This is a genomic window from Kitasatospora sp. NPDC041988, from assembly GCF_055588525.1.
The window spans coordinates 1-113,043 of record NZ_JBVJCO010000028.1; the positions used below are offsets into that span (position 1 = coordinate 1).

The 113,043-nt window shown below is 73.2% G+C and carries 101 protein-coding genes and 3 pseudogenes (1 of these 104 only partly in view); 45 read left to right on the plus strand and 59 right to left on the minus strand.

The window, feature by feature from the left end; translation table 11 throughout:
- From ACZ6NC_RS25840 to ACZ6NC_RS25855, 4 genes are all read right to left on the minus strand, one after another.
- The coding region (locus ACZ6NC_RS25840) for a radical SAM protein (RefSeq protein WP_465736148.1) at positions 1-458 on the minus strand (458 nt) is incomplete at its 3' end.
- A 125-nt stretch (positions 459-583) separates the two neighbouring features.
- Positions 584-2,566, minus strand: coding sequence for a serine/threonine-protein kinase (locus ACZ6NC_RS25845; protein ID WP_465736149.1), 1,983 nt, complete (start codon positions 2,564-2,566; stop codon positions 584-586).
- Positions 2,567-2,809: 243 nt separating this feature from the next.
- Positions 2,810-4,561, minus strand: a complete 1,752-nt coding sequence (locus ACZ6NC_RS25850; RefSeq protein WP_465736150.1) for a serine/threonine-protein kinase — start codon at positions 4,559-4,561, stop codon at positions 2,810-2,812.
- Positions 4,562-4,673: 112 nt separating this feature from the next.
- Positions 4,674-5,573: a menaquinone biosynthetic enzyme MqnA/MqnD family protein gene (locus ACZ6NC_RS25855; protein ID WP_465736151.1), complete on the minus strand. Its 900-nt coding sequence runs from the start codon at positions 5,571-5,573 to the stop codon at positions 4,674-4,676.
- A gap of 319 nt (positions 5,574-5,892) precedes the next feature.
- On the opposite strand from ACZ6NC_RS25855, the gene ACZ6NC_RS25860 reads away from it, so the two are divergent.
- The 4 genes from ACZ6NC_RS25860 (at position 5,893) to ACZ6NC_RS25875 (ending at position 7,843) form a co-directional block, all read left to right on the plus strand.
- On the plus strand, positions 5,893-6,096 hold the full coding sequence (locus ACZ6NC_RS25860) for a cold-shock protein (protein ID WP_057227626.1): 204 nt from the start codon (positions 5,893-5,895) through the stop codon (positions 6,094-6,096).
- Positions 6,097-6,312: 216 nt separating this feature from the next.
- Complete coding sequence (locus tag ACZ6NC_RS25865; protein WP_465736152.1) at positions 6,313-6,444, plus strand: hypothetical protein; 132 nt, start codon at positions 6,313-6,315, stop codon at positions 6,442-6,444.
- Between the two features lie 435 nt (positions 6,445-6,879).
- Complete coding sequence (locus ACZ6NC_RS25870; RefSeq protein ID WP_465736153.1) at positions 6,880-7,299, plus strand: peptidoglycan-binding domain-containing protein; 420 nt, start codon at positions 6,880-6,882, stop codon at positions 7,297-7,299.
- A 118-nt stretch (positions 7,300-7,417) separates the two neighbouring features.
- A complete protein-coding gene (locus ACZ6NC_RS25875) occupies positions 7,418-7,843 on the plus strand; it encodes a peptidoglycan-binding domain-containing protein (protein ID WP_465736154.1) in 426 nt (141 codons plus the stop codon).
- A 573-nt stretch (positions 7,844-8,416) separates the two neighbouring features.
- Here the strand turns inward: ACZ6NC_RS25875 and ACZ6NC_RS25880 are convergent.
- The 3 genes and pseudogenes from ACZ6NC_RS25880 to ACZ6NC_RS25890 all read right to left on the minus strand — a co-directional run.
- Positions 8,417-8,800 (minus strand): annotated as a pseudogene (locus tag ACZ6NC_RS25880) (transposase); the annotation flags it as partial.
- A 152-nt stretch (positions 8,801-8,952) separates the two neighbouring features.
- Positions 8,953-9,159, minus strand: a complete 207-nt coding sequence (locus tag ACZ6NC_RS25885) for a DUF397 domain-containing protein (RefSeq protein ID WP_465736155.1) — start codon at positions 9,157-9,159, stop codon at positions 8,953-8,955.
- Entirely contained in the window at positions 9,152-10,015 is an 864-nt protein-coding gene (locus ACZ6NC_RS25890; RefSeq protein WP_465736156.1) for a helix-turn-helix domain-containing protein, read from the minus strand. The genes ACZ6NC_RS25885 and ACZ6NC_RS25890 overlap by 8 nt, the downstream gene beginning before the upstream one ends.
- A 307-nt stretch (positions 10,016-10,322) precedes the next feature.
- On the opposite strand from ACZ6NC_RS25890, the gene ACZ6NC_RS25895 reads away from it, so the two are divergent.
- From ACZ6NC_RS25895 to ACZ6NC_RS25915, 5 genes and pseudogenes are all read left to right on the plus strand, one after another.
- Positions 10,323-10,694, plus strand: coding sequence for an ATP-binding protein (locus ACZ6NC_RS25895; RefSeq protein WP_465736157.1), 372 nt, complete (start codon positions 10,323-10,325; stop codon positions 10,692-10,694).
- 76 nt (positions 10,695-10,770) lie between these two features.
- Complete coding sequence (locus ACZ6NC_RS25900) at positions 10,771-11,010, plus strand: hypothetical protein (RefSeq protein ID WP_465736158.1); 240 nt, start codon at positions 10,771-10,773, stop codon at positions 11,008-11,010.
- On the plus strand, positions 11,007-11,156 hold the full coding sequence (locus tag ACZ6NC_RS25905; RefSeq protein WP_465736159.1) for a hypothetical protein: 150 nt from the start codon (positions 11,007-11,009) through the stop codon (positions 11,154-11,156). The genes ACZ6NC_RS25900 and ACZ6NC_RS25905 overlap by 4 nt, the downstream gene beginning before the upstream one ends.
- 58 nt (positions 11,157-11,214) lie before the next feature.
- Positions 11,215-11,559, plus strand: coding sequence for a hypothetical protein (locus ACZ6NC_RS25910; RefSeq protein ID WP_465736160.1), 345 nt, complete (start codon positions 11,215-11,217; stop codon positions 11,557-11,559).
- 64 nt (positions 11,560-11,623) lie between these two features.
- Positions 11,624-11,818: pseudogene (locus ACZ6NC_RS25915) on the plus strand (DUF6333 family protein); the annotation flags it as partial.
- 30 nt (positions 11,819-11,848) lie between these two features.
- On the opposite strand, the gene ACZ6NC_RS25920 reads toward ACZ6NC_RS25915, so the two are convergent.
- Both ACZ6NC_RS25920 and ACZ6NC_RS25925 read right to left on the minus strand, forming a co-directional pair.
- Positions 11,849-12,481 (minus strand): LysE/ArgO family amino acid transporter, encoded by a 633-nt coding sequence (locus ACZ6NC_RS25920; protein ID WP_465736161.1) that lies wholly within the window; start codon positions 12,479-12,481, stop codon positions 11,849-11,851.
- Between the two features lie 266 nt (positions 12,482-12,747).
- Positions 12,748-14,091 carry a dicarboxylate/amino acid:cation symporter gene (locus tag ACZ6NC_RS25925; RefSeq protein WP_465736162.1) on the minus strand — a complete coding sequence of 448 codons (1,344 nt, stop codon included), beginning with the start codon at positions 14,089-14,091 and terminating at the stop codon, positions 12,748-12,750.
- A gap of 435 nt (positions 14,092-14,526) precedes the next feature.
- Here ACZ6NC_RS25925 and ACZ6NC_RS25930 point away from each other — a divergent pair, with 435 nt between their 5' ends.
- Entirely contained in the window at positions 14,527-15,741 is a 1,215-nt protein-coding gene (locus ACZ6NC_RS25930) for an MFS transporter (RefSeq protein ID WP_465736163.1), read from the plus strand.
- A gap of 333 nt (positions 15,742-16,074) precedes the next feature.
- Here the strand turns inward: ACZ6NC_RS25930 and ACZ6NC_RS25935 are convergent, their stop codons facing one another.
- The 4 genes from ACZ6NC_RS25935 to ACZ6NC_RS25950 all read right to left on the minus strand — a co-directional run bounded on the left by ACZ6NC_RS25935 (position 16,075) and on the right by ACZ6NC_RS25950 (position 19,678).
- A complete protein-coding gene (locus ACZ6NC_RS25935) occupies positions 16,075-17,166 on the minus strand; it encodes a LacI family DNA-binding transcriptional regulator (protein ID WP_465736164.1) in 1,092 nt (363 codons plus the stop codon).
- Positions 17,167-17,282: 116 nt separating this feature from the next.
- On the minus strand, positions 17,283-17,624 hold the full coding sequence (locus ACZ6NC_RS25940; RefSeq protein WP_465736165.1) for a DUF4229 domain-containing protein: 342 nt from the start codon (positions 17,622-17,624) through the stop codon (positions 17,283-17,285).
- Positions 17,625-17,742: 118 nt separating this feature from the next.
- The gene (locus ACZ6NC_RS25945; RefSeq protein WP_465736166.1) at positions 17,743-18,270 is read right to left on the minus strand and encodes a GNAT family N-acetyltransferase; all 528 of its coding nucleotides are present in this window, start codon (positions 18,268-18,270) and stop codon (positions 17,743-17,745) included.
- A gap of 22 nt (positions 18,271-18,292) precedes the next feature.
- Positions 18,293-19,678 carry an MFS transporter gene (locus ACZ6NC_RS25950; RefSeq protein WP_465736167.1) on the minus strand — a complete coding sequence of 462 codons (1,386 nt, stop codon included), beginning with the start codon at positions 19,676-19,678 and terminating at the stop codon, positions 18,293-18,295.
- Between the two features lie 154 nt (positions 19,679-19,832).
- On the opposite strand from ACZ6NC_RS25950, the gene ACZ6NC_RS25955 reads away from it, so the two are divergent.
- Positions 19,833-20,810: a GlxA family transcriptional regulator gene (locus ACZ6NC_RS25955; RefSeq protein WP_465736168.1), complete on the plus strand. Its 978-nt coding sequence runs from the start codon at positions 19,833-19,835 to the stop codon at positions 20,808-20,810.
- Between the two features lie 418 nt (positions 20,811-21,228).
- Here the strand turns inward: ACZ6NC_RS25955 and ACZ6NC_RS25960 are convergent, their stop codons facing one another.
- Positions 21,229-21,774: an ATP-binding protein gene (locus tag ACZ6NC_RS25960; RefSeq protein ID WP_465736169.1), complete on the minus strand. Its 546-nt coding sequence runs from the start codon at positions 21,772-21,774 to the stop codon at positions 21,229-21,231.
- Positions 21,775-22,321: 547 nt separating this feature from the next.
- Between ACZ6NC_RS25960 and ACZ6NC_RS25965 the strand changes: the two genes are divergently transcribed.
- Together ACZ6NC_RS25965 and ACZ6NC_RS25970 are read left to right on the plus strand one after the other, a co-directional pair.
- Positions 22,322-23,128 (plus strand): sigma-70 family RNA polymerase sigma factor, encoded by an 807-nt coding sequence (locus tag ACZ6NC_RS25965; RefSeq protein WP_465736256.1) that lies wholly within the window; start codon positions 22,322-22,324, stop codon positions 23,126-23,128.
- Positions 23,125-24,306 carry a zf-HC2 domain-containing protein gene (locus ACZ6NC_RS25970; RefSeq protein WP_465736170.1) on the plus strand — a complete coding sequence of 394 codons (1,182 nt, stop codon included), beginning with the start codon at positions 23,125-23,127 and terminating at the stop codon, positions 24,304-24,306. The genes ACZ6NC_RS25965 and ACZ6NC_RS25970 overlap by 4 nt, the downstream gene beginning before the upstream one ends.
- 41 nt (positions 24,307-24,347) lie before the next feature.
- On the opposite strand, the gene purU is transcribed toward ACZ6NC_RS25970, so the two are convergent.
- Both purU and ACZ6NC_RS25980 read right to left on the minus strand, forming a co-directional pair.
- Positions 24,348-25,214 carry a formyltetrahydrofolate deformylase gene (purU, locus tag ACZ6NC_RS25975; protein WP_396324439.1) on the minus strand — a complete coding sequence of 289 codons (867 nt, stop codon included), beginning with the start codon at positions 25,212-25,214 and terminating at the stop codon, positions 24,348-24,350.
- A gap of 200 nt (positions 25,215-25,414) precedes the next feature.
- Positions 25,415-25,858: an SCO4402 family protein gene (locus ACZ6NC_RS25980; RefSeq protein ID WP_465736171.1), complete on the minus strand. Its 444-nt coding sequence runs from the start codon at positions 25,856-25,858 to the stop codon at positions 25,415-25,417.
- A gap of 245 nt (positions 25,859-26,103) precedes the next feature.
- Between ACZ6NC_RS25980 and ACZ6NC_RS25985 the strand changes: the two genes are divergently transcribed.
- A complete protein-coding gene (locus ACZ6NC_RS25985; RefSeq protein WP_465736172.1) occupies positions 26,104-27,405 on the plus strand; it encodes an ABC transporter substrate-binding protein in 1,302 nt (433 codons plus the stop codon).
- 110 nt (positions 27,406-27,515) lie between these two features.
- On the opposite strand, the gene ACZ6NC_RS25990 is transcribed toward ACZ6NC_RS25985, so the two are convergent.
- Positions 27,516-28,676, minus strand: a complete 1,161-nt coding sequence (locus ACZ6NC_RS25990; RefSeq protein ID WP_465736173.1) for a hypothetical protein — start codon at positions 28,674-28,676, stop codon at positions 27,516-27,518.
- Between the two features lie 185 nt (positions 28,677-28,861).
- Complete coding sequence (locus ACZ6NC_RS25995) at positions 28,862-30,238, minus strand: tetratricopeptide repeat protein (RefSeq protein WP_148643299.1); 1,377 nt, start codon at positions 30,236-30,238, stop codon at positions 28,862-28,864.
- 324 nt (positions 30,239-30,562) lie between these two features.
- Here ACZ6NC_RS25995 and ACZ6NC_RS26000 point away from each other — a divergent pair, with 324 nt between their 5' ends.
- The gene (locus ACZ6NC_RS26000) at positions 30,563-31,261 is read left to right on the plus strand and encodes a bifunctional DNA primase/polymerase (protein WP_465736257.1); all 699 of its coding nucleotides are present in this window, start codon (positions 30,563-30,565) and stop codon (positions 31,259-31,261) included.
- A 523-nt stretch (positions 31,262-31,784) separates the two neighbouring features.
- On the opposite strand, the gene ACZ6NC_RS26005 is transcribed toward ACZ6NC_RS26000, so the two are convergent.
- Complete coding sequence (locus ACZ6NC_RS26005) at positions 31,785-32,477, minus strand: metal-dependent transcriptional regulator (protein ID WP_396324435.1); 693 nt, start codon at positions 32,475-32,477, stop codon at positions 31,785-31,787.
- 221 nt (positions 32,478-32,698) lie between these two features.
- Between ACZ6NC_RS26005 and ACZ6NC_RS26010 the strand changes: the two genes are divergently transcribed.
- The 3 genes from ACZ6NC_RS26010 (at position 32,699) to ACZ6NC_RS26020 (ending at position 35,526) form a co-directional block, all read left to right on the plus strand.
- Positions 32,699-33,463: an SIS domain-containing protein gene (locus ACZ6NC_RS26010; protein ID WP_465736174.1), complete on the plus strand. Its 765-nt coding sequence runs from the start codon at positions 32,699-32,701 to the stop codon at positions 33,461-33,463.
- Between the two features lie 165 nt (positions 33,464-33,628).
- Positions 33,629-34,540, plus strand: a complete 912-nt coding sequence (locus tag ACZ6NC_RS26015; protein WP_465736175.1) for a DUF4231 domain-containing protein — start codon at positions 33,629-33,631, stop codon at positions 34,538-34,540.
- A 98-nt stretch (positions 34,541-34,638) separates the two neighbouring features.
- Positions 34,639-35,526 carry an alpha/beta fold hydrolase gene (locus tag ACZ6NC_RS26020; RefSeq protein ID WP_465736258.1) on the plus strand — a complete coding sequence of 296 codons (888 nt, stop codon included), beginning with the start codon at positions 34,639-34,641 and terminating at the stop codon, positions 35,524-35,526.
- Here ACZ6NC_RS26020 and ACZ6NC_RS26025 read toward each other — a convergent pair.
- From ACZ6NC_RS26025 to pdxH, 11 genes are all read right to left on the minus strand, one after another.
- Positions 35,516-36,481, minus strand: a complete 966-nt coding sequence (locus ACZ6NC_RS26025; protein ID WP_465736176.1) for a 2-hydroxyacid dehydrogenase — start codon at positions 36,479-36,481, stop codon at positions 35,516-35,518. The two genes, ACZ6NC_RS26020 and ACZ6NC_RS26025, sit on opposite strands and share 11 nt — an antisense overlap.
- A gap of 43 nt (positions 36,482-36,524) precedes the next feature.
- Positions 36,525-40,517, minus strand: coding sequence for an FxSxx-COOH system tetratricopeptide repeat protein (gene fxsT / locus ACZ6NC_RS26030; protein ID WP_465736177.1), 3,993 nt, complete (start codon positions 40,515-40,517; stop codon positions 36,525-36,527).
- 73 nt (positions 40,518-40,590) lie between these two features.
- On the minus strand, positions 40,591-41,955 hold the full coding sequence (locus tag ACZ6NC_RS26035; RefSeq protein WP_465736178.1) for a TIR-like protein FxsC: 1,365 nt from the start codon (positions 41,953-41,955) through the stop codon (positions 40,591-40,593).
- A gap of 147 nt (positions 41,956-42,102) precedes the next feature.
- Positions 42,103-42,942 carry an AAC(3) family N-acetyltransferase gene (locus tag ACZ6NC_RS26040; protein ID WP_465736179.1) on the minus strand — a complete coding sequence of 280 codons (840 nt, stop codon included), beginning with the start codon at positions 42,940-42,942 and terminating at the stop codon, positions 42,103-42,105.
- A 212-nt stretch (positions 42,943-43,154) separates the two neighbouring features.
- Positions 43,155-43,961 carry an AAC(3) family N-acetyltransferase gene (locus ACZ6NC_RS26045; protein ID WP_465736180.1) on the minus strand — a complete coding sequence of 269 codons (807 nt, stop codon included), beginning with the start codon at positions 43,959-43,961 and terminating at the stop codon, positions 43,155-43,157.
- Between the two features lie 287 nt (positions 43,962-44,248).
- On the minus strand, positions 44,249-46,696 hold the full coding sequence (locus tag ACZ6NC_RS26050; protein WP_465736181.1) for an FxsB family cyclophane-forming radical SAM/SPASM peptide maturase: 2,448 nt from the start codon (positions 46,694-46,696) through the stop codon (positions 44,249-44,251).
- A 41-nt stretch (positions 46,697-46,737) separates the two neighbouring features.
- Positions 46,738-46,923, minus strand: coding sequence for a hypothetical protein (locus ACZ6NC_RS26055; RefSeq protein ID WP_465736182.1), 186 nt, complete (start codon positions 46,921-46,923; stop codon positions 46,738-46,740).
- 217 nt (positions 46,924-47,140) lie between these two features.
- Positions 47,141-51,190, minus strand: a complete 4,050-nt coding sequence (gene fxsT / locus ACZ6NC_RS26060; protein ID WP_465736183.1) for an FxSxx-COOH system tetratricopeptide repeat protein — start codon at positions 51,188-51,190, stop codon at positions 47,141-47,143.
- On the minus strand, positions 51,187-52,554 hold the full coding sequence (locus ACZ6NC_RS26065; protein ID WP_465736184.1) for a TIR-like protein FxsC: 1,368 nt from the start codon (positions 52,552-52,554) through the stop codon (positions 51,187-51,189). Before ACZ6NC_RS26065 ends, fxsT (ACZ6NC_RS26060) begins: the two co-directional genes overlap by 4 nt.
- 169 nt (positions 52,555-52,723) lie before the next feature.
- Complete coding sequence (locus ACZ6NC_RS26070) at positions 52,724-52,903, minus strand: hypothetical protein (RefSeq protein WP_465736185.1); 180 nt, start codon at positions 52,901-52,903, stop codon at positions 52,724-52,726.
- A gap of 204 nt (positions 52,904-53,107) precedes the next feature.
- Positions 53,108-53,740: a pyridoxamine 5'-phosphate oxidase gene (gene pdxH, locus ACZ6NC_RS26075; RefSeq protein WP_465736259.1), complete on the minus strand. Its 633-nt coding sequence runs from the start codon at positions 53,738-53,740 to the stop codon at positions 53,108-53,110.
- A gap of 417 nt (positions 53,741-54,157) precedes the next feature.
- On the opposite strand from pdxH, the gene ACZ6NC_RS26080 reads away from it, so the two are divergent.
- Positions 54,158-55,258, plus strand: coding sequence for a citrate synthase 2 (locus ACZ6NC_RS26080; protein ID WP_465736186.1), 1,101 nt, complete (start codon positions 54,158-54,160; stop codon positions 55,256-55,258).
- Between the two features lie 133 nt (positions 55,259-55,391).
- Positions 55,392-56,510, plus strand: a complete 1,119-nt coding sequence (serC, locus tag ACZ6NC_RS26085; protein ID WP_465736187.1) for a phosphoserine transaminase — start codon at positions 55,392-55,394, stop codon at positions 56,508-56,510.
- A gap of 184 nt (positions 56,511-56,694) precedes the next feature.
- On the opposite strand, the gene ACZ6NC_RS26090 is transcribed toward serC, so the two are convergent.
- The gene (locus ACZ6NC_RS26090) at positions 56,695-57,462 is read right to left on the minus strand and encodes an SDR family oxidoreductase (protein WP_465736188.1); all 768 of its coding nucleotides are present in this window, start codon (positions 57,460-57,462) and stop codon (positions 56,695-56,697) included.
- Between the two features lie 84 nt (positions 57,463-57,546).
- Here ACZ6NC_RS26090 and ACZ6NC_RS26095 point away from each other — a divergent pair, with 84 nt between their 5' ends.
- Both ACZ6NC_RS26095 and ACZ6NC_RS26100 read left to right on the plus strand, forming a co-directional pair.
- Positions 57,547-58,167 (plus strand): TetR/AcrR family transcriptional regulator, encoded by a 621-nt coding sequence (locus ACZ6NC_RS26095; protein ID WP_465736189.1) that lies wholly within the window; start codon positions 57,547-57,549, stop codon positions 58,165-58,167.
- Between the two features lie 108 nt (positions 58,168-58,275).
- Positions 58,276-59,535 (plus strand): hypothetical protein, encoded by a 1,260-nt coding sequence (locus ACZ6NC_RS26100; RefSeq protein WP_465736190.1) that lies wholly within the window; start codon positions 58,276-58,278, stop codon positions 59,533-59,535.
- A gap of 90 nt (positions 59,536-59,625) precedes the next feature.
- Here ACZ6NC_RS26100 and thpR read toward each other — a convergent pair whose 3' ends face one another.
- A complete protein-coding gene (gene thpR / locus ACZ6NC_RS26105) occupies positions 59,626-60,213 on the minus strand; it encodes an RNA 2',3'-cyclic phosphodiesterase (protein WP_465736191.1) in 588 nt (195 codons plus the stop codon).
- Positions 60,214-60,258: 45 nt separating this feature from the next.
- Here thpR and ACZ6NC_RS26110 point away from each other — a divergent pair, with 45 nt between their 5' ends.
- Positions 60,259-60,777: a GNAT family N-acetyltransferase gene (locus ACZ6NC_RS26110; protein WP_465736192.1), complete on the plus strand. Its 519-nt coding sequence runs from the start codon at positions 60,259-60,261 to the stop codon at positions 60,775-60,777.
- A 48-nt stretch (positions 60,778-60,825) separates the two neighbouring features.
- Here ACZ6NC_RS26110 and ACZ6NC_RS26115 read toward each other — a convergent pair whose 3' ends face one another.
- The 7 genes from ACZ6NC_RS26115 to ACZ6NC_RS26145 all read right to left on the minus strand — a co-directional run bounded on the left by ACZ6NC_RS26115 (position 60,826) and on the right by ACZ6NC_RS26145 (position 68,089).
- Complete coding sequence (locus ACZ6NC_RS26115) at positions 60,826-62,349, minus strand: MFS transporter (RefSeq protein ID WP_465736193.1); 1,524 nt, start codon at positions 62,347-62,349, stop codon at positions 60,826-60,828.
- Between the two features lie 124 nt (positions 62,350-62,473).
- On the minus strand, positions 62,474-62,908 hold the full coding sequence (locus ACZ6NC_RS26120) for a MarR family winged helix-turn-helix transcriptional regulator (protein ID WP_396324415.1): 435 nt from the start codon (positions 62,906-62,908) through the stop codon (positions 62,474-62,476).
- Between the two features lie 88 nt (positions 62,909-62,996).
- Entirely contained in the window at positions 62,997-64,808 is a 1,812-nt protein-coding gene (locus ACZ6NC_RS26125; protein WP_465736194.1) for a hypothetical protein, read from the minus strand.
- A 100-nt stretch (positions 64,809-64,908) separates the two neighbouring features.
- The gene (locus ACZ6NC_RS26130; protein WP_465736195.1) at positions 64,909-65,757 is read right to left on the minus strand and encodes a nucleic acid/nucleotide deaminase domain-containing protein; all 849 of its coding nucleotides are present in this window, start codon (positions 65,755-65,757) and stop codon (positions 64,909-64,911) included.
- 14 nt (positions 65,758-65,771) lie between these two features.
- Positions 65,772-66,302 carry an SUKH-4 family immunity protein gene (locus ACZ6NC_RS26135; protein ID WP_465550301.1) on the minus strand — a complete coding sequence of 177 codons (531 nt, stop codon included), beginning with the start codon at positions 66,300-66,302 and terminating at the stop codon, positions 65,772-65,774.
- A 51-nt stretch (positions 66,303-66,353) separates the two neighbouring features.
- Positions 66,354-67,352, minus strand: coding sequence for a nucleic acid/nucleotide deaminase domain-containing protein (locus tag ACZ6NC_RS26140; RefSeq protein ID WP_465736196.1), 999 nt, complete (start codon positions 67,350-67,352; stop codon positions 66,354-66,356).
- Positions 67,349-68,089, minus strand: coding sequence for a WXG100 family type VII secretion target (locus ACZ6NC_RS26145; protein ID WP_465736197.1), 741 nt, complete (start codon positions 68,087-68,089; stop codon positions 67,349-67,351). Before ACZ6NC_RS26145 ends, ACZ6NC_RS26140 begins: the two co-directional genes overlap by 4 nt.
- 293 nt (positions 68,090-68,382) lie before the next feature.
- Here ACZ6NC_RS26145 and ACZ6NC_RS26150 point away from each other — a divergent pair, with 293 nt between their 5' ends.
- Entirely contained in the window at positions 68,383-68,787 is a 405-nt protein-coding gene (locus ACZ6NC_RS26150; RefSeq protein ID WP_465736198.1) for a VOC family protein, read from the plus strand.
- Between the two features lie 385 nt (positions 68,788-69,172).
- On the plus strand, positions 69,173-69,955 hold the full coding sequence (locus ACZ6NC_RS26155) for an MHYT domain-containing protein (protein WP_465736199.1): 783 nt from the start codon (positions 69,173-69,175) through the stop codon (positions 69,953-69,955).
- 89 nt (positions 69,956-70,044) lie between these two features.
- Here the strand turns inward: ACZ6NC_RS26155 and ACZ6NC_RS26160 are convergent, their stop codons facing one another.
- The 4 genes from ACZ6NC_RS26160 to ACZ6NC_RS26175 form a co-directional block, all read right to left on the minus strand.
- Entirely contained in the window at positions 70,045-71,757 is a 1,713-nt protein-coding gene (locus ACZ6NC_RS26160; RefSeq protein ID WP_465736200.1) for a hydrogenase maturation protein, read from the minus strand.
- Between the two features lie 262 nt (positions 71,758-72,019).
- On the minus strand, positions 72,020-76,534 hold the full coding sequence (locus ACZ6NC_RS26165; protein ID WP_465736201.1) for a caspase, EACC1-associated type: 4,515 nt from the start codon (positions 76,532-76,534) through the stop codon (positions 72,020-72,022).
- Between the two features lie 44 nt (positions 76,535-76,578).
- Positions 76,579-77,061, minus strand: a complete 483-nt coding sequence (locus tag ACZ6NC_RS26170; RefSeq protein ID WP_465736202.1) for an effector-associated constant component EACC1 — start codon at positions 77,059-77,061, stop codon at positions 76,579-76,581.
- Between the two features lie 103 nt (positions 77,062-77,164).
- Positions 77,165-78,067 (minus strand): DUF4231 domain-containing protein, encoded by a 903-nt coding sequence (locus tag ACZ6NC_RS26175; RefSeq protein ID WP_465736203.1) that lies wholly within the window; start codon positions 78,065-78,067, stop codon positions 77,165-77,167.
- Between the two features lie 152 nt (positions 78,068-78,219).
- Here ACZ6NC_RS26175 and ACZ6NC_RS26180 point away from each other — a divergent pair, with 152 nt between their 5' ends.
- Both ACZ6NC_RS26180 and ACZ6NC_RS26185 read left to right on the plus strand, forming a co-directional pair.
- Positions 78,220-78,669, plus strand: coding sequence for a VOC family protein (locus tag ACZ6NC_RS26180; RefSeq protein ID WP_465736204.1), 450 nt, complete (start codon positions 78,220-78,222; stop codon positions 78,667-78,669).
- Positions 78,670-78,865: 196 nt separating this feature from the next.
- Positions 78,866-79,882: a hypothetical protein gene (locus ACZ6NC_RS26185; protein ID WP_465736205.1), complete on the plus strand. Its 1,017-nt coding sequence runs from the start codon at positions 78,866-78,868 to the stop codon at positions 79,880-79,882.
- A 248-nt stretch (positions 79,883-80,130) separates the two neighbouring features.
- Here the strand turns inward: ACZ6NC_RS26185 and ACZ6NC_RS26190 are convergent, their stop codons facing one another.
- From ACZ6NC_RS26190 to ACZ6NC_RS26225, 8 genes and pseudogenes are all read right to left on the minus strand, one after another.
- Positions 80,131-80,538 carry a peptidoglycan-binding domain-containing protein gene (locus ACZ6NC_RS26190; protein ID WP_465736206.1) on the minus strand — a complete coding sequence of 136 codons (408 nt, stop codon included), beginning with the start codon at positions 80,536-80,538 and terminating at the stop codon, positions 80,131-80,133.
- A gap of 403 nt (positions 80,539-80,941) precedes the next feature.
- Positions 80,942-81,361 carry a PIN domain-containing protein gene (locus ACZ6NC_RS26195; protein WP_465736207.1) on the minus strand — a complete coding sequence of 140 codons (420 nt, stop codon included), beginning with the start codon at positions 81,359-81,361 and terminating at the stop codon, positions 80,942-80,944.
- Positions 81,358-81,558, minus strand: a complete 201-nt coding sequence (locus tag ACZ6NC_RS26200) for a type II toxin-antitoxin system VapB family antitoxin (protein ID WP_465736208.1) — start codon at positions 81,556-81,558, stop codon at positions 81,358-81,360. The genes ACZ6NC_RS26195 and ACZ6NC_RS26200 overlap by 4 nt, the downstream gene beginning before the upstream one ends.
- A gap of 133 nt (positions 81,559-81,691) precedes the next feature.
- Positions 81,692-81,835, minus strand: a pseudogene (locus ACZ6NC_RS26205) (NCS2 family permease); the annotation flags it as partial.
- A 513-nt stretch (positions 81,836-82,348) separates the two neighbouring features.
- Positions 82,349-83,185, minus strand: a complete 837-nt coding sequence (locus ACZ6NC_RS26210; protein WP_465736209.1) for a hypothetical protein — start codon at positions 83,183-83,185, stop codon at positions 82,349-82,351.
- 1,763 nt (positions 83,186-84,948) lie between these two features.
- Positions 84,949-85,242, minus strand: a complete 294-nt coding sequence (locus tag ACZ6NC_RS26215) for a hypothetical protein (RefSeq protein WP_465736210.1) — start codon at positions 85,240-85,242, stop codon at positions 84,949-84,951.
- 206 nt (positions 85,243-85,448) lie between these two features.
- A complete protein-coding gene (locus ACZ6NC_RS26220; protein ID WP_465736211.1) occupies positions 85,449-85,805 on the minus strand; it encodes a hypothetical protein in 357 nt (118 codons plus the stop codon).
- A gap of 154 nt (positions 85,806-85,959) precedes the next feature.
- The gene (locus ACZ6NC_RS26225) at positions 85,960-86,397 is read right to left on the minus strand and encodes an ATP-binding protein (RefSeq protein ID WP_465736212.1); all 438 of its coding nucleotides are present in this window, start codon (positions 86,395-86,397) and stop codon (positions 85,960-85,962) included.
- 170 nt (positions 86,398-86,567) lie between these two features.
- Here ACZ6NC_RS26225 and ACZ6NC_RS26230 point away from each other — a divergent pair, with 170 nt between their 5' ends.
- Together ACZ6NC_RS26230 and ACZ6NC_RS26235 are read left to right on the plus strand one after the other, a co-directional pair.
- Positions 86,568-87,878: a tetratricopeptide repeat protein gene (locus ACZ6NC_RS26230; RefSeq protein ID WP_465736213.1), complete on the plus strand. Its 1,311-nt coding sequence runs from the start codon at positions 86,568-86,570 to the stop codon at positions 87,876-87,878.
- A gap of 17 nt (positions 87,879-87,895) precedes the next feature.
- Complete coding sequence (locus ACZ6NC_RS26235; RefSeq protein ID WP_465736214.1) at positions 87,896-88,609, plus strand: creatininase family protein; 714 nt, start codon at positions 87,896-87,898, stop codon at positions 88,607-88,609.
- A gap of 106 nt (positions 88,610-88,715) precedes the next feature.
- On the opposite strand, the gene ACZ6NC_RS26240 is transcribed toward ACZ6NC_RS26235, so the two are convergent.
- Positions 88,716-90,176 (minus strand): NCS2 family permease, encoded by a 1,461-nt coding sequence (locus ACZ6NC_RS26240; protein WP_465736215.1) that lies wholly within the window; start codon positions 90,174-90,176, stop codon positions 88,716-88,718.
- A 256-nt stretch (positions 90,177-90,432) separates the two neighbouring features.
- Here ACZ6NC_RS26240 and ACZ6NC_RS26245 point away from each other — a divergent pair, with 256 nt between their 5' ends.
- Genes ACZ6NC_RS26245 through ACZ6NC_RS26255 form a run of 3 tightly spaced genes read left to right on the plus strand, consistent with a single transcriptional unit; the run spans position 90,433 to position 93,591 of the window.
- Positions 90,433-90,774 (plus strand): DUF2530 domain-containing protein, encoded by a 342-nt coding sequence (locus tag ACZ6NC_RS26245; RefSeq protein ID WP_465736216.1) that lies wholly within the window; start codon positions 90,433-90,435, stop codon positions 90,772-90,774.
- Between the two features lie 52 nt (positions 90,775-90,826).
- On the plus strand, positions 90,827-93,340 hold the full coding sequence (locus tag ACZ6NC_RS26250; protein ID WP_465736217.1) for an HAD-IC family P-type ATPase: 2,514 nt from the start codon (positions 90,827-90,829) through the stop codon (positions 93,338-93,340).
- Positions 93,337-93,591, plus strand: coding sequence for a hypothetical protein (locus ACZ6NC_RS26255; protein WP_465736218.1), 255 nt, complete (start codon positions 93,337-93,339; stop codon positions 93,589-93,591). The genes ACZ6NC_RS26250 and ACZ6NC_RS26255 overlap by 4 nt, the downstream gene beginning before the upstream one ends.
- A gap of 64 nt (positions 93,592-93,655) precedes the next feature.
- Here ACZ6NC_RS26255 and ACZ6NC_RS26260 read toward each other — a convergent pair whose 3' ends face one another.
- Positions 93,656-96,961, minus strand: a complete 3,306-nt coding sequence (locus ACZ6NC_RS26260) for a sacsin N-terminal ATP-binding-like domain-containing protein (protein ID WP_465736219.1) — start codon at positions 96,959-96,961, stop codon at positions 93,656-93,658.
- A gap of 132 nt (positions 96,962-97,093) precedes the next feature.
- On the opposite strand from ACZ6NC_RS26260, the gene ACZ6NC_RS26265 reads away from it, so the two are divergent.
- The gene (locus ACZ6NC_RS26265; protein WP_465736220.1) at positions 97,094-97,510 is read left to right on the plus strand and encodes a hypothetical protein; all 417 of its coding nucleotides are present in this window, start codon (positions 97,094-97,096) and stop codon (positions 97,508-97,510) included.
- Positions 97,511-97,622: 112 nt separating this feature from the next.
- Here the strand turns inward: ACZ6NC_RS26265 and ACZ6NC_RS26270 are convergent, their stop codons facing one another.
- A complete protein-coding gene (locus tag ACZ6NC_RS26270) occupies positions 97,623-98,504 on the minus strand; it encodes a DUF3027 domain-containing protein (RefSeq protein WP_465736260.1) in 882 nt (293 codons plus the stop codon).
- Positions 98,505-99,110: 606 nt separating this feature from the next.
- On the opposite strand from ACZ6NC_RS26270, the gene ACZ6NC_RS26275 reads away from it, so the two are divergent.
- The 4 genes from ACZ6NC_RS26275 (at position 99,111) to ACZ6NC_RS26290 (ending at position 102,650) form a co-directional block, all read left to right on the plus strand.
- The gene (locus ACZ6NC_RS26275; protein WP_465736261.1) at positions 99,111-100,412 is read left to right on the plus strand and encodes an MFS transporter; all 1,302 of its coding nucleotides are present in this window, start codon (positions 99,111-99,113) and stop codon (positions 100,410-100,412) included.
- Between the two features lie 106 nt (positions 100,413-100,518).
- A complete protein-coding gene (locus tag ACZ6NC_RS26280) occupies positions 100,519-101,052 on the plus strand; it encodes a hypothetical protein (RefSeq protein ID WP_465736221.1) in 534 nt (177 codons plus the stop codon).
- 10 nt (positions 101,053-101,062) lie between these two features.
- Positions 101,063-101,812, plus strand: a complete 750-nt coding sequence (locus tag ACZ6NC_RS26285; RefSeq protein WP_465736222.1) for a futalosine hydrolase — start codon at positions 101,063-101,065, stop codon at positions 101,810-101,812.
- Positions 101,805-102,650 carry a 1,4-dihydroxy-6-naphthoate synthase gene (locus ACZ6NC_RS26290; RefSeq protein WP_465736223.1) on the plus strand — a complete coding sequence of 282 codons (846 nt, stop codon included), beginning with the start codon at positions 101,805-101,807 and terminating at the stop codon, positions 102,648-102,650. Before ACZ6NC_RS26285 ends, ACZ6NC_RS26290 begins: the two co-directional genes overlap by 8 nt.
- A 52-nt stretch (positions 102,651-102,702) precedes the next feature.
- Here the strand turns inward: ACZ6NC_RS26290 and ACZ6NC_RS26295 are convergent, their stop codons facing one another.
- On the minus strand, positions 102,703-103,086 hold the full coding sequence (locus ACZ6NC_RS26295) for a cold-shock protein (RefSeq protein ID WP_396324388.1): 384 nt from the start codon (positions 103,084-103,086) through the stop codon (positions 102,703-102,705).
- A 463-nt stretch (positions 103,087-103,549) separates the two neighbouring features.
- Here ACZ6NC_RS26295 and ACZ6NC_RS26300 point away from each other — a divergent pair, with 463 nt between their 5' ends.
- A complete protein-coding gene (locus ACZ6NC_RS26300; protein WP_465736224.1) occupies positions 103,550-103,783 on the plus strand; it encodes a hypothetical protein in 234 nt (77 codons plus the stop codon).
- A 60-nt stretch (positions 103,784-103,843) separates the two neighbouring features.
- On the opposite strand, the gene ACZ6NC_RS26305 is transcribed toward ACZ6NC_RS26300, so the two are convergent.
- Positions 103,844-104,479, minus strand: a complete 636-nt coding sequence (locus tag ACZ6NC_RS26305) for an HAD family hydrolase (RefSeq protein ID WP_465736225.1) — start codon at positions 104,477-104,479, stop codon at positions 103,844-103,846.
- Positions 104,480-104,579: 100 nt separating this feature from the next.
- Here ACZ6NC_RS26305 and ACZ6NC_RS26310 point away from each other — a divergent pair, with 100 nt between their 5' ends.
- The 4 genes from ACZ6NC_RS26310 (at position 104,580) to ACZ6NC_RS26325 (ending at position 108,528) form a co-directional block, all read left to right on the plus strand.
- The gene (locus ACZ6NC_RS26310) at positions 104,580-105,632 is read left to right on the plus strand and encodes a FecCD family ABC transporter permease (protein WP_465736226.1); all 1,053 of its coding nucleotides are present in this window, start codon (positions 104,580-104,582) and stop codon (positions 105,630-105,632) included.
- Positions 105,629-106,675 carry a FecCD family ABC transporter permease gene (locus ACZ6NC_RS26315; protein WP_465736227.1) on the plus strand — a complete coding sequence of 349 codons (1,047 nt, stop codon included), beginning with the start codon at positions 105,629-105,631 and terminating at the stop codon, positions 106,673-106,675. Before ACZ6NC_RS26310 ends, ACZ6NC_RS26315 begins: the two co-directional genes overlap by 4 nt.
- A complete protein-coding gene (locus tag ACZ6NC_RS26320; RefSeq protein WP_465736228.1) occupies positions 106,675-107,496 on the plus strand; it encodes an ABC transporter ATP-binding protein in 822 nt (273 codons plus the stop codon). Before ACZ6NC_RS26315 ends, ACZ6NC_RS26320 begins: the two co-directional genes overlap by 1 nt.
- Positions 107,497-107,559: 63 nt before the next feature.
- Positions 107,560-108,528, plus strand: a complete 969-nt coding sequence (locus ACZ6NC_RS26325) for an ABC transporter substrate-binding protein (protein WP_465736229.1) — start codon at positions 107,560-107,562, stop codon at positions 108,526-108,528.
- A gap of 47 nt (positions 108,529-108,575) precedes the next feature.
- On the opposite strand, the gene ACZ6NC_RS26330 is transcribed toward ACZ6NC_RS26325, so the two are convergent.
- Positions 108,576-109,574, minus strand: a complete 999-nt coding sequence (locus ACZ6NC_RS26330) for a zinc-dependent alcohol dehydrogenase family protein (protein ID WP_465736230.1) — start codon at positions 109,572-109,574, stop codon at positions 108,576-108,578.
- 166 nt (positions 109,575-109,740) lie between these two features.
- On the opposite strand from ACZ6NC_RS26330, the gene ACZ6NC_RS26335 reads away from it, so the two are divergent.
- Complete coding sequence (locus ACZ6NC_RS26335; protein WP_465736231.1) at positions 109,741-110,103, plus strand: ArsR/SmtB family transcription factor; 363 nt, start codon at positions 109,741-109,743, stop codon at positions 110,101-110,103.
- On the opposite strand, the gene ACZ6NC_RS26340 is transcribed toward ACZ6NC_RS26335, so the two are convergent.
- The gene (locus tag ACZ6NC_RS26340) at positions 110,088-110,885 is read right to left on the minus strand and encodes a DUF6597 domain-containing transcriptional factor (RefSeq protein WP_465736232.1); all 798 of its coding nucleotides are present in this window, start codon (positions 110,883-110,885) and stop codon (positions 110,088-110,090) included. The genes ACZ6NC_RS26335 and ACZ6NC_RS26340 overlap by 16 nt on opposite strands.
- Before the next feature lie 64 nt (positions 110,886-110,949).
- Between ACZ6NC_RS26340 and ACZ6NC_RS26345 the strand changes: the two genes are divergently transcribed.
- Positions 110,950-111,543, plus strand: coding sequence for a TIGR03086 family metal-binding protein (locus ACZ6NC_RS26345; protein WP_465736233.1), 594 nt, complete (start codon positions 110,950-110,952; stop codon positions 111,541-111,543).
- 43 nt (positions 111,544-111,586) lie between these two features.
- Here the strand turns inward: ACZ6NC_RS26345 and ACZ6NC_RS26350 are convergent, their stop codons facing one another.
- A complete protein-coding gene (locus ACZ6NC_RS26350; protein ID WP_465736234.1) occupies positions 111,587-112,498 on the minus strand; it encodes a hypothetical protein in 912 nt (303 codons plus the stop codon).
- 126 nt (positions 112,499-112,624) lie between these two features.
- Between ACZ6NC_RS26350 and ACZ6NC_RS26355 the strand changes: the two genes are divergently transcribed.
- Positions 112,625-113,043 carry the start of a helicase-associated domain-containing protein gene (locus ACZ6NC_RS26355; protein WP_465736235.1) on the plus strand. The gene runs 2,134 nt beyond the window's last position, so 419 of the gene's 2,553 nt are visible here — the first part of the coding sequence; the start codon lies at positions 112,625-112,627; the stop codon falls past the right edge of the window.

Consider the following 113,043-nt stretch of genomic DNA (forward strand, 5'->3'; position numbering starts at 1 on the left):
GAGTGGATCACCAGCTGCGGGAAGTCCGCCTTGATCGCCGAGAACGCCCGCTCGTAGTACTCCACGCCGTAGTCCGGGTGGTGCCCGCCCTGGAACATGACCTGGGTGCCGCCCAGCTCCACCGTCTCCGCGCAACGGCGCAGGATCTCGTCGAGGTCGCGGGACCAGCCCTTGTCACTCTTCGGCGCCACGTAGAACGCGCAGAACTTGCACGCCGTCACACAGACGTTCGTGTAGTTGATGTTCCGCTCGATGATGTACGTCGCGATGTGCTCGGTACCGGCGTAGCGACGCCGACGCACCGCATCGGCCGCCGAACCCAACGCGTGCAGCGGCGCCGAACGGTACAGCTCCAGCGCCTCCTCCGGGGTGATCCGCCCCCCGCCGGCGGCCCGGTCGAGCACGGCCTGCAGGTCGGTGCTGGGCTCATCGAGGGTGGTCGCTGCGAGCTCGGACACCTGGCGGCCTTCTCTCTCTCGGGTACTGCTGCGTGTTCCAGCGCTTCCGGAGGCTTCCGGATACGGCCGAACCAGCCTACGCCAGGGCACTACGGCCGCCGCGTCAGCCCGCTGCACCGCTCGGGTCAGCCCTTTTTCCGCAACACGGTGAACTGCTCCGGCTTGGTGGCGTCGCCGTAGTGGAGCGTGCCGTCCGTCTGCATCGTGACCAGGCGGTAGATGGACCCGTCGGTGCACCGCTCGCCGGGCGTGGAGCCGGTGATCCGGGACGCGTAGCTGACGTGGCTCTCGGTGGCGTCGCTGAGCGTCAGCGCGCCCTCGCACCAGACTCCGGTCTTCGCCGTGACACCGCGGACCTTGCTCTTCTCCTCGCTCTGCGCCGACTGGACGAGGGTGAGGGTGACGGTGACGACGTCCCCGTTGGCGGTCTGGCGCTCACCGACCCAGGTCCCGAGGAACTTCGCGGGGATGACGCCGGGCCCCGGATCCGTGGGGGACGCGCCGGGCGCGGTGCTCTCGCCGGCCGGATCGGAACCGTCGTCGGTCGGCTCGGGACTGTCCGAAGCCGGGGCAGTGGGCGCCGCCTTGCCCCCGGCCGGAGCGCTCTTCGCCGAGCTCGGCCCGGCAGCGGAACCGCCGGTCCCGCGGTCGTCCTTCCCCAGCTTCTGGACCAGCAGGTACCCGCCGCCCGCCAGCAGCACGACGGCCAGCACGGCCGCCAGCGCGCCGAACCCCCGTCGGCGACGCCGCGGCTGCGGGTACGGCCCGTAGCCCGGCGTCGTGATCGCCATCGACGGCTGCGGGGCCGGGCCCGGGGCAGGGGTCGGGGTCGGCACGTAGGGTCCAGGGGCCGGCGGGCCGAATCCCGGTGGCACCGGCGGCCCGAACCCGGGTTGCCCGAGGTGGCCGGGCGCGCCGCCGCCGGCCGGTACGGCCTCCGCAGCTCTCGCCGCCCTGGCCGCCTCGGCGGTCCTCGCGGCCCTGGCCGCCTCGACGACCGTCCGCCCCTCGGCGGGGGCCGCCGCCACGGGCGCTGGCGGCGACGTCGCGGGGGCGGCCGGCGGCGCAGCGGGCGCAGCGGGAGGCACGGTCGCGGACACGGTGGGAGGAACCGTCGGGGGCATCGGCACCGTCGCGGACGCGCTTGCGGCCGCCGCCGCGGCGGCCCCGTTCCCCGCGGCGTCCTCCTCCCCCTCCTCGCGCAGCCCCTCCAGGTCCAGCACCTGCACGGCACTGCGCCCGACCGCCGCCGACAGGGCCGGTGGCAGCCAGTCCCTGTGCCCCAGCCGGGTGATGGTCCCGCCGTCGTCGTCCAGCCGCGCCCTCACCTGTTCGGGCGTCGGACGGGCGGCCGGGTCCTTGGCCAGGCAGTCACGGACGATGGAGTTCAGCGCCCCGAACAGCCCCGAGAGGTCCGGCTCCTCGTGCAGCACCCGGTAGAGGAGGACGGCGACGCTCACCCCGGAGCCGAACGGCATGGTGCCCGTCGCCGCGTACGCGAGCACCGCGCCGAGCGAGAAGACGTCGCTCGCCGGTCCGGCGGGCAGGCCGTTCGCCTGCTCGGGCGACATGAAGCCGGGTGAGCCGACCACGTGCCCGGACTGGGTGAGCGCGCTGGTCGCGTCCAGCGCGCGGGCGATGCCGAAGTCGATCAGCCGCGGCCCGTCCAGCGTGAGCAGCACGTTCGACGGCTTGACGTCCCGGTGCACCAGGCCGAGCCCGTGCACATGGGCGAGCGCCTCGGCGAGACCGACCCCCAGGGTTCGCACGGCCGGCTCGGGCAACGGCCCGAACTCCCGTACGGCGGAGGTGAGCGCGGGCCCGGCCACGTAGCCGGTGGCCACCCAGGGGTGTTCGCCCTCGGTGTCCGCGTCCAGCACGGGCGCCGTCCAGGAGCCGCCGACCCGCCGGGCCGCCGCGACCTCCTGACGGAAGCGCGCGCGGAACTCGGCGTCTCCGGCCAGGTCTCGGCGGACCACCTTGACGGCCACGGTCCGCCCGCCTGTGGTCCGGCCCAGGTAGACCCGGCCCATCCCGCCCGCGCCGAGCTGCCGCAGCAACCGGTACGCGCCCACCTGCCGCGGATCGTCCGCTGCCAGCGGCTGCATGCCCCACGCTCCCCTCGCCAAGCCCGGCGCGCCGTCCGCGCCTCGCGCCCGAAGCAGACGCTATCGGCCCGGACCCGCCTGCGGGACGGGATCAGGTCACGGAAAAGTCGTCAGATCACCACAGGACCGCCGCGAGCGGAGCCGAGGCTGTTCCTGTCTCCGCGTCAGCCCACTGTGGCCGGCCGCTCTGCCCAGCCGCCGTACTCAGTCGTTTTGCTCAGTCGTTTTGCTCAGTCGCTCCGCTCAACCCGCCCTCCGCATCGTCCCGGACGGGTTCCCGGCCAGCGGATCGGCGGAGGTGAAGCGGATCGTGCCGTCCTTCTGCAGGGTGAGCGTCTCCGAGTTGGAGCCGCCGCTGCACGCGCCGGGGAACGAGGAGCGGACCAGCCGGGAGGTGAACACCAGCTTCTCCGGCGACGCCGAGTCGAGCCTCCAGGCCCCGTCGCAGGTGATGGAGAGCGGGCCGGTGGTGCCGTTGCGGCTGGTGGTGTTCTCCTGCCCGACCGCGGCCTGGCCGATCACCAGTGTGGTGGTGCCGGCGGGCAGCCCCTTCTCGGTGGTCATCTCCCCGCTCCAGGTACCGAGGAAGCGCGCCGGCACGACGCCGGGACCGGCGGACGGGGCGGTGGTGGACGCGGCGGCAGAGGTCGGGATGGTGGCGGGCGCCGAGCCTGAGGGCGCGTCCGTCCTGGTCTCGGGCGGCGGCTGAGTGACGCCGCCCGTGCTGGTGGACGTCGAAGGGGAAGGGGACGTGCTCGTCGAGTCCGGGCTCTCCGTCCACCGGAGGAACCCGAACGTGAAGGCCGCGAACGCCAGCACGGCCGCCGTCACCCCCGCGACCGCGACCGGCCAGCGCATCCGCCGGTCCTGTTCCCGAGCCAGCACCCGCCCGGGCGAGGACCCCGGCTCCCAGGTCGGCCTCACCCCGTGCCCGCTCGGCACGCCGGTGCCGGCCGTCGGTGTCCACACCGGCGGGGCGTCCACCGGCACGCCGGCACCGACCGCGGGGCTCCGCAACGGCGAGGCATCCGCCGGAGCACCCGCCGGCCCCGACACGGCCCCGGGATCCGGCCCGGCCGCGGGATCCCCCTCCCCCTCCAGGTCCAGCAGCCGGACGGCGCTGCGCCCGACCTCCGCCGCCAGCGCGGGCGGCAGCCACCCGCCCCGGCCGAGCCGGACGGTGGCGGCGCCGTCGGCGTCCAGCCGCTCCCGCAGTTGCTCGGGCGTCGGACGGGCGGTCGGGTCCTTGGCCAGGCAGTCGAGCACAACCGCCCGCAGCGGCCCGTCCAGCCCGGAGAGGTCCGGCTCCTCGTGCAGCACCCGGTAGAGCAGGACCGCGACGCTCACGCCCTCCCCGAACGGCTGCGTTCCGGTGGCCGCGAAGGCGAGCACGGCGCCGAGTGAGAAGACGTCGCTCGGCGGCCCGGCGGGCAGGCCGTTCGCCTGCTCGGGCGACATGAAGCCGGGCGAGCCGACCACGTACCCGGACTGGGTGAACCCGCTGGTCGCGTCCAGCGCACGGGCGATGCCGAAATCGATCAGCCGCGGCCCGTCCAGGGTCAGCAACACATTGGACGGCTTGACGTCCCGGTGCACCAGGCCGAGCCCGTGCACATGGGCGAGCGCCTCGGCCAGGCCGACGCCCAAGGTCCGCACGGCCGGCTCGGGCAGCGGCCCGAACTCCCGTACGGCGGCGCCGAGCGCGGGCCCGGCCACGTAGCCGGTGGCCACCCAGGGGTGTTCGCCCTCGGTGTCCGCGTCCAGCACGGGCGCCGTCCAGGAGCCGCCGACCCGCCGGGCCGCGGCGACCTCCTGACGGAAGCGCGCGCGGAACTCGGCGTCCTCGGCCAGCTCGCCGCGGACCAGCTTGACGGCCACCGTGCGTCCGCCGGCCGTCCGGCCCAGGTAGACCCGGCCCATCCCGCCCGCGCCGAGCCGACGCAACAACCGGTACCCGCCCACCTGGCGCGGGTCGTCCGCCCCCAGTGCCTGCATCCCGCACGCTCCCCTCGCCCGCCCGGCCTCGGTGGTTCCACCGGCCACGTCGCGTGCAGACGCTACCGGGCGGCAAGGCCCTGAAGTGCCAGATCCCGTGGCACCTCCGCGGTCAGACCACCGCGGGCACCGACTCCAGCAGGCGGACCTCGACGTCCGGCGCGAAGCCGCTGTCGCGGGCGACCCGGCGGGCGAACTCGGCCACGCCGGCCAGCTGCCGCTCGCCGAGCGAGAAGTCGAGCGCCTCGCTGAAGTAACGCTCCAGCACCCCGGCGTCGAACGCCTCCCAGCGGGCGGCGTGCTCGGCCACCTCGCGGGCCTCCACCAGCGAGAGGTCGCGGGACTCCAGGAAGGCCCGGTGGACCGCCGCCGTCAGCTCGGGGCTGTGCTCGGCGAAGTCGCGGCGGGCGGCCCAGACGGCGAAGACGAAGGGCAGCCCGGTCCACTCCTTCCACATCTCGCCGAGGTCGTGCACCGCGAGCCCCTGCGCGGCCGCCTGGCCCAGGTAGGCGCGAAGCGCCGGGTCGCCGATGAGGACGGCGGCGTCGGCCTCGGCGAGCATCGCGTCCAGGTCGGGCGGGCAGCTGTAGTACTCCGGCTGCACCCCCTCGCGCTCCTCCAGCAGCAGCCGGGCCAGCCGCACCGAGGTCCGGCTGGTGGAGCCGAGGGCGACCTTGCGGCCGTCCAGCTCGGCCAGCGGCAGCTTGCTGACGATCACGCAGGACATCACGGGGCCGTCGCTGCCGACCGCGATGTCGGGCAGGACGAGCAGTTCGTCCGCGTGCCGCAGGTACTCCACGCAGGTGATCGGACCGATGTCGAGGGAGCCGTCGACCAGCTGGTCGCTCAGTTTCTCCGGGGTGTCCTTGGTGAGATCGAGATCGAGAAGGTTGCCGGTCCTGGCCAGGCCCCAGTACAGGGGGACGCAGTTCAGGAACTGAATATGCCCGACCCGCGGCCTGACCGGCGTGTTCTCCGAGGGCTCCCGCGTTTCCGCATCCGGTACCGCCACTGCCCGCTCCCTTGCTGTTCGTGCCTCCCCGCAGCGTATGCCTGCTCATCCGGAGGGCTCGCACCGGCCTTACGACACGCCCTGTCCGGCCCGCAAGTGACCCCTGGTCGTCACAGCGACCGCATGCTAGCGTTGCCCTCAGTTGCAGTTTGATTCCCCTTGCAGTACTTGAAGCCTGCGGAGCATGTAACCGCAGGCTTTTCGTAGTTTTTCAGCAATATCGAAAAACTCCGGACCCGTCCGGAGGCAGGGCGATCAGCGCAGCGGACCGGGTGCCACACGGTGTGGCCCCCAATACGTCCCTCGCAAGGAGAACGGCATGGCTCAGGGAACCGTCAAGTGGTTCAACGCTGAGAAGGGCTTCGGCTTCATCGCCCAGGAGGGCGGCGGCCCCGACGTCTTCGTCCACTACTCCGCCATCAACGCGAACGGTTTCCGCTCGCTGGAGGAGAACCAGGCGGTCAGCTTCGACGTCACCCAGGGTCCGAAGGGCCCGCAGGCGGAGAACGTCACCGCTATCTGATCATCCTCTGATGACCTGATCGCTCGGGACCCCTTCGGGTCCGTAGACGGCCCGGGCCGTCACCATGAGCACAAGAGCAGTACCCAAGGGGGCCCACCCGAGTCGGCGGGCCCCCTGCCTTTTGCTCCCACGCGCTCGTCCCCCGCGCTCGTCCCCACGAGCGCCGCGACGGGGAGTCGATGCCGACCGTGATCGCGTACGCCGACCGGCCGGCGCGTGCTGCCCGTCCACCTCGACGACCTGCACCTCGATCCACGGTTCCGCGTCGAACGCGAGGTCGACGCCCTGCGCGCCGCCCGGGCCGAACCGTGCGGCGCGGACGTGGCCCCGGATACCTCACCCGTGTGACGGCGGCAGCCTCCGCCACGACCGTGATCCGCCGGACGGCTCCGGGAGCCTTCCGGGCCCGCCGGGCCCCTGCCCGGGTGAGCCGGATGCTTCGGGGTCACTATTCGGAGTCGGCCTGCCGCTCCTCCCGGAACCGGACGCCCACCCGGCCGCAGGCGGGGCGGAAGTCGTCGACCCAGCGGCCCGGCCTGCCGTCCTCCGCGGTGGCCGTGACCCGACGCAGGAATTCGTCGAGGGGGATCGATGTCCGGTGATCGACCGAACCATCGAAATGACGGTTCCAGCTGCCGCACACCGTGATTTGTCAACTTGCGGCCAAACGAAGCCGGAAGCACTTCTAACCGTTCGTCAACCGGGCGAGGATCGAACGGCGGTCGGGCCCGACCCAGAGCACAGACATGAAGCGTCATTCCCCCAATCCCAGGAGGAAAATCCGTGCGTAAGACCTGGCCTCTCCGCGCCGCCGCCCTCACCCTCGGCGCGGGCACCGTCCTCGGCCTGACCGGCGGTGCCGCCAACGCGGCCACCGCGCCCACCACTGTCCAGCTGGGCGACACCGGCCCCGCGGTCACCTGCATCCAGAAGGGCCTGAACTTCGCGCTGAACGCCGGCCTCCCGGTGAACGGCACGTACGACCAGAACACCGCCAAGGCCGTGTACACCTTCCAGGGCATCAGCGTGTACCGCATCCCCCCGACACCGCAGACCGGCGTGGTCGACACCGTCACCGGAGAAAAGCTCTACTGGTGGGTCTGGTACGACTTCATGCTCATCAACACTCCCGCGAACAGCACTGCCGAGAAGGCCTGGCTCTCCACCGAGGGCTGCGGCAGCCTGATCCCGCGCACCGGCTGAAACCGGAACTGACGGCTCCTTGTACCGCTCCGCGAACCCGGCATTTCATGCCGTGCGTACGCCGTGGAATGCCGGGGCGGGGCACAACGTCCGCTATCCATTCTCAGGAGGAAAATCCGTGCGTAAGACCTGGCCTCTCCGCGCCGCCGCCCTCACCCTCGGCGCGGGCACCGTCCTCGGCCTGACCGGCGGTGCGGCCAACGCGGCCACCGCGCCCACCACGGTCCAGCTGGGTGACACCGGCCCCGCGGTCACCTGCATCCAGAAGGGCCTGAACCTTGAGATCCGCGCCGGTCTCACCGTGAGCGGTACCTACGACCAGGCCACCGCCGCCGCCGTGTCCAAGCTCCAGGGCGCTCCGCTCTTCAACGGCACGAACGTGCTGCCGCAGACCGGCGTGTTCGACGGCGTCACCGGGTACAAGCTCTACTCGATGGTCTGGTACGACCTCGGGCTCCTCAACGACACCGCCAACAGCGCCGCCCGGCAGTCCTGGCTCTGGACCGAGAACTGCCCCAAGCTGATCCCGCTGACGGCGAGCTGACTCCGCTGAACCGACCCAGTGGGCGGACGTAGTACCCGGCGTCGGCGGCTGCTCCTGCGGGCGCCGACGCCGGCCACTTCGAGCGCGTCGCGGAGCTGCTCGCCGACGAGTTCACCGTGCTCGCCCACGACCGGCGGAGCCACTCCCGCACCCCCGCCCGCCCGGCCGGGAGAAGACCTCGGTCACCGAGCAGGCCGACGACGGGCCGGGGCTCCTCTCCGCGCTCGGACTCGCCCCCGCCGCGGTGGACAGCGACAACTACGGTGTGATCTCCGCCCTCGACCTGCTCATCCGCCGTCCCGAGGTCGTACGCGGCGCGCTGCTCCGGGAACCGGCGATGGTGCCGAGGGCGACGGCGTCCATCACCCGATCAGCGGAATCGCCCGCCTGCACAACCTCGTCCTCGGCCAGAAGACGAGCAGAGCACACAGCAGTAAAACACTGCTTCTGACGTGAAGACCTTTTAAGGGACAGCCCTTGGCTGTGCTGCTCCGGCGCTCCCAAGTTGCCGGAGCAGCACGGCTGGTCGCCGAGGGACCTCAGGGGCCTGCGGTGGCCGTCCGGGTGAGCGTGGTGTGCAGCCGACGCACCGGTCCCCGGGTAGCCGCCGTCGGCGATCGTGGTGGTTCGGCCGACGGCCGCCTTGGCGCCGGACTCTTCCCATGCCTTGCAGTCGTTCCGGTTGCCGGGCAGAGGTCTGCCGACCGCCACCACCAGCTGGGAGTGGGCGTCCATGACCACCTGGTGGTTGGTGGAGTACCTGTAGTTCTTGGACTGCTCGGCGATGGTGTGGTCGCGGGTGGGGACCAGGGTGCCGTCGACGATCAGTACGGTGTCCTTGCGGAACCGGCGCCGGGGCTTGATCGCCAGGAGCGGGCCGATGTGCTCGATGATTCGGCCGGCCGCCGACTTGGACACCCCGAAGAGCGGCGCGAGCTGCCGCAGAGTCAGGTTCGTGGTCGGTCCCGAGACGTGGCACCACCTGCCCACCGACCTGCGCGACCGGACGGCCGCGACCGGCGAACGCTGGTCGAGCTGAGGATCGGGGCGTTCGATGCCTACCGCCCCGAGACTCGGCCCTCGCTCAAGTCAGAGCGAGGGCCGACTGGTTATGCGGCGGGATCGCCGGTGAGGTGGTCGAACTCACCAGCCATGACCCCCTGGACGAACTTGGCGAACTTGACGGGGGTCGTACGGACGATCACGTCGCCGTCGTCGGACTCCCGGATCTCGATCTGTCCGTCAACGGTGCGCACCTCGACGCAGTTGTCGCTTGCGGCGGAATAAGTGGACTTCTGCCAGGCGGAGCTAGGCATGCTTGCTTTCCGTTTCTTCCTTGATGGACCGGATGAGGTCTCGTGACTCCTCTTCGGACAGAGCGGTCGAGTCCATCCGGGCAAGGAGGGCTCTGAACCTTGCGAGGTGGGCTGGGGCGTCGAAAAGCTTGCCGCCATGACCAGTGTCCATCTGCGCAGCGTCCAGCTCGGTGATCGGCCCCTCCGCATAGGTGAAGTTCTCGCTGGGGCTCGGTACCGCACCAGTACTGAAAGGCACCACTCGAACTGAGATACCGGGTTGTTCGGAGTCCGCAATGAGTGCGTCGAGTTGCTCGGCGTGAACCGCCGGCCCACTGAACTGCATGCGCAGGGCCGCCTCATGGATGAAGGCGGAGTACGGCGTTACTCCAGATCGAACCACACGCTGTCGTTGCATGCGGAAAGCAGTTCTGAGGTCGACCTCGTGGCGAAGCAGCGGCGGGTAAGCCTGGGCGAACAGTGTAGAGGCGTAGGCGCCGGTCTGGAGCAGCCCAGGAACGAAGGTGGTCGTGTACGTGGAGAGCCTCCGCGCATGGCCTTCAAGCTCGGCGACATCAAGGAAGTCCGTTGCCAGGGTTTCTCGGTACTCCTCCCACCAGCCGGCCTTCCCCCGGTCCGTGATGATGTCGGCGAGAGCATCGATCAAGGGCTCATTGACACACATGCACGCCGCCGCGATCGTACGCAGGCGCTCCACGCTGATGCCGATCTTCCCCGATTCCATCTGAGTCACCTGGGCCGGGTTCATCCCGACCATGCGACCGAGCTGACTTCCACCGAAGCCGGCTTGCTCTCGCATCCTTCGAAGCTCTGCACCCAGTCGGCGCTGACGGATCGTTGGGTTGGGTCGAGCCATGGGTTCCTTCCGAGGCAGGGTGATCCCAGTCTGCCGCGCCGGTCGGATGCCGGTCCATCCGGGCTGCCGCCGCCACGATAGGGGGAAAATCTCGGATCCATGGAAAATTTCTCATGGCGGTGGGATATGGTCTCACCAGTCGATCCGACGGATCGTCAGTAATGCCTGTTTCCAGGGCAGTAGGCGCCTGTTGCCCTCGCACCGCAGAGCAGCCACGCGCGGCATCAACCAGCCCTGTTCTGGCCTGGCTCACGGCGACGTCCCCCGTGATCGACGAACCCACCACACCCCCTCACGGAGGTTCCCCATGTGTGCCTTCAACCCGCCCGACTGGTCCGCCGCCCGCGAGGAGCTGCGCGACGTCCTCTCCACCGCCGGCTGGCCGGACGGCCTCGTCGCCGACGCCGAACTCGCCCTGCACGAGCTGTTCGTCAACGCGTGGAAGCACGGGGGCAGCCCCGCGCCCACCGTCGTCGTGGTCCTCCTCGCGGACCGCTCCCTCCGGGTGTCCGTCGCCGACGACAGTCCCCACCTGCCCGAGCCCCGGCGCTCCGCCGACCCCTACGAGCTCTCCGGCCGGGGCCTCCACCTGGTCCGCTCGCTCACCCACCGCTTCGGCACCAACCCCCGCAAGCACGGCGGCAAGTGCGTCTGGTTCGAACTGGACTCCGCCGCGTGAGCCACGACCGCCGCACCCCCGTCGTCGCCGCCCTCGGCCTCCGCCGCCTTCTCCGCGCCACCGAGCGAGGTGAGCCGTGGGAGTCGTGATCCCGATGGCGACCGCCGCCGTCCACACCGAGCGCACCACCGCCGCCTACCTCACCGTCGAGCACGTCCCCGACGCCGCCCTCCAACTCCGCGTCGCCGTCGACCTCGACGTCCACGCCGGCCCCGGCGAACAGCTCGCCTTCCCCCTCACCCGCGACCAGGCCGAGGAACTCCTCCACGGCCTCGCCGCCCGCCTCGGCCACCGGATCCTCCAGGTGCACCGATGAGGGCCGGGGCCGCCGACTTCCTGATCGGCAGCGCCTTCGCGCTCCTCCTCGCGCTCGCGATCACCACCGTGGTCCTGGGCGTCATCACCGCCCTCAAGGTGAACCGGCCCGACGAGGACGAACCCACCCGCCGCACACCCCGTTGATCAGTTCAGCCGGCCACGGCGGCTGCCGCCCCAGCCGCCCCCACCCCGAAGGTCACCCATGCCCGACCCCGTCCCCGACCCCCTCCTCGCCAACGCCCTCGCCGCCACCCACTACGCCGTCGCCGCCGCCTTCAACACCCACACCGGCGACGCCGTCACCCCCGCCCTCCCCGACGACCTCGACTGGCCCCAGCTCGAAGCCTTCGTCCACGACCTCGGCTTCCAGGCCGACCACTCCGACGCCGCCCTCGACCTCTACCGCCTCCTCACCGCCGTCCAGCGCATCGCCTACCGCGAAGCCGCCGGCCGCAACACCACCTGGCACCCCACCCGCCTCAACCCCCGCCCCACCGCTCCCGACCGGTGCAGCACCGCACCGCACCCGCGGGCCGCGCAGCCCTGAGCGGGACGCCGTCGCGGGGTCGCCCGTCTTCGACACGGCGAACGGGCCCAGTGCCCTCACCACGATCAAGGACCTCGCTCCGCACGATCAGGTCCGGGCCCGCCGGTTCGCCGAGACCTTCGACACCGTCGACCGCGTCCTCGAAGAACTGCCCCTCGCCGACAACGGGAACACGTGCCCCCTGCTGGAGGAGACCGAGGCCCTGCACCGACGCCACCCCGACGCGCGGATCGTCGGATCGGTCGGTGTCGACATGGGGGAGACCCACTCCGAGGACACCCGTCACGGTTCAGGTCGTCGCGACGAGCAGGTGGACGGCGAGGACGGTGATCACGACGCTGGAGGCCAGCGCGGTCGCGAGCCGCCCCCGCCGGCCGGTCAGGACCCGGCCGAGCAGCGTGCCGCCGCCGGCCAACGCCAGCTGCCAGCTGGCGGACGCCGCGAAGGCGCCGAGGACGAACGCGGCCTGTTCCAGCCGGTCCGGAGCGGCCGCCGTCCGGCCTCCGAGCACGAGTGCCGCGAAGTAGATCACCGTGACGGGGTTCAGCATCGTGATCCCGAGCAGCCTCAGGAAGGCCTGCCCCGCGCCCGCGGCACCCTCGGCACTGCGGGCCACCGCCTGCCGCCTGCGGTACCGGCCGATCGCCGTGGCACCGCCGCGGGCCGCCAGCGCGACGAGCACCAGGGCCGAGACCCACCTCAACGGCAGTACGACCGGCTCGACGACCTCGGCCAGCGCGGAGCCCCCGAGGGCGGCGACCAGTGCGTAGAGCCCGTCGGCGGTCGCGACGCCGAGCGCCGCGCACGCGCCGATCCGCAGGGACGTCCGGGCGGCGACGTCCACCAGGTACACCGAGACCGCCCCCACCGGCACGGCGATGCCGTACCCGGCGAGCAGCCCCGCGACCAGGGCGGCGGTCACGGGCGAGCGGCGACGGGCCTCCACGGGCGGCCGGGCTGCTGCTGGACCCGCGCCGGTCGGGCGGAGGCGGTCAGCGGCAGGGCGGCGGAGGTCATCGTCATGGGAAGACTCTGCGGGCGGCGCAGCCGCCCCGGCAACCCGTTTTCGCTCTCCTCGCCCTCGACTTCGCGTCCGACTTCATGACGCGCCGAACCGGCCCCACACGCGCCGAAGCCCGCCCCCGCGCCGGTCGTCCGGTGCGGGGGCGGGCTTCGGGTGTACGGGCGTCAGGCGGCGACGGCCTCCTTGCCGGCGGCCTGCGCCGGGACGGTGACCGGCGGGCCGTCGAGCAGGTCGCCCGTCGGGTTGTCGTAGGCGACCAGGTCGAGGGTCTTCTCGCGGGCCGCGACCAGGACCGGCACGACCGCCTGGCCGGCGACGTTGGTCGCGGTGCGCATCATGTCGAGGATCGGGTCGATGGCGAGCAACAGGCCGACGCCCTCCAGGGGCAGGCCCAGGGTCGACAGGGTCAGCGTCAGCATCACGATCGCGCCGGTCAGACCGGCGGTGGCGGCCGAGCCGATGACCGAGACGAAGGCGATCAGCAGGTAGTCCTTGATGCCGAGGTCGATGCCGTAGACCTGGGCGACGAAGATCGCGGCCAGCGAGGGGTAGATCGCGGCGCAGCCGTCCATCTTGGTGGTGGCGCCGAACGGGACGGCGAAGGAGGCGTACTCGCTCGGGACGCCCAGGCGCTCGGTGACGCGGCGGGTGACCGGCAGGGTGCCGACCGAGGAGCGGGAGACGAAGGCCAGCTGGATGGCGGGCCAGGCGCCCTTGTAGAAGTTCAGCGGGTTGAGGCCGCCGGCGAACTTCAGCAGCAGCGAGTAGACGACGAACAGCACCAGCGCGCAGCCGATGTAGACGTCGGCGGTCAGGGTGGCGAAGGGCTTCAGCAGGTCCCAGCCGTACTTGGCGACGGACTTGCCGATCAGGCCGAGGGTGCCGAGCGGGGAGAGCCGGATGACCCACCAGAGGGCGGTCTGGACCAGCTCCAGCACGGACTCGCTGAGCTTGAGGACCGGCTCGGCCTTGCTGCCGAGCTTGATGATCGCCGCGCCGACCACGACTGCCAGGAAGACGATCTGCAGGACGTTCACCTTGGCGAACGCGTCGACGATGTTGGTCGGGAAGATCCCGGTCAGGAAGTCGATCCAGGTGCCCTTGGAGTCGAGTGCCTTGAGGCCGTCGGTCTTGAGGTCGGTGCCCTGGCCGGGGTTGGTCAGCAGGCCCAGGCCCAGGCCGATCGCGACGGCGATCAGCGAGGTGATCAGGAACCAGAGCAGCGTGCGGACGGCCAGGCGGGCCGCGTTGGTGACGTTGCGCAGGTTGGCGACGGAGACCACGATCGCGGTGAAGACCAGCGGCGGGACGGCCAGCTTGAGCAGCTGGACGAAGATCTTGCCGATCGTCTCCAGGGTGGTGGCCAGCCAGGAGATGTCGGCCGCGCGGGCCAGGTAGCCGAGACCGACGCCGAACACGAGGCCGGCGACGATCTGGACCCAGAACGGGGTCCTGCGGATTCGGGCGAGCACGGACGGCGACGAGGTCGCCTCGGGCGCTGTGGACATGGGGGTGCGGCTCCGGGGGAGGGCGTTGCTGACGATGGGGTGAGGCGCGGGAAGGCGGCACGGCGCGAGGGTCGAACGGTGAGGGATCGACCCCCGGTCAGGGGCGTGCCGCCCGCATACAGCTCATGGCGCGACAGCGGCGCGGGCTGTCCACAGCACCCGGCAGGCAGCACCGGCGGGCGGCACCGGGCATCGAGCCCAGGCCGTGCATCCGAGGTGCTCCTGAGGTGGTCATGGCCGGTACGTTAGCAGCAAAGGTTTGAGATGTTCAAAGTACTTGTTTGAGATGCGGCAGTGCTCCGATCAAATCCGGACACGAACGAGGCTGACGTCCCATCAGCCCTTCCGATCACTCCGATTGACCACGCGCCGGTTATACGTATAACTTAGATGGCAGCCCCCCGCCCCTCCCTGCCCGGAACCGGAGAACCGTCCATGGGCTATCTCGCCCTGCTCCGAGCCCCGCACGTCAGCCGCCTCCTGTTCGGCACCCTGCTCGGCCGCCTCCCCGCCGGCATGACCGCCCTGGTGATCGCGCTGGCCCTGCGCGAGGCCGACGCGCCGTACAGCCGGATCGGGCTGGCCACCGCCGCCTACGCGATCTCGGCCGCCGTCGGCGGGCCGGTGCTGGGGCGGATCGTGGACCGCACCGGACAGCCGCGGGTACTGCTCGCCTCCGCCGTGGTCGCCGGCGGCGGCTACGCGCTGCTCGCGCTCGCGCCCGGCTCCGCCGTGGCCGCACCGGTCGGCGCCGCGATCGCCGGCCTGGCCATGCCGCCGCTCGAACCCTGCCTGCGCTCGCTCTGGCCGGACGTCGTCGAGGAGAAGCAGCTCGACACCGCGTACGCCTTCGACTCCGCCTCGCAGCAGATCCTCTACGTCGCCGGACCGCTCGCGGTGGCCGGCATCGCGGGCGCGTTCAGTCCGGTCGCGGCGCTCTGGGTGGCCGCCGGCCTGGGCCTGGCCGGGGCGCTGATCGTGGCCACGGCCGGACCGGCCCGGGCCTGGCAGGCGCCGCCCCGCGCGCACTCGGCCGGCCTGCTCGGACCGCTCCGCTCCCCCGGCCTGGTCCTGCTGCTGGTCGGCCTGGCCGGCGCCGGCTGGACGGTCGGCGCGCAGAACGTGCTCTTCATCGCCTACGCCGAGGCCCACGACAGCGGGCTGCCCGGCGGCGCGGGGACGCTGCTGGCCCTGGCCGCGCTCGGCGGCCTGCTCGGCGCGCTCGCCTACGGCGCGGTGCAGTGGCGCAGCTCCACCGCCACCCGGACCTGGGTGATGGCGCTCGGGATGGCCGCCAGCTACCTGCCGCTCGTACTGCTCCCCGGGCCGTACGCGATGGCCGGGCTGGCCTTCCTCTCCGGGATCGGGCTGGCGCCGCTGCTGGCGGCCGCGTTCGTGCTGGTCGCCGAGCTGGCGCCGACCGGCACCGTGACCGAGGCGTTCGCCTGGCTGGTGACGCTGTTCGCGACCGGTAACTCGCTCGGCTACGCCGTCTCCGGCAGCCTCGCGGAGGGCTCGCTGCGCTCGGTGGCGCTCTGCTCGGTGGGCGGGATCGCGCTGGGAGGGCTGCTGCTGTTCGGCGCCCGCCGCTGGTTCCGGCCCGCGCCGGCCGCCGCCACCCCGGTGGCGGAGCCGGTCCTGGTGGGCTGAACCCGACGCGGAGAGGTGGGCTGAAACCCGCCGCCCTGGCGGGCCGAGCCCGCCACCAAGACGTGACTGCGCTCGTCGGACCGGGTGGTCTGGCCGACGGGCGCAGTCACTTGTGCATTCACCGGGATTCATGGGCCCCCGGCCCGGCCCGGTCAGCCGTGGCGGCCGCGGCCTCCCCAGGCGATCAGGGCCCGTCGGGGCGGGCTCACCGTAGGCGAAGGACTCGCGGGGGCGACACCGTGGGCGACGGAGACGGCGACGGAGACGCCGGCTCGGGGACAGGCGGGCGGAGACCGCGGGTCCGGGCGGGCAGCGGGGTGACCGCCCCGGGGGTCAGTGGGCGGCGGCGGCCGCGGTCGAGGAGCGCAGCACCAGCGAGGTGGCCAGCGGCGGGACCGGGGTGACCGGCTCGCCGCGGAGCAGGTCCGCGAGGGCCGCGACACCGGCCCGGCCCAGCTCCTCGCCGGGCAGGTCGACGGTGGTGAGCGGCGGGGTGAGCAGGCCGGCCACCGGGATGTTGTCGATGCCGACCACCGAGAGGTCCGCGGGGACACGCAGCCCGAGTTCGGCGGCGGCCTGGTAGACCCCGGAGGCCACCACGTCGTCGTCGCAGATCACCGCGTGCGGGCGGTCCGGGCGCTCCAGCAGCCGGCGGGCGACGCTGCGGGCGGCGGGCTGGCCCTCGTTGAGACTGACGCCCAGCTCGACCACGTCCAGACCGAGCGCCCCGGCCGCCTCCTCGAACGCGGCCTGACGGACCCGGAACGTGTACGCGGAGTGGGTGGAGCGCAGCCGGCCGAGGCGGCGGTGGCCGAGCCCGGCCAGGTGCTCGACCGCGGCCCGCATCCCGCCGGCCACGTCCAGCTCGACGGTCGGGCGGGCCCGGTCGGTGCCGGGGTCGGCGTCCAGGAAGACGGCGGGGGTGTCGGCGGGCAGCTCGCCGAGCTGGCTGTCGTCCGGGGAGCAGATCAGCAGGCCGTCGAAGCGGCTGGTGGTGGCGGCGTCGGCCAGGGTGGCGCTCCCCCAGCCGGAGCTGACCACGACGGCCAGGCCGTGCTTGCCGGCCTCCTCGTGGACGCCCTCCAGCACCCGGCCGAAGAACGGGCCGAGGATGTTCGGGACGGCCAGCAGGATCATGCCGCTGCGGCCGAGGCGCAGCTGCCGACCGGCCGCCTGCGGGCGGTAGCCGAGGCTGCGGGCGGCCTCCCGGACGCGCTCGCGGGTGGAGTCGGAGACCCGGCGGCCTGCCTCGGAGCCGGAGAAGACCAGCGAGACGGTGGCCTGGGAGACCCCGGCGAGGCGGGCGACGTCCCGTCCGGTGGGCTTGCGGACCGGCGCCGGCCAGGTGCCGAGCACGCCCTCGCCGGACCCACCACCGGGCGGACTGCCGGGGCCACTGCCGGACGCGGCCGTCCCTCCGGGCACGCCGGAAGCACGGGAAGTCGGACCGGCCGACTTCTCGTGCGCGGGGTCGTCGTGCGCGGGGTCGTCGTCCTGTGGCGCTGGACCGGGGGCGGGGGCGGGCACGGCGCTGGTGCGGGTCAGCTCTGAACGGCCGCCGCGCGGGCGGCGTCGTCGGCGGCGTCCTCCTCGGCGTTCTGCGCCGCGATCCGCTCGGCCGTCCGGTTGCGGAGACCGGTGACCTTGTCGGAGATCTGGGCCGACATCTCGTCGCGCTGCTTGCTCAGCAGGACGTAGCTGAGCGGCGCCGAGACCAGTGCGGCCAGCAGGAAGAGGAAGATGACACCGAGCTCGCCCTTGACCGGGATCACCCCGAAGTGACCGAGCAGCAGGGAGAGCAGCAGGCAGCCGAGGAAGATGCTGACCCGCAGGGAGGTGTAACGGAGCGTGGCGTGCGACTTGTTGCTCACATTGCTGCTCACCGGGAACACTTCCTTCTCTGCGCGGGGCTCGGCCGGTCTCCCAGTGAAGCATGCCTGACGGGCTGCGCGGGGCACGGGTCACCCGTCCCCCGCGTCCGGGCGGCCGGCGGGCCCGCTGTCAGCGGAGGTCGAGCCACATGGTGACGTCGTCGCGGTCGTCCCCGGGGGCGACCCGTATCGCCGCCGGGACCCGGCCGGCCTCGGTCCAGCCGCAGCGCCCGTAGAAGGTCTCCAGGCCGAGACCGCCGCGCAGGGTCAGCCGCAGGCTGTCCAGGCCCCAGGCCCGGGCCACCCGTTCGGCCTCGGCCATCAGCCCGGCGCCGTAGCCGCGCCCCTGGAAGTCCGGGTGGACCATGACCCGCTTGAGCATCCGCCAGTGGTCCATCGGCCCGAACCGCATGGACTCGAAGAACAGCAGCCCGGCGAGCCGGCCGGTCTCCACCTCGTGGGCGACCAGCAGCCGGTCCGGCTCGCCCGGCCCGACACCGGCGAACTGCACGTCGGCGGTCTTCCAGACCTCGTCCTCCGTCACCGGCGCGACGAAGCCGACCGCGCCGCCGGCATTGGTGACGTCCGTCCAGAGCCGGACGGCGGCGGCGCGCAGGTCGGGGTCGAGAACGGGGTCGAGAGTGAAGGCGAGCGTCATGATCGCGGAGCCTACCCGGCCCTTACGGCAGCGCCCGGACCGGCCGGGCCGCCCCGCTCCCCCGCAGCGCCAGGCAGAGCACGACGGCGACCGCGCAGAGCCCGCCGGCCGCGTACCAGGCGAGGTCGTAGGTGCCGAGCGCGTCCCTGGCCAGGCCCGCCAGGCCGGCCACCACGGCCGCGCCGATCTGGTGGCCGGCCAGCACCCAGCCGAAGACGATCGACGCGTCCTCGCCGAAGTGCCGGCGGCAGAGCGCGACGGTCGGCGGCACGGTGGCCACCCAGTCCAGGCCGTAGAAGATCACGAAGGCGAGGATCGGCGGCTCCAGCGTGCCGGCGAACAGTTGCGGCAACAGGACCAACGAGAGCCCGCGCAGCGCGTAGTAGGCGACCAGCAGGGTCCGGGAGTCGAAGCGGTCGGTGGCCCAGCCGCTGGCGATCGTGCCGACCACGTCGAAGACGCCGACCAGCGCGAGCAGGCCGGCCGCTGTGGTGACGGGCAGGCCGTGGTCGTGGGCGGCGGGGATGAAGTGGGTGCCGACCAGGCCGGCGGTGGTCGCGCCGCAGATCGCGAAGGAACCGGCCAGCAGCCAGAACGCCCGGCTGCGGCAGGCCCGGCGGAGCACCCGCAGCGAGCGGGCCAGCGCCCGCCCGTCCGCCGCCGGCGCGGGCGGCGCCTCGGTGGCCCCGTACGGGAGCAGGCCGAGGTCGGCCGGGCGTTCGCGCATCAGCAGCAGCACCGGGACGGCGACCGCGCTGGCCGCCAGCGAGACGACCACCACCGCCGAACGCCAGCCGTGCTCCTCGACCAGCCAGGCGCCGAGCGGCAGGAAGACCAGGTTGCCGGCCGCGCCGGCGGCGGTGAGCACGCCGGTGACCAGCCCCTGCCGGGCCCGGAACCAGCGGCCGGTGATCGTGGTGGCGAAGGCGCCGGCCATCGAACCGCTGCCGAGGCCGACCAGCACGCCCCAGCAGAGCACCAGTTGCCAGGGCTCGCGCATCAGCATGGTGAGGCCCGCGCCGACCGAAATGGTGAGCAGCGCGCAGACCACCACCAGCCGGACGCCGAACCGGTCCATCAGGGCGGCGGCGAAGGGGGCGGTCAGGCCGTAGAGGGTGAGGTTGACCGAGGTGGCGCTGGAGATCGTCCCCGTCGACCAGCCGAACTCGTTGTGCAGCGCGTCCATCATCAGGCTGGGCGTGGAGCGGAACCCGGCCGAGCCGAGCAGGACCAGCAGCGAGACGGCGGCCACCACCCAGGCGTAGTGCGGCCGGGGCTTGCGGGCGCCGGGAGCGGCAGGGGAGGCAGGGGAGGTGGGGGAGGCAGGGGAGGCAGGGGAGGCGGGGGCGCCGGGAGAGGCGACGGAGGCCGGGGCGGATGCGAGCGTGGGGACGTCCGGTTCGTTCACCCGGCCGAGTCTCCCGAACAGCCCGCACGCCCACGACTGGCCTGACTGCCAGCTTTCGCAAGGATCGGGCCAGCGGCCCGGCGTACGCTGAGGCACTGAATGCTGAGGCACTGAATGCTGAGGCACCGAATCGGACACGGGAAGGGAGACCGAGGTGGCGCACAAGGTCGCGGTACTGGCCCTCGACGGGGTGATCGCCTTCGAACTGGGCATCCCCGCAAGGATCTTCGAGTCGGCCAAGGACGCCGAGGGCGTCCCGTTCTACCAGGTGGCCACCTGCACCGTGGACGGCCGGCCCGTCGCCACCAGCACCGACTTCCGGGTCGCCGTCGACCACGGGCCCGAACTGCTGGAGTGGGCCGACACCGTGGTGATCCCGGCCTCCAGCGATCCGGGCCCCAAGCAGGTGGACGCCGAGCTCAGCCCCGCACTGACCGCCGCACTGGCCCGGATCCGGCCCGGCACCCGGCTGGTCTCGATCTGCACCGCCTCGTTCGTCCTGGCCGCCGCCGGCCTGCTCGACGGCCGCCCGGCCACCACCCACTGGAGCTACACCGGCCGGTTCGCCGCACTCTTCCCGAAGGTCCGGCTCGACCCGGACGTGCTCTTCACGGACGACGGCGACGTGCTCACCTCAGGCGGGGTGGCGGCCGGCGTCGACCTCTGCCTGCACATCGTGCGCCGCGACCACGGCAGCGCGGTGGCCAACGCGGTGGCCCGCACCTGCCTGGTGCCGCCGTGGCGCGAGGGCGGCCAGAAGCAGTACGTGGCACTCCCCCGCCCGGCCGTCGAGACCGGTCCCGGCACCGCCGCCGTCCGGGCCTGGGTGCTGGAGCACCTGGACGAGCCGTTGCCGCTGCGCCTGCTCGCCGGCCGGGCGGGCATGAGCGTACGGACCTTCACCCGGCGGTTCCGCGAGGAGACCGGCGCCAGCCCGGGCCAGTGGCTGACGGTCCAGCGCACCGAACGGGCCCGGCAGTTGCTGGAGCGCACCGACATGACGATCGACCAGGTGGCCCGGGAGTCCGGCTTCGGGACGGCCGCCTCGCTGCGGCTCCAACTGCGCGGCCGGCTGGACGTCGCGCCGAGCGCCTACCGGCGCACCTTCCGCACGGTCGAGCCGGCCGGCTGACGGCCTGCGGGCCTACGGGCGCCGCGGCCTGAAAAGTGGTCCGGCCGGTGGCCGAAAGACGCCCCCGGGAGTGGACGGATTGGATGGCGGCAGGCCGCACGCACCCCGAGCACGGCACGGCAGGCCGCCATCCAACCGCAACGCACGGGCCCTGAACCCGCGCAACCGCCCTCCGCACTCGCCAAGGAGCCACCGCGCGATCGGCAGACCACGGCCCCCCTGCTGACACGATCCCCCTGGACAGCAGCACCGCAGCGGCGTTCGGGTGTTCCCTCGGCGTCCCCTCGCGACGGAGAGCTGCTCCCAAGAGTGATCAGTCGGATACGTCACGTCAATGGGTTGTCCGAAATTCGGAATGGTTGCGTCAGGTTTCGGCCCGATGATCGCCGTGTGATCGCCCGGCGTCCCACCGGGGTCGTCACTGCGCCAGCGCGGCCCAGTCCACGGTGGTCAGCGGGTCCACCGGCCGGGCGTCGGCGCCGATCTCGCACCAGACCCGCTTGCCCGAACCATCCGGATACCAACCCCAGCGGTCGCAGAGCAGTTCGACCAGCTCCAGGCCTCGCCCGTTGGTGGCGTCGGTGTCCGGGCCCGCGTGCCGGGGGGCGGGGGCGGCCTGGCTGGCATCCGCGACCTCGACCCGGACCGGGCCGACGGTCGCCGACTCGCGCACACCGCCGCCGCCCGCCCCGCCGCCGGCACCGCCGCCCGCCTCGGCGCCCGGGGCCGGGCCGCAGCCCGCGGTGGTGTCGTCCATCGGGAAGCAGAGCCGCAGCACGGCCGGACAGCCGGTGTGCACCACGGCGTTGGTCACCAGCTCGGAGACGACCAGCACCACCGTCTCGGCGATCGGGGCATCCGGATCCACGCCGTGGTTGAGCAGCCGGGAGCGCACCCAGCGGCGGGCCCGGCCGACCTCGGAGGGGTCCGCCCGCACCGCCAGCTGTACCTGAAGAACCTGCACCGCTCCACCACCCGCACTCGCAGTTCGGCCGTCGTCTCGATCGGGCCGGGTCGTCCAGCCGGCCGGCCCCGGCACGCGCCGGGCCACCGCATGCCGGGCCGCACCGCACGTCAACCCGGTACGTCGCGCCCGCGCCACCTCGTCCGTCGCGCACTGGCTGCGACACGAATACGCCTCAGGATGAGTCGGCGGGCGGACCGCAGCAAGCGCTTCGGGCATATTCCAGCGATCGGGGGACGGGGCAGTGCATACTGTGCCGCTCACTCTCGCGAGCCTCGCACCGGCGCTCGTCCGACCGGCGGCCGACCGGCCGGACCCGCAGTGGCGAACCTACCGCCGGACACCCCCGCCACCGGGCCCGCCACTCGCGAACCACCCGTGCGACATATGTCCAACGGCCTTCGAACAGCGGGATCGGCGGCAGATCCCACGATGTGACGATCCGAAACTGCGGGGCTCCGTTCTCCCCGGAATCCACCCGCCCCCGGAAGACCGCAAGATACCGTTGGGTACGGCAGCGAACCCCATGGCAGGAGGGTGGTTGACGATGGCCACCCCCGGCAGCGCCCCGCGCTGGGACGAACAGCTCCAACGCCGGCTCACCCGGGGCGAGGAGACCGCCCTCGGCGAACTCTACGACCAGCTGGCGCCGATGGTGCACGGGCTGGCCGGGCGGATACTCGCCGACCAGGCGGCCGCCGCCCAGCTCACCCGCGAGATATTCGCCCATGTCTGGGAGCACCCCGAGGCCTTCGACCCGGCCCAGGGCTCACTCCGCTCCTGGATCGGCTCGCTGACCCACCGCCGCGCGGTGGACCGGCTCCGCCTCCGGCGCGCCGCCGAGGCCCCGCTCGCTGCCGAGGCCGCGCTCGCCGGCGAGGACGGTGAGCGCGGAGAGATCGGCAACGACGGCTCCGACAGAGGCAGTTACGGCGAGATGTCACCCGTCGAGGAGGAGATCCGGACGGTGGCCACCGCCGCCCGGATCCAGGTCGCGGTCGACTCCCTGCCGCAGAGCCTGCGTGAGACGATCACGATGTCGTACTACGGCGGCCGCACCTACCAGGAGACGGCCCGCCGCCTCGGCGTCAGCGAGCAGATCGCCAAGCAGCGGATGCGGCTCGGCCTGGAGCTGCTGGCCACCGAACTCGCCGAGGAGCGCGACCGCCAGCGGCGGGCCCGGCACGGCGACGACCGGCAGCACGGCAACCGGCAGCACGGCAACCGGCAGCGCGGCGACGGGCGGCACGGCGACGAGCAGTACGACGGCGGGCGGCACGACGAACAGCACCGCGAGGACCAGCGGGACGAACCGCACGACGACCGGCACCGGAACGAGGACGGGGGCACGTGACGACCACCGAGGAGCAGCACGAGGCCCTGCGCTCGCTGCTCGGCGCCTGGGCCCTGGGCGCCTGCCCGCACCGCGAGGCCGCCGAGCTGGAACGCCACCTGCGGGCCTGCCCGGACTGCGCCGAGGACGCCGCCAGGCTGCGCGAGGCCGCCGGCTGGCTCGCCGTCGACGAGCCGCTCGACCAGCCCGGCTCGCTGCGTCAGCAGGTGCTCGACTGGTGCCTGTCCCGGCGCCCCGCCGAACTCCCCGTCCCCGCCTGGGGCGCGCCCTACACCGCCGAGACCGCCAAGCTCGACGCGCTGCTGCGCGACCTCGGCCCGGAGGAGTGGCAGGAGGTGGCCGAACTCCCCTGGCACGGTGGCACCGAGTACCTGCGCCCGGCCGAGGTGCTCTGCCATCTCGCCGCCGTGGACGGCTATCTGGCCGTCGCCCTCGGCCTGCCCGACCCCGTCCCGAGCGGTGGCACGCCACCGGCCGGCCGCCGGGTACCGCCCCAGGAGGCGGCCCCGCCGGCACCCCGGGTGCCGCCGCAGGGCGGCCCGCCGTTCGCCGGGATCACCGAGCGCACCGCCAGGCTCACCGCCGAGCAGGCCGGCCTGCCGCCGCAGACGGTGCGCGCCCGGTGGCGCCGGCACTGCCAGGAGCTGGTCCGCACCGCCGCGTTGGCCCCGCAGGGCAACACGCCCGTCGACTACGGCTTCGCGACCGTCCCGCTGCGCGACGCCTTCGTCGACCGGGCCTTCGAGTGCTACGTCCACGGCGAGGACGTGGCCCGCGCGGTGGCGTACCCGTACGACCCGCCGGCGCCCCAGCACCTGCGGCAGATGGTCGATCTGGCCGTCCGGATGCTCCCGGCGGCGCTGGCCGGGCTGCGTGCCACGCGGCCCGAGCACGCCGGGGCGCCCGCGGGTGCGCCGGGCGGGGACGGCCGGACGGGCCAGCAGGTCCGGCTGGTGATCGACGGCCCGGCGGCCGGCGAGTGGCTGATACCCCTGGACGGCCCGGAGAGCGGCCCGCCCGGCGGGGAGCCGGTGGCCGCGATGGTGCTGGACGGGCTGGAGTTCTGCCAGCTGGCCGCCGCGCACCGCGACCCGGACCGGCTGCCGGTGGGCGCGCACGGCGACCGGGCCGCGATCCGCGAGGTGCTCCACGCGGCCCCGCTGCTCTCGCGGCCGTAGAACCGTGGAGCCCTCGGGCCGCGGGCCGCGGCCCCGGCGGGTTACGCGAAGACCACCGTGCGGGTGCCGTTGAGCAGCACCCGGTGCTCGCTGTGCCACTTCACCGCGCGGGCCAGCGCCTGGCACTCGACGTCCCGGCCGAGCGCGACGAGCTGGTCCGGGGTGATGTCGTGGGTCACCCGGGCCACCTCCTGCTCGATGATCGGGCCCTCGTCGAGGGCGGCGGTGACGTAGTGCGCGGTGGCGCCGATCAGCTTCACGCCGCGGGCGTGCGCCTGGTGGTACGGCTTGGCGCCCTTGAAGCTCGGCAGGAAGGAGTGGTGGATGTTGATCACCTTGCCGGAGAGCGCCGTGCAGAGCTCGTCCGAGAGCACCTGCATGTAGCGGGCCAGCACGACCAGCTCGACGTTCTCCTTGGCGACCAGGTCCAGCAGCTGCTGCTCCGCCTCGGCCTTGGTGTCCCGGGTCACCGGGATGTGATGGAACGGGATGCCGTAGCCCTCGGTGAGGTCGCGGAAGTCGGTGTGGTTGGAGACCACCGCGGCGATCTCCACCGGCAGCGCGCCGATCCGGTTGCGGAACAGCAGGTCGTTCAGGCAGTGCCCGAACTTGCTGACCATCAGGACGATTCGCATCCGCTCGTCGGTCGGGTGGATCTGCCAGTCCATCCCGAAGGAGGCCCCGATCGCGGCGAAGCTGGCCCGCAGCTTGTCCACCGTGACGGGCTCGGCGGCGGAGAAGTGCACCCGCATGAAGAACAGCCCGCTGTCGCCGTCACCGAACTGCTGGCTGTCGATGATGTTGCACCCGGTCATGAAGAGGTAGCTCGAGACCGCGTGGACGATGCCCTGCTTGTCGGGGCAGGACAGCGTGAGGACGTACTGGGCGCTGGCCGGCTGCTGTTCCACGGTGGGGGTTTCCCGTCCTGAGGTCGTGCTGTTGGTGAGTGCTCCAGCGTGTCACATCCTGGACAGCCACCGTCCCGCTGCCCGCACTGCGGGACGGCCCGGCCCACCCCGCGGCCCCGCGCCCCGGCCGGAGCCTGGCGGCACCGCCTCAGGACAGGACAGGGCAGGGCCGGAGCAGGCAGGGTCAGGGCCGGGCGGGGTCAGGACGAGGTCAGGATGCGCAGCACGTCCAGCGAGCGCGGCGGGGCGTCCGGGTCCTCGCCGTCGTTGACCGCCAGCTTGACGTGCGCCTCGCGGGCCGCCCGGACCGCCTCCGGCCAGCCGTGGTGGCCGAGGTACGCGGAGGCCGGGGCGTCCGCGCCGACCTCGTGCAGGATCCGGACCACCCGGAGCACCGCGACGTCCACCACGGTGGCCTCGGCCGAGTCGCGGAAGATCGTGCCGACGTACTTCTCGGCCGACCACCGGTCCAGCCAGGTGTCCTCCACCAGCCGGTAGACGGCGTCGGTCACGTCACCGAAGCCCTCGCGGCCGGCCAGCCAGGTCTCCTGCTGGAACCCGGGGTCGGAAAGCATGTGCAGCGCCGAGCGCAGTCGGGCACGCCAGCGCCACCAGGGCAGATCGTTGAGCGGCATGCCGCCCATCGTGCTGGAGCGGTGGCCCGGACGAGAAGGGTTTCGGGCAGACCGATGCGAAGAATCTGTGCTGGCGGACATGGTGGACGATCGTACGTTCCCCTACCGTTCGTGCTCTACTCCGGCTCTACACGCGTCCCTACCCGGAGTTCGGCCGCCGTTTGCCGCCCGTTCCCTTTTCGGCCCTCTCGGCGTGTGACGCCGGGGCTTGGCTGGTGCCGGTGCGCAGCACAGCGCCCCGGGAGGGAAGACCGATGACCAGCCGAAGGGGCTCGTTCCAGGCTCAGAACCCGATCGCGGTACGGCGTCGCCGCCGCCCGATCGCCGCAGCCGCCACCGCTGTGGCACTGCTCCCAACCCTCTTCTCGGCCTCCGCGTGCGGCGGACCGGCCGACGCCGCCACCGACGTCGGCGACCTGACCGTGATGACCTGGGCGCCGTCCGGCACCGGCTCCGCCGACCGGCCCGGCATGACCGCGCTGGCCGACGCCATCGGCCGGGACGCCAACACCAAGGGCGGCCTGAACGGCCACAAGCTCCGCGTGCTCACCTGCAACGAGCACAACACCGCCGACGGCGCCACGGCCTGTGCCCAGCAGGCGGTGGACGCCAAGGCGGTCGCCGTGATCGGCTCGTACAGCCAGTACGGCGACCGCTTCATGCCGATCCTGGAGCGGGCCGGCATCCCGCTGATCGGCGGGTACGGGCTCTCCCAGCCCGAGTTCAGCAGCCCGCTGTCGTACCCCGTGGCCGGCGGCCTGCCGGCGCTGATCGGCGGCAGCGGCCGGCAGCTGGTGGAGGCCGGCTGCAAGACCGTCTCGCTGGTCCGCCCGGACACCCCGGCCGGCGACAACCTGCTCGGCTACCTCGCCAACGCGCTCAAGCCGGCCGGGCTCAAGCTTCTGGACGTCAAGGCGCCGGAGCAGTCCCCCGACTACACGCCGGTGGCCCGCAAGGCGATCGGCAAGGACGAGCCGGGCAACTGCCTCACCTCCGCGCTGGGCGCCGAGCCGACCGGCAACCTGCTCGACTCGTACCGTCGGCTGGGCCCGAGGAACACCAAGATCGCTTCGGTGGTCGGCAGCGTCCAGCAGTCGGTGGTCGACTCCACCGGCGGCGACAGCGGCCCGCTGGCCGGCGCCTACGTGACCGGCTGGTACCCGCCGGAGTCGGCCAAGGCCTGGGACGCGCTGCGCGCGGTGGTCCGCAGCGACGCCGCCGGCGGCCGGGCCATCGACGTGTCCGATCCCGGGGTGCAGACCACCTGGGTCTCCTACGAGGTGTTCCGGCAGGTGGCCGACCGGCTGAACGCGGCCGGCCGGACGGTCACCTCCAAGACGGTGACCGCGCTGCTGGACAGCGGCGAGCAGATCGACGTCGGCCTGACCCCGCCGCTGAACTGGGGCACCACCAACATGCTGCCGAGCACCGAGTCGCCGCGGCTGGTGAACACCTGGGTGACGTACCAGGTGGTCAAGGGCGGGCGGATGACCCTGCAGCAACCGGGCTTCGTGGACGTGCGCTGGGTGCTCACCGGGAGCAGGCCGCCGGCGTGACCGGGGCCCGCCCGGGAGGGGCCTGACCGGAGGGGCGGTACCCCGGGCGACCGGGGGCGGCCCCTCCGCGGCTCCCGGGGCCGGTCTCCGGCCCCGGGGGTGACCCTCGGCTACAGATCCCCGTCGCTGCGGGTCGGCAGGCCGCTCTGGCCCGCGATGGTGTTCCAGAGGCCGGAGGCCTGCTTCTTCGCGTTGGTGGCCGTGCCGCTGGCCTGGACCGCGTTCTTGTAGTGCTGGTTGTCGGCCTTCTTGGCGTCGCAGGCGGTCTGCATGTCCGTGGCCCAGGCCGCGTACTCGTCGTCGGCGGTCGCCGAGGCCGTCCAGGCCGCGTTGAGCTGCTCGACCAGCTGCGGTCCGCCCGGCAGCTTGTCCGTCTTCAGCGCCGCCAGCTTGGTCTGCAGCTCCCGGCGCTTGCCCGCGGCGTCGGCCAAGGCCTGCTGGGACTCGGGCAGCTTGTCGCACTTCTGCACCGCGCCCACCGCGTTGACCACCGCCGTGCGGCTGTCGCTGGCGGTGCCGAGCAGGTCGGAGAGCGGCTGTGCCTGGGCCTTGACCTCGGGGTTGACGGTCGCCGCCGAGCTGGTCGGGGCCGGCGCGCCGGTGGAGGTGCCGCTGCCGGTGGCCACCGGGGCGGCCTGCTTCTCCTTGCCCGTGGACGTGTCGTCGCCGCCGCTCAGCAGGACGGCGACCAGGATGCCGGCCGCCGCGCAGCCGGCCACCACACCGCCGATGATCAGCTTGCCGGACGAACGCCCGCCACCGCCCCGGGCGGGGACCGGGCCGGTCGGGTAGTCCTGCCCGGTGTACTCGGGCTGGGCCTGGTACTCCTGCGGGGCGGGCTGGTAGGCCGGCTGCGCCTGCTGCGGGTAGGCCTGTCCCGGCGCGGGCTGCTGGTAGCCGGGCTGGGGCGGGTAACCGGCCGCCTGCGGGTCCGCGGTGGGGTAGGGCGGCAGGTACTGGGTCGCCGGGGCCGGGTCGGCCTGCGGCGCGCCGTAGCCGGGCTGCGGCGCGCCGCCCCACGGGGCGCCCTGGGCCGGGATGGCCTGGGTCGGCAGCGCGTGCGCGCCCTCGCCGAGGTACTCCGGCTGACCGGCCGGCGGCAGGTGTGGCTGTCCGAACGCGGGGGCGGCCTGCTGCCCGGCAGGCGGCTGCTGGCCCGGCGCACCCTGGCCCGGTGCACCGCCCTGGCCCTGCGGCTGGCCGGGCTCCGGCCTAAACAGGTCGTCCAGGTTGAAATCACCCGAGTTGGGGTACGAGCGGCGCTGACTCAACGCGATTCCTCACCTGTGCACGACCGCGCGCTGACGGCGGACCACATCTCGTCGGTTCTTGGGAGCATCACAGTTCCTTGGACGTCGCGCCCACGCTACCGGTTCGCCGAACCGGGTGACCACGTGGGCGGTCCATCCCTCACCGCCCCCTCACGTGCGCGCCGACGACGCGCCCTCCGTCCGGGTCAGGCAGCCTCCGCCTCGGCCCGCGCCTGGAACTCGCGGACCACCCGCTGCTCCCGGAACGGCTCCAGCCGCCGCCGGAACTCGTCCAGGTACTCCACGCCCCGGTTGGACCGCAGCCCGCTCAGCAGCCGCACCGCCTGGGCGCCGGTCTCGCAGGCCCGCTCCAGGTCGCGCTGCTGGAGCTGGGCCGTGGCCAGCAGGACGAGGTCGACCGCCCGGCGCCGCACCCTGGTCGGGGGGTGCAGGTCGAGTGCCCGGCGGGCGTAGTGCTCGGCCTGGCCGGCCTGCTCCAAGTCCCGGTGGCAGTGGGCCAGCTCGTCCGCCAGGTAGGCGTCGTCGAAGTGGACGATCCAGTCCGGGTCGTCCTCCGGGCGGCGCTTCTCCATCGCCTCCAGTGCCTTGGCGGCCACCGCCTCGCAGGAGCGGGCGTCGCCGAGCAGGGCGTGGCCGCGTGCCTCGGCCGCGTAGAACATCGCCATCGCCGTCGGGGTGGCCACCGAGCGGGCGCCCTCCTGCGCGGCGCGGGCGAGTTGGGCGATCTCCCGCGGGTTGCCCAGCGTCGCCGCCAGGTGACTCATCGAGGCTGCCAGCACGTACCCGCCGTAGCCGCGGTCGTCGGCCGCCTGGGCGAGCCGCAGCGCCTGGATGTAGTAGCGCTGGGCCAGGCCCGGCTGCCCGGTGTCCACCGCCATGTAGCCGGCCAGCTCGGTCAACCGGGCCACCGCCGCGAAGAGTTGCCGCCCGGTCTCCTCCCGGTAGGCGCCGCCCAGCAGGCCGGAGACCACGCTGTTGAGGTAGTGGACGACCACCGGGCGGACGTGCCCGCTGCCGAAACGGTGGTCGAGGTCGACCAGCATCGCTGTGGTCGCCCGGATCGCCGCGACGTCCGTCGGGCCGACCCGCGGGCCGCCGGTACGGGCTACCACCGGGTCGGGCGGGGTGATCAGCCAGTCCCGGCTGGGCTCGACGAGCGCGGAGGCCGCCACCGTCGCCCCGGTCAGGAAGTCCCGCCGGCCGACGTCGCTGCGCCACAGCTCGCAGACCTGCTCCAGCGCGGCGTTCAGCGTCGGCGCGAACTGCAGCCCGATCCCGGAGCTGAGGTTCTTGCCGTCGGCCATGCCGATCTCCTCGACCGACACGCTCCGCCCCAGCTTGCGGCCGAGCGCCTCGGCGATCACCGCCGGGGCCTGCCCGCGCGGTTGCTGGCCGCGGAGCCAGCGGGCGACGGACGTCTTGTCGTACCGCAGGTCCAGACCGTGCTCCGCGCCGCACAGGTTGACTCTCCGCGCCAGGCCGGCGTTGGAGCAGCTGGCCTCCTGAATGAGCTGCTGCAGACGCTCGTTGGGCTGTCGTGCGACAAGTGGTCTCGCGGCCATTGGGCTTCGCCTCCCCACACCCTCCGGTCCCGGCCGGCGGGCGACGATTCTGCTGATCTGTTGCCGACTGTCCGACCGTCCAAGGAATCTGACACCAGGTTAGCGATCAGCAACGCCACCGGGATACCCACGGTGACGATCCCCACCCCCCGCGCGCCCTGGGAAATGCCCCCGTGCGCCCCCACTGCGCCCACCCCGGTCCACCCCGGGCGCGCCAACTCGGTTGCCTCACCGGTTCGGGTGACATTGCCACCACGCGGAAGACCCGCCCCCGCCCGGCCGTAACCAGCCTCACACACGGTAGTTGTGCACCGCGTGGAAGACATCCCAGACTCCCCCGACCAGGGCGGCACCGCCGGACTGCCCCCGCTGCTCATCGAAGCCGTCAGCTACGCCGAGAGCCGGCACTGGGAGGTCGCGCCAGGCGCCTGGCTGATCGACGGTGACGGGCCGGCCCGCTGTTCCTGCGGCGACGCCCGCTGCCCGCTGCCCGGCGCGCACCCGATCGACTCGGACTGGGCCCGCAAGGCGAGCGCCGGCCCCGGCGCGGTGCGGCGCTGGTGGACCGAGCGCCCGGACGCCTCCATCCTGTTGCCCACCGGCCGCTCCTTCGACGTACTGGACGTGCCGGAGGTGGCCGGCTGCCTGGCGCTGGCCCGGATGGAGCGGATGGACCTCCAGCTCGGCCCGGTGGTCGCCGTCCCGGCCGCCCCCGGACGCTCCGGGCGGCGGCTGCACTTCCTGGTGCTGCCCGGCGTGGCCGCCAAGCTGCCGGAGATGCTGCGCAAGCTCGGCTGGCCGCCCGGCCGGCTGGACCTGGTGGCCCGCGGCGAGGGCGACTGGACGGTGGCCCCGCCGTCCCGGGTCGGCCCGACCGGCTTCGCCCAGTGGGCCCGCTCGCCCTCCGCGCTGAACCGCTGGCTGCCGGACGCCGCCGAGCTGATCAGCCCGCTCGCCTACGCCTGCGGGCGCGAGGCCCCGGCGGCCCACCCCCAGCCGGCCCAGCCGGCGGCGGTGCGCTGAGCCGCCCGGGCCCCCGCTGAGCCGTCCGGACTCGCCGCTGAGCCGGACGGCCTTCGGGACCGGCCCGGAGATTCACCGTCCCGTGAACGGCCGCCCTACGCCTATCGGGTGAGGGCGCGCAACGCGCGACACCCCGCGCGCGGCTGACGGGCCTTGCCTCCCACCGGAGGCGGGGCCCGTCACACGCATGTGCGGATAAGGCTTCGGTGTACCCGCTGGTCAACGGCGCAAGCCCCTCGTACGAGTGACAACGCTCAAGGATTGCCATGATCTGCCGAGGGGAGAAATTCCACCGTGAGGGGACGCCGGAAGGGGCGCTCGGACGGGGAAGCCGGGCGGGGCGGTCGGGAGGGAGCGGAGGGGACGGAGGGGACGGGAGGGAACGGAGGGGCCGTGACACCGGCCGGGTTCGGGGAGGCCGGTGTCACGGAAGCAAGGAGGGACAGGGTGGGAACGGGGAGGACGAGCAGGGCCCGGTGCACGGGGATGCACCGGGCCCTGCTCATTCTGCTCTCGGGGAAGGTCAGGCCTGCGCGACGAAGACGTGCGCGGCGATCTCCTTGCCCAGCTCGGCCGCGGTGTCACCGGTGCCGACCAGCACCCCGCCGACCCCGGCGGTGACCCGCACCGTCGAGCCCGGCCGGATCCCGGCCCGGCGCAGCGTGCGCATCAGCTCGCCGTCGGTCTGGATCGGCTCGCCGATCCGGCGGACCACGACGTCCGCCCCGGCGTCGCCCGGGCGGACCGTGTCCAGCGGGACGAGCGCGGCGTCGAAGCCCTCGCCCTCCGCCTTGGCGTCGCCCAGCTCGTCCAGGCCCGGGATCGGGTTCCCGTACGGGGACTGGGTCGGGTGGCCGAGCATGGCGAGCACCTTGCGCTCGACCGTCTCGCTCATCACGTGCTCCCAGCGGCAGGCCTCCTCGTGGACCTGCTCCCACTCCAGGCCGATCACGTCGACCAGCAGGCACTCGGCGATGCGGTGCTTGCGCATCACACGCACCGCGAGCCGACGGCCCTCCTCGGTGAGTTCGAGGTGACGGTCGCCCGCGACCCGGAGCAGCCCGTCGCGCTCCATCCGGCCGACCGTCTGGCTGACCGTGGGGCCGCTTTGCTCCAGACGCTCGGCGATCCGGGCGCGCATCGGGGTGATGCCCTCCTCCTCCAGCTCCAGGATGGTGCGAAGGTACATCTCAGTGGTGTCGATCAGCCCAGACATCGCCGCTGGCTCCGTTCTTCGGTGTCCTCACCGCCAATTCTGACGTACCGCACCGACAACCGGGCCCGCGCAGGGGCCCCGGGGGCGGCATTTCGTCGCTGTTGACAGCGGCACCGGTGAGGCAGCACGGTGCTCGCCGTAGCTTTCTCCATCGGCGGTCTGGACCACCCAGGCCTCCCCACCCGGCCGGCTCCCCCACCGGCAGAGAGCGAAGGCAACAGATGAGTGACCTGGTCGGCCGGTACTTCGACGCCGCGATCGCCCACCTCCAGCGGGTCCGCGCCGAGGAGGCCGGCACCATCGAGGCGGCCGGCGCACTGCTGGCCGAGGCGGTGGCCGAACGACGCCGAATCTTCACCTTCGGCTCCGGCCACTCATCACTCGCCGCCCAGGACGTGGTCTACCGGGCCGGCGGGCTGGTCCCGGTGAACCTGCTGGACGTCCCCGGGATGGCCGGGGTGACGGTGATGCCGGCCCCGCTCGCCAGCGCGCTGGAGCGCGTCTCCGGCCTGGCCACCACCACCCTGGACCTCACCCCGGCGACCGCGGGGGACCTCCTCTTCGTCATCTCGCTCTCCGGACGCCAGGTCATGCCGGTGGAGCTGGCCCAGTACGCCCGGGAACGCGGCCTGAAGGTGATCGGGGTGACCTCGCTGGCGTACCCGGCGGAGGTGTCCTCGGCGCACCCCTCCGGCACGTACCTGAAGGACCACTGCGACGTCGTCCTCGACAGCAAGATCGCGGTCGGCGACGGCGAGCTGACCCACCCGGCCGCCGAGACCTCCTTCGGCCCGGTCTCCACCATCGTGACCAGCGCGCTGATGCAGGCCGTCGTCGCCACGGCGGTCGGCCTGCTGGCCGACGCGGCGGCGGCCGGCACCGGAGCCGCCCCGCCGCTGTTCCGCTCCGGCAACGTGCCCGGCGGCACCGAGTGGAACGCCAAGCAGATGGCCGACAACGCGGACCGAATCTTCTACACCTACTGAGGCGGGTGCCCGGGTACCGGACAACCTGCGGCGACATCCCGGCCAATGCGGCCGGAGCTCGCCCGGGCCAGGCGTACCGGCGCGGCGGGCGGGGCAGGACAGCGGTGCGACCGGAGCGACGGGTGGGGGCCGAGGATGGCGTCGGGTGGGGGTCCGATGGGAAGGGTGCGCGAGCAGGAGCTGATGCCCGCGCTGTTCTGGTCCGCCGACTCGGCCTCCTTGCAGGGCCAGCGGCGGTCCGTGCTGCTCTCCGCGTGGGAGCTGGTGCTGCTGGTCGCCGCCGCCGCGTTCGGCTCCGCCGACGGCACGCCCTGGGCCTGGCCGGCCGCCGTGGCCTACCTCGGCGCGATCGCCCTCGCCGTGGTGATCAGCCGGCAGAACCCGCAGGGCCTCTGGTACGAGGGCCGGGCGGCCGCCGAGTCGGTGAAGACGCTCGCCTGGAAGTTCAGCGTCCGGGCCGACGCCTACCAGCCGCCGCCGCGCAGCCTGCCGGACGCCGAGGGGCTGTACAGCTTCCAGCTCGGCCGGGTGCTGAACGCCTTCCGGGGCAGCCGCGCGATGGGCGCCGCCGGAGCGGAGGACGCCGGCGCGCGCGTCACCGACGCGATGCGCGGCCTGCGCGAGCAGCCGCTGGCGGTGCGCCGCGAGGTGTACCTGCGGGAGCGGATCCAGGTGCAGCACGACTGGTACCGCTCGAAGGCGCGGTACTGCGCCAGGGCCGGGTTCTGGACCGGCGTCCTGGGCGTGGTGCTTCCGCTGCTCGGCCTGGTGCTGGCGGTGCTGCGGGCGATGGGCGAGTTCGGCTACGACGCGCTCGGCACCGTCTCGGCGGTGGCCGCCTCGGTCGCCGCCTGGGCGCAGCTGCGCCAGTACCGGCCGCTGGCCGCCGCGTACGGGCTGGCCGCCGACGAGCTGGAGCTGATCCGCAGCCAGCTCGCCCAGCTGGACGTGACGTCCTCCGACGCCGAGGAGATCTGGGCCCGGCTGGCCCGGGACGCCGAGGACGCGGTCTCCCGGGAGCACACCACCTGGCAGGCCCGCCGCGAGGTCCGCGGCACCACCGACCGGGACCACTGAGCAGACAGGGACCATCGAGCTGAGCGGGATCACCGAGCAGAGCGGGATCACCGAACAGCAGTACCCCCGTACCGAGGAGGCCGCGCGTGTCATTACGGATGGTCAAGGCGCCGGACGGCCGTGCCATCGCCGTCGAGACCCTGGGCGACCCACGCGGCCGGCCGGTGTTCCTCCTGCACGGCATGCCCGGCAGCCGGATCGGCCCGCACCCGCGCAACACCGTGCTGTACCGCCTGGGCATCCGGCTGATCTCCTTCGACCGGCCCGGCTACGGCGACTCCACCCGGCTGCCCGGCCGCCGGGTGAGCGCCGCCGCCGCCGACGTGCGGACCATCGCGGACGAGCTGGGGCTGAGCGGCTTCGCGGTGCTGGGCCGCTCCGGCGGCGGCCCGCACGCGCTGGCCTGCGCGGCGCTGCTGCCCGACCGGGTCGGCCGGGTCGCCGTGCTGGTCGGCCTGGCGCCCCGGAACGCGGCCGGGCTGGACTGGTACGGCGGGATGACCCCGTCCAACGTCCGCGCGTACCGGGAGGCGGAGCGCGGGCACGACCGGATCGCCGACGCGATGCGGTTCCGCTCCGAGCAGATCAAGGCCGACCCGGTCCGGCTGCTCAAGGGCCTGCGGCCGGAGCTGCCGGCCACCGACCGCGAGGTGGTCGCCGACACCGGGCTGCGGCGGATGCTGCAGAGCAACTACCGCGAGGCGTTCCGGCACGGCGCCGACGGCTGGATCGACGACGTGCTGGCGTTCACCGCCGACTGGGGCTTCAAGGTGCAGGACATCACGGTGCCCACCTGGCTCTGGCACGGCGCCGACGACCAGTTCTCGCCGGTCGATCACTCGCGCTGGCTGGCCGACCACATCCCCGGCGCCGAACTCTTCCTGCAGCCCGGCGCCGCGCACTTCGGGGCGTTCCGGGTGATGACCACCGCGCTGGCCTGGGCGGCCGGCCACACCTCGGCGGGCGGCCCGGCCCTCAGGCCTTGACCGGGGTGACCGGCTCGCCGCCGGCCAGCACCGCCAGGACGTTGTCCACCGCGAGCCCGCCCATCGCCTGCCGGGTCCGGACGGTGGCACTGCCCAGGTGCGGGGCCAGCACCGCGCGTTCCTGGGCCAGCAGGGCGGACGGCACGGCCGGCTCCTGCTCGAAGTTGTCCACGGCGGCGGCGAACAGCGCGCCCGACTCCAGCGCGGCGGCGAGCGCCTCCTCGTCCACCACCCCGGCGGTCATCGAGACCACGACCGCCCCGGGCGGCAGCAGGGCCAGCCGGCGGGCGTCCAGCAGGTGCCGGGTGGCGGCGCTGAGCGGGCAGGTCACCACCAGCACGGTGGAGGTGGCGAGCAGTTCATCCAGCGGGAGCCACCGCGCGCCCTCGGCCTGCCCGGGCGGGAGTTCGCCGCGGTTGTGGTAGCTCACCGGCATGTCGAAGGCGCGGGCCCGGCGGGCCACCGCCTGCCCGATCCGGCCCATGCCGAGGACGCCCAGCGGGGTGCCGGCCAGCTCCAGGCCGAGCAGGAAGTTCGGCGCCCAGGCCCACGGCCGCCCGGAGCGCAGCCACCGCTCGCCCTCGCCGAGCCGGCGGGTGGCGGCCAGCAGGAGCGCCCAGGCCATGTCGGCGGTGGCGGCGGTGAGCACGCCGGGGGTGTTGGAGACCAGCACGCCGCGCTCGGCGCAGGCGGCGAGGTCGACGTTGTGGTGGCCGACCGCGTGGTTGGCGACGATCCGCAGGCCCGGGCCGGCCGCGTCCAGGAACGCGCCGTCCACCACGTCGTCCAGCGTGGTGACCACCGCCGACCGGCCGCGGACGGCGGCCAGCAGCCCGGCGCGCGGCATCGGCAGGTCCGAGTCGTGGTGGGTCACCGCGTGGTGCGCGGTGAGCCGCTCGATCACCCCGGGTGCGAGGCGGCGGGTGACCAGGACCGGGGGCAGCTGCTCGTTCATAAGTCCCGCAGCGTACCCCCGGGCCCCGGCCGGATCGTTCCCGTCAGACCGGCTGCGGCTCCAGGTCGCGGTTGATCCGCTTCCAGCCGCGCGCCGAGACGGTGTTGGGGTGTTCCTCGCCGAACTGCCGGATCAGCTCGGCGATCGCCTTGGCCCGCAGCTCGGCCGCCTGGGTGTGCCGGCCGGCCGCGCGCAGGGTGACGGCCAGGTTGGCCTCGCAGGCCACCGCGTCCGGGTGGCGGGGCGTGTAGCGGTCGCACAGGCCCGCGTACGCGAGGCGGCCGAGCTCCTCGGCCCTGGTGATCTGGCCGTCCTCGCCGTAGGCGTTGGCCAGGTTGATCATCGCGTTGAGGGTGTACGGGTGCTCCGCGCCGACCGATTCGGTGAGCCCGTCGACGGTGGCCACCCCGCGGTCGATGGCGCCCCGGATGTCGCCGCTGCCCCGCAGGTAGATGCCGAGGTTGTTGGCGCAGGCCAGGGTGAACGGGTGCTCGTCGCCGAACAGCCGCCGGTGGCCCTCGTACACGGTGGCACAGAGGTCGCGGGCGGCCTCCTTGTCGCCGGAGGCGCTGTGGTCGGCGGCCAGGTTGAGCGCGCAGGCCAGCGCGTCGGGCGCGTCGGCGCCGTACCGCTCCAGGTAGCGCTCGTAGGTCTCCTTGGTGATCCGACGGGCCTCGGCGAGCTGGCCGGTGCGGCGCAGCGAGACGGCCAGCGACTTGGCGTTGCGCAGGTTCTCCGGCAGGTCGGGGTCGAGCACGTCGCCGAGGTCGTTGGTGACCTCCTGGAGCAGATCCACCGAGCCCCGGTAGTCGCCCAGTTCGCGCAGGTCGCGGGCGAGGTTGGACTTGGTGGAGAGGGTGTACGGGTGGCGCGGGCCGAGCACGGCGGTGCGCCGGTCCAGCGTCTCCTGGTCGAGTTCGCGGGCGGCTTCGCTGTCGCCGACGAGCCGGTAGTCGATCGCCAGGTTGTTGGCCATGGAGAGCGTGCGCGGGTTGTCGTCACCGAACAACTCGCGGAACTGGTCGAGGATTTCGCGGTCGAGGTCGAGCGCGGCCTGGAACCTGCCGAGCGCCCGCCGGTCGGCGCCGAGCGAGCCGGCGGTCATCAGGGTGTACGGGTGGTGCTCGCCGAGGAGGGCGCGCTGGCGCTCCAGGGTGGCCTCGTCGAGGGCCAGCGCCTCGGCGTAGTTGCCCTGCGAGCGCAGCACGTTGGCGAGCTGGAAGCGGAGCAGCAGGGTCTGCCGGTCGTCCTCGCCGAGCTTGCCGGTCCACTCGGCGTCCAGGGCGTGGCCGAGGTCCCGGGCGCGGTCCAGTTCGCCGCGCTTCCACAGGTAGCGGACGCGGTCGATGAGCAGCTGCCGGGTGTCGGCCTCGTCGCAGTTGTGCGCCTTGGAGGGCGAGAGGTGCGGCCAGATCTCGTCGAAGGCGGGCCAGTTGGCCGGGTCGTCGGTGTCGCCGAGGACGGGCCGGGCGCCGGTGAGGATGCGGTGCACCTCGTGGACGGCGACCTCCTGCTCGTCCTCGGTCATCTCGGCCCGGATGACCGCCTGGACCAGCCGGTGCACCTGGAAGCTGTTGGTGCCGGCGTCGACCTTGGCCAGCGCGTACCGTCCGATCGCCTGAATGACCTTGCCCAGCATGAACTTGTCGCTGAGGTCGGCGTCGTACTGGACGAGCGCGCGGATCATCTGGTCGCTGTAGAAGAGGTTCATCGAGATCGGCTCGGGCGCGAAGAACGCGCACAGCTGGAGCAGCCGCACCGCAGCCGGGGACTGGGTGCGCAGCCGGCCGATCGAGACGTTCCAGGTCGCGCCGACGGGCGTCGGGTAGTCGGCCGGGCGGGCTCCGGCCAGGGCGCGGGCGGCCTCGGCCTGGAGCTGGGCGACGTAGGTGTCGACCGGGGTGCCGGTGGTGTCCAGCCAGGCGGCGGCGACCTCGACGGCCAGCGGCAGGTCGCCGACCGCCTCGGCGACCCGGTCGGCGTCGGGGCGGGAGAGGCCGCGGGCGCGCCGGCAGAGGTGCTCGACGCTCTCGCCGCGGGTGAAGACGTCCACCTCCAGCGCCTCCGCGTGCCCGGACCAGGCCTGGTTGCGGGAGGTGACCAGGATGTGGCCGGAGCCGCCGGGGAAGAACCGGCGGATCTCGGAGGGCTCGTCGGCGTTGTCGAAGATGAGCAGCCAGCGCGAGGTGGGCACGCCGCGGCGCAGCGCCTCGCGGGCCGCCTCGGCGGCCTCGGTGACGGAGTCTCCGACCCGCAGGCCGAGCCGGCGGGCCAGGTCGGCCAGGGCCGGCGCGACCAGCTCGGTCTGTTCGGCGTCGATCCACCAGACCAGGTCGTAATCGGACATGAAGCGGTGCGCGTACTCCAGCGCGACCTGGGTCTTGCCGACGCCGCCGAGCCCGTACAGGGTCTGCGGGGTGGGCAGGACGGCGGCCATGCCGCCGCGCAGCTGGTTGCGCAGCTGCTCCAGGACGGCGGCGCGGCCGGTGAAGGACGGGTTGCGCGGCGGCACGTCCCAGACCTGCGGCTTGCTGCCGGGGAACCGCGGGCCGGTGCCGGCGGTCTCGGCGAGCGGCACGTCGCCGCGGCCGAGCGCGCGCAGCAGGGTCTGCACGGACTGCGTCTCGTCCCGGCCGACCAGGTCGACCGGGTTGCGGTTGCTGAACGGCGCGGTGAGCCGGACGTCGCCGACCCGGACGGGGACGAGCTGGCGGCGGGTGCCGGACGGGTCGGAGCTGACGACGGACTCCCAGAGCGCGCGGGCCTGCGGCGAGCGCTGGTAGGCGGGCGAGAGCACGGCGACCGTCCGGTAGGCGGCGTCGATGCCGCGCTCGGTCTCGTGGCGCGGGTCCGAGCCGGCGCTCAGGTCCCGCGGGAGCACGCGGAAGCCGGCCCGGGTCAGGATGGACTCGATCCAGTCCGCCCACATCCGGTCCTCGGGCACGTACGAGAGGTAGAGGTCGGCCGGCACGGACGGGCGGCGCCGGGTGAAGGCGTCCACGTAGCGCAGCCGGACCTCCTCGTCGACCGCGGGCAGCGAGCCGACCCGGCCCTCGGTGATCACGCCGGTCAGCCGCTCGCAGGCGGCGAGCATCGAGGTCTGGGTGCCGCCCTGGTCGCCGAAGGTGGCGAGGATCTCCTCGTAGGCGTAGAACGGCCGGTACGGGATCTCCACCGAGCCCCAGTAGTGGGCCAGATCCTCGCCGTGCACGCCGGCGGGGAGGCCGTCGAAGCGGATCCGGGCCAGCGCCCGGCCTGCGTCGGCCTTCTCCTTCTCGCCCTCGTCGATGCGCATCGGCACCGGCAGGATGCGGATGCCGCGCTCGCGGTAGCGGTCGTGGATGTGCTGGGCGATCCGGGATGCGCCGTCGATCGACTGGTCGCTGAGGGTGAAGCAGACCACCAGGTCGTCGGGCATCTGGACGGTGCAGATCTCGGCGATGTCGGAGAGGCCGGTCCGGGAGTCGATCAGCACGTAGTCGTAGCGCTTGCTCATGTCGGCGCGGAGCGCGTCGAAGAACTGCCCGCCGTCGAAGCGGTCGTAGAAGATGTCCCAGTCGAGGTGGGTGACGGCCTCGGAGTAGTCCCGGTTGAACTGGCCGGCGGAGAGGAAGTCCAGGCTGCCGCCGTCGGGGAACAGCGGCCAGGAGAGCGAGAGCGCGTGCGGGTGGACGCGGGCGAAGTCGAGGTGCCAGCCCTCGGCGTGCTCGACCGGCCGCAGCGCCTCCTCCCGGTACTCGGCGATCAGGTCCATCATGCCGGTGGTGCCGGCCAGGACCGCCGGGTCGAGGAACGGGTGGAAGAACTTGGCCAGGCCCGGCGCCTCCAGGTCCCAGTCGACGGTGAGCACCCGGAAGCCGTTGGCCGCCAGGATCCAGGCGGTGTTGGCGAGCGCCATGGTGCGCCCGGTGCCGCCCTTGTACGAGTAGAAGGTGATGATCCGGCCCTGCCGGTCCTGCTCCGCCTCGCGCTGGGCGGCGAGTTCGGCTGCGGTCAGGCCGCCGATGCGGAGGTTCCTGGTGCGGTCCTCACTCATGCGCCCACCTCGCTGGGCTCGGCGGTCGCTTCGCGAAACGCGCAGCCCCCGTTGATTCGCTCGCTCCGCTCGCTCATGTGGTTCCTCCCCGGGGCGGCGTCCCGTCGTCCGGGCGGTCGCCTAAGTCGCGTGCTGGCTGGTCGTCGTCGTAGGCGAAGGGTTCGGGCCCGTCCCGGCCGCGTCCGTACCGGAAAGCGTCCCGCAGATTGGGGCGCGGCGCCGGTGGTTCCTCCGGTTCGGTCCTGGTGCGGCCCTCGAAGGCGTACTTGGCCTTCATGGCGGCCCGGGGCAGTGCGTCGTCGAACTCCTCCAGGCTGCCCAGCCCGGGCGGCCCGCCGGTGGCGCCGAGGAAGCTCGGCCGGACGGACCGGTGGGTGAACCGCAGGACCCGGTCGCTGAGTTCGCCCATCTCGCGGTGCTTTTCCACGCAGTCCGGGTCGTCCAGGTTCCACGGCTCCAGGACGCCCACCCAGGAGCAGTCGGAGCGGTCGAAGCGGCGGACCAGCTCGCTCCACCGCTCGTCCTGGAGCACCCAGCGGTCCAGCAGCAGCAGCCCGGGCGCGACCGGTTCGCCGCCGGAGATGATCGCCTCGGCCTCGCCGTCGAACTCGTGCACGGTGGCCTGGAACCCCAGCTGCCGGGCGAGCCGCACGGCGTGCTCGGCCAGCGGGCGGGCGGCGGCCGGGCGGTAGGGGTGCCAGTCGGTGCGCCGGGCGCCGTAGTAGTCGGGGTTGCGGTCCTGCGGCACCTCGCCCCGGTGGTAGGCGAGGACGGAGATCCGCAGCTGCTTGGTCGGCGCGGTGACGTTGAAGGCGCTGGGCTGGGAGTTGAAGTCGAGCCGGCGCCCGACCGGGATGACCGTCTCCTCGGCCACCTCGACGATCCGCCGGGCCAGCCGGTGCACGGCCAGCTCGTAGGCGGAGCGGAAGTAGCTGAGTTTCATCAGCGCGTAGAGGCCCTCGGTGGCGTAGTCCGGGCCGAAACCGGCGTGGTTGAACTGGAGTTCGCTCGCCACCTCGGGCAGCTTGTAGCGGCTCATCGGCGCCCAGAGCACCGGCACGATGCCGCTGGTCCGCTCCGAGTCGAGGTTGGCGGGGTAGACCGGCCGCTGGGTGAAGGAGTGCCACTCCTGCCCGCACGGCAGGCTGTTGAAGTACCGCGGCGAGTACAGCGGCACGAAGACCCGGCAGGTGGCCAGCTCCTCGGAGAGCCGTTCGGCCCACAACTCCCCCTGGTGCATGGACTCGTCCATGAACCCGACCGGCACGCCCGCGGGCACGGTGGTCAGTTGCAGCACCGCTTCGCAGAGGTCGCGGTACAGCTGCCGCACCCAGTGGTTGGGATCACCGGCACCGCGCGCGCCGGCCTTCGGGGTGTGGGCGTAACTGAGGAAGAAGTACGGCCGGGCGGAGTCCTCGTCCCAGCCATGATCGTTCACACGCGCCTCCCCCTGGCCCGCCGGCAACGTCTTTCCCGCGAGTCCCCGTACGCGGGGCTTCAGTGTAGGAACGACTGAGGGTCCAATGGAATAGCACAGTGGGCCATGCGAGTTGACATGACCGAAACGACTGCCCCCGTACGGCCCTTATGCGCCGGGGCCGCGGGCGCGCCGCCTCCGCATGATGTCCACCGCGAGATCGACCGCCTCGCGTATCGGGACCAGGAGGCAGTGGGCTCCGCCGACCCGGCCCTCGGTTATGCCCGTGGCGCGGTTCAGGACCTCCTCCCCCAGGTCGGCGAAGTGGACGTCGTCCAAGTCGGGTGCCTTGAAAGAGATCCAGCCCTCCTGGACCCGGCAGTGGTACTCACGGAGTGTCACATCGGGCATCCGCAGATCCGCCAGGTGGAAGGCGGTGAACCGGGACATCGGGACGCCGAGCAGCAGGACCTTGGCGTCGAGCTCGTAGAGCCGGCCCAAGGCGGAACGTTCCCCCAAGTGGCAGTCGAGGGGGTGTTCCCCGGTGATCATCCGGGCCAGCGGGCCGAGGGCGGTGAAGGAGGTCTGGGGGTGGGAGCTGCGCACGGCCCCCGGGCGGCTGCGGATCTCCTCCGACACGAACCCCATGGTCGCCGAGGACTGGGTGGTGACGGGGTCGAAGGCCGGCATCCGGGCCCGGAAGTCCTCGATCTCCGCCGGAGAGAACCTCGCGGTGGCCGCGGTGTAGAGGCGTGACGTGGAGGAGTTCTCGGGCGTGGCGGTGTACGCGACCAAAGTCCCCCGGTACGGCGCGTCCAAGGCGCCCAGCAGCGCGTCCACCACGGTGGCGGCCCCACCGTAGACCGGGCCGAGGTTCCGGAGCGACGCCTGGACGAACAGGACCTCACCCAGCCGGACACCGAGTGCGGCGAGTTCGCGGGCCAGATCGGGTGCGGTGAGTTCGGGTTCTTCACCCCGAGGGGCGACGGGACGGTGGGCAGCGGCCATGACAATTCCCTGGATGGCAACCCCCGGCGAGGGTGTCCGGGGGACGGAACGACATGAGAGCGCGGCGCGTGCCGCGGCGGGGCCCGCCGCGGGGCGGGCACCACAGAGGTGGTGGACCGTACACCGGGGCGAGCCGGGTGGGACCGGCCCCGCGCCCGGAGACCGGTGGGGCACGGCGGTCCGCGACACTGCGGACCGCCGGGGCGGCGACTCTACCCGCCGAGCTGCGGTGCGCCGGGCCGGAGTTCGGGGCGCTCGTGCAGGATGCCGACGGCCAGGTCGACCGCCTCGCGCATAGGGATCAGCCGGCAGTCGGCGCCGCCGACCCGGCCGGTCACCACCCCGGCGGCGTGGCGCAGCACCTCCTCACCCAGGACCTGGAAGTGCAGGTCGTCCAGGAGCGGGCCGTCGAAGCGGACCCAGTGGCTGCGGCCGCCGTCCTTGACCACACAGCCGTAGTGGCGGACGGGCAGGTCCGGCATCTGCAGGTCGGCCAGGTGGAAGGCGGTGAACTTGGACAGCTCGACGCCGATGCTCAGCACGCGGGTGCCGATCTCGTACATCCGGCCGAGCGGGGACTCCGTGCCGAGGTGGCACTCCAGCGGGTGGAGCTCGGTGATCTCCTTGGCGCGGGCGCCGACGGCCGCGAAGGAGGACTGCGGGTGGGTGCTGCGTACCGCCTCGGGATGGGTGCGGACCAGCTCGGAGAGCATGCCCATGGTCCGCGAGGAGGGCGTCTCGGCCGGGTCGAACGGGGGCATGGCCGCACGCCACCGCGCCACCTGCCCGGGCGTCCAGTCCGCCATCATGGTTCTGACGAGCCGGGAGGTGTCGGAGTTCTCCGGGGTGGCGGTGTAGGCGACCAGGGTGCCCTGCTCGGGACCGCCGAGCGCGTCCAGCAGCGCTTCGCGGACCGTGGCGCTGCCGCCCTCCACGGGGCCGATCGCCCGCAGTGAGGCCTGCACGAGGAGTACGTCCCCCGGCCGCACACCGAGATCGGTGAGCTGACGGGTGAGCACGGACCGGGTCAGCCTATGTTCGGATATGTCCCGCCGGGGAGGCACGGGACTCGGTTCGTGAGGGATGGCGGTTCCCGAGTGTGAAGGGCTCGGAGAAGCTCTCCGGAGCCGGCTGGGGGTATGGGCGAGCGTACCTCCGCGGCGGCGCGCCGGGCGGCAAGGCGCCCGGCAACCGCCGCTCGTGTTCGGCCAGTTGCGATCGGTCTGGAGTGGTCGGCCTGGAGTGGTCGCGGCCGGCCCTGGGGAGTCGGCCCCGCCGCCTCGCAACAGGTGATTCCCGGGTGCGATCAGCCGGTGGACACCGTCGGGCGGCGGTCCTGCCGGGCCTGCCGGGCGGCGTCCTCGGCCGCCTTCGGCAGCGGCACGTCCAGCCACGGCCCGACCGTCTCCCGCATGCCGTCCGCGAAGCGCAGGCCGACCGGGGTCAACGAGCCGGAGCCGGCCAGCCGTTCGACCGCCTCGGCGGTGTAGTGGCGCCAGAGCGCGAACTGCGCCCGGGCGTGCTCGGCGGCGGTACCGGGCAGGCCGTCGTAGATGGCGGCCCTGGTGCCCCAGAAGGCGGTCACCGCGAGGTGGGCGTAGGTGCCCTGGAGCAGGCCCTCGATCGGGCGCGGGTCGGGCCGCCAGGGCGCGTCGTACAGCGCGCCGTCGGCGCGGTCGTGGAGGTCCACCAGGTCCAGCACGGCGCCCAGTTTGACGTGCTGGAACTCGTGCGCGAGCAGCAGCGCGAGGGTCGGCGCGGTACCCGGGCGGGCGATCCCGACCGCGCCGAAGGCCTGCCGGGCGGCGGCGCTGACGTCCCGCCCGGGCGGGCCGGGGCACAGCGGGGTGACGGTGGTCAGGCCGGTGCGCAGGCCCTGGGCGTAGGCCGGCAGGTCGCGGTCGAGCAGTTCCACGGCCTCGCGCAACGCCCCGGTCCAGGCGTGCAGTTCGGCCTCGCCGAGGCGGTCGCCGACCGGCCACTGGTGGCTGTCGCGCTGGGGGTCGGTGTCCTCCAGGGCGAGCGTCCAGCCGCCGGCCAGCCGGACCTGCCGGACCGGCTCCCAGCGCGGGTCGCCGTGGCCCGCGCCGACGGTGAGCGCCTCGCCGTCGGCGGTGCGGACGGTGAAGCCGCCGCCGGTTCCGGTGACCAGCGCCTCGCCGCCGCCCGGGAGGGCGAGCCGGCCGAGGGTCGGCAGGTGCAGGGCGCCGGCCCGGACCGGGACGGCCACGGTGTCGCCCCGCCCGGCCCGGACGGCCGCGGCGCCGGCCAGCTCGGCCAGCCGTCCGAGCCCGGCGCCGGGGTCGCCGCCGAGCCGCCGGGCCGCCCAGGCCCGGGCGTACGGGTGGCCGAGCACCGCGTCCAGCGCAGCCGGTGCGGCGGAGTCGAGGTCGGCGAGCAGCTCCCAGGCGGCCGAGGAGCGCAGCCCGGAGGTGCCCCAGACGGCCGCCAGCATGGCCCGGGTGAGGGAGAGCTGGGAGCGGACGAGGGCCCGGACGGTGTCGGCGCCGCCGTGGCCGTGGGCCAGCTCGTCGAGCTGCCGGTCGGTGAGGCCCGCGGGCACGGCCGGCTCGCCGGCCTGCGCGGGAACGGCCTGGACGGTTGCCGGCTGCGCGGCTGCGCCGGGCCGGGGGGCCGGCTCGCCGCGGTCGGCGATGCCGTTGATGAGTGTCATGAGATCCCCGCAGTAGACGGAGGGGTGGTCGAAACCACCATCGGCCCGGTAGCGGTGGGCGTACAGACCGCCACCGCAGGAGCGGACGACTGGGCAGGCGCGGCAGGTGGCGCTGAGGTCGGCCAGCCCGGACTGCCGGGCGACCATGCCGGGGTGCCGGGCGACCTCGTCCAGGCTGTGCGTGAAGACGTCGAGGCCGGTGGCGGGCGCGCCGTCGTACGCGGTCTTCAGGCTGTCGGCCTGTTCGAAGGTGCCGTCGGTCTCCAGCACCACCAGCGCGGCGGGTTCCAGGCCGAGCGACTCGGTGAGGCTGGAGAGCCCGTGCAGGGTGCGGTGGACCGAGTCGAAGGTGCGGACGGCGAACGGCCGGCCGGCCGCCTCCCAGCGGTCGTAGACGGCCAGCAGCCAGGCGGCGTAGGGGTTCTCGCCCTGGCCGGCGGGGCGTTTCGGCGGCTGGTCCCAGGTGGCGTGCGGGAGCAGGAAGTCGACGGCCGGGGGGTCGAGTTCGGCCAGCGCGTCGTAGACGGCGACCGGGTCGTTGTCGACGTCGACGGTGCAGAGCAGGCCGGCGTAGAGGTGGCGGTACTCGGGCCGGCGGAGCAGGGTCACGGCCCGCAGCACCTGCGGGTGGCTGCTGCGGCCGTCGGCGAACCGCCGGTGCCGGTCGTTGGCCGCGCGGTCGCCGTCCAGCGAGACGCCGACCTTGATGTCCTGTCGGTCGAAGAGCTCGCAGAAGGCGGGGCTCAGCAGCACCCCGTTGGTGTGGATCCGCAGGTCGAGCGCGCAGCCGGGCGGGAGTGCGGCCCTGAACTCCTCGGCGGCGCGGCGCAGTCGGTCCGGGCCGGCCAGCAGGGGTTCTCCCCCGTGCAGGACGACCCGGACGACGGTGAGGCCGTGGGCGGCCGCGTGCTCGCCGATCCGCTCGGCGGCCTTGGCCAGGACCTCGTCGCCGATGACCTTGGGCCGGGCGCGCCAACTGGTGTCGGCGTGCTCGTAGACGTAGCAGTGGTCACAGGCGAGATCGCACCGGCTGTGGACCTTCACAACGAACTGCGTGAACGGAAGCAGGGATCGCGTCATGGTCAGTCGGTTTCAGCCGGAGCCGATGGTCGATCGGCTGGTCAGATGGAGGAGTTGAAGGCCGCGACCGGCACCAGACCGGTATCGGAGCCGGGCAGGGCCCGTCGGAGTCGCGCGGCCAGCTCGTCCGGCCCGAGTGCGGCGAGACCGGTCAGGGTGAGCCGGTCCGCATCGCCCTGAGGCTCCGTCAGTTCGCTGGTGGGCCTGGTGTCCAGTGCGGGTGTCATGTTCGATTCTCTTCCGCGATGGGGGTTAGAGAGAGCAGATACCGGGTATAAGGCCCGGCTCCAATCATCAATGTAGTGGCAGCGGGACAGCAGCGCCGTACTGTTCCGTGCACGTCTGTGCCCACTACCCCCGCCGGGCTGCGGCGTCACGCGGAAAGTTCACCCACTCGGCGGTCGCATCGGAGCGTCGCACGCCACACGGGTGGCGGTGCCGGGCTCACACCGGGGGCTGCTCGATGTCGCGGTCCAAGCGCACCCCCTCCCGGATCGCCACCGTGACCGGGTGGCCCTCGCCCAGCGTCCCCCGGGCCCGGGCGAGGGCCTCGGCCGCCGTCCGGGCCGCCCGCTCGTGGTCGCCGATCGCGGCGAGGGTGAGCGCGAGGTTGGACGCGGCCGCCAGGGCGTCCGGGTGGTCCGCGCCGAGCCGCCCGGCCAGCAGTGCGAGGGCCTCCTCCTCCAGCGGGAGCGCCGCCGCCGGATCGCCGCCGGTGGCAAGCCCGTTGGCGTGGTTGAGCAGGGCGATGCCGACGTACGGGTGGCGGTCGCCAAGGACCGCGCGCAGGCCGGCCAGGGCCTCGCCGGAGAGCTCCCGGGCCTCGGCGGTGCGGCCGGCTCGGCGGAGCAGACCGGCGAGGTTCCCGGCCGTGGTCAGCGTGGTGGGGTGCTGCGCGCCGAGGTGGGTGCGGTAGTACCGGTACGCGTCCTCGGCCGGCGGAACGGCCCGCCCGGTGTCGCCCAGCGCGGCCAGCGAGCCGGCCAGGTTGGCGGCGGCGGCCGCGGTGCCGGGGTGGTCGGCGCCGTGCCCGTCGAGCAGCCGCCGGTGGACGTCCTCGTCGTTGGCGAGCGCCTCCTCGTACCGGCCGAGCCGGCGCAGTGCGGCGCCGAGGTAGCCGCGGACCCGCAGCAGGCCGTGGTGGTCCTCGCCGTACAGCCCCGCGTAGCCGCGCACGGTGGCCTCCAGGAGGTCCAGTGCCTCCTGGGGTCGGCCGGCCTCGCCCAGGTCGCGGGCGAGGTTGGCGGCCGAGGAGAGCGTGTAGGGGCTGTCGGCGCCGAGCGTCGCGCGCTGGCGCCGCAGGACCTCCCGGTGCCCGTGGACCGCCTCCGCGAAGTCACCGCAGAGGAACTGGGACACGGCCAGGTTGTTGCCGCTCATCAGGGTGCGCGGGTGGTCCGGCCCGAGCACCCGCACCGCGGTGGCGAGGGTCTCCCGGTCGAGCGCCCGGGCCTCCTCGTAGCGGCCGAGGTGGCGCAGGTCGCCGCCGAGGCTGTTGGCGACGGCGATGGTGTTCGGGTAGTCCGGCCCGAGGGCGGCGGTGAGCCGGGCCAGTACGTCCCGGTCGGTCTCGTACGCCTCCCCCGCGAGGCCCTGGAGGCGCTGGACGTTGCCGAGTTCGACGCGCAGCAGCAGGGTCGGGACGTCGTTCCCCGCGTCGTGCCCGGTCCCGTCCGGGCCCTCCTCCTGCCAGTGGGCGAGGACCCGCTCGGCGAGGTCGCGCGCTGCGTCGTGCAGGCTGCGCTGCCACAGGTAGCGGACCGAGCCGACGATCCACCGCCGGACGGCCGGGTCGGTGGACCCGGCGGCGCCGGACGGCCAGAGGTGGGGCAGCAGTTCGGCGTACTGCGGCCAGTTCGCCGGGACGTCCGGGTCGCCCGGGTCGGCGAGCGTGAGCGCGCGGTGCACGACGGCCCGCACCCGGGCCCGGTCGGCCTCGGCGACCTGGTCGCGCAGCAGCGCCTGGGTGATCCGGTGCACGCTCAGCGTCCCGCCGGCCTGGTCGTAGCGGGCCAGGTTGAACTGGTTGACGGTGCGCAGGATCTCGCCCACCGCGAGCCGGCCGTCCGGGGTGCCCGGGGGCAGGCCGACGGCCTCGATCACGGGCGCGCTGTAGAGCAGCCGGATCGGGATGGCGTCCGGGCCGAGGAAGCCGCAGACCTCCAGCAGTCGGGCGGCGGGGGCGTTGATCCGCCGCAGGTCGGCGCCGGCGATCCGCCAGGTGGCCGCGGTGACGGTCGAGTACTCGGCCTCCGCCTGGACCGACCGGTCGAGGATGTCCGTGAGTGTCTCGTCCAGCAGTTCGGCGTAGGTGGCGGCCGGCATCGGGGTCTCGTGCAGCCAGGCGGCGGCCTGGCCGACGGCGAGCGGCAGGTCGCCGAGGAGTTCGGCGATCCGGTCGGCGTCGGCGGCGCCGACCCCGGCGTTGAAGCGGCGGACCAGCTCGACGCTCTCCGCCCGGTCGAACACCTCGACCTCGGTGCGGCCGCGGTGCCGGGCCCAGCGCCGGTCGCGCGAGGTGACCAGGACGTGCCCGTCGGCGGAGCCGGCCGGCAGCCAGGGGGCGAGCTGCTCCGGGTCCTCCGCGTTGTCGAAGACCAGCAGCCAGCGCCGGTACGGCCGGCCCCGGCCGAGCGCGGCCAGCACGGCGCGGGCCGTCCGGGCCACGTCGTCGCCGCTCTCCAGGCCGAGCCCGGGGGCGAGTTCGGCGAGCCGCTGCGGGATGCCGGCCGGCTCCTCGGCCGGCACCCACCAGACCGCCTCGTACGCGGGCGCGAACCGGTGGGCGTACTCCACGGCGGTCTGCGACTTGCCGACCCCGCCCATGCCGTACAGGACCTGCACCGGCTCGGCCGCCGGGCCGAGGGTGAAGCCGTCCCGCAGGGTCTCCAGCAGCCGGCCCCGGCCGGTGAAGGTGGGCAGCCGGGGCGGCGGGTTCTCCACGCCGGGCCGGCCGGCCGGGAAGCGGGCGGGGGCGGGCGGGGCCTCCTCGTCGGCCTCCAGCCAGCGGCCGGCGCCGGGCGGCGGGCCGAGCAGCTCGAAGAGCTGGGTCTCGGCCGGCTCGGCGGAGCCGCGGGCCAGCTCGGGCAGCCGGTGGCCGGCGAACGGCTCGGGCAGCCACTCGCCCGGCGCCGCCAGGGCGAGCGCCAGCAGGCCCGCCGACCCGCCGTCCGGCTCGGCGGAGGTGAGTCGGCGCCAGATCTCCCGGCCGCGGGGCAGCGCCGCGTACTCGGGCGAGAGCAGCACCAGCACCCGGCCGTCGCCGTCCAACGGGCCGGCGGCCTCGGGCAGGGCGCTGTCGCCCGGTGGTCCGGCGTCCAGCGCCGCGGCGGCGCTGTGCAGTGAGGCGAGGTAGCCGAAGCCGGCCAGGACGGCGGCGGCCCACTCGGCCCAGATCCGGTCCCCGGGCGCGTAGCTGACGTACACCTGGCGGGAGCGGGTGCGGCCGGTGCGCAGGTACGCCGCGTACAGCCGGCGGCGGGCGCGGTCGGGGACGGGCCGCAGCGCGCGGACCCGGCCGTCGGTGAGCCAGGCCGCCAGCCGTTCGAACGCGCCGAGCAGGCTGCGGCCCTGCTGCGGCCGGTCGACGACGGTGGCCGGCACCTCCTCGTAGGCGTAGAACGGCTTGTACGGGACTTCGACGTCCCGCCAGTAGTCGGCCCGGCGTTCGGCGCTCAGCCAGCGGTCCAGGTACGGGGCGAAGGCGTCGTGGGCGAGGTCGCGCCCGGCGGCCAGGCCGGCCCGCTCGGCGTCCTCGACCCGCATCGGGACGGGCAGCACCCGGATGTCGCGCTCGTCGGCGTCCACGATGGCGCGGGCCGCGTCCACGCCGCCGCGGATGCTCTGGGCGCCGAGGGTGAAGCAGTCCACCACGGTGTCGGGCATCAGCACGGTGCAGATGCCCGAGGTGTCACTGACCCCGGTGCGGCTGTCGATCAGCACGTAGTCGTAGGCGACGGTCCACTGCTCGCGCAGCGCGTACAGGAACTCGGCGCCCCGGATGTCGGCGCGGGTGTAGAAGCTGCGCCAGTTGAAGCTGGTCACGGCGGCCGAGTAGGCGGCGTTCTGCCGGCCGGCCGGCATCAGGTCGAGCCGCCCGCCGGCGGGCAGGTCGAGCGCGAGGCCGCAGAGGTAGCGGTCGAGCCGGCCGGGTTCGGCCAGCCACTGCCGGGGGGCCGCCGCGGCGGCGTCGCCGGGGCCGGGCAGGGCCTGCTCGACGTAGGCCCGCAGCAGGTCGATCAGGCCGTCGGTGGCGTGGAGTTCGGGGTCGATCAGCAGCGGGTGGTAGTACCGGTGCAGGCCGGGCGCCTCAAGGTCCCAGTCGACGACCAGGACGCGCAGGCCCTGGCTGGCGAGGATCCAGCCGACGTTGGCCAGCGCCATGGTGCGGCCGGTGCCGCCCTTGTACGAGTAGAACGTGACGACCGATCCGGTCCCGGGTGTCGACAGGGCGGCGGACTCGGCGTCCGCCAGGGCGACCTGGTCGGCGGTCATCGTACGGCGTCTCCTTCACGGGGCTCCCGGGGTGCCGGGGGCAGGGCTGCACCAGGGGACGCGGCCGGCGGCCAGGCCGGGATGGTCAGTCCGGGCATGGCCGCGGCTCCGGGGCCGAGGCCGAACGTGGCCCTGGCCAGAACCGGATCGGCTTCGTCCGCCTCGTCTAACAATTTGTTCTGGGCAACCGTAACGGTGCGTAGCAGCTCACTTTCGAAGCGTTCCCGCTGGATGCGGACTCTAAAAAGCGGCTCCGGTCCGGACCTGTGCAGCCAGTTGCGCGGGAACACGTCCCGCACTCCCCCCCAGAGCCGGGTGCGCGCCGCTCCCTCGGGCGGGTCGTCGGTGCCGGTCGGCACCAGTACGCCGGTGACGGGGTGGTTCTGGTCGTCGAAATCGTGCAGTGCCTGCCGGTAGGGCTCGGCGCCGACCGCCCACGGGTCCACCAGCAGGACGCTGACCTCGTTGTTCTCGCGGGCGCGGTCCAGGCCGGCGGAGAGCCCCGGGCCGATCTCGTCCAGCGTGGTGCTGTGCCCGGCCCGGGTGATCGCCTGCTGGGCCTGCACCACCAGCGGGGGCAGCCGCGGCGGGTGGTAGGGCGCCCAGTCCCTGGGCCGGTCCCCGTACCAGCCGCCCCGGTACCGGCCCTCGTCCTGCCCCGGCGCCGGACCGGCCGCCGGCCGGTCCTCGGTGGGGGTGGCGCGGCGGGCCTCGGCGCGTCCGGCGGCGACGAAGATCCGGACCATCCCGCTGCGCCCCGGCGGCGGCGCGGCGTCCGGCACCGGGAAGCAGCCGTCCACCCGGCCCAGGTCGAGGTGGGGCAGCTCGGTCAACGGCAGGCAGGCCGCCTCCCGCACCCGCTCGGCGATGGCCCGGACCACCCGGCGGTAGTCGGGCCCGTGCGGGTCGGCCCGCAGCAGGTCGCGCAGCCCGCCGGTGACGTACGCCGCGCCCAGGTCGTGCTGGCTGTACTGGATCCGCAGCACCTCGGCCGGCAGGTCGGCCGGGGGCGGCTCCCAGACCACCGGGATCAGGGCCGGCACCGCCTCGCCGGTCAGCTCCTGATGCCGGCGCATCCGGCCGTCGAAGGCCGTCCACTCCTTGCCGCAGTACGGGCTGGCGAAGTAGGCCGGGGAGTAGAGCGCCACCAGGGTGCGGCTGACCGCGAGCATCCGGGAGAGCTGCTGCTCCCAGTCGTCGCCGACGCGCAGCCGTTCGGTGTCCCGGTAGGCGAGTTCGCCCGGGCCGGCCGCGGGCTCGATCCGGGCCAGCTCATCCCGGAGGTCGCTGAAGAACTGGTCGACGAAGGCGCCGCCGGCCTGGTGGTCCCGCCGCGCATAGCTGAAGAAGAAGTACGGCCGCACTTGCAGCACCCCCCGGGCCGGTCGCCGAACTCGGCATACGCTACCTGGGAGTTGGGGTGATGGGGAGCCGGGATTGGGGAAGATCCCGGCTCGGCTTTCGCTCGGTTCCGTCACGGGGCGGTCACGCCGCAGGCGTGGCGCCCCAGGGAGCGGTACGCGGGCCGGACAGTCAGACCGCGGACTGGAAGCGGGCCACCGGCAGGGCGCCGGGCCGATCCTCGTCCACGCCCGCCCGGTGCACCAGCTCACCGACGTAGGCGGTTGCCTGTTCGGCGAGTTGACCGAGCGTCGGGCGCTCGGCGCCGTCACCCGGATCGAGTGCCGCGGTGGGGGTGGCGGTGTCACTCATCGATTGCCTCACCCTCTCGGGAGGAGTGGTGGCTCCGGCCCGCGGCCGGGGCCTTTGCTCCACGCTACCGCCGAAGGTGACGCCCGATCAGATCGCGTCGGAGGGCGGACGGTTCACGCGGGAGCGCACGGCGGGGCGCACGGCCCGCCGCGCCGCCCGGACCCGCCGCGCCGCCCGGACCCGCCGCGCCCGTCGGCGCCGCGCTCACGGACAGAGGCGCTCCACCAGCCAGCCGGCCGGGGCCGACGGGTCGGCCAGGTAGCGCAGCCGGTCGTGCAGCCGGTTCTCCCGGCCCTGCCAGAACTCCACGCTCTCCGGTACCACCCGGTACCCGCCCCAGAACGGCGGCACCGGCACCCCCTCGCCCTCCGGGTAGCGCCGCTCCAGCTCCGCGTACCGCTGCTCCAGCACCTCGCGGCTGCCGACCGGGCTGGACTGCTCGCTGGCCCAGGCGCCGAGCTGCGAGCCGTGCGGGCGGGTGCGGAAGTAGGCGGCGGTCTCGTCCCGGCCGACCTTCTCCACCCGGCCCTGGACGATCACCTGGCGGGCCAGCGCGATCCACGGGAAGAGCAGCGCCGCATAGGGGTTGGCGGCCAGCTCGGTACCCTTGCGCGAGCCGTAGTTGGTGAAGAAGACGAAGCCGCGCACGTCGAAGCCCTTCAGCAGGACGGTCCGCGAGCTCGGCCGCCCCTGGGCGTCGGCGGTGGAGAGCACCATCGCGTTGGGCTCCGCCAGCCCGGCGTCGTCCGCCTCGTGGAACCAGCGGGTGAACTGGGCGACGGGTTCGGCGGCGAGCTTCTCCTCGACCAGGCCCTCATGGCTGTAGTGCGTCCGCATCACCGTGACATCCGGCCCGGGCCGAACCTCTTCGGCCAGGTTCCGGGAGACGGGGCTCAGGGGCGTCGGCTGGGCGCTTTCCGGGGTCTGCACGTCAACATCATCCCGTACGACAAGCAACCGGCACCGCTACCTCCGGACAAACCCCGGTGGGAGATAAGGTGACTCGCCACCGCTTGACCGCCCGGCCTACGGTGAATTGTCCGGACCCTGGGGTTTCGTTCCGGAGATTTCCCTGGCACGACCGGCCTCCGGGCAAAAAGTCAAGCGGGCCCACGGGCAACATCACCATGGTGGTGTATGGCGCAATGCACTCTGTGCCTGTGAGGATGGCACCGAGTGCCAACCACCATTCGGTCACTGGTGTGCCGCCCCACCACGGCGGCCCGCCGATCGCAGAACTGAAGGAGCCGTCGCATGTCCGACTTCGTACCCGGGCTTGAGGGAGTCGTCGCGTTCGAGAGCGAGATCGCCGAACCCGACCGTGAAGGCGGCGCACTGCGGTACCGAGGCGTCGACATCGACGACCTGGTCGGAAACGTCTCCTTCGGCCACGTCTGGGGCCTGCTGGTGGACGGCAAGTTCAACCCCGGCCTGCCGGCCGCCGAGCCGTTCCCGATCCCGGTCCACTCCGGTGACATCCGCGTCGACGTGCAGTCCGCCCTCGCCATGCTCGCCCCGGTCTGGGGCCTCAAGCCGCTGCTGGACATCTCCGCCGAGCAGGCCCGCGACGACCTCGCCCGCGCCGCCGTGATGGCGCTCTCCTACGTCGCCCAGTCCGCCCGCGGCCAGGGCCTGCCGATGGTCCCGCAGAGCGAGATCGACAAGGCCGAGACCGTCGTCGAGCGCTTCATGATCCGCTGGCGGGGCGAGCCGGACCCGAAGCACGTCAAGGCCATCGACGCCTACTGGACGTCCGCCGCCGAGCACGGCATGAACGCCTCCACCTTCACCGCCCGCGTCATCGCCTCCACCGGCGCCGACGTCGCGGCCGCGCTCTCCGGCGCCGTCGGCGCGATGTCCGGCCCGCTGCACGGCGGCGCGCCGTCGCGCGTGCTCGGCATGATCGAGGAGATCGAGCGCACCGGCGACGCCACCGCCTGGGTGAAGAACGCCCTCGACAAGGGCGAGCGCCTGATGGGCTTCGGCCACCGCGTCTACCGCGCCGAGGACCCGCGCGCCCGCGTGCTGCGCCGCACCGCCAAGGAGCTCGGCGCGCCGCGCTTCGAGGTCGCCGAGGCGCTGGAGAAGGCCGCGCTGGAGGAGCTGCACAACCGCCGCCCCGACCGCGTGCTGGCCACCAACGTCGAGTTCTGGGCCGCCATCATGCTGGACTTCGCGGAGGTCCCGGCGCACATGTTCACCTCGATGTTCACCTGTGCCCGGACCGCCGGCTGGTCGGCGCACATCCTGGAGCAGAAGCGCACGGGCCGGCTCGTGCGCCCCGCCGCGCGCTACATCGGCCCCGGCCCGCGCAGCCCGCGCGACATCGAGGGCTACGAGGCCATCGCGCGCTGACAAACCCCCTGCTGAACAGCGGGTCCGGCCTCGTGCCGGGCCCGCTTTTTCCGCCGTCGGGAGCCGTGAAGATCACATCTCAGCGGGCGGACTCACGGCACACCGCGGCGGGCCCGGCCGGTAGGCTGCGCGCGTGGCTCAGATCCAGATCCCCGCTGACATCAAGCCCGCAGACGGCCGTTTCGGCTGCGGTCCGTCCAAGGTGCGCCCCGAGGCCCTGAGTGCCCTCGCCGCGACCGAGACCTCCCTGCTCGGCACCTCCCACCGCCAGGCCCCGGTGAAGAACCTGGTCAAGCGTGTGCGCGAGGGCGTGAGCAGCCTCTTCTCCCTCCCCGAGGGGTACGAGGTGGTGCTCGGCAACGGCGGCTCCACCGCCTTCTGGGACATCGCGGCCTTCGGCCTGGTGCGGGAGAAGTCCCAGCACCTCGACTTCGGCGAGTTCTCGTCCAAGTTCGCCTCCTCGGTGAAGGCCGCCCCGTGGCTGGCCGAGCCGACCGTGATCAAGACCGCCCCGGGCACCCACCCGCTGCCGGTCGCCGAGGCCGGCGTGGACGTCTACGGACTCACCCACAACGAGACCTCCACCGGCGTCGCGATGCCGATCAGGCGCCCGGCCGGCGCCGACCAGGGCTCGCTCGTCCTGGTGGACGCCACCTCGGGCGCCGGCGGCCTGCCGGTCGACATCACCGAGACGGACGTCTACTACTTCGCCCCGCAGAAGTCCTTCGCCTCCGAGGGCGGGCTCTGGCTGGCGGCCTTCTCCCCGGCCGCCCTGGAGCGCGCCGCCGAGATCGCCGGCTCCGGCCGCTACATCCCGCCGTTCTTCGACCTGCCGACGGCCATCGACAACTCGTCGAAGGACCAGACGTACAACACCCCGTCGATCGCCACCCTGTTCCTCCTCGCCGACCAGCTGGAGTGGCTGAACGGCAACGGCGGGCTCGACTGGGCCGTCGCCCGTACGGCTGATTCCTCGTCCCGCCTGTACGGCTGGGCCGAGAAGTCCGCGTTCGCCAACCCGTTCGTGGCGAACCCGGCCGAGCGTTCGCAGGTGGTCGGCACGATCGACTTCGACGACTCGGTGGACGCCGCCGCCGTCGCCAAGGCACTGCGTGCCAACGGCATCGTCGACACCGAGCCGTACCGCAAGCTCGGCCGCAACCAGCTGCGCATCGCGATGTTCCCGGCGATCGACCCGGCGGACGTCGAGGCGCTCACCGCCTGCGTCGACTACGTGGTCGAGCAGCTCTGACCGGTCTGACACACGCGTGAGGGCCACCGCCTGCGGGCGGTGGCCCTTCTGCTGTCCAGGGGCTACCTGCTGACCAGGGAGCCGATCACGACGACGGCCAGCAGCAGCACCAGGGCGCCGGTCACGATACGCATACGAGTCTTGGGATCCACGGTCAACGAGCGTACCCGTGCCCCGGCCGGGCCTAGACGCCGAGGTTGGACCCGCCACTGGCGTCGAGGTTCTGCCCGGTGACCCAGCGGGAGTCGTCGGAGGCCAGGAAGGCCACGATGTCCGCCACGTCGGCCGCCTCGCCGACCCGGTCGAAGGCCGAGTAGGCGGCCACCCGGGCGCGCGCCGCCGGGTCCTCCAGCCAGGGGTTGATGTCGGTGGCGACGACGCCCGGCAGCACCGCGTTGACGGTGATCCCGCGCGGGCCGAGCTCCTCGGCCAGGGTCAGCGTCAGGGTGTTCAGCGCACCCTTCGTCATCGCGTACGAAACCGCCGTGGGGAACGCCACCCGGGTGACGCCGGAGGACACGTTGACGACCCGGCCGCCGTCCCGAAGCCGGCCCAGGCCCTGCTGGACGACGAAGAACGGCGCCTTGGCGTTCACCGCGAAGACCCGGTCGAAGTCGGCGTCGGTCACCTCGTGGATCCGCTTGAACACACCGATCCCGGCGTTGTTCACCAGGATGTCCAGGCCCTCGCCGCCGCCGGCCGCCGCGAGGCCCGCGTCGAAGGCCGCCCAGAGCGCCTGGGCGTCGCCGGGGATGCCCAGCTCGGCGCCGACCGCGAAGGCCCGCCCGCCGGCCTGCTCGATAGCCTTGACGACCTCCTCGGCCGCCGCCGCGTTGGTGGCGTAGTGGACGCCGACCAGCGCGCCGTCCCGCCCCAGCCGCTCGGCGATGCCCCGCCCGATCCCCCGGCTGCCGCCCGTCACCAGTGCCGTCTTTCCCGCAAGCGCGCCCATGGCCACGCCCCCTCATTTCTGTAGCGGTCGCTAATGAATGGAACCGTAGCACGCGTTCTGTAGTGCTCGATATAGAATCTCCGCATGGCGACGACCCCGGCGACCACGCCCGCGACGAGCACCCCCCAGCGCGGGCGCCCGCGCTCCTTCGACCGCGAGGCCGCCCTGGAGCAGGCACTGCGGCTCTTCTGGGAGCGCGGCTACGAGGCGACCTCGGTCGCCGACCTCACCACCGCCATGGGCATCCGCCCGCCCAGCCTCTACGCGGCCTTCGGCGACAAGCGGGCACTCTTCGAGGAGGTCGTCGCCCGCTACCGGGAGACCCACGGCGCGTACGCTCCCCGCGCGCTGGCCGAGGAGCCCACCGCCCGGGCCGGCGTCGCCCGGATGCTTCGCGAGGCGGCCGCCCAGGGCACCGACCCGGACCACCCCTGGGGGTGCCTGGTGGTCAGCTCGACGGTGAACTGCACCTCGCCCGAGGTCACGGGGGCCGTACGGGAGCTGCGCAACGCCAACGTCCGTGCGCTGGAGTCCCTCATCCGCGCCGACATCGCGGCCGGCCACGAGCCCGCCGACGCCGACCCGGCGGCGCTGGCCCAGTTCACCGCCACCGTGATACAGGGCATGTCCCAGCGCGCCCGCGACGGCGCGAGCCGGGCCGAGCTGGAGCTGGTCGCCGACGCCGCGATGCGGATCTGGCCCTGACCGAACCGGCCGTTGCCGCCCGGGACTTATCCCGTTGACCGCAAGCCGACGACTACCGCTACGATGCCCCCCGCGATCATATGATCTTCACATCAGGGGGACCCTTCAATGCGCACTTCGCGCGCAGCGGCCGTCGCCGCCCTCGTTCTCGCAGCCGGCACCATCCTGCCCTCGGCCACCGTCGCCGCGGCTGCGGACACCAGCCAGGTCGGCCCCGACAGCACCTGGTTCCCGGTGTCGAACTACCGCATCCTGGACACCCGGGTGGGCAACGGTGCGCCCGGCGGCAAGATCGGCGCCGACGGCGTCGTCAAGCTCGACATCAAGAAGCTCCTCGGGCTGAGCAGCGGCGCCACGCCCACCGCCGTGGTCATGAACGTGACCGCCGTCGACGCGACCGACGAGAGCTTCATCACCGCCTTCCCCGATGACCGGCCGCTCCCCACGGTGTCCAACCTCAACACCTCCCCGGCCCGCCACGTCACCACCAACCGGGTGACGGTGCAGGTCGGCGCCGACGGTGTGGTCGACCTCTACAACCACGTCGGCACCGTGCACCTGGTGGCCGACCTTCAGGGCTTCTACACCGCCAAGGGCGCCAACGGCTACCCGGGCGCCACCTTCGCCCTCGGCCGGCCCACCCGCCTGCTGGACACCCGCACCACCATCGGCAACCACCCGGGCAAGCTCACCGGCGGCGACAACGACGTCTTCAACCTGGACGTCTCCTCCGTGGTGCCCGGCGGCGGCGACCCGGTGATCCAGGCCACCGTCACGGAGCCGACCGAGGACTCCCACCTCACCGTCTACCCGGGCGGGCAGGCCCCGTGGCGGACCTCCGACGTCAACTTCGCCGCGGGCCAGACGGTCACCAACATCTCCTACGCCTTCGCCTCGCGCGACGGCCTCGCGCTCTACGTCAACGCGGGCGCGACCCACCTGGTGGTCGACTACATCGGCAAGTTCGAGGGCCACGGCCTCAGCGGCGACGCCGGCAACAGCGGCCTGTTCGTCCCGGCGAACCCGACCCGGGTGCTCGACACCCGCATCGGACTCGGCGCGGCGCAGGGCCCGTCCGGCCCCGGCTCCACCACCCGGGTGAAGGTCACCGGCCTCGACGGCGTCCCCGAGAACGTCGCCGCCGTCGTCCTCAACCTGACCGGCACCAACGCCGGCCAGGACGGCCACCTCACCGCGTTCCGGGCGGGCGACCCGCTGCCGTCGACCTCCAACCTGAACTACGCGGCCGGGCAGGACACCGCCGCCATGACGATCGTCCCGGTCAGCGCCGACGGCTACATCGACATCCACAACCCGCACGGCAGCCTGGACCTCGTCGCCGACGTCCAGGGCTACTACACCCGCTGACGCGTCACGGCCCGGGGTGCGGCGCACCGCCCCCGGGCCCTGACCCCGTCCAGCCGGTCTTGCCGGTCTTGCCGGTCTTGCCGGACAGGCCTAGCTCCAGTCGGCCAGCGGCCAGGAGCGGACCGTCTCGTAGTGCGCGAAGCCGCCGTCCAGCTCGCTCTTCATCAGGTGCAGTTCGGCGGCCTCCCACTCCGGCCCCCGGTACTCGCCGAGCGCCAGCGCCAGGGCGTCCAGCTCCGCCGCCGCCACCCGCTGCACCGCCCTCCGGTGGCCGCGCGAGGAGCCGGCCCGGGCCAGGGTCAGGTGCGGGTGGAAGGTGAACGCGTCCACCTCGCCGATCACGTCGGCGGTGGCCTCGTTCACCGCCTCGGCGAGCCGCCGCAGCGCCCAGGTCTGGCCCTCCACCCCGGCCCAGAGCACCCGGTCGCCGAACCGCCCCGCCCCGGAGAACCGCAGCCGGTGGACGGCGTGCACCTCCGCCACCCCGGCCAGCCCGACCTCCAGCTCCGGCAGCCGCTCGACCGGCACCTCACCGAGGAAGGCCAGGGTCAGGTGCCAGCCCTCCACCGTCGTCCAGCGCAGCCGGTCCGCCCCCGGCAGGCCACGCACCGGCGCCACCGCGTCGGAAAGCCCCTGCAACGCCTCGACCGGCGGCAGCACCGCCACAAAGAGCCTCATGAGCTCATCTTCCCGCGCACGGCTGTTTGAGCTAGAACTTTTTCCATGAAGATCCGTACCGGCGGCCCCGACGACGTCGCCGACATCCTTTCCCTGCTCGACGGCGCGGTCGCCTGGCTGGCCGCCCGCGGACGCACCGGCCAGTGGGGCGACCAGCCCTTCAGCACCAGCCCGGCCAGGGTCGAGCACATCCGGAAGTACACCGGCGAGCCGTTCCTGATCCGGCTCGCGGTGGACGACGAGGGCCGCACCGTCGGCTGCTGCGTCGTGTCCGAGGAGCGCGGCCAGTACATCCCGGCCGTCGAGGAGCGGGAGCTGTACATCCGCAACCTGGTCACCGACCGGTCCCGGAAGGGCTCGGGCATCGGCGCCGCACTGATCGCCGACGCCCTGGACGAGGCCCGCCGCCGCGGCATCGGCCTGGTCCGGGTGGACTGCTACGCCGGCGACGACCGCCGACTGGTCGGCCAGTACCGGGCGCTCGGCTTCACCGAGAGCGAATCCTTCGAGGTCGAGCAGCCGAACGGCGTCTGGCCCGGCCAGGTCCTGGAGATCCGGCTCTGACCACCCTCCCCGGGCGGGCCGTCGCGCCCGCCCGGGTGTGACCATCAGTCAGCAGGCGGCGGCCAGATCCGACTTGACGGCCGTCCGGGCGCGCGGCACGAAGGCCACCACCCGTCCGCCGCGGCCCGGGTGCAGGTCGACCCGGACCTTCAGGTCGGCGCTGCGGGCCAGCACCAGGCCGATCGTGCCGGCAGCCAGCGCCGAGACCAACCCGCAGGCCAGCAGCCCGAGTCGGGGCCCGTACGAGGCCGTCACCCAACCCACGACCGGCGCGCCGATCGGCGTACCGCCGGTGAAGACCAGCACCAGCAGGCCCATCACCCGGCCCCGCATCTCCGGGTCGGTGGCCAGCTGCAGCGTGGAGTTGACCGAGGTGTTGAAGCTCAGCCCGAACACCCCGATCAGGGTCAGCAGCACCGCGAAGGTCCAGAAGCCGGGCGCGAAGGCGGCCACCACCTCCAGCGTCCCGAAGGCCAGCGCCGCCCCCACCAGCCTGCGCAGTCTGGGCGCGCCGCGGCGGGCCGCGAGCAGGGCGCCGGCCAGCGAGCCGACCGCCATCGCGGTGTTCAGCAGGCCGTACTGCCCGGCGCCCACCTTGAAGGTGTCGTGGGCGAAACCGGAGAGCAGCGTCGGGAAGTTGAACCCGAAGGTGCCGATGAAGCCGGCCAGCACCATCGGCCAGAGCAGCTCGGGCCGCTCCTTCACGTACCGCAGCCCCTCCCTCAACTGCCCCTTCTCGCGGGCGATCGGCGCGGTCGGGCGCAGTTCGCTCTGCCGCATGGCGAGCAGTCCGCCGATCACGGCGGCGAAGGAGAGCGCGTTCACCGCGAACGCCCAGCCACTGCCGACCGCGGCGATCAGCAGGCCCGCGACGGCGGGGCCGACCAGCCGGGCGGTCTGGAAGTTGGCGGCGTTCAGGCTGACCGCGTTGGCGAGGTCCTTCGGCCCGACCATCTCGGAGACGAAGGCCTGCCGGGTCGGGTTGTCGACCACGGTGACCAGGCCGAGCAGCAGCGCGAACGCGTACACGTAGTACGGCGTCACCACACCGCCGATGGTCAGCACGGCCAGGCCGGCGGCGAGCAGGCCCATCGCGCCCTGGGTGTACACCAGCAGCCGGCGCTTGGGCATCCGGTCGGCGAGCACGCCGCCGAACAGGCCGAGCAGCAGCATCGGCAGGAACTGCATGGCGGTGGTGATGCCGACGGCCAACGGGCTGCCGGTGAGGCTGAGGACCAGCCAGTCCTGCGCGATCCGCTGCATCCAGGTGCCGGTGTTGGAGACCACCTGGCCGGCGAAGTAGTAGCGGTAGTTGCGGACGCGCAGTGAGGAGAACATCCCCCCGGGCCGGGTGAAGCGGGCGCCTGTGGGAGATGCGGCCGCGTTGCCATGGCCTTGAGCGGCGGGGTCTACCGCCGCGGTGCGTTCGTCGGGGTCGTCGTCGCCGTTGCCCGGCAGCCCCGTGGGGGCGGGTGCCTGGGCGTCGGCGGCCGCGGCGGAGGCTGCGGCGGGGTCGGTGGTCGGCTCGTCGGTACGGATGGCGGCGGCGCTGGCTGCGGCCGGCGGTGTCACGGTGGTCTCCCCTCGCGGCGCGACGACCCGTCGGGGGGCCGTCGCGCTCCTGGTGTCAGTGCTCAGTCCTGCGGTGATGCGGTTCTCCTTCGTCCTCCGGCGGCTGACCGGAAACAGGCGTGCCTCAGAGATGTGCGAGCTTGTACAGCACGGGCGCGGCCTCCCGGAGGACGGCCCACTCCTCCTCGTCGAGCCCTTCGGCGAGCTCGGCGAGCCAGGCGTTGCGCCGGCGACGGCTCTCCGCGAGGATCACCTCCGCCTGCTCGGTACTGCTGACGACCACCTGCCGGCGGTCCTCCGGGTGCGGCTCCCGCCGCACCAGGCCCTTCTCCTCCAGCATCGCGACGATCCTGGTCATGGAGGGCGGCTGGACGTGCTCCTTCCGGGCGAGCTCACCCGGCGTGGCCTTCCCGCAGCGTGCGAGGGTGCCCAGCACCCCCATCTCGGTAGGGCTGAGCGACTCCTCGACCCGCTGGTGACGCAGGCGACGGGAGAGGCGCATGGTGGACGACCGCAGCTGACTGACGGCTGCGAGGTCCTGCTCGGACATCTCGGGCATGTCCTTAGCCTACGTCATTACTCTCGCTAAGGAAAATTGCTTTCCGATCGCCCCGGCCCGGCGGCCCGCGCCCCGGTGCCCCGTGCGTTCAGTGCCGGGTGTCCACCGCGGCGAGGCCGTCCGGCATGCCCAGCACCAGCAGCGTCCCGGCCAGGGCCAGCGACCAGACCTCCGAGCCCGTCCGTAGGTCCAGCACCGTGCCGGCGCCGAGGTCGCGCACCCGGACCAGCCCGTCGGACCAGGCCGCGGCCACCACCGGGCCGGCCGCCGTCGCCCCGGCTGCCACCGCCGTCACCGGGCAGCCACGCCGGTCGGACGGCTCGGGCATCGGTGCCGAGCGCGGACCCCAGAGCCGAACGGCGCCGTCGAAACCGCCGCTCACCAGCAGCGGGATCTCCGGATCGGACAGCGGCCCGCCACCCAGCGCGGTACCGGCCAGCGCGGTGACCGGCCCGTGGTGCAGCCGCTCGCTCACCACCTTGCCGTCCGCGTACCAGTGCACGGCGCCGGCCTCGTCGCCGAACGCCGGCGCGGAGTCGGCCAGCCCGCCGATCGCCGCCACCGCGCTCAGGCCGCCGCCCGCGCCCGGGCCGTCGGCCGGCGTCGTGCCGCCGGCCACCGAGCGGACCGCGTCCAACGCCGCCATCAGCCCGTACGGCTCCAGCCCCGGCCGCGGTTCGGCCGGGACCACCAGCTCCGCCCGGCCCCAGGCGTCGAGCAGCACCACGGAACCGCCGGCCGTCGCCGCCAGCCCCCGCAACGGGCGCGGGGCCGGCACCACCACGGCGCCGACGCGGCGGCCGGTGGCGGCGTCGAAGGTCCGCACCGCGCCGGTCGGATCGGCCACCAGCACCTGCGACAGGTACGGCCCCGCCCCGGCGGTGATCGCGACGGCCGGGCCCGGCCAGTCCCGGTCGGCGCCCTCCCAGCGCGCCCAGCGTCCGGACCAGGGCGCGGGCAGCTGCGCGAGGGCGGATGCGGCGGCCGCGGCGGAGGCGTCCCCGCCGAGCAGCCTGGTCCGCAGCACGGCGGCCCGGGCGGCCGGGTCGGGCTCCTCGATCACGGCCGGACCGGCAGCGCGCCAGGCCCGGGCGAGCGCGTCGTCCCGACGCTCGACGGCCGCCGTCACCGGGACGGGGCGGGCCAGCGCGTAGAGCAGCGGGTCGGCGGCCAGCGGGCCCGGGTCGCCACCGGCCGCGGCCGCCGTCCAGAGCGCGGACAGCGCCTCCTCGCCGGCGGCACGCAGGTCGCCACCGGCCGGGATCTCCGGCGGCACCGGCGCCGACGGGGCGGCCGGTGTCCCGAGGGCCGGGCCGGGCAGCGGGTAGGCGGCCGGGTCGCCGCCCCGGGCCACCGCCCACTCCGCGAACCGCGCCCGGTCCGTCCACTGCGGATCGCCGAGGTCCAGCACCGCCGGCGCGGGCACCGCGGTGAACGCGCCGGCCGCCGCGCCCCCGGTCGTCGCCTCGACCACCAGCCGCACGCCGGGCAGCCGGAGCAGCGGGTCGAGCAGCCCGGTCACCAGGCCGGCCGGGTCCTCGGCCGCGTCCAGCTCGGGGACGCAGACCAGGGTCGGCCGGGCGTCCGCCGCGATCGCCTCGATCAGCGGGCCCGGGGCGTGCGCGACCAGGTCGAGCTGCCGTCCCAGCGACCAGACGGCCGTCCGGACGGTGGCCCCGGCGGCGGGCAGCACGGCGTGGATCCGCCGATCGCCCGGCACCGTCTCCGTGGTGCAGCCGCGGACCAGCCAGGCCAGCAGGTGCGACTTGCCGGCCCCGGGCGGCCCCGCCACCCGGCACAGCCGCGGCGCCCGCAAGTCGTCCAGCCAGCCGATCAGTGCCAACCCGGCCGGTCTGCGCCCTGCCTCCAGCGGCGGCATCCGCCGCCCGTCCCGCGCCATTCCCCTGCTTCCCTCTCCGCGTTCCCGCCGTGCTCCGGCCAGCCCCGCTGGGCCCGGCCGTGCCCGTACTCAGCCGTGCTCGCGCTCAGCCCTGCTCGGCTCAGCCCTGCCGCTCGGCCAGGCTGATCATCAACGCCTTGATCCCGCTCTCGCGGGACGTGGCCGTCCCCCCGTAGTCGAAGCTGTGCGTGAACTCCGCCTGCGGGAACTCCCGCGCCATCCAGCGCGCGCAGTAGTGCCCGGGCATCATGCACGGCTCCAGCTCGCAGTGGACCCGGACCACCTGCTCGGCCTCGACGCCGTCCGCCCGGAGGCGGTGCCACAGCACCTCCTCGGGGTGCAGCGGCCCGGGGCCGCCCACCTGCGTGACGATCCGCTTCTCGCCCCGCTCGTCGACCACCTCGAAGGCCGCCGACGAGTCGACGTTCAGTGGGCGCCGCAGGTCGTCCAGCACCCGCGGCCACCAGCCCTCGCGGTCGTCGAGCGCGGCGGGGTCGGCCGCCAGCAGCCCCTGGCGCAGCTCCTGGTAGGCGGCGATGGCCTCCTCCGGCCGGTCGGACGCGGCGACCGCCGGCAGGTGCCGGTCCAGCAGCAGCAGCCCGGCCGCGAACTCCGCCACGCCGGAGCTCACCGGCAGGTCGACCGGCTCGGCACCCACCAGCACGGCCCGCACCGACCGGTCCGGCGCGAAGTACAGCTCGGCCCCGCCGTCCGTGCCGATCCGCAGCTGCGCCGCCACCGGCCCCGCGTCCAGCCCGGCCGCGGCCGCGTACTCGCCCACCGACAGCGGGTCGGCCTCCTCGGCCGCCCGGAAGTACGGCCCCACCTGGAGCGGAAGCCCCGGGTGCCGCAGCGGCCCCTCGGGCGCGATCGGCAGGCTGCGCAGCCCGCGCGGCCCGAAGTGCGCCAGCAGCGCCGCCGTCAGCTCGTCGTCCTTGTCCGCGCTCACGTCCGAACCGGCCCTCACAGCATGGGGTAGGAGTCGAGGAACGCCGTCCAGAACTCACTCTTGAACGGCAGCGAGTCCCAGCGCTCCATTCCCTCGCGGACGATCTCCTCCACGTCGGCCCAGTCGTTGGGGTCCGGGCGCTCGTCCGGCCCCGGCCGCTCCACCTCGAACTTGTAAACGAGGTAGGCCAACGAGGAGACGTCCCCGTGGATCAGCTCGTACTCGATCTCGGAATCCGGGTCGGAGACCCAGATCGTCCCGTCGCCGAGGTGCACGAAGACGACCGCCTGGTAGAGCCTGCCCAGCGGCTGCAGCTTCCCGTGCGGGGTGTCGACCGGCTCGGGCCCGGGCCAGTTCTCGAAGGCGATGTCCCGGCTCGCCGGGTCCCGGTCCGCCAGCTCCTCCAGAATGCGGAAGAGCCCCTTGGAGTTCGGGATCCCGATCTCCGTCACGAAGCGCGCGCCGTCGCCGCCCGGCCAGATCCGCGCCGCGGCCTCGGGCCGGAACCTCAGCAGATCACCCGGCGTGGCCCGTTCAACGACCACGGGCCAGTCAATCCCTACCAGCACCAGTCATCCATCCTGTCGTCCCGCCCGTCACAGGCCAGTGTGTTTGAGCTTCTGCTTCTTCGCCACGTGCTTCGCGTCGGAGGCCGCCTTGTCCTGCTGCCCCTGCGCGTCGAAGTCCTTCGTGCCCATCGTGCCATCATGCTTGCCCGTGGAGTGGTCCTCCTCGAGCTGGTCCAGATAGGCCTTGTGACCCCAGTCGCGGTCCTTCGTGGGGACCTTGTTGTCGTAGTCGACGCCGTGGGTGACCTTCAGGTCGGGATTCTCCGACTCGAAGTGCCGGGCCAGCCAGCGCTCGCAGTTCGGGCCGGCCTGGCAGGGCGCCCGTTCGGTGTAGAGCTCGCTGACGTTGCCTTCCTTGCCGCCCAGCAGCGGTTTGCCGATCGACCGTTCCGAGTGGCTGCGGACGTAGTCGCTCCGGCCGACCAGGATGAACTCGCCGTGCTCGTCCCGGTACCTGAGCGAGGCGTAGTTCTTGCCGCCGTAGTTGCCCTCGGCGCGCCGGGCCTCCTCCACGGCCCGGGACAGCTCCGTCGGTTCGGTGATCTTCTGGCTGACGACCTTCTCGTCCTGCTTGGGGTTGCCGTCGTCGTCCTTGTCCGACTTCTTGTACTTCTTCGCGTGGTACGTGGAGCTCAGGTCCTTCGGCTCCGCGTCCTTGACCTTGCCCGAGTCCCCGTCCAGCAGGGTCTTGAGGGACTTGTCGGTCCCGTCCGGGTCGACGAGCTTGCCGTCCTTGATCTCCTGGACCCGGCCGTCGTCGTGGATGAAGTACTTCCGGGGCGGCGGCTTCGCGTCTCCGCCGGAGCTGGTGCCCGCCTTCGGCGGCGGTGCGGCCTTGTCCTTGCCCTTGTCGGCGAAGCCGTGGGCGTTGTGCGAGTCGTTGTCCTTGTGGTGCTTGGCGGTCTTGGCCAGGTTGTCGCCGGCCTGCTTGTACATCTTCTTGACGGCTTTGCCGGTGTCCTCGGCCAGGGCCTTGCCGAGCTTCTGGGCACTTTTCTGCAGTGCCTTGACGACCGGGTCGGTCATTCGAAGCTCACCCCTGCCACTCGGGCGCCGAAGACCTGCGCGTGCTGGGCGACCTTCTCCGCCTGGTCGTGCAGGGCCCGGGCGTGCGTCTCCACGACCGCGGGGTCGATCTTGAATCCGCTGCCGGCCGAACCGCCGCCGCCGTTCAGGGCCGCTTCCGCCGCCTCGAACACCAACCCGGCCACCGCCCCCGAGACGATCTCCACCAATGGGGTGACCGCCGCTTCGATCACCTCGCCGATGATGTGTTCCTCCAGCTGGTGCGCCAGATAGGACATCAGCTTGCGCGCGGCCTGCTGGATCGCGATCGCCCCCGCCTCCGCCAGCCCGAGGGTCGCCACGGCTGCGGCCTGGGCGGCGACGAAGGAGGCGGCGAGCACGATGAGCTCGGCGAGCGCCTCCATCTTCATGGCGATGATCACGTCCGCGGCGGTGTCCAGCGCCTTCGCCACCACGTGGGCCGCCTGGACGACCTCGTTGAAGTGCTTGTCGGACATCAGCGCCCATTTGGCGATCAGCGCCTCGTACGACTCGCCCTCGTACGCGCCGCCGAGCTGATGGACCGTCGCGGTCGAGTCCGCGTGCAGGTCTTCGAGTCCTTTCGCGAACTCCTTGACGTGCTCGCCGAATTCGCGGACCTTGTCCTCGTTGACCGAGGGCCAGCGAATGCCGATGAAGTCAAGGAGCGTCACCACCTCGCTGGGCAGCTCGATCGCCATCAGGATCCCCCCACTCACACCAATCCGTCGATAGATCGAAATTTTATCCAATGAACCATCAGGCACCTCCCCCCGGAACGTGCCGATTCTGTACCGATCTGTACCGAGCCGGACGCCCTCGCTCCGCTCCGGCAGCCCACCCCCGACCCCCGGGAACGGGCCCCACCCGAGTCCGGCCCGCTGGCCGTGCCCTCCGTGGCTCCCGGTGCGATGCTGGTTCTGGGGCCTGACCCACGCGGCCCCCGGCGCCACGCCACCCCACGACAGAAGGGCCGACCAGCACCACCCCTCAGTGAAAGGGCCGACCAGAAATGACCGACGTCGCCGCCGAGCAGGCCGAGCAGAACGACACCGGCTTCGCCCGCCTCGCCATGGTCACCATCGACTGCGCCGACCCGGTCGCGCTGGCCGCCTTCTACGGCGAGCTGCTCGGGTGGGAGACCCGGCACGTGGACGAGCACTTCGCCATCCTGGACAACCCGGAGGGCGGCAGCCCGCTCGGCTTCGGGCGGGTGACCGGGTACCGGCCGGAGCCGTGGACCGAACCGGACGGCGGCAAGCACTTCCACCTGGACTTCTACGTCGACGACCTGGAAGAGGCCACCGCCCGGGCACTCGCGCTCGGCGCCACCGAGCCCCACTACCAGCACGGCCGCACCCTCAAGGTGCTGATCGACCCGGCCGGCCACCCGTTCGGCCTAGCCCCCCTGGAGTGACGGCCGGGGCGCCCGCACGACTCCCGAACCGGCCCCCGGACAGGCTCCCGAACCGGCCCCGGACCGGCGGAGCGGCCTCCAGGGGAAGCCGCGTGCTGTATGCGCAGGCGGCGTCAGGGCTTGGTGCCGAGATCTTGCCGATCACGTGAAGAGCGGCCCTGACCTGCACTTTCACCAAAAGCGCGAACATTGTGCGACTCGCCGGTAATGGTTACTGTCGCCCGTTGTCAGGGGCACCACACGCCAGGCTTCCCCCGGGCAGGACCGCGACACCCGCGCGTACCGCGCACCCGGCCTCGCCACCCATGCCGGGCCGTCCCACGGCCGACGCGTCCGCCCGTTCCTGGCGTCAGTCCTCCCCCCAAACCCGTCAGGGAGCTTCCTCGTGGGAGAGATCCATCATGCCGACCACGGCTGGGTGACGCCGGCGGTCTCGTACTTCGTCGCCTGCCTGGGCGCCTTCGTCGCCCTGCGCAGCACCCGCTGGGCACTCGTCTCCACCGGCCGCACCCGCGTCTACTGGCTGCTCTTCGCATCGACCTCGCTCGGCGCGGGCATCTGGTCGATGCACTTCATCGCGATGCTCGGCTTCTCCGTCAGCGGAATCGAGATCAGCTACCGACCGGGGCTCACCGTGCTCAGTCTGCTCGTCGCGATCTTCTTCGTCGGCCTCGGCATGTTCGCCGTCGGCTACAGCCGCCACCGCGTCGCCGCGCTGCTCGCGAGCGGGCTGACCACCGGGCTCGGTGTCGCGGCCATGCACTACCTCGGCATGGCCGCCATGGTCCTGCCCGGCCACGTCGGCTACGACCGCACCACGGTGTGGCTCTCGGTCGGCATCGCGGTGTTCGCCGCGACGGCCGCGCTCTGGGCCGCGCTGAACATCCGGGGCACCCTCGCGGTACTGGCCGCGGCCCCCGTGATGGGCGTCGCCGTGTGCGCGATGCACTACACCGGGATGGCCGCCGTCTCCGTCCAGTTGGACGCCTCGCAGAGCACGGCGGGCGGGGTGATGGCGCTCCAGTTCATCTTCCCGCTGGTGGTCGGGCTGGGCTGCTACATCTTCTTCGGCTCGCTGGCCTTCGCCGTCTCGCCGAGCCGCAGCGTCGTCAACGCGCAGCCGATCCTGGTCGGCCGGGCGGCGCCGCTCGCCCCGCGCGGGCGCTGAGTCGCCCCCGCTCGGGCGCTGAGCGCGCGCAAAGCCCTGGGGCCCGGTCTTCCGACCGGGCCCCAGGGCTTTGCCGCACTCGGACCGTCCTACTCCGGCTTGCCGAGCAGCCCGGTCAGGTGCTCCGGCGTCGCGACCGGGCAGACCTTGTGCACGAAGTTCCGCCGCAGCTCGTGGTACGGCTCGCCGTCCCGGTAGAAGTTGCGGTGCATCCGGCGCAGCTCCTCCGCCCGGTACTCGGCGAGCGGCTTGGCCTCCTCGTCGTCGGCCCGGCGGCGCTTCTTCTCCACCAGCCGGCCGGTCAGCTCCGGCGAGCCGGCCAGCCGGGCCGCCTCCCGGGCCACCCAGCGGCGGAAGTCCGCCGCGCTGCCGCCCGCCGTCCGGTCCACCAGGCCCAGCCGCTCCGCGTGCGCCGAGCCGACCGGCAGCGCCTCCGTGGTCAGCCGCTCGGCCTGCTCGGCGCCGACCCGGCGGGGCAGCGTGTACGTCCAGTACTCGGAGCCGTAGAGGCCCATCAGGCGGTAGTGCGGGTTGAGCACCGCCGACTCGCGGCACCAGACCTCGTCGGCGGCGATCGCCAGCATCAGCCCGCCGGCGGCCGCGTTCCCGGCCAGGGCGGAGACGGTGACCTTGTCGGTGGTGGTGAGGACCGCCTCCACCAGGTCGTCCATCGCGTTGATGTTCTCCCAGGACTCCAGCGCAGGGAACGACGCGCCCTCGATCACGTTGAGGTGGATGCCGTTGGAGAAGAAGTCCCGGGCCGCGCCGAGCACCAGCACGGAGGTCGGCCGGTCCGCGGCCTCCCGGTAGGCGGCCAGCAGGCGGCGGCACTGCTCGGTGCTCATCGCCCCGCCGGCGAAGGCGAATTCGAGGAAGCCGACCTCGTCCTGCTCGTGGTACCGGATCTCCGCCCAGGTGTCCCGCCCGGCCGCCGAGGCGGGGGTGACGGGCACCTCGCGGACCCGGTGGAGGTGGCCGGCGAGCACCGTCGCGGCGGGCTGCTTGAAGGTGGCCGGCCCGCCGGGCGTGCGGCGCGGGCGCAGCTGCGGGATCCAGACCGCGCCGTCCACGGTGGCCCGGCAGATCGCGCCGTCCCGGGTGGCGATCACCGCGCCGGGCTCACGGCCGCGCAGCTCGTCCTCGGGGTGTCCGCCGTGCAGGAAGTACTCGCGCCCGTACAGCTCGTCCAGCACGCCCGGCTGCGAGTCTGCGGCGCGCAGCTTGCGCAGCACGGTGGCGGTGGAGTCGGCGGACCAGTCGATCCGGCGGGCGTCCTGCTTGAGGAAGGGCCGCAGCTCGCCGCGGACGTCGGGGCGGTCGTAGTCCAGCGGTTCGGGGGTGAACAGCCCGCCCTGGTACCGGCTGACGGCCAGCAGCACCGCCTCGACGGCGGCGTCCGCGACCTCGTTGCGGTACAGCTCGCTCTTGCCGCCGGCCGGGACGGCGAAGTCGACGGAGGCCCAGATGTCCCCGGCGTCCATCTCCTCGACGGCCTGGAGGACGGTCACGCCCCAGCGTTCGGCGCCCTCGGTGATCGCCCAGTCGAGCGAGGAGGGGCCGCGGTCGCCCTTGGGGCCGGGGTGCACGATCAGGACGGTGCGCTGCGACCAGATGTCCTCGGGGACGGCCTTGGTGAGCATCGGGCAGAGGATCAGCTCGGGGTCGGTCCGCTTCACCGCCGCCCGCATCTGCTCGTCGCCGAGCGCCAGTTGGACGGCCACCTGGTGCCCGCGGTCGCGGAGTTCGGTGTGGACGCGCTGGGTCAGGCTGTTGAACGCGCTGGCGATCAGGAGAATGCGCAAGGGGGGCCTCCGAGCAGTGACTGACGTCGTGCGCGGAGGCGATGAAACCAGGGCATGGACACGTAACGATTACGGTTCGGGCTTCCGCGCCCGACCCTCACCCACCTCGCACACCCGTCCCCCAAGCAGTGCGCAGGCTTCGCCCGATCTCCCCACGACCTCCCGATTTCTCCCGTGACACGGCCGGGGGCGCGGACGCTGCGGCCCCCTCAGCGGGGGAACGCCCGCCGGGCGCACTCCCGGTCCGGGGCGACGCACCTGGTCAGCAGAGCTTCGGCTGCGAGACACCCGGGGCGTGCTTCTTCCACAGCTCGTCGGGGAGCTGCCCGCTCAGCCGGTGACAGGCCAGCCCGATGAGGTCGGCCGCCACCGCGGGGAGGTCACCGAGCTCCCAGACCTGCAGCGTCCGGTCCGACACACCCACCAGCAACCGGCCGTCCGGGCTGAAACCGACCTCCCCGCCCGTCGACATGCTCAGCCGCGCCAGCAGGAAGGCCTGGTCGGGAGCCTCGACGTCCCAGACGGCGATCGCGCCGGCGGAGCTCGCCCCCGCCACCAGCTTGCCCCCGGGGTGGTACGCCACCGCGTGGCTGTCCCTGATGTCGGCCAGCTGCGCGGCCTCCCTGGGCCTGTCGGGGTCGGCGAGGTTCCACAGGACGACGCCCGCGCCGCCCTTGGTCACGGCCAGCGTTCGGCTGTCCGGGCTGAAAGCACCCTGGCCGACCCCGTAGGGATGTCCGTCGTCCTGCACCGCCTTCCATCCGCCGTCCGGCGTCCGGCGGAACACGGCCGACATGGGCTTGGTGAAGTTCCCACCGGTGTCGAGCGGGACGAGCAGCAGCCGGCCGTCCGGGCTGATCCGGACCGGGGCGGTCGCGCTGGCTCCCTCCAGGCGGTACGCGGCCACCGGCCGGCCGCGGTCCCTGACGTCCCACACCACCGAGGTGCCGGACGCGAACGAGTTCGCGGCCCCGGACGTGATCAGCGTCGTCCCGTCCGGGGTGAAGCCGACCGAGGCGTTGCCCCGCGTACCGGGCAGGGTGACGGCGAGGCGCGGGCTGGCGCGGTCGGTGACGTCCCAGAGGATGGTCTCGTCCACCGCGCCGCTCGCCAGCACGGTGCCATCGGGGCTGAACGCCACGGTGTCGACCATCCGGGTGTGGCCGGTGAGCGCGGCTGCCGCCCGCGGGTGCTGCGGGTCGGAGAGGTCCCACAGCTCGACGGTCTCAACGGCGGTGCCGACGGCGGCGAACCGCCCGTCCGGGGTGAACGCGATCCCGTGCCCGGACGCCCCGAGGTCCGCCCGGCCGAGGAGGGTGGGCTCGGTGTGCTTGCCGACGTCCCAGGCGGTCAGGCGGTTCTGGCCGTCCAGTGTCGTGAGGGTCCGGCCGTCGGGGCTGTAGGCCAGGGCTTCGATATCCCTCTCCCGGTTGGTGACGGTGGCCACCACCCGGGGATGCGCCGGGTCCGTCACATCGGACTCGACGACGGTCCCCACGCCGTCCCCGCTCGCCAGCCGCCGGCCGTCGGGGCTGAACCGCAGCGCCGAGACGTCGTCCGTGTGATCGGCCACGGTGGAGAGCGCCCGCGGGTCGGCCGGGTCGGCCATGTCCCACAGCCGCACACGAATCCCGGAACGGGTCACCAGCAGGCGGCCGTCCGCGCTGAACACCAGCCCGGCGGACCAGCCGTCGATCCGCTTCAGCCGCCTCGGCCGGGTGGGGTCGGAGATGTCCCAGACGGTCATGCCGGAGTGCTTGACGACCGAGTCCGGATCGGGCACGTCGCTGCTGAACTTGATCATGCCGTCGCCGATCACCAGCGTGCGGCCGTCCGGGCTCAGCGAGACGGTGTCGCAGTCGTAGAGGTCCGACATCCGGGTCACCCTGACCGGCTTCGTACGGTCGTGCAGGTCCCAGAGCGTCAGCGTGCCGCACTCCGTGTCCTTCACACTCCCGACGACGGCCATCATCGTGCCGTCCCGGCTGAACGAAACACTGTCCGCCCCCTCGGTCAGCCCGGGGTCCAGCACCGCGCTCCTGACCGGACGGGCCGGATCGGCGAGGCCCCAGAGCGTCACCGTCCTCAACCGGGCGGGGTCGCGGCCGGTCTCCAGCACCGCCAGGGTCCGGTCGTCGGGGCTGAAGCCGAACCCGGTGACCCGCTCCCGGTCCACCGGCAGCTCCGCCAGACGGCGCCGGTGCAGGGGATCGGCGACGTCCCACAGGACGACGGCGGTGCGGGTCACGCCCACCAGCAGCCGGCTGTCGTGGCTGAACGCCGATTCGTCGACGAAGTCGACCGGGTCGGCGGGCGACTCCACACGGGCACCCAGGAAGCGCGACTGCGCGAGCGTCGTGGCCAGGCCGGCCCGGGTGTGCGGGGCTGAGTCCAGCCGTACGGCGGCAAGCCCCATCGCGATCGCGTTCTCCGGCTGGACGTCCCGCAAGTCACGGGCGTCGGAGACCAGCACCCGGGCCGTGGCGGCCTGACGCTGCTCCTGCGCCGTCAGCTGCTGCTGCCGGGCCAGGTAGGCGGCCGCCAGCGCCAGGCACAACGCCGCCGCGATCACGGCGAGCAGGCGCCGCAGCACCCGGAGCCGACGGAGCTCACGTGCCTGCACCGCCTGCTCGGCGGCCTGGCTGACCCGCAGGAACCGCTCGTCCACCGTCCGCAGCAGCCGCGCCGCCCGTTCGTCGGTCGCCCACTCGGCCGCCGCCGCCAGACGGGTACCGACGTAGAGGTAGGCCGAGTCACGGCCGGAGCGGTCCCAGGCATCGACGGCGGACGCCAACTGCTGACGCTTCACCAGGTCGGCTCTGTCCGCCTCGATCCAGCCCTTCAACCGCGGCCACGCGCGCAGCAGGGCCTCGTGCGCGAGCTGGGCGCTGCCGCGGCCGACGGTGACCAGCCGGGCCGCCGCCAGCCGGTCCAGGAGCAGGGCCAGCAGCTCCCGCTGCTCGCGCGACCTGCCCTCCCGCAGCACGCGAAGCCGGACCTGCCGGCGTACCGCCCCCTCCCTGCCGTCCGGCAGCTGGATCATGCTCAGCATCAGGTCGCGCAGAAGTGCCCGGCCTTCCTCGTCCAGCTCGTCGTGGATCGCCTCGGCCGTGTGGGTGAGCGAGTCCCAGATGCCGCCGGTCGCGGCGTACCCGGCGAGGGTGAGGGTGCGATCGGACCGCCGTACCCAGGTCTGACGCAGTGCGTGCGCGAGGAACGGAAGGGCCGAGCCGAGGGCCGGTCCGCCGCCCCTTCCCGCGTCGCGCAGCAGCAGGTCCGTGAGGCCTGGCTCCAGCGCCAGGCCGGTCTGCGCGGCCGGGCCCTCGATCGCGGCCCGAAGACCGTCCTCACCCATCTGCGGAACGATCACCTGGCGTCGGTGCAGCGCCCGGACCAGCTGCGGATGGTCCAGGCAGCTGTCGTACCGGTCGGCGCGCAGCGCGATCACCACCCGCACCCCGGCGGCGGCCGCCTCGCACAGGGCGGCGACGAAGCGGCCCCGCTCCTGCTCATCCGGACAACGGCTGAAGACCTCCTCGAACTGGTCGACCAGGAGGACGGGGCAGCCCGCGGGCACCACGCCGGCAGCCAGCTCCTCCTCGACGTCGGCCACCGGCCGGCCCAGGGCCTGCGCCCAGCGGGCAGCCAGCGCACGCAGCGGGCGCGGGCCCGGCGCCTCCAGCAACAGGGCGGGCCAGGGCACTGCGGGATCCGCACCGTAGCGGCGCTCCAGCGCCGGGAGCAGGCCGGCACGCAGAATCGAGGACTTGCCCGCACCGGACGCGCCGACCAGCATGACCGGCAGACCCGGCGATTCCTCGGCGGCGCCGTCCACGACGGCCCGCCCCTCCGCGGCACCGTCGACCGGCGGGGCCTGCCCGGCCGGACGGAGCACCTCGGCCAGAAGCTGCCCGACCAGCTCCTCCCTTCCGAAGAAGTAGTCGTACTCCTCCGGCCGGAACGCCTCCATACCCGGGTACGGGCAGATCGCCCCGTCGTTCCGGACCGGCTCCTGGTCGCGGTCAGGCTGCGGGGGAAGGGGGTAGCCGAGGTTCCGTGCCAGCACGAGTTCGCCCGCGCGGTCCGAACTCTGCCGGTGCGGGCGGACGTCGGTGTTCGCGAACTGCTGGTCGAGCCGGGCGTAGACGTCCTCCAGCGTCAGCCAGGCGGGCGCGCCGGGGTGCCCCTCGCCCAGCAGCCGCAACAGCTCGCCGCTGAACCGGGTGTGCCGCTCGCCCTCGGGTGCGTACGAGCGGTCGAACCCCGAGGCCGAGGTCAGGAGGAAACTACCGCGCGGGCGTGCCGAGACGAACGGGTCCCGGCGCAGGCCCCCGCCCACGTCCGCGAGGCCGGAGAAGCAGCAGTCCAGGATGACGGCCGTGGGCTGGAGGCAGCCGCTCAGCGGGTCCCGGACGGACTGGAAGGGCACCGCGTAGGCAACCCGGCCCGCCCCGGTGCTCGCGCTGGTCGCCACGTAGAGCTCGTCGCCGGCGCTGAGCAGTCCGTGCCCGACGAAGTAGAACAGCACCGGGCCGCGCGCCTCGGCGACGGCCTCCTCGACCGCTGCGACCACGACGCCGTCGTTCGGCGGGTCGACCAGCAGGGTGATCTGGTCCGGCGCCATGCCGCACACCTCGTGCAGGACGGCGGCGATGTCGCGTGCGGTGGTGGCGGCGCTCGGGAGGTCGGGCAGCCTCGGCAGGGCGGCGGCCCCGTCCGGCACGACGGCCGCTGCGTGCCGGGCGGTGCCGACGACAACGGCCCGAGCTCCGGGCACGGCGAAGCCCTCGGAGCGGCGGGGCGCAGGGGGTGCCACGGCCGTCAGCCCCGCACGGGCGGCAGGCCGCGGGGGGCCGGCGGCGGCCCGGACGGCGGCCCAGCGGTCGGCGGCCCAGCGGACAGCGGCGGTTCGGCCGAGGGCGGTTCGGCCGAGGGCGGCCCCGGTTCGATGACGTCCGCGATCCGCCGGGTCAGCTCGGCGAGCTGCTCCGGGGTCATCGGGCGCACCCGGTCCGAGGCCACGGTCACCTGACCGCCGTCCGGCCTGGTGACCGTCACCGAGACGCTCTGGCCGCTGCGGCGGTTCTGCACCCAGGCCACCACCGCGGTCGCGAAGACGGCGGCGACACCGCCGGGGGCGAGCACCGCGAGGAACAGCTCACCTGCGCCGCCCATCGTTCCGGGCGGTGGTACGGCAGTGTCGTCCCGCCTTACGACGCCGCGCAGTTCGGGCTGCCGGTCGAGCCACCTCCGCAGCCCGCCCGAGGCGTCCTCCCCCGCGCCCGACCGCACCGAGATCGACACCCTTGGATCCGACGTCACATCACATTCCGTTTCCGCGAAAGAGTCGAGCCCACCCCCGGCCTCGACATCCCGACCTTCTCGCCGCAGGGCACCAACGGCCCCCTCAGCGGGGGAAGGCCCGCCGGGCGCGCCAGGTGGTGTGCTCGCGGGAGACCGCGTCCTCCGCCTCGGCGGCCAGCCGGGCCCAGCGGGGCTCGGCGTCCGGGGCCTTCAGGTCGAGGTCGGAGAGCTGGTTGCCGACGTTCTCCAACTCGCGCGCGGCCAGCTGGTACGCCGCCGCCAGCGGGCGCAGCTGCTTCAGCTGGGTCCAGGCGATCACCGCGGCGGCCGCCGCCGAACTGGCGCCGAAGACGTGGACGGGCAGCGCCCCGACCGCCTGCGCGATCGCCGCCGCCGCACCGATGATGATCAGCGCCGCCACCCCCAGCCCCCAGGAGACCGCCTGCGACTCGCACGCCTCGGCCCGCGAGCGGTACCAGGTGCGCTGGCCCTCGACCCGGGTGCGCAGGTAGAGCGTGCGGCGGGCGACCAGGCTGGCGGAGCGGACACGGCGCATCTCGGGGGTGATCTCCGGGATGGTGCCGGGCGGCACGATCTCCGGGTCCTCGAAGGCGCGCAGCACGTCCTCCAGCTGGAGCAGGTAACCGCGGTCCACCTCCGCCGATTCCGCCGCACCGTCGAACGGCCGGGCCCGCATCGAGTACTTCCAGGCGAGCGTCTTCACCGACTCGGCCGCCGCCCGGGCCTCGTACCAGCGGCCCTGCGGGTTGCTGCGGCGCAGCCGGGACCAGAAGTAGCCGGCGACCAGGAACGCCACGACGGAGAAGAGCGGCGTGATGTCGCTGTCCCCCCGGTGCTCCGGGCCCGGCAGCGATCCCACCACCGCGGCGATCACCAGCATCGCGATCAGCCCGCGGTACCAGCGCAGCGTCTGCCGCTGCCCGTCCACCGACGCCCGGTCGGCCGTCCAGAACAGCTCCGGCAGCAGCCGCGCCTCATCGCCCACGGGCGGATCTTCCTGCACCATCGGTCGAGCCCCCTCCCCGTCTCCCGTCCAGGCAGTATGCCCACCACCAACTGGCCTACACAGTCCCCTTTTTGACGCCTTCCGTTCGCCGGTGATTGCCCGCGCACCGGGTAACCGATATAAACGGTTACATGCCCATACACTGGAAGATCGTCATCGACTGCGCCGACCCGCACCGCCAGGCCGCCTTCTGGGCCGCCGCCCTGGAGTACCGGGTCGAGGACCACAGCGCCCTGATCGAGCGTCTGCTGTCGGCCGGCGCGATCACCCCCGACCTCCTCACCGAGGTCGACGGCCACCCCGCCTTCCGCGCCCTGGCTGCCGTCCGCCACCCCGACGAGCCCTTCGACCCCGTCAGCGACACCGGCCTCGGCCACCGTCTCCTCTTCCAGCAGGTCCCCGAGCCCAAGACGGTCAAGAACCGCCTCCACCTCGACCTCCACCCCGGCCCCGCCCACCGCGACGCCACCGTGGAGAGGCTGACCACCCTCGGCGCCACCGCCCTGCGCCACGTCAAGGAGCCCGGCGGCGAACACGTGGTCATGGCCGACCCCGAGGGCAACGAATTCTGCGTGGAGTAGCGGGCACCTCGCACCCCGGGGCGAGGAGCCGGCCGGACCGCCCCCCGCCCCGGGGCGCCGTCGATCGCCGCACCCGCCTCCTCGGCCCCCTCCTCCATGGGCCCCCGACCGGCAATGTGGCCCTTCCGGACCCCAACCCTGCCCTGTCTCGGATAAGTTGACCGACCGAGGTGCCGGCGCCCAGACAGGAGGGCCGATGGCCGCGAGGCATCAAGACACCCGCAGGACCCTGGTCAACTACGCGTTCTTCCTGGCCTGCCTGGTGGCCCTGTTCGCCGGGTTCCTGCTCATGAAGGCCGATCCCGGCCTGACCACCCGACAGATCCTCTCGAACCTGGGCCTCAGCCTGATCGGCAGCGTGCTGTTCGCCCTGATCTTCACCGCGTTCAGCACCCGCATCCAGGAGAAGAGCCTCCAGGAGTCGCTCAAGGAGAGCTTCGCGGAGCTGTCGGGCGAGCTGACGGCCACCGTCGCCCAGGGCAACAAGGACTACCTGCCGATCGCCCTCTATCCCGCCCTGAACCCCTCGGACGGCCGGTACGGGAACCGGTTCAACACCGACATGACCAGGAGCCTGGAGGCCACCGGCTTCTACGCCTTCCGCGGCCCGAGCGCCCGCTACGTGGCAGCGCGGCTCCGCGCCTCGAACCACTACCCCCAGCAGGTGAAGGTCGCCATGCTGAACCCGGGCGACTCCCGGGCCATCCAGCGGCGCGCCGCCGACAGGGTCCACTGGGACCGGTTCTCGGACCGGGAGCTCCAGCAGCTCGAAACCGAGCTGCGCCACGAGCTGATCGTCAGCATGGTGTCGCTCTTCGACTACCGCCGCTTCTGCCCGGTCGAGCTGCTGCACGTCGAGGACACGGCCGTCTACCGCTACGAGATGTTCGACGACTCCGTCTACATCTCCTGGTACCACGGCCCCCAGTCCCAGGCCAAGGAGATGCCGGAGTCACTGCGCTTCACCGCGAACTCCTTCCTCTACAAGACGCTCCGCCTCGAACTGACCCGCAGGTTCGAGATTTCGAGCAGCAAGGTGACCTTCACCCCGGACCAGGACGACGAGTTCCTGGCCCGCCACCTTGCGACCGTGCTCGGGCAGCCCGTCGACCAGTCCGACATCGACCGGTGGCGGCAGGACTACCAGCGGCTGATCGGGGACTTCCCGGACTACCTGGGCTCGGTGTACCGCGAGATCCGGGGCCTCCACTGAACCCGGGCACCCCGGCAGGAGCCCGGACGCCCCGCCCGGAGAACCGGAGAAACAGACCGGGCCCTCTCCCGGTCGAGGGAGAGGGCCCGGTGCAGAGTCCGCCCTGATCAGAGCAGGCCGAAGGCCGGCATCAGGTGATGGAAGGCGAAGTCGGCCGCGACCGCGTACGCCAGGGATGGATTCGCGATGTGCGCACACCGCGAATCCGTCGCCCTTTCGCCATTACCCGGCCTGGGCCGATCCGATGGTCAGCGCGGGATCAGGCTGGAGCAGTTCCCGGAGATCCAGGCCTTCCGGCCGGTGTTGTCCCCGGGGTTGACCAGCATGAAGTCCCACCACACCGCCGAGTAGAGCTTGTTCCCGGTGGCGGCGTCGACCACGCCGGTCTGCGGCAGCACGTTGCTGCCGAAGAGGGGGATGGCCTGGAACTTGGCCACGGCGTCGGCGGTGCTCTGGCCGTAGGTGCCGTTCACCGTGAGGCCGGAATTGATCTCAAGGTTCAGGGCCTGCTGGACGCAGGTGACCGACGGACCGGTGTCCCCCAGCTTGATCGTCGTGGGCGCGGTGGCAGCACCGGCCGAGCCGACGGTCAGACCGAGGGCGGCACCCGCACCGAGGGTGAGGGTGGCGGCACGAAGAGCCCAAGTCTTTCGCACGGGTTGAGCCTCCTGGGATTTCGAGAGTAGGTGCTTCAAGGCTGTGCATCGCGTCGGGCCCGACACAGCGATTCTGGGCCAGCCACCGGGCGGGAAGCCTCTTCACGGCGCCGGTTGTCCGCAAACTGACAGATCAGTCCGACCGGAGACATGACGCCCCTCCGATGTACCCGGACCAACCGAAGAGCCCTCCCCGCGCGACGTCGGTGAGGGCTCTTCGGAAGGCCGTACGGCATCAGAGCAGGCCGAAGGCCGGCATCAGCTAGTAGAAGGTGAAGTCGCCGGCCACGGCGTACATCGCGACCGGCACCTCGCGGCCGCGGCCGGCGGCGGCGCGCAGAAGGCGATGACGCCGAAGCCGATGCCGTTGGTGATCGAAGCCACCAGCGACTCGGGCCGGAACTCAGTCGGCCGCCCCAGCCGGTACAACCCAGCGGGTGGCCTGGCCCGTGATGGCCGCGATCATGTCGTAGTCGCCGTCGTAGTGCAGGACGGTGACACCATGGCGCTCGGCCGTGGCCGCAATAAGCATGTCGGCCATCGACAGGGCACGATGGTTGCCCCGGAACAGAGCCTGATGCTGGATGAACTTGGCTCGGTCCCAGACTTCGTCCGTGCAGGGCAGGTAGTCGAAGCCTCTGAGCAGGTGCCGCAGTCGGTCCGCCTCAGCAGCCGAGCGTGCGCTGTACAGGACCTCCATCTCGACTGCCGCACTGACCGCGAGCAGGGCCCGCTGCGAGAGGTCATCGAGAACCGGACGCACCGCGGGCCTGCCCCACCGCGCAAGGGCCGACTTGTCGATCAGGAAGCGCTCACGGCTCACGCAACAGCCTGCTCGCCGGACTCGCCGAGGAGGTCGAACTCCCCGGTGGCGATGGCGTCCGCGAGCTCTATCCGGCGGGCCAGTTTCACAGCCTCGAGCAGCGCGGCATTGACGGTCGCGACCTTGGTGGTCGTGCCGAAGAGTCGCTGCGCTTCCGCGAGAAGATCGTCATCGAGGTCGACAACGGTACGCGTCATGGCCGGTCCTCCCTGCTCACCTGCCGCCCATGATATCGCCGACGGCGAGAAATCGATATCGAACAGTTGCCACTCGAAGCCGAGGAGCCCTCCCCGCGCGGCGCGGGGAGGGCTCCTCAGTGGCCGTACGGCATCAGAGCAGGCCGAAGGCCGGCATCAGGTAGTAGAAGGCGAAGACCGCAGGTACCGCGTACATCGCGACCGGCACCTCGCGGCCGCGGCCGGCGGCGGCGCGCAGGATACAGAAGGCGATGAAGGCGATGCCGTTGGTGATCGAAGCCACCATTGTCTTGGGTAGTAGGTCGGCATGGCTGCTTCCTCTCCGCGCCGCTTCGGTGGACGCACAGAGCTGGACCGCGACCCTGACCAGCTGGTTTGGATCCTGTACGCCCGCGAGTCGGAGGACTCCGAGGGCGCCGGCGAGCAGGTCGCGAACCAGCTGGAGGACCTTCGCGCCGAGGTAGCGAGATACGCCTCCCCGACGGCACCTTCGCCTACCGGGTGATCCGCTCCAAGTGGGATTCGATCACCGCCAAGCTTCGACGGGCGGAAGCTAGCGCCCTCGCCCTGTCGAACATCGACCCCGGCATGCGCGACCGATGCGGGCGTACAGGAGCTTGCCGAGGTCTTCCTCGTCCCGGGAGTCCGGTAGTACCGGAAGCTGGTGAGCAGGTAGGCGATCAAGGCAGGGACGAGGTAAGGGTGTTCCATGAGGGTGCTCCGGTTGTGCCTGCCGGGGGCGGTCAGGGTCGTGTCCGACGACCATGGAGTGGCGATTGACTCGACGTGACTACGCCGGAACCGGGGGAAGGCCTGTAAGGGCACGCTTGGCCTGATCCCGCGCGCGGAATCCGAGGCTGATGAGGGTGATGCTCTCCCCGGCACCAAGGGGCGTCCGACCGTGCGGCGTGAGTGCCCCGTCGAAGACGACACCGCTGCCCACCCCGAGGTCGCATTCGAGGTATCCGTCGGCACCGATGAAGACGGTGGAACTGGCCTTGCCCGCTTCGGTGGGGCGGGTGTGCTGGAGGCAGATGATCAAATTGGCCTCGCCGAACCCTGCCTCGTCCACATGGAAGTCGAGGAACTGCCCTTCCGTGTAGCCGATGTAGACGCCAGTGTGCGGCTGCTCGACGGCCAGGCCAGTGAACCGTGCCACGAGTGCGGCAAGGTCGACCTGGGCGACGAAGCGGCTCACGGCCTCGCCGACGGCCGCGTTCCGCTTACCGTTGTGCTGGTACCCGTCGGCGAAGAGAGCCTTCTCGGCTTCCGCCGCCACGGCGGCGATCTCCTCGGTGGGGAACGGTTGGTCCCACAAGTGCCCGGGCTGCACCCGCTGGTGCACGGCGAGGCTCTGCACCGCGTCCCGGATGGCGGGAAACCCGTCGTACCACCGGGTCGGGTCACCGACGAAGGTGCGGGCCTGGAACCACGCCGTCCATCCGCGGCTCCACTCGCCCGGTGCCACGACGGCCGGCGCTGATGCGGCGGCGTTGCCGATCAGCACGTCGACCCGGTCGAGTGCGGCTTGCGTGGATTCGACCAGCTCGGTGTTCCCCTTGGCGATCCGCAGCCGCAGGGCCTCTTGCAGGTGCGCGCGGGCGCCGGTGAGGTCACCGCGCTCCATGAGGTGCTTGCCGAAGTGCTGGAGCGCGAAGTCAAGGCGTGCTTCGCTCGCGGCGCTGGCCCGCCGCTCGCCTCCGCTCCTGTCTGCGCCCCGCGACGGCGGCGGCCGGCCGCGCCAGGGCGGACGGACGACGTAAGGACAAACCCGCCGGGGCCGGGGGCGGGCGCCGACGCGATCTTTACCCACCTCCCTGGCCCGGGACCCGCGTCGAGCAGAACGGGGGGCCACTCGGCCAAATTGCGGTCAGGCCCAAAGAGCCCTGACCGAGTCGCGACAGCTTACGGCCCCCCGATCATGCTCGACCCCAAACCAGACAGGACACCGGCCAAAGATCGCGCCAACGCCCGCGCGGGCACGATCTTCGCGGCGCAAACAAGCCGCCGCCGTGGCCGGTACGGGTGCGTTCTAGCCAACCTGAGAGTTGCAGAGAGTTATGCCGCCATGTCTTTTTGGCTAGCTGAAAATACATGGTGACCTGCGGCCTTTCGAGACGATCTCCTTTCTCTGGCTCGCGACTTTCGATAACAGGGCGTGACAGAGTCGTGAGGGTCGGAATATGTGGACATGCCGTGACGAAAACCGACGGCTGCTGGCTTCCGATTACCGACGTCAGGTGGATTGCAGGCTGACTAGCTGCGCTGAGCCGCTGTTACCGTCGGCTACTGATAGCGATGCCCGCCAGGGCGCTGAGGCGGGAACCGAGTGCGCCGCTGGCGGGCAGAAGGCACCTCTCATTTGGAGGCACTGCAATGAGTCTCACCCCTGCCCGGCCCCCTGTGTCAACTAAGGTCCCCCAGATCTGGCCAGCGGCCGTGGTCGTCATCGTGGTCGTGCTTAGGGCGCCGGCCGACATCCTTCCGGCCGCCCTTTCAGCGACAGCCGCGATCGTTGCTCTCCTTCTTGGCGAGCGATGGCGCCCGGCAGCAACGGCTGCCAACGAGGCTGGCGAACAGAAGCGGATCTATGTGGCACCCAGCGGAGTGATCAGCCAGTAGTCACTGCCGGGCTACCACGGAACGGCAGGAATCAGAGACGGCCCCGGACCGTGGATAGGGTCCGGGGCCGTCTCTGGGCCGTAGAAGGTCAATCAGGGCCAACCAACGTTGACAACTGGTGACGGTAAACGGGCTGGTCAGCGGGTCGGGCGGATGCCCAGCCGCTGACCAGCCCGGTGGTTGATCAGAACTTGTTCTTGTGACTAGCTGATTGGCGCGGGGAGTCGCATGGTGGGTGTATCGCCTCCTACGAGGCGATCTCGGCCCAAGAGGAGGTCAGCCATGTATGCAGCGGTACGGCGATACGAAGGAGTGACCGATCCTGCTGAGGCAGGACGCCGAGTGAAGGAGGGCTTCATACCACTCATCCAACAGGTCCCCGGGTTCGTGGCGTACTACTGGGTCGCCGCTGGGGATGGGGTGATGGTCTCGACCAGCGTCTTTGAAGACCGCGCTGGGGCCGAGGAATCGATCAAAAGGGCTGCGGACTTCGTGCGTGAGACTCTCGCGTCACTGCTTCCTAACCCTCCCCAGGTCACGGCTGGCGAGGTTGTCGCGTCCGGGTAGTAATGGCCGGCTGCGGGACTGAGTGTCTAACTGCGCTACAACGACCCCGAACCTCGGCGGACAATCGCGGACGCTCACGCACTGTCCTTGCCGGTCAGCCCCAGCCCTCCCCCACGACAAGTGGGTGCGCGAGTTGCTTCGGGACGAAGAGGCCAGTCGGCCGGGGCCAGTACACGCTTCCGCAAGTACTGGCCCTGGCCGTCAGGCTGACTCGCGGCGGACGTGTGCGGCCAGGCAGAGCAGTTCTTCCAGGCTCAGCCAACCCTCGGCCACTCCCTCCAGGCGGACCACCGGGCCGCCCTGAGCGTCGGTGTCGGCGATCGCCCGCAGGTGTGAGCGCTTCACCCCGCACGCGGCCAGCAGTTCGTTCAGGCCGTCTGCAGTCTGCCGTGCGGCGCGCCAGCCGGCCGCGTAGTCGACCCCCGGAAGCCACGCCCACGAGTCCGGGTCGAGGTCCGCCGCCGACTCCGCACAGAAGTCGTCGTCCCCGTACAACAGCCTCTCAACTCCCTTGATCTACAACAGAACCGGCTCATCCGTGCACAGACATGCCGAGGAGCCCGATACCATCGGCACCGGGTTCCGACCCACCGGACCACCCCATCCCCGCCAAGGTCTCGGGGTGGTCCGGCTCGTCTTCAGTTGTCGCTGATCAAGTCGGCCGCTACCTGATGGCCTCGCTCTCCCTTGTCACAGCCACCTCACGAGGACGCCTCGGGGCCGGCGGGATAGAGATTGATCGTGTGGGCAGTCAGCCCGAGGAAGACCAACGACCGCACCTGCCCGTACGCCGCAAGTCGGCGACCGATTCGCTGCACCGCCGACGGCCCGAAGAGGTCGTCGAAGTACTGGTGTTGGTCCGCGCCTAGCGGTAGCGGCCGAAGCGCGCTCAGAAGGGCCGTCAGCGCGACCGCCAGTTCCGAGAAGTGCGCAGGCTCCGTGATCCCTTGGATCTCCACCACCACCGGGAACGGGTACGGCGCAGCCCCTTCGGTCCCCACGTCGCCGCCGGTCAGCGCCAGTTCGGCGCCCGACGGACTGTGCTCTCGAAGCGCCATCAGGCCGACACCTCTCCCGAGCGGCGCGGGTGCCACCGATGGACACCGACCGTCTGACCGTTGACAACGATGTGCCGTGCCGCAGCCAGCCGCAGCCCTGCGCCGCAGTAGTGGCACCTCGTCGCCGTCACCCCGGACCCGCGTCTGATCAAGCTCATCGCACACCACCTTCCGGGCCTACGAGCGCCCAAACGATCTTTCCGATGCCGCCCGGCCGAGGGGCACAACCCCACTCCAGGGACAGCGCCTCCACCAGGTTCAGCCCGCGGCCGGACGAGTCGTCCTCCCTGGCCCCACGCCGGATCGCGGGCTTCTCGCTGCTCGCGTCGTGCACTTCGATCCGGAGGTGGCCGTGCAGCATCTCGAACCGCACGGCGATCTCCCGGCCGGGCGAAACTCGCGCGTGCACAACCGCGCTCGATACCAACTCGCCAAGGACCACCTGACCGTCCCCTACGAGGGCCGCCCCGCCGGGAACCTCCTGGAGGAACTCGCGGAGGTGGTTCCGGGCCACCCCGGACGATCGCCGGTGCCGGGCAAGCGCCACCTCGAACGCGGCTATCCCGCCGGCCCGACTTGTGGTGTTCGGCATTGCCCCGGGGCTCTCCCGAGCTGATCACGTGCACCACCCTCCCGATGCCGATGGAACCGGGATCTGGGTGATCCGGCCCCGGACACCAGGTTGCCGAGGGGAAGGTTGCCGAACGTACCCAAGGTGATTACCCAACGTGAGTAAACTCACAGGCAATCAACTTCCTTGCAGTGGACGCCAATCTCCAGCGGGAGGCAGCGGTGACCGAGGCTCGCGTTCCGGACCGGCTCCCGCCGGGGCTGCTCTCCAACCCGGAGATGATCACTGCGTGCCGACAGCGGGATTTCGGCGCGGTATTCAGGCTGATCAAGCTGGCCCGGATCTATCCGTCGCTCATCGCCCGGGCCTGTGACATGACACCGAGCCGAGTCGGCGAGGTGGCGTCCGGGAAACGCTCCATCGAGAAGATCGACCTCATCGAGCGGATCGCCGACGGCCTCCACATCCCGGGCCACATGCTTGGGCTCGCGGACCGGTCCTGGGAGCAGGACACGCCCCCGCCACCGTCCCGACGTCGAGCGCCGGAGCCGGCCACCGGCAGCCGAGGCCTCCGCGCTCCGCTCGACCCGGGGTTCTTCGTCGGTCACCTGCGCGGCGTCATGCCTGGCCACTACAAGGCTGCGAACCTTCTCGGTTCCCGTCACGCGCTCGACTCGGTCACACGGAACGTCCAGTTGCTCGACCGCATCCAGCAGAACGCCGGCGGCCGGGCCAGGGACGGACTCCTGACCATCGGAGCTCGCACCGCGGAGTTCCTCGGCTGGCTGAGCCAGGATCTCGGCGATTTCGACCAGGCCGGTTACTGGTCGGACCGCGCGATGGAGTGGGCCCAGGAAACCGGCGACGACATGATGGCCGCATACCTGCTCTTCAGGAAGAGCAACCAGGCCACGGCACGCCGCAACGCGCAACAAGCCGTCGGACTCGCCCGTGCTGCACAGAGATCACCCGGTGCGACCCCGCGCATCCGGGCCCTGGCCGCGCAGCAGGAGGCACAGGGGCACGCGATCATGAGCAATCCGCGCTTCGCCCAGACCAAGTTCGACGAGGCGCACGAGCTTGCCGCCACGCCGGACGACTCGCACAGCGACGATGCACTCGATCTTGCCTACTGCACGCCAACCTACATCGAGATGCAGCGCGCCAACTGCCTGATCGAACTCGGTGACCCGCGCAAGGCGGTGGACATGTTCGAGGCCGAGCTTCGCGTCCTGCCGCCGATCTACCGCAATGACCAGGGTGTCTACCTCTCCCGTCTGGCGCGTGCCTACGCCGTCTCCAACGAGCCGGAGCAGGCTGCCGCCGCCGCGGACCGGGCACTGTCGATCGCCGTCGACACTGAGTCCGCTCGGGCCATGTCCGAGCTGTCCGCAGCCGGCAGGGCGCTCCAGCGGTGGAGCGCCGTGCCCGAAGTAGTCACGTTCACCAGCCGATTGAGGTTGATGACCACCGCAGCCGCCTCTCGACCGCCGACCGTCTGATGGGAGAGGGTGAGTCCATGGACGCACTGATCACGGCCGCCACCTCCGCCGACGAACGCCAGCGCGGCGCCAAGATCGCCGTACTGCCCGTCGGAAGCTTCGAACAGCACGGCGCCCACCTCCCGCTGACCACCGACACCGTCGTGGCCGGCCTGATCGCCCAGCGGATCGCCACCGACTACGACCTGTTCCTCCTGCCACCCGTCACCGTGTCCTGCTCCCACGAGCACGCCCACATGCCGGGCACCGTCAGCATCAGCGCCGCAACCCTCTACGCCGTGATCAACGACATCTGGAAGTCCCTCCAGGCGTCCGGCGTCCCCGGCCTGCTCATCGTGAACGGCCACGGCGGCAACTACGTCCTCTCCAACGTCGTCCAGGAGGCCAACACCTCGGGCCCGCGCGTCGCCCTCTTCCCGGCCCGCGAGGACTGGCACCAGGCCCGCGACGCCGCAGGTCTGGAGAGCAGCAGCGCCGAGGACATGCATGGCGGCGAACTGGAGGTCTCGCTCCTCCGTCACGGCGCCCCGCACCTGATCCGTGACGGGATCGAGGGCGACGACCACTCCGCCCCGGACCGCCCCCACCTCCTGACGCTCGGCATGGCCGGCTACACCGAGAACGGGATCATCGGCAGCCCTTCCCTCGGGACGGCAGGCAAGGGCCAGGCATTGCTGGACAGCCTGTCGAAGTCGGCGGCCGCCCACCTCAGCATTCTTCGGGGCGCCTGACCGAAAGGCCGGAGCGTTCGAGCAGCAGAGCGGGCCCTCTCCTGGTTGGAGGAGAGGGCCCGCTCGCGTTTCGGTCAGGCGCCGTGAGCGCCGCGGTCCGTGCTGGTCAGAGCAGACCGAGGGCGGGCATCAGGTAGTAGAAGGTGAAGACACCAGCCACGGCGTACATGGCCGGCTGAACCTCTCGTCCCCGGCCGGCGGCAAGGCGGAGGATGCAGAAGGTGATGAACCCAATACCCAAGCCGTTAGTGATTGAGTACGTGAACGGCATCATCACGATGGTCAGGAACGCCGGGATCGCGATGGTGTGGTCGGCCCAGTCGATCTCCTTGACCGAGTTGGCCAGGATCAGGAAGCCGACGGCGACCAGGGCGGGGGTGGCGGCCTGGGCGGGAACCATGGTGGCGAGGGGGGTCAGGAAGAGGGCCACCACGAAGAGCAGGCCGGTGACGATCGACGCGAAGCCGGTGCGGGCGCCCTCGCCGACGCCGGCGGTGGACTCGACGAAGCAGGTGTTGGCGGAGGAGGAGGTGGCGCCGCCGGCGGCGGTGGCGATGCCGTCGACCATGAGGATCTTGTTGATGCCGGGAAGGTCGCCCTTCTCGTCCAGCAGGTGGGCCTCGTCGGCGACGCCGAGGATGGTGCCCATCGCGTCGAAGAAGCACGACATGAGCACCGTGAAGACGAAGAGCGCGCCGGTCAGCACGCCGACCTTCTCGAAGCCGCCGAACAGGCTGACCTTGCCGACCAGGCCGAAGTCGGGGGCGGCCACCGGGTTGCCGGGCCAGGCCGGGACGGTCAGGCCCCAGTTGAGGGCGGGGATGTCGGCGAGCTTGTCGATCACGACGGCGAGGCCGGTCATCACGACGATGGAGACCAGGATCGCGCCGGGCACCTTGCGCACGATCAGGACCAGCGTCAGCACCAGGCCGAGCACGAAGACCAGGACCGGCCAGCCGAGCAGGTGGCCGTTGCCGCCGAGCTGGAGCGGGACGGTGGTGTGGGCGGCGTCCGGGATGCGGCTGACGAAGCCGGAGTCGACCAGGCCGACGAGGCAGATGAAGAGGCCGATGCCGATCGCGATGGCCTTGCGCAGGCCGAGCGGGACGGCGTTCATGACCCGCTCGCGCAGGCCGGTGGCGACCAGGATCATGATCGCGAAGCCGGCCAGCACCACCATGCCCATGGCGTCCGGCCAGGTCATCTTGGGGGCGAGCTGGAGGGCGACGATGGTGTTGACGCCGAGGCCGGCGGCGAGGCCGATCGGGACGTTGCCGATCACGCCCATCAGCAGGGTGGTGAGCCCGGCGGTGAGGGCGGTGGCGGTGACCAGCTGGGCGCTGTCCAGGTGGGTGCCGTTCAGGTCCGTGGCGCTGGCCAGGATGATCGGGTTGAGCACCAGGATGTAGGCCATGGTGAAGAAGGTGGCGATGCCACCGCGGACCTCGCGCGGCAGGGTGGAGCCGCGCTCGGTGATCCGGAAGTAGCGGTCCAGGGCGCCGGCGGGGGGCTTCGGCGCGGTGGAGGCGGGCTCGGGCGACTCGGTGGTCGGCTGGGCCACAGGCATGCGTGCGTCCTCTGGTGGGGGCTGAGGAGAGGGTGGCCGCCCGGAGCGACGGTGGCCGGGCGGGCCCGGTGGGACGGGCACGAACTCAGGCGTCCTGGGCGTGGCACGGCCAACCGGAATCATCAGTATGAATTCCCCGATCGCACACACGCTATCTTCGCGCGTAGAACGAACGGGGTCGATCAAGGACGAGCGACGGCCGGACGTGGGCCGCCGGGAGTCGGCCCCGCAGCCCCGGCGCCGTACGCTAGGGCCCATGCCGAAGACCCCGCTGCACCCCTCACCCCCGCCGCTGGAGGCCAACGACGTTGCCATCGTCGGCGGTGGCACGGTGCTGTGGTTCGTCGCCTTCCTGGCGCTGCTCCCCTTCCAGAGCACCCTCTCCGACCACGGCCACGGCAGCTGGCCGTGGATCTGCCTGTCCGGCGCCGGCCTGGGCCTGATCGGCCTCTGGTACTGCCGCGCCCGCCGGGACGCGATCGCCCGCAGCCACGCCGCCGCCGAGGCCGAGCCCACGGGGACAGGCGCACCCGGGACCGGCACGCCCGGAAACGACGCGACCGGGAACGGCGCGGACCCGGCCACCCGGTCGGACTGAATAGCCCTTTAGTAGCACGCATCGGACAAAAGGCGCCCGTAGAGTCGGTGCCATGACGCAGCCTGCGCAGCCCGCGGAAGAGACTCCCGGCGACCAGGACGGCGGCCACGACCGGGAGCACGACGGCGCCCACCCGCTCGGGCTGCTGCCCGGGCGGCGCGGCGGCCTCACCGCCGCCGAGGTCGCCGAGCGGGTCGCCCGCGGAGACGTCAACGACGTCCCGGTGCGGTCCAGCCGCTCCACCCGGGAGATCGTCCGGGCCAACGTCTTCACCCGGTTCAACGCGATCATCGGCGTGATGTTCGGCATCATCCTGATCGTCGGCCCGATCCAGGACGGCCTCTTCGGCCTGGTCATCGTCGCCAACACGGCGATCGGCATCGTCCAGGAGCTGCGCGCCAAGAAGACCCTGGACAGCCTCGCGCTGATCGGCGAGGCGAAACCCCAGGTACGAAGGGACGGCACCGTCCAGCAGATCGCCACCGGCGGGATCGTGCTGGACGACACCGTGCTGCTCGGCATCGGCGACAAGGTGATCGTCGACGGTGAGGTCACCGAGGCGGACGGCCTGGAGATCGACGAGTCGCTGCTGACCGGCGAGCCCGACCCTGTCCTCAAGCAGCCCGGCGACCAGGTGATGTCCGGCAGCTTCGTGGTGGCCGGCGCGGGCGCGTTCACCGCCACCAAGGTGGGCCGCGAGGCGTACGCGGCGCAGCTGGCCGAGGAGGCGAGCCGGTTCACCCTGGTCAAGTCGGAGCTGCGCAGCGGCATCAACTCCATCCTGCGGTTCATCACCTGGCTGCTGATCCCCACCGCCATCGGCCTGATCATCAGCCAGCTGGCGGTGGAGGGGCGGGACTGGCGCGAGGCGGTCCGCCGGATGGTGGCCGGCATCGTGCCGATGGTCCCCGAGGGGCTGGTGCTGCTGACCTCGGTCGCCTTCGCGATCGGCGTGGTCCGGCTCGGCCGCAAGCAGTGCCTGGTGCAGGAGCTGCCCGCGATCGAGGGGCTGGCCCGGGTCGACACCGTCTGCCTGGACAAGACCGGCACCCTCACCGAGGGCGGCATGGACGTGGTCGAGCTGCGGACCCTGCCGGAGGTCGCCGAGGCCGACGGCCACCTGCGGCCGGACGCCCCGCTGGCCCGGCACATCCTGGCCGACCCGGCGGTCCTCAAGCAGGCGCTCGGCGTGATGGCCGGTGCGGACGCCCGCCCCAACCCGTCCATGCAGGCCGTGATCGACGCCTACGGCAGGAACGACGGCACCGGCGGCGACGGCGGCGGCTGGCGGGTGATCGAGGCGATGCCGTTCTCCTCCGCCCGCAAGTGGAGCGGCGTGCAGTTGCTGGAGCCCCAGGGCGGCGAGGCCAGCTGGCTGCTCGGCGCGCCGGACGTGCTGCTGCCCACCGGGCACCCGGCCCTCGACGAGGTCGACGAACTGGGCGCCAAGGGCCTGCGGGTGCTGCTGCTCGGCCGTACGCCCGTGCCACTGGACGCCCCCGACCCGGCCGCCGACCTCCAGCCGCTCGCCCTGGTGGTGCTCCAGCAGCGGCTGCGCGAGGACGCCGCCGACACCCTGCGCTACTTCGAGGGGCAGCAGGTCCAGGCGAAGGTGATCTCCGGCGACGCGGCCGTCTCGGTCGGCGCGGTCGCCGCCCACCTCGGCCTGCCCGGCGCCGACCACCCGCTGGACGCCCGGACGCTGCCCGCCGAGTCGGCGGAGTTCGCCGACACCGCCGAGCGGACCACCGTGTTCGGCCGGGTCACCCCGCAGCAGAAGCGCGAGCTGGTCGGCGCGCTGCAGTCCCGCGGGCACACCGTGGCGATGACCGGTGACGGCGTCAACGACGTGCTGGCACTCAAGGACGCCGACATCGGTGTGGCTATGGGCACCGGCAGCGACGCGACCAAGGCGGTCGCCCAGATCGTGCTGCTGAACGACTCCTTCGCGACCCTCCCCTCGGTGGTCGCCGAGGGCCGCCGGGTGATCGGCAACATCGAGCGGGTGGCCGGGCTCTTCCTGGTGAAGACGGTCTACTCGGTGCTGCTCGCCCTGCTGGTGATCTTCACCCACTCGCCGTACCCGTTCCTGCCCCGGCACTCGACGGTGCTCTCCACGCTCACCATCGGCGTGCCGGCCTTCTTCCTGGCGCTGGCGCCCAACAACGAACGCGCCCGCACCGGCTTCGTCCGCCGGGTGCTGCGGCTGGCCATTCCCGCGGGCATCATCGCCGGGACGGCCACCTTCACCGCGTACGCGCTGGCCCGGGCCAACCACGCGACCGACCTCGAGTCCGACACCAGCGTGGCCACGCTGACGCTGTTCCTGGTGGCGATCTGGGTGCTGGCGATCGTGGCCCGGCCGTACAACTGGTGGCGGCTGCTGCTGATCGCCACGATGTGCGGGGCGTTCGCGCTGGTGCTGCTGGTGCCGTGGCTCTCCGACTTCTTCCAGCTGTCGCTCTCCGGCACCCGGGACCCGTGGATCGCTGTCGGCATCGCGTTGATCGCCGGGCTTCTGCTGGAGGTGACCTGGCGGGTCATCCGCCGCAAGGTGGATGATTGACCGCGGAGGGGGTGGCCGCATTGGCTTACCGGGAGCGGGAGTTGGAGGCGCTCATCGCCTTCCTGGGCGGGCTGCTGGCGAGCGGCCTGCTGGCCCTGGCGATGGCGGGGATCGGGATGCTGACCGGGGTCGAGGCCGGGCCGCTGCTGCGGAGGGCGGCCGCTGCCGTGCTCGCGGCAGCCTGGGTGTCCATCACGCTCGGGATCTATCTGCGGCTGATCGCGCGCTCCCGCACCCGCACCCGCTCCTGAGCCGGAGCGGGAGCGGGAGCGGGAGCGGGTGTCGGAGCGGGTACGGAAGCAGGCGCGCGCCCGGTCAGCCCTCGAAGTCCCGGGCGGCGGAGAGCTCGTAGGCGCGGTCCGGCTCGGTGAGCGCGGCCAGCACCTCGAACCGCCGGTGCCACTGCCCGACCGACCAGGCCAGGCCGGCCGCCAGGCCCTCCGGGGTGGCCGCGTGCAGCAGCCCCGGCACCGGCGGCAGCTCGAACTCGTCGTCCTCGTCCGCCACTTCGGCCGACTCCGGGTCGTACGGCGCCTCCGGGGTTTCCGCCGAGGTGTCCCAACGCCAGTCCACAGCGGCCTCGTTGCCGTCCGGGCCGACCACCAGCAGCTCCTCGTGCTCCTCGTAGGCCACCGGGCAGCCGGGCAGCAACTCCCGCACCACGGCGGGGACCCGGTGCAGCTGACCCTCGGAGAGCACCCGGCCGCCGGCCACCTCGCTGGCCAGCGAGACGTGCAGCCGCTCGGCGAGGTCGGCGGCCAGCGCCGGGGCGACCGGCAGCAGCGGGTACGAGTGCAGGAGCTGGACGAGGTCGGGGGCGTCGGCGACGACCGCCTCGGTGGCGTCCACGATCACCGTGTGCGCCGGCCGGCGGCCGGTCTCCCGGTCCAGCGGAGGCAGCGCCCGGACGACGTCCAGCGGGTCGATCCGGCCCGCCTCGACGCGGGCCAGCGCACTGTGGATGCCGTGCAGTTGGCGGTGGCCGATCCCGGAGGCCGGATCGGTGAGCCGGTCCAACACCTCGTCCGGCCCGTGCGGCTCGGCGAGCAGTGCGGCCAGCGTGGTGCGGACGCCCAGCGCGTGCAGGAACTGCTCGTCCAGCGTCGTCCGCGCCTCCTCGTAGAGGCCGCGCAGCAGCGGGTCGGCGCCGGCCGCGCGCAGGCCGGCCGGCTCCCGCCCGTCCAGCACCGGGTGGTCGCGCAGCCACCACGCGGTGTACGGCGGCAGGTCGGCGTACGAGCCGTTCGGCAGCAGGGTGCGGACGGGGAGGACCACGGCGTCCCGGTACGGCGGGCGGGCCAGTGCGGCCAGCGCCTCGGGCCAGGCGTCGTCGTCCACCAGGTCGAGGTCGCGGACGGCCAGCAGCTCGGCGGCGACCGGCGGCACGCCGACCGCGTCGGCGTCGTCGGCGTGCAGCGCCTCCAGGGCGTCCTCGGCCCACTCGGCGAGGCCGTCCGGGGCCTCGTCCAGCAGTCCGGTGGGCCGGCCGCCGGCGGCGCGGTCGGCCGGGACGGTCGGGTCGAGCCGCTCCAGGTCGTCCGGGTCGAGCACCACGTCCTCGGCGCGGACCAGCACGAAGTCCGCCAACACGCCTGCGGCGGTGAGGACTTCGGGGCCCCAGCGATCCAGCAGCTCGTCGTCCACCCAGCCGGCGTCGTCCTCCCGGGCCACGGCGGCGAGCGGACTGTCGGGCAGGATCAGCTCACCTGCGCGGGCCGGCTCGCCCTCGTCGTCCAGCAGCGCCAGCCGGGCCAGCCACGGGTGCTCGCCGACCGCCGGGGCGGCCGCCTTCACCAGCGCGAGGACGGACTCGGCGAGGTCGACGGCGGCGTCCAGGTCGTCCTCGGCCAGCTCGTACGAGCGGGCGACGGCTGCCCGCACCTCGGGCGTGTCCAGCACCCCGGCCGGGGTGGCGGTGCCGGCACCGAGCTTGGCCAGCAGCGGGTGCGCGGCCTCCGGGTGGGCGAGGCGCAGGTCGAGCAGGGCCAGCGCGCCGGCCAGCGCCTCCGGGTAGCCGGGGAAGGCCGCCCAGTCGGCGTCGTCGGAGGGCAGCAGGACGCGGCGCGGGCCGGTGACCGTCCGTCCGTCGGCCAGCGGCACCGGCAGCGCGCCGAGCGCCTCCGGGTCGGCCGCGCCGAGCGCCGCGTAGAGGTTGCGCCACCAGGCCGGCTCGCGGTCCAGGCCGCCGAGCTGGTCGACCACGTCGGCCAGCGGCACCCGGCGCACGTTCAGCACCCGCAGCTCGGTCCGGCGCTCCAGGCCGGCCGGCAGCAGCCCGGGGAAGATCGGCGCCAGCGCCTCGACCACCGAGCCGTCCGCGCCCTCCAGCAGCGTGGCGTCGCGCGGCCGCAGCGCGGGCGTGCCCTGCTCGACCGGCGCCGGGTGCGGCAGGAACGGCGTACCCGGCAGCCGGGAGAGGATCGCGGCGCGCAGCGCGTTGTCCAGCGCGCCCTGGCCGAGCGGGCCGGGCACCAGGCCGAGCGAGCCGAGGTCGCCGCCGCGGGCGCGCAGCAGGTCGGCGTAGCTGTCGGCGGCGCGCTCGGTGAGGTAGTCGGCGAGCGGGCCGGGGGCGACATGCCGGCGGGTGGAGTCCAGCGGGTAGGAGGCGATCAGCAGCGCGGGCAGGCCGAGCGGCTCGTCGCTGGGCGTGGGCGCGTGCAGCACCGGGGCGATCCCGGGCGTCTGCGGGGCGCCGTCGGCGGCGACGGGGACGGCCCAGGTCACCGTCCAGTACGGGCGGGCGCGCTCCTCGGTGGGGCGGTCGGCGAGCAGCTCGGCGTCCAGGGAGCCGGAGGCGCCGGCGGTCTGCCAGACGGTCTGCCGCAGCCGCCCGGCCGCGTCGTCGGTGACGGTGACCTCGGTGACGCCGTCCGGGCGGGGCTCGGCGGCGCTCCGGGTCAGCGTGCGGGTGCCCTCCGGGGTCTCCACCACGACCTCGGCGAGGCCGGGGAGGGTGAGCAGCAGCGCGTCGTCGATGCCGGCCAGCAGGCGGCGGGTGAGGTCCTCGGCGGAGGCGTCGCGCAGCGGCAGCACCACCACGGTGTCGTAGCCCTCGGGCGCCGGGCCCTCGGCGGCGAACGGCAGCCGCAGCAGCGGCACATGGCCGTCCCGGCGGCGCAGTTCGTCGGCGAGCGCGGGCTGCGCCTCGGCCAGCGAGCGGGCCTCGCCGAGGGACCAGCGCACGCCGCCGGCGGCGCCGAGCACGGCAGGCTCGTCGGTGACGGCGAGGACGGCGGCGAAGCCGACACCGAACCGGCCGACGGTGGGCCGGTCGTCGGCCCGCTTCGAGGACGCCCGCAGGGTGGAGAGCGACTCGACGGCGGCTTCGTCCAGCGGCGCGCCGGTGTTGGCGGCGGCCAGCACGCCGTCCGCCAGGGTGAGCCGCAGCCGGCCGGGGCCGCCACCCGCGCGGGCCGCCGCGTCGGCGGCGTTCTGCGCCAACTCGACCACCAGGCGGTCACGGTAGCCGCCGAGGGCGAGCTCCTCCTCGGCGTTGGCGTCCTCCCGGAACCGGGCCGGGGAGGCGGCCCAGGCGTCCAGCACCCGGCGGCGCAGCCCGGCGCTGCCGAAGTGGTCCGCGAGGTGCTCGTCCGTGCCGCTGCCGATGATCCGAGGTTCCACTGGACCTGCCGCCTTCCGCCGCCCTGTACTTCGTACGGGGGGCATTCTCCCCCGCCCGGGCACCCCCGGCGGACCGGGGTGGGGCCGCGCCTATGCTGAGGCCGCTCCGATGGCCCGGCGAGGGGGAACCCGATGGTGTCCGACAGTACGCAGGCGCCCGCCGCCCCGCAGGTCTCCGACCGTTCGTGGTACGTCCTGATCGAACGCGACCGACGGGACTACGACGACGCCGTCCACTACCGGTGGCAGCTGATCCCGCCCAAGGAGGCACCGCTGGGCCGGGAGCAGGCCGTCGAGATGGCGGAGGAGGCGGCCCGCACGTACATCCCCCGCGAGAACGGGGAGCCGAAGGGGACGCCGGCCCGCCGGGTCTTCCGGCTGCCCGACGGCGGCTTCCTGGTCGAGCTGCGCCACAACGGCTGGAAACGCCACTTCCGGGTCTCGGTCGGCGAGCTGGTGCACGCCGAGGAGCAGCGGGAGGCGCCGCCCGTGAGCCCGAAGCCGGCCAGTGCCCCCGCCCCCAGGCGCGGGCTGTTCGGCCGCCGCTGACCCCGCCCGGGCGGGCGGGGCCTGCGGCACCGATCTCAGACCCTGCCGCACCAGGCCCAGGCCCTGCGGCACCAGGCCTACGACACCGGTCCCGGACCCTGCGGCACCGGGCTCAGGAGTGGCCGAGCTCCTCGGCCGGGGCGTCCGGCTCGACCGATCCGGAGGTGCGGTCGGGGTGCAGCTGGAGCGGCTCGACCACCAGCTCGTCCAGGATCAGCTCGGACGGCGCCGGCGGGGCCGGGATGACCGCCGCCTCGGAGTGGCCGCCGCAGCCGTACGCGAAGGAGACGATCTGGCCGTCGGCCGGGCCGAACTCGTTGCCGCAGACGCCGAAGGCCTGGCCCAGCGAGCCGCCGATCGGGATCAGGAAGCCGCAGCTGTTGCAGGAGGCCGGAGCCGACTGTGCCATCGGGGTCTGCGGGCCGTGGGCCTTCTCCCAGCGGTCCGCCGCCAGGTGCAGGCCGAGGCGCGACAGCACCCGGCTGCGGCCCATGCCGAGCTCCTCGGCGACGGCGCCGATCTGCGCGCGGACCGGGGCCGGCTGGATGTGCGGGTCGCTGACTACCACGTCCTCCTCCGCGGCCAGCGCCACCGCGGAGTTCGGCGCCGGCTCGTCCTCGCCGGTCCAGCCCGGCTCCAGGCGCAGGTCGTCGGCGTCGGTGGGCAGCAGGTCGCCGGGGCCCATGTCGCCCGGGCGCAGCCGCTCGCTCCACGGCACCCACTGCGGGGCGAGGACGGCGTCGGGGCCGGGCAGCAGCACGACCTCGTCCAGGGTGACGTTCTTGGCGCGCGGGGCGCGGGCGACGGTGACGGCCCAGTGCCAGCCCCGGTAGGCCGCGTCCAGGCACTCGAACGTGTGGGTCACGACGCGCTCGGCGTCCGCCTGGACTCCGAGGTGCGCACCAACGGTCTCTGCTCCGACGGCCTCGTCCGCTGCCTGCCGGGCGAGTTCGACGGCCTCGGCACAGAGCCGGTCGGGGGTACGGCTTCGCATCGCAGCACTCACGGCGTCGATTCTCTCCCAGTTCTTCTGTTGCCCACGGCGTGTTGCCTGTTCCGTCGCGGCTCGGTTTCCCTCGTCCATTCTGCGCGACCACGGGCCGCCTCGGATACCGGCCGCGCCGCTCGCCCGCTCCGGCCGGCGCCCGGCCGGCCGTCGGGCGGACCCTGGGCAGGCTACCCGCCGGTCGGCCGCCCGGCACAGTCCGGGGCGGTGGCCAGCGCCGGAACGGCCGCGCCGAGCGGACCGGAATCCCGCGTCGCAGTCACGATTCTGGGGCAGGATGGGCTTGTGGCGGACGAAAACCCGTCGCAGCACGCACTGCGCGCCTCGCAGGCCGACGGCAGCCCCGACGAGGCGAACGCCGTGCCGCGACAGCAGCCTCCGGTCCTCGCTGCGGGTGAACCGCAGCCGGTGGGCACCTCCACGACGCCTCTGGATCCCGCCGGGCACGTGGATCTCACCAAGCACCCGGACGCGCTCGTCGAGGAGGAGGCGCTCGACGAGGAGGCCGAGGAGCCGCGTCGGCACTTCCTCGTCCGCACCGCCTCCGCCGCCGGCTCCCGCACCGGAAGGGTCGTGCACGGCACCGGCCGCCGGATCCGCAAGGCCACCTCCGCCGAGGGCGCCGGCGAGTCCGGCCTCGCCAAGCTGATCGAGCTGCACGCGCTGAACTCCTTCGGCGACATGCTGATCACCGTCGCGCTGGCGTCCACCATCTTCTTCTCCGTCCCCACCGGCGAGGCCCGCGGCCGGGTGGCGCTCTATCTGCTGATCACCATGGCACCGTTCGCCCTGCTGGCCCCGGTGATCGGCCCGCTGCTGGACCGCCTGCCGCACGGCCGCCGGGCGGCGATGGCGATGTCGATGCTGGCCCGCGCGGTGCTGGCGTGGACGATGGCCGGCACGGTGGCCGGCGGCGGGCTGGCGCTCTATCCGGAGGCGCTGGGCGTGCTGGTGGCGTCCAAGGCGTACGGGGTGGTGCGCAGCGTCGTGGTGCCCCGGCTGCTGCCGAGCCGGCTGTCACTCGTGAAGGCGAACTCGCGCGTCACCCTGGCCGGGCTGCTGGCCACCATGGTGGCGGCCGGGGTGGGCGGGCTGCTGCACCTGATCGGGCCGGGGTGGCCGCTGCGCGGCGCCTTCCTGGTCTTCGTGGTCGGCACCCTGATGGCCTTCCACCTGCCGCACGCGGTGGACTCCGCCAAGGGCGAGCAGCGCGCCGTCCTGCACGCGGAGGTGCACGGCGAGGCCGCCCCCGCCGGGGCCGAAGCCGGGACCGCGCAGGCGGCCAAGGCCCCGAAGGCGTCGCTGCGGACCGTCGGCCCCTCGGTGATCCTGGCGCTGCGGGCGATGTCGGCGCTGCGCTGGCTGGTCGGGTTCCTGGTGATGTTCCTGGCGTTCCTGCTCCGCGACGAGCCGATCGGCGGCCTCCAGCCGACCCTGGCGCTCGGCGTCGTGGCGCTGGCCGCCGGGACGGGCAACGCGCTGGGCTCGGTGTTGGGCTCCTGGCTCCGGACCCGGGGCTCGGAGGCGACGGTCACCGCGATGTTGCTGCTGGCCACCTGCGCGACGGCCGCCGCCGCGCTCTGGTACGGCGTGGTGACGGTGATCGTGGTCGCCGCGGCGTCCGGGGTGGCGGCCTCACTGGGCAAGCTGGCGCTGGACGCACTGATCCAGCGGGACGTCCCGGAGTCGGTGCGGACGTCCGCCTTCGCCCGATCGGAGACGCTGCTCCAGCTGTCCTGGGTGGCCGGCGGCGCGGTCGGCATCCTGATGCCGCTGAACGGCGCACTCGGCCTCTCGGTGGCGGCCGGGGTGGTCGGCCTGGTGCTGCTCTGGACGGTCCGCTCGCTGTTCCGGGTGGGGCTGCGCCGCCGCGCGACCGCACCACGGGTGGCCTGAGGGCCGCGCCGGCGGCTGTCCGGGACGGGGCGGTCGTTTTCGGCCACAACACGCGGTTGCCCACCCCCGCGTAGCGTGATCGGCAAAGCCCGGTAGCCTCTGACGCATGAGCCTCAGCACCCGTGTCATCGCCGCCCTCGGCGCCGTCGTCGTGATCGGCGCCGGCACGGTCGGCGGGTCCATCGCCTTCGCCATGGACCAGGACGAGCCCGTCAGCCACCGCGCGACCCTCACCGTCGGCCGCTCCTCGATGGAGACGGGGCCGTTCTGCTTCAACGACGGCAAGCCGCTCACCGAGGACCAGCAGGGCGAGTGCCAGGACAAGGCCAGCAAGGCCCTGGACGAGGGCAAGCTCCCCAAGTCCGACGTGGTCGCCAGCGACATGATCGGCCTCGGTGTGACCCCGGACGTGGCGGACCGCGGCTGGTGGGCCAACACCAACGGCGGCGGCCAGGCCTCCGGCGGCCGGTTCATCCTGGCCCCGGCGGCCAAGGGCTCCACCTACTCCGGCTCCGTCCCGGCCTCGAAGGCGCTCAACGCCTCCGGCAAGACCCTGATCACCGTGGTCGAGTCCGACCCGAAGCAGCCCGACGCGATCTACGGCGTCTGGTACTTCGAGCTGAACACCCAGGACGCCTGATGGTCGCCCGGTGACCGAGCGACTTCCCGACGACGAGCAGTCGGCCCCCGAGCGGGGTCGGCTGCTCGTCGTCGTCGCGGTGGCCGCCGAGGCGGAGGCGGTCCTGCGCGGCCTCGGCGGGGCCGCGCACACCCTGCCGCTGCCCGGCGGTGAACTGCACCGCGCCGCGCACCCCTCAGGCGTGACGGTGGACGTGCTGGCGGGCGGGGTCGGCCCGGCCGCCGCCGCTGCCGCCGCGTCCGCCGCACTCGCCGCCCACCGCTACGACCTGACGGTCTCGGCCGGCATCGGCGGCGGCTTCGCCCCGCAGGCGCCGGTCGGCGCCACGGTGGTCGCCGAGGCGATCGTCGCCGCCGACCTCGGCGCCGAGACCCCGGACGGGTTCGCCGACGTCACCGAGCTGGGCTTCGGGACCGTCCGGTACACCCCCGCCCCCGCCGCCGTGGCGCTCGCCGCCGAGGCGCTGGGCGCCGTCACCGGCACCGTGCTGACCGTCTCCACGGTGACCGGCAGCGCCGGGCGCGCCGCCGCGCTGACCGCCCGCCACCCCGGTGCGGTGGCCGAGGCGATGGAGGGCTTCGGTGTCGCCGAGGCCGCGGCCAGGCACGGCGTACCGGCCTTCGAGCTGCGCACCATCTCCAACCCGGTGGGCCCGCGCGACCGGGCCGCCTGGCGGATCGGCGAGGCGCTGGCCGCGCTGGAGCGGGCCTTCGCCGCGCTGCCCCACCCGGAGTTCCTGAAGGAGGCCCGCCGTGGCTGAACAGCTGGGCATCGCCCACTCGCCCTGCCCGAACGACACCTTCGTCTTCCACGCCTGGACGCACGGCCTGGTGCCCGGCGCGGACGCCCCCGAGGTCACCTTCGCGGACATCGACATCACCAACGGCCTGGCCGAGCGCGGCGAGCTGGACCTCCTCAAGGTCAGCTACGCCGCCCTGCCGTGGGTCCTGGACGAGTACGCCCTGCTGCCCTGCGGCGGCGCGCTCGGGCGCGGCTGCGGCCCGCTGGTGCTGACCCGCCCGGACACCGAAGGCGACCTCACCGGCCGGACCGTCGCCGTCCCGTCCGAGCGGTCCACCGCCTACCTGCTGTTCCGGCTCTGGGCGGCCAAGGCGGTGCCCGGCGGGTTCGGCGAGATCGTCGTGCTGCCGTTCCACGAGATCATGCCCGCCGTCCGGGACGGCCGGGTGGACGCCGGCCTGGTGATCCACGAGGCCCGCTTCACCTACCGGCAGTACGGGCTGCACTGCCTCGCCGACATGGGCGAGGCCTGGGAGCAGGAGACCGGCCTGCCGATCCCGCTCGGCGCGATCATCGCCAAGCGCTCGCTCGGCACCGAGCGGCTGCGCGAGATCGCCGACGCGATCCGCTCCTCCGTCCGGCAGGCCTGGGCGGACCCGTCGGCCAGCCGGGAGTACGTGCTGGCGCACGCCCAGGAGATGGACCCGGCCGTCGCCGACCAGCACATCGGGCTGTACGTCAACGAATTCACCGCGGACCTCGGCGAGGAGGGCTACGGCGCCGTCCGGGCGCTGCTCACCCGGGCCGCCGCCGAGGGGCTGGTACCCCCGCTCGACCCGGGTGCGCTCGCGTTCTGAGCCCCGCTGGGCGCGGGGCGGACTCCGGCGGTACTAGCGGACTCTGGCGGTACTAGACGTCGAACTGGTCCGCCACCGCGCGCAGCAGCACGGCCAGCTTCTGGCCCGCCGGCTTGGCCGGGTAGCGGCCGTGCTGGAGGCCCGGCAACACCGAGTCCATCATCGTGATCAAGTCCTGGACGAGCGCCGCCATGTCGTCCGGGCTCTTCCGCTGGGCGGCCGCCACCGACGGCAGCGCGTCCAGCAGCTGCACGGCCATCGCCTGGTCGCCGCGGTGGCCCGCGACCACGCCGAACTCGACCCGCTGGCCCGGCTTCAGCACGGTGACACCGGCGGGCAGCGCCTTGGTGTGGACGAAGACATCGCCGCCGTCGTCGCGCGACAGGAAGCCGAAGCCCTTCGTCTCGTTGAACCACTTGACCTGGCCGGTGGGCATCTCGAACAGTCCTCGATGTGGGTGTGAGGGATCCCGGCCCTGGCCGGGGATCACTGGGTGGGAGGGCGGGCCGACCTCGGCTCGGCGCCCGCGGGGCGCTCATGGTCAGCACGCTGTAGGGAGCAGACTAACGGTCCGTCACTGCCTCATCCGCGTTCCGCGAAGGATCCGTACGCGGCTCTCGCGGCCACGGGCGACGCGGTACTGGCATGGCCGGGGCGCGACTCGGCGCTTTCCACTGGCTCACACCCCCGGTCTGAGGAGACGGGGCGCACCTGTCGCACCCCTCGGCACAGCCTGCATACCCCCGCTCAGCAGGGATCAAAACTCCCAGCTCCCGGGAAACTGCGCAACGTGACCGATCCGCTCGCCCGCGAAGCGGTCCGGCGCGGTTGCCGCCCGGACGCTCTGCGAGACTGGGGCGGCAGACCGACTCCCCCAGGCCCGCAGAGGAGCAAGCCCAGTGAGCAGCCAGAGCGCCGACCGAGGCGATGCCTACGTCAAGGCCGGAACGATCGTCTTCGGGCTCGGCGCGCTCGCCACGCTCGTCACCTTCGTCCCGCTGTTCCTGCACCTCACGCCGCTGCCGACGGCCGCGTACTGGCTGAGCATGATGATGCCGCTGGGCTTCCTGCTCGCCCTGACCGGGCTGCTGGTCTCCGCCCGCGCCCAGCGCCGCCGGGTCCACGGCGCCTAGTCCACGAGGCTCATGGTCCACGCGGCTCATGGTCCACGCGGCTCCTGGTTCCCCCGGCTCCTAGTTCGCGCGGCCGGCGAGGTACCCGGCCAGCCAGGCCGGGAACTCGGTGAGGTCGGCCAACACCACGTCCGCGCCCGCCGCCAGGAGTTCGTCCGCGTCGTACGGACCGGTGGCCACGCCCACCGCGACGGCGTCCGCGTGCTTGGCGCCCCGGATGTCGCCGAGGTGGTCGCCGACGTAGACGCTCGCACCGTGCTCGCGCAGCGCGTCGCCCTTGGTCTCCGCCCAGAGGTCGCCGACCAGCGCGTCCGCGTGCAGCCCGGCGTGCTCTAGGTGCAGCCGGGCGTTCGGCTCGTACTTGCCGGTGATCACCGCGACCCGGCCGCCGCGCGCGCGGACCGCGTCCACGGCGGCGTGCGCGCCGGGCAGGGCGACGGTGGGGGCGAAGGCGTGGTCCCGGTACAGCTCGCGGTAGCGGTCGACGGCCGCCTGGAGCCGCTCGGCCGGGAACCAGTTGCTCATCTCGTCCGCGAGCGGCGGGCCGAGCCGGGTGACCACCAGGTCGGCGTCGATGTACGCGCCGGTCTCGGCGGAGAGCGCCGCGTAGGTGGCCCGGATGCCGGGCCGGGTGTCCAGCAGGGTCATGTCCAGATCGAAGCCGACGGTGAGCGGGGCAACCGGGGTGGAGGGCATGCCGTCAGGCTATCCAACCCGGCCGACCGGCCGGCAAGGTGATTTGCCCCGCCTTCTCCGTGGAACTTAGGTTTACCTGAGCTATCTGCGAGAGAGAGCCATGACCGACACCACCGCGCCGGCCGCGCGACCGGCCACCGCACCCGGCAAGCGGCGGCTGCTGCGCCGCCGAATACTGTGGCTCGCCGCCGCCCTCGTCCTGCTCGCCGCGGCCGTCCTGCTGAGCCTGGCGGTCGGCAGCCGCACCATCCCGTTCGGCGAGACCCTCGACGCCCTGCTGCACGGCGGGGACACCACCAACGCCGTCGTGGTCCGCGAACTGCGGGTCCCGCGGACGGTGGTCGGCCTCGCGGTCGGCGCGGCGCTCGGCCTGGCCGGCGCCGTGATGCAGGGCATCACCCGCAACCCGATCGCCGACCCCGGCATCCTCGGCGTCAGCCAGGGCGCGGCGGCCGGCGTGGTGCTGGCGATCTCCGCCTTCGGCATCTCCACGCTCACCGGCTACGTCTGGTTCGGCTTCGCCGGGGCCGTGATCGCCACCGTGCTGGTGTACGGGCTGGCCGGGCGCGGCCGGGGCGGCGCCACCCCGGTCAAACTGGCGCTGGCCGGCTCGGCGATGTCCGCGTTCATCGCCTCGCTCAACACCCTGGTGCTCACCACCGACGCCGCCGCCATGGACCAGTTCCGGTTCTGGCACGTCGGCTCGCTTTCCGGCCGCACCGCCGACGTGGCCTGGCAGCTGCTGCCGTTCCTGCTGGTCGGCACGGTGCTGGTGTTCGCGGTGGCGCGCGGGCTGGACGCACTGGCGCTCGGCGACGACACCGCCAGGGGCCTCGGTGCCAAGACCGGCGTGGTCCGGGCGGTCGGTGCGCTCGGGGCCACCGTGCTGACCGGCTCGGCGGTGGCCGCGGCGGGCCCGATCGCCTTCGTCGGCCTCGCCGTCCCGCACGCCGCCCGCGCGGTGGCCGGCGCGGACCACCGCTGGGTGCTCGCCTTCTCCGCCGTGCTCGGCCCGGCGCTGCTGCTGCTCGCCGACGCGCTCGGCCGGGTGCTCTTCCCGCCGTCCGAGGTGCCCGCCGGGGTGATGACCGCGCTGGTCGGGGTGCCGGTACTGGTCGCCCTGGTCCGGCGGCGGAAGGTGGTCGCGGCGTGAGCACCCTCTCCTTGCGCGGGTACACCGTGCTGCGCGCCGGGCGCGCGTCGTTCCTGCTGCACCGGCGCTCGGCCCTGGCCGCGACCGGCCTGCTGCTGGTGCTCGCCGCCACCGTGGTCGCCTCGCTCTGCCTGGGCGAGTCCACCGTCTCCCCCGGCGAGGTGGTGAAGGTGGTGCTCGGGCAGCCCAGCCCGAACGAGCTGGTGGTCGGCGAGTTCCGGCTGCCCCGGGTGGTCGTCGGCCTGCTGACCGGCACCGCGCTCGGCCTGGCCGGCGCGCTGATCCAGACCGTCGCCCGCAACCCGCTGGCCAGCCCCGACGTGGTCGGCGTCTCCTGGGGCGCCACCGCCACCGTCGTCGGCCTGATGGCGTACGGCGTGGTCGGCTCCGCCGGGCAGGTGCCGTACGCGGCGGTGGCCGGCGGTCTGGTGGCCGGTCTGCTGGTGTACCTGCTGGCCTGGCGGCGCGGCCTGCACGCCCAGCGGTTCGTGCTGATCGGCATCGGCATCAGCGTCGCGCTCTCCTCGCTCACCTCGGTGTTCCTCACCAAGGGCGACGGCTTCCAGGCGCAGGCGGCGAAGGTCTGGATGACCGGCAGCCTCAACGGCTCCGGCTACGACCAGGCCGGCTGGCTCGCCTGGGTCCTGCTGGCCACCGTGCCGGTCGCGTTCTGGGCGGCGCGGGCGCAGCGATCGATCTCCTTCGACGACGCCACCGCCGTCGGCCTCGGCCTGCGACTGGACCGGATCCGGCTCGGCATGGCGCTGCTCGGCATCGTGCTCGCCTCCTGCGCGGCGGGCGCGGCCGGCCCGGTGGACTTCGTCGCCCTGATGGCGCCGCAGATCGCGCTGCGGCTGGCCCGCTCGGCGCAGATCCCGCTGCTCTGCTCGGCCCTGACCGGCGCGCTGGTCGTCGTCCTGGCCGACCTGCTGGCCCGGCGGCTGCTCGCCCCCACCGAACTGCCGGTAGGCGTGGTGACCGGGCTGGTCGGCGCGCCGTACCTGATGTGGCTGCTGATTCGATCCCGCCGTGGAGGTTCCTGATGACCGCTCCCCTGGTGCCCGGTCACCGTCTTGAGGCCCAGGGCCTGACCCTCGCCTACGAGGCGCGCACGGTCGTCGAGGGGCTGGACCTCGTCGTCCCGGACGGCAAGGTGACGGTGATCGTCGGCCCGAACGCCTGTGGCAAGTCGACGCTGCTGCGCGCGCTCGGCCGGCTGCTGAAGCCGGTGCGGGGCGCGGTCCTGCTGGACGGCTCCGAGCTGGCCCGCGTCCCCACCAAGAAGATCGCCCAGCGGATCGGGCTGCTGCCGCAGTCACCCACCGCACCCGAGGGCATCTCGGTGGCCGACCTGGTCTCGCGCGGCCGGCAGCCGCACCAGAGCTGGTGGCAGCAGTGGTCGGCCGAGGACGAGCGGGCGGTGGCCGAGGCGCTGGAGCGGACGTCCACGGCCGAGCTGGCCGAGCGGGCCGTCGACGAGCTGTCGGGCGGCCAGCGGCAGCGGGCCTGGATCGCGATGGCGCTCGCCCAGGGGACGGACATCCTGCTGCTGGACGAGCCGACCACCTTCCTGGACATCGCCCACCAGGTGGAGGTGCTGGACCTGGTCCGGCGGCTCAACGTCGAACGCGGGCGGACGGTCGTCGCCGTGCTGCACGACCTCAACCAGGCGGCCCGGTACGCGGACCACCTGGTGGCCATGCGCGACGGGCGGATCGTCGCCCAGGGCGAGCCGGGCGAGGTGGTGACGGCGGAGCTGGTGCGGGAGGTGTTCGGGCTGGACTCGGTGGTCGTACCGGACCCGGTGACCGGCACTCCGCTGGTCGTGCCGGGCGCGCCATGGGCGGTGAAGGCGGACGCCTAGCGGGCAATTCGGACATAATCGACGCGCCCGCGCCCTTGTGCCCACCTCACCCGAGGACCGCCGATGCCCCCGATCACCCGCCGCACCCTGCTCGCGGGGCTCGGCGCCGCCGCGCTCGCCGGCTGCAGTACGCGGCACTCCACCCCGCCCGCCGACACCGCGACGGTCACCGTCACACCCACCCCGGCACCGGTCCCCGCCGTCACCGTGAACGCCGCGACGGGCCCGGTCCTCGTACCGGGCGCGCCGATGCGCGTCGTCACCCTGGACACCGCCGAGTTCGACTCCGCGCTCACCCTCGGCATCACCCCGGTCGGCGCGGCGCTGGCCCCCCTGGACTCCGGGTGGCCCGACTACTGGCCCACCTCCCGGCTCAGCGGGATCACCCGGGTCGGCGACATCGGCAACCCGGACCTCTCCACGATCCGCGCCCTCCGGCCGGACCTCATCCTCTCCAACCAGACGCGCGACGGCGGCCGGTACGACCAGCTCCGCGAGATCGCCCCCACCGTGCTGACGCAGACCACCGGCGCCACCTGGAAGGCCGACTTCCAGGTCCACGCCCAGGCCCTCAGCCGCCAGGAGGCGGCGGCGGCGTTCGTCTCGTCCTACCAACGACACGTCTCCCAGGTGATCCAGGCCCTCGCCGGCGCCAAGGCGTCCGGCCGGAAGGTCAGCCTGGTGAGGTTCGTCGAGGGCGGCGGCATCCGGCTGTACTGCAAGCAGAACTTCCTCGGCACCGTCCTGGCCGACGTCCAGCTCGGCCGGCCGGACGCGCAGAACACCGACCAGTTCGACATCGAGATCCCCGTCGACCAGCTCGCCAAGGCCGACGGCGATCTGCTGGTGCACGCCACCTACGGCAACCCGGCCGGCACCGCCGCCGTCCTGGCCATGCCCGCCTGGCAGTCCCTCGGGGCGGTGAAGGCGCACCGCGCCTTCGAGGTGGACGACCAGCTCTGGTTCCAGGGCATCGGCTACACGGGCGCCAACTACGTCCTGGCGGAGTTGCAGCGCTTCCTGGGGGCTTGAGCGGCGGCCCCTGTCGTCACCATGGCCGGATGATCCCCCTCGAACCCTCAGTGGTCGACGGCGACCACGATCTTGCCCAACTGGTTGCCCGCCTCCATGTACCGGTGGGCGTCGGCGATATCGTCCAGGCCGAAGGTGCGGTCCACGACCGGCGTGAACGCGCCGCTGCGCAACCCCGAGGCGACGAACGCCTCTGCCCGGCGCAGCCGTTCGCGGTCCCTGGTGAGCTCGTGCAGCGTGTACGTGCGCATGTTCAGCGCCGGCATGCCGAGTTCGAAGCCGGGGTACGGCGTCACCTCGCCGCTCAGCGCGCCGTAAAGGAACAGCGTGCCACCCGGGGCGACCACCTTGGCCAAGTCGAGCACGCCGCGGCCGGCCACGGCGTCGAAGACGAACTCGGCGCCCCGGCCCCCGGTCAGTTCGCGCACGCGGTCGACGACGGACTCCTCCTCGGTGACGATCACCGCGGCCGCGCCCGCCTTGAGCAGGGCGTCCCGCTTGGCCTGCGTCCGGGTGGTGGCGATGGGCACCGCCCCCACCCGATGGGCGAGTTGGATCGCGGCCAGGCCGACGCTGCTGGAGGCGGCGGTGAGGACGACGGTGTCCCCGGCGCGCATGCCGCCGACCTCGACCAATGCGCCGTAGGCGGTCAGGTACGGCATCCACACCGCCGCGCCCGCGACCGCGTCGAGCCCCTCGGGGCGGTGGACCACGGCGGCCGCGGGGACGATCGCGCGCTCGGCGTAGACGCCGTAGTCGTTCATCGAGAACGCGGGCACCACGCTGACCGCCTGGCCGGGCTCGAAGCCGGTCACCTCCGGGCCGACGGCCTCGACCACACCGGCGGCCTCGCTGCCGAGCCCGGCGGGGAACTCCCGGACCGGCTCGATGTAGTTGCCGCTGCGGAACAGCACCTCGGCCCGGTTGAGGCCGATCGCGTCCACCCGGATCAGCAGCTCGCCGGGGCCGGGCGCGCCGACCTCCGCATCCTCCAGCCGGAGCACCTCCGGCCCGCCGAGTTCGTGGAACCGCACCATCCTGACCATCGCGCCCACCCCTTCCGATCGCTGACGGCGGCCCGGGAACCGCGGCCCGCCGCAGATCACTGAACCTGAAAGTACGTCAGCTGTCAAACTTCGATAGATGTCGTACTTTGGCGCGGGCCATACTTTGCCCAACCTCGTACGACGAGCCCCCGGAGATCGGAGAGAGATGGCGACAACACGGCGCGGCGGCCGGCAGGACCGCACCCCGCCCCACCCGGACATCCGGGAGATCACCCTTCAGCAGGTACTGGAGGCCGTGGTCGACCCGGTGCGCCGCCTGATCGTCGGCGAGCTGTACGCCGCCGCCGAGGACCTCGCCTGCGGCACGATCGAGCTGCCGGTCGGCAAGTCCACCGCCACCCACCACTTCCACGTGCTGCGCGAGGCCGGGCTCATCCGGCAGTACTACGTCGGCACCTCGCGGATGAACGCGCTGCGCCGGGAGGAGTTCGAGGAGGCGTTCCCGGGGCTCCTGCGCGCGCTGATGGCCGAGCGGGACCGGACCACGACCGGTCAGCCGCCCGCGTAACGGGCCGGCGACAGGCCCACCGCCGCCGTGAAGTCACGGGTGAGGTGCGCCTGGTCGGCGTAGCCGAGGTCGGCGGCGAGCGCCGCCCAGTCCACGTCCGCGCCCCCGTCCGCACGCTGGGCGGCCTCGTGCAGCCGGGCGCGCCGCAGCACCCACTTGGGGGCGGCGCCGACGTACTCGGCGAAGAGGCGCTGCAACCGGCGGACGGTGACGCCGAACTCACCGGCCAGCTCGTCCACCCGGTGCAGGTCCGGCGAGGCGGTGATGCGCTCGACCATCGCGGCGGCCAGCTCGGCCTGCCGGCCCGCCACCGGGTCGGGCCCGGGCAGCCGGGCGAGCAGGAAGGCGTCCACCAGTGCGGCCGGCTCCGGGGCGCCGGACAGCACCTCCTCGTTGAGCCGGTCGGTGCCGGGGCCGAAGATCCCGGCCGCCGGCACCGACCGGTCCGCGAGCCCGGCCGCCGGACGGCCGGTGAGCAGGCGGAACCCGCCCGGCCGGAACCTGACCCCCAGCACGTGCCCTGCCCCCTCCAGCCGGCGGACGAACAGCGACCGGTCGACCCCGTAGACGGCGGCCCGCGGCGCCTCGAAGACCAGGTGGACGTTGGGGTGGGAGAGCACCTTCTGCTCGTGGACGGGCAGGCCGCGGCGGTCCCAGCGCACCAGCCAGTAGTAGTCGACCAGGCGCGCCAGCCCGGGGGCGGGCTCCAGCCGGTCCAGGTGGACCACGCCCGCCGCCCGTCCGGGGTGGAGCACCCCGCGGCCGAGATCAGGAGCGTTCATGCGGCCAGGCTAGCCGTCGCGTTTCTTCAAGACCCGGCAGCGCCACCCGACCCAGGATCGGCCCATGAACGGTCATGCACTCCACCCCCTCATGGCTCGCGCCGCCACGGAAGCCGCGCGCGTCGCCCGCGGCGTCCGCCCCGAACAGTTGGACGGGCCCACCCCCTGCACCGGGTTCGACACCCGGACGCTGGTCAACCACTGGGTGCTCTACACCTCCCACGGCCTGGAGCACCGGGCCCTGCGCAAGGAGCTCCCGAAGGACCTGACCGAACACGACTTCACCACCGACCCGAAGTGGGCCGACGCCTACGCCGCCCAGCTGGAGCGGGCGGTCGCGGCCTGGGCCGACCCGGCGGTCTGGGATGGCGACCTGGACCTGGGCGGGTCCTCCATGCCCGCGACGGCCATCGCCCGGATGCTGGTCCTGGAGCTGGTGGTGCACACCTGGGACGTCGCGCGCGCCACCGGCCAGCCGAGCGAGGTCGGGGACGACCTGGCGGGGACGGCCCTTGAGCTGGTCGAGGAGCTCGCCGAGGTCTACCGCCAGTACGACGGGTTCGCCGCCCCGGCGGCCGTGCCCGCCGACGCCTCGCCGCTCGACCGCGCGCTGGCCGCCTCGGGCCGCGACCCGCAGTGGGTGCCGGCCTCGGCCTGAACCCCTGGGCGGCACCCGACCGCGTACGGACCGGCCCCGCAGCTCAACCCCCCGGCTGGGCACGCCGTTTCAGCGCCACGGCCAGCAGGAACAGCGCCGACAGCACGGCGGCCACGCGCAGCACGCCGGGCGCGGCCGACCAGGCGACCTGGCCGGCCTGCTGGCCCGGCTGGAGCGCCTCGCCCCAACGGCCCTGGGCGCGGCCCCAGAACCAGAGGGTGGTGCCGCTCATGGTCATCAGCGGGATGCCGAGAATGCCGACCTTGCGGGTGAGGTCGGTCAGCTGGGCGGACAGGTAGCCGAGCCCCCAGCCGACCAGCATCACCACGATCTGGCTGGTGAGGGCGCCGCCGATCAGGGTCACCGCGGCGAGCAGCAGGAGCGGGGAGGGGCGGCGGCCTGCCATCGCGGACGGCTTCGGGGCGGCCTTGGCGGCGTCATCGGGCGCGGCGGCCTCCGGCGGGGGCGCCGCCCGACCCTTCCCGCGCTTCCTTCCCCTGCCCTTCGCGGGGGCCGGTTCGGCGGGCGGGGTCTGTGCGGGGACGGCCCCAGGGGTGTCCTCGGCGGCGGTCCGCTGCTCGGGGATCGGCTTGATCGCCGGGCCGGGGCCGTCCGAGAAGTCGAGCGACACGAGCGACCAGTCACCCGCGTTCACGGCCGTGAACGGCGCCGGCACGGCATCCGGATCGGCGTCCGCGTCCGCGATCGGCTGCGACACCCAGGGCGAGCCCGGATCGTCCGCGGCCGCCGGCCTCCGCCCGGCGGGCGGCCGGTCGGCGGGACGGTCGGCAGGGGGGCCGGCAGGCGGCGCGGAGGGCCGCGGCGGCACCGCGGGCGCCCCCTCGGTGTACACGCTGTCCTCGTCGCCGGAGCCCGGGCCGCTCCCCGCGCCCGCGCCACCCCCCGGCGGCCCGCTCCACGGCCCCTGCTTGCGCCACCACTCGCCGTCCGCCATCGCCCCACACCCCGCTCGCCCGTACCGCGGCGGCCGTCGTGGGGCCGCCGGTCAGACGGTACCCACCCGAACCGGGGCCACGCCGACCGGTCCCCACCGTCCGTCCTCGCGACTAACCTAGGTCGAATGACCACACAGCAGGGCCCCCAACGCCCCGGCAAGGCGGCCACCGGCCCCCGCACCCTCGCCGAGGAGCTCCGCAGCCGCGCGGACGACGACCTCGCCACCCTGCTCCGGTCCCGCCCCGACCTGCTCAACCCCGTACCCGGCGACCTCACCCAGCTCGCCGCCCGGCTCTCCTCCCGCGCCTCCGCGCTGCGCGCCCTGGAGCGGCTGGACCGCTTCACCCTGCAGGTCGCCGAGGCGATGGCCGCCGCCCCGGACGGCGCCTCCCCGGCCACCGTGAAGGCCCTGCTGACCGGCCCGGCCCGGGTCAAGCCGCACCCGGGCGCCACCCCGCTGACCGCGGCCGACCGGTCCGCCGTCGGCGCCGCCCTCCCCCGGGCGTTCGCCACCCTGCGCGACCGCGCCCTGCTCTGGGGGCC

Bases quoted from the DNA above. Each gene is read 5' to 3' on its own strand.
- ACZ6NC_RS25945 (WP_465736166.1), bottom strand. From the start codon at position 18,270: ATGACGCTCGCCTTCACTCTCGACCCCGTTCTCGACCCCGACCTGCGC.
- ACZ6NC_RS26010 (WP_465736174.1), top strand. From the start codon at position 32,699: ATGAGTGACCTGGTCGGCCGGTACTTCGACGCCGCGATCGCCCACCTC.
- ACZ6NC_RS25905 (WP_465736159.1), top strand. From the start codon at position 11,007: ATGAGGGCCGGGGCCGCCGACTTCCTGATCGGCAGCGCCTTCGCGCTC.
- fxsT (WP_465736177.1), bottom strand. From the start codon at position 40,517: ATGAGTGAGGACCGCACCAGGAACCTCCGCATCGGCGGCCTGACCGCA.
- ACZ6NC_RS26305 (WP_465736225.1), bottom strand. From the start codon at position 104,479: ATGCCCTCCACCCCGGTTGCCCCGCTCACCGTCGGCTTCGATCTGGAC.
- ACZ6NC_RS26240 (WP_465736215.1), bottom strand. From the start codon at position 90,176: ATGCCTGTGGCCCAGCCGACCACCGAGTCGCCCGAGCCCGCCTCCACC.
- ACZ6NC_RS26340 (WP_465736232.1), bottom strand. From the start codon at position 110,885: ATGAACGCTCCTGATCTCGGCCGCGGGGTGCTCCACCCCGGACGGGCG.
- ACZ6NC_RS25845 (WP_465736149.1), bottom strand. From the start codon at position 2,566: ATGCAGCCGCTGGCAGCGGACGATCCGCGGCAGGTGGGCGCGTACCGG.
- ACZ6NC_RS25890 (WP_465736156.1), bottom strand. From the start codon at position 10,015: ATGGCTCGACCCAACCCAACGATCCGTCAGCGCCGACTGGGTGCAGAG.
- ACZ6NC_RS26040 (WP_465736179.1), bottom strand. From the start codon at position 42,942: ATGGCCGCTGCCCACCGTCCCGTCGCCCCTCGGGGTGAAGAACCCGAA.
- ACZ6NC_RS25850 (WP_465736150.1), bottom strand. From the start codon at position 4,561: ATGCAGGCACTGGGGGCGGACGACCCGCGCCAGGTGGGCGGGTACCGG.
- ACZ6NC_RS25965 (WP_465736256.1), top strand. From the start codon at position 22,322: ATGGCCACCCCCGGCAGCGCCCCGCGCTGGGACGAACAGCTCCAACGC.
- ACZ6NC_RS26280 (WP_465736221.1), top strand. From the start codon at position 100,519: ATGAGCCTCAGCACCCGTGTCATCGCCGCCCTCGGCGCCGTCGTCGTG.
- ACZ6NC_RS26295 (WP_396324388.1), bottom strand. From the start codon at position 103,086: ATGCCCACCGGCCAGGTCAAGTGGTTCAACGAGACGAAGGGCTTCGGC.
- ACZ6NC_RS26095 (WP_465736189.1), top strand. From the start codon at position 57,547: ATGGCGACGACCCCGGCGACCACGCCCGCGACGAGCACCCCCCAGCGC.
- ACZ6NC_RS26225 (WP_465736212.1), bottom strand. From the start codon at position 86,397: ATGCCGAACACCACAAGTCGGGCCGGCGGGATAGCCGCGTTCGAGGTG.
- ACZ6NC_RS25860 (WP_057227626.1), top strand. From the start codon at position 5,893: ATGGCTCAGGGAACCGTCAAGTGGTTCAACGCTGAGAAGGGCTTCGGC.
- ACZ6NC_RS26250 (WP_465736217.1), top strand. From the start codon at position 90,827: ATGACGCAGCCTGCGCAGCCCGCGGAAGAGACTCCCGGCGACCAGGAC.
- ACZ6NC_RS26325 (WP_465736229.1), top strand. From the start codon at position 107,560: ATGCCCCCGATCACCCGCCGCACCCTGCTCGCGGGGCTCGGCGCCGCC.
- ACZ6NC_RS26345 (WP_465736233.1), top strand. From the start codon at position 110,950: ATGAACGGTCATGCACTCCACCCCCTCATGGCTCGCGCCGCCACGGAA.
- ACZ6NC_RS26330 (WP_465736230.1), bottom strand. From the start codon at position 109,574: ATGGTCAGGATGGTGCGGTTCCACGAACTCGGCGGGCCGGAGGTGCTC.
- ACZ6NC_RS25995 (WP_148643299.1), bottom strand. From the start codon at position 30,238: ATGGCCGCGAGACCACTTGTCGCACGACAGCCCAACGAGCGTCTGCAG.
- ACZ6NC_RS26150 (WP_465736198.1), top strand. From the start codon at position 68,383: ATGACCGACGTCGCCGCCGAGCAGGCCGAGCAGAACGACACCGGCTTC.
- ACZ6NC_RS26235 (WP_465736214.1), top strand. From the start codon at position 87,896: ATGGACGCACTGATCACGGCCGCCACCTCCGCCGACGAACGCCAGCGC.
- thpR (WP_465736191.1), bottom strand. From the start codon at position 60,213: ATGAGGCTCTTTGTGGCGGTGCTGCCGCCGGTCGAGGCGTTGCAGGGG.
- ACZ6NC_RS26140 (WP_465736196.1), bottom strand. From the start codon at position 67,352: ATGACCGACCCGGTCGTCAAGGCACTGCAGAAAAGTGCCCAGAAGCTC.
- ACZ6NC_RS25925 (WP_465736162.1), bottom strand. From the start codon at position 14,091: ATGTCCACAGCGCCCGAGGCGACCTCGTCGCCGTCCGTGCTCGCCCGA.
- ACZ6NC_RS26310 (WP_465736226.1), top strand. From the start codon at position 104,580: ATGACCGACACCACCGCGCCGGCCGCGCGACCGGCCACCGCACCCGGC.
- ACZ6NC_RS26185 (WP_465736205.1), top strand. From the start codon at position 78,866: ATGGCCGCGAGGCATCAAGACACCCGCAGGACCCTGGTCAACTACGCG.
- ACZ6NC_RS25895 (WP_465736157.1), top strand. From the start codon at position 10,323: ATGTGTGCCTTCAACCCGCCCGACTGGTCCGCCGCCCGCGAGGAGCTG.
- ACZ6NC_RS25910 (WP_465736160.1), top strand. From the start codon at position 11,215: ATGCCCGACCCCGTCCCCGACCCCCTCCTCGCCAACGCCCTCGCCGCC.
- ACZ6NC_RS26220 (WP_465736211.1), bottom strand. From the start codon at position 85,805: ATGGCGCTTCGAGAGCACAGTCCGTCGGGCGCCGAACTGGCGCTGACC.
- ACZ6NC_RS26025 (WP_465736176.1), bottom strand. From the start codon at position 36,481: ATGAACGAGCAGCTGCCCCCGGTCCTGGTCACCCGCCGCCTCGCACCC.
- ACZ6NC_RS25985 (WP_465736172.1), top strand. From the start codon at position 26,104: ATGACCAGCCGAAGGGGCTCGTTCCAGGCTCAGAACCCGATCGCGGTA.
- ACZ6NC_RS26080 (WP_465736186.1), top strand. From the start codon at position 54,158: ATGTCCGACTTCGTACCCGGGCTTGAGGGAGTCGTCGCGTTCGAGAGC.
- ACZ6NC_RS26210 (WP_465736209.1), bottom strand. From the start codon at position 83,185: ATGGAGCGCGGTGACCTCACCGGCGCCCGCGCGCACCTGCAAGAGGCC.
- ACZ6NC_RS25980 (WP_465736171.1), bottom strand. From the start codon at position 25,858: ATGGGCGGCATGCCGCTCAACGATCTGCCCTGGTGGCGCTGGCGTGCC.
- fxsT (WP_465736183.1), bottom strand. From the start codon at position 51,190: ATGACCGCCGACCAGGTCGCCCTGGCGGACGCCGAGTCCGCCGCCCTG.
- ACZ6NC_RS26180 (WP_465736204.1), top strand. From the start codon at position 78,220: ATGCCCATACACTGGAAGATCGTCATCGACTGCGCCGACCCGCACCGC.
- ACZ6NC_RS26050 (WP_465736181.1), bottom strand. From the start codon at position 46,696: ATGACGCGATCCCTGCTTCCGTTCACGCAGTTCGTTGTGAAGGTCCAC.
- ACZ6NC_RS26120 (WP_396324415.1), bottom strand. From the start codon at position 62,908: ATGCCCGAGATGTCCGAGCAGGACCTCGCAGCCGTCAGTCAGCTGCGG.
- ACZ6NC_RS25885 (WP_465736155.1), bottom strand. From the start codon at position 9,159: ATGCCTAGCTCCGCCTGGCAGAAGTCCACTTATTCCGCCGCAAGCGAC.
- ACZ6NC_RS26335 (WP_465736231.1), top strand. From the start codon at position 109,741: ATGGCGACAACACGGCGCGGCGGCCGGCAGGACCGCACCCCGCCCCAC.
- ACZ6NC_RS26200 (WP_465736208.1), bottom strand. From the start codon at position 81,558: ATGACGCGTACCGTTGTCGACCTCGATGACGATCTTCTCGCGGAAGCG.
- ACZ6NC_RS26270 (WP_465736260.1), bottom strand. From the start codon at position 98,504: ATGCGAAGCCGTACCCCCGACCGGCTCTGTGCCGAGGCCGTCGAACTC.
- ACZ6NC_RS26070 (WP_465736185.1), bottom strand. From the start codon at position 52,903: ATGAGTGACACCGCCACCCCCACCGCGGCACTCGATCCGGGTGACGGC.
- ACZ6NC_RS26125 (WP_465736194.1), bottom strand. From the start codon at position 64,808: ATGGCGCGGGACGGGCGGCGGATGCCGCCGCTGGAGGCAGGGCGCAGA.
- ACZ6NC_RS26100 (WP_465736190.1), top strand. From the start codon at position 58,276: ATGCGCACTTCGCGCGCAGCGGCCGTCGCCGCCCTCGTTCTCGCAGCC.
- ACZ6NC_RS26090 (WP_465736188.1), bottom strand. From the start codon at position 57,462: ATGGGCGCGCTTGCGGGAAAGACGGCACTGGTGACGGGCGGCAGCCGG.
- pdxH (WP_465736259.1), bottom strand. From the start codon at position 53,740: ATGCGGACGCACTACAGCCATGAGGGCCTGGTCGAGGAGAAGCTCGCC.
- ACZ6NC_RS26265 (WP_465736220.1), top strand. From the start codon at position 97,094: ATGGTGTCCGACAGTACGCAGGCGCCCGCCGCCCCGCAGGTCTCCGAC.
- ACZ6NC_RS26350 (WP_465736234.1), bottom strand. From the start codon at position 112,498: ATGGCGGACGGCGAGTGGTGGCGCAAGCAGGGGCCGTGGAGCGGGCCG.
- ACZ6NC_RS26055 (WP_465736182.1), bottom strand. From the start codon at position 46,923: ATGACACCCGCACTGGACACCAGGCCCACCAGCGAACTGACGGAGCCT.
- ACZ6NC_RS26005 (WP_396324435.1), bottom strand. From the start codon at position 32,477: ATGTCTGGGCTGATCGACACCACTGAGATGTACCTTCGCACCATCCTG.
- ACZ6NC_RS26020 (WP_465736258.1), top strand. From the start codon at position 34,639: ATGGTCAAGGCGCCGGACGGCCGTGCCATCGCCGTCGAGACCCTGGGC.
- ACZ6NC_RS25930 (WP_465736163.1), top strand. From the start codon at position 14,527: ATGGGCTATCTCGCCCTGCTCCGAGCCCCGCACGTCAGCCGCCTCCTG.
- ACZ6NC_RS26110 (WP_465736192.1), top strand. From the start codon at position 60,259: ATGAAGATCCGTACCGGCGGCCCCGACGACGTCGCCGACATCCTTTCC.
- ACZ6NC_RS26320 (WP_465736228.1), top strand. From the start codon at position 106,675: ATGACCGCTCCCCTGGTGCCCGGTCACCGTCTTGAGGCCCAGGGCCTG.
- ACZ6NC_RS26245 (WP_465736216.1), top strand. From the start codon at position 90,433: ATGCCGAAGACCCCGCTGCACCCCTCACCCCCGCCGCTGGAGGCCAAC.